Source organism: Pseudomonas sp. P8_241 (assembly GCF_034008315.1).
In the GTDB taxonomy this organism is placed as follows: Bacteria; Pseudomonadota; Gammaproteobacteria; order Pseudomonadales; family Pseudomonadaceae; genus Aquipseudomonas.
This window is the reverse complement of record NZ_CP125377.1, coordinates 461,374-576,716: the sequence shown is the minus strand read 5'-3', so window position 1 is coordinate 576,716 and position 115,343 is coordinate 461,374. Positions and strand designations below refer to the sequence as shown.

Here is a 115,343-nt window from a genome sequence, read left to right as displayed (position 1 = left end):
CTACATCACCCGCTTCGGCTTCAACAAGCAGGATCTGCCGCCCAACCTGTCCCTGGCCCTGGGCACTGCGACCCTGACGCCGATGGAAATCGCCACTGGCTGGAGCACCTTCGCCAACGGCGGTTACAAAATCACTCCATACATCATCGACAAGATCGAAAGCCGCAACGGCGACACCCTGTTCGTCGCCAACCCGGCGAGCGTGCCTCAGGGTGGCGTCGCCAGCGACGGCATTGCCGCACCTTCCGCTGAAGCCTTCACAGTCAATGCGACCCCGGGCGAAGTCCCTGGCGCGACACCCGCACCACAAGCACCGGCGGTGGCCGAACGCATTGTCGATGGGCGCACGACCTACATCCTCAACAGCATGCTCCAGGACGTCATCAAGCTCGGCACCGGGCGTCGCGCCCTGGCACTGGGTCGCTCCGACATCGCTGGTAAAACGGGTACGACCAACGAATCCAAGGACGCCTGGTTCTCCGGCTACAACGCCGACTACGTGACCACGGTCTGGACCGGCTTCGACCAGCCTGAAAGTCTGGGCCGCAAGGAGTTCGGTGGCACAGTCGCGCTGCCGATCTGGATGAACTATATGGGAGCCGCCCTCAAGGACAAGCCGCCACACACGCAAGCGGAGCCGGAAGGCCTTCTCAGTCTGCGGGTCGATCCGATCAGCGGGCGCGCAGCCAGCCCGGGTACGCCAGGCGCCTACTTCGAGCTGTTCAAGGCCGAGGACACGCCGCCATCCGCAAACGAACTGAGCAACGGCACAGCGCCGGGCAGCCCGCTACCGGCAGATGAAGCGGCGCCGATCGATTTGTTCTGATTCCGACCTGCCAAAAAGCCCCGCCTTCGAGAGAAGCGCGGGGCTTTTTTTACCTGAAAGATCGCAGCCTTCGCCAGCTTCTAAGGGGCGTAAGCCGCTCCATGCAGGAGCTGGCGCAGGCTGCGATCTTTTGAATAGGCACAAAAAAGCCCCGAGTCTCACGAGCCGGGGCTTTTGGTTGAAGCGCTACAACGACTTAGCCGTTGAACACGTCATCCACGCTTTTGAGCGGGTAGTTCTTCGGATACGGCAGGGTTGCCACACCGGTCTCGATGGCGGCTTTGGCCACGGCATCGGAGATCAGGGTAATCAAACGAGCATCCATTGGTTTCGGAATGATGTACTCACGACCGAATTCCAGCTTGATGCCGCCATAGGCGTCACACACTTCCTGAGGCACTGGCAGCTTGGCCAGTTCACGCAGGGCATTGGCTGCAGCCACTTTCATTTCTTCGTTGATGCGCTTGGCGCGAACGTCCAGGGCACCACGGAAGATGAACGGGAAGCCCAGTACGTTGTTGACCTGGTTCGGGTAGTCGGAACGACCGGTGGCCATGATCACGTCGTTACGGGTGGCGTGCGCCAGTTCCGGGGAGATTTCCGGATCAGGGTTTGAGCACGCGAACACGATCGGGTTAGGCGCCATCGACAGCAGGCCTTCAGCGCTCAGCAGGTTCGGACCGGACAGGCCCACGAACACGTCAGCGCCTTGCAGGGCGTCAGCCAGGGTGCGCTTGTCGGTCGCGTGAGCGAACACAGCCTTGTACTGGTTCAGGTCGTCACGGCCGGAGTGGATCACGCCAGTACGGTCGACCATGTAGATGTTTTCGATGTTGGCGCCCATGCTCACCAGCAATTTCATGCAGGAGATGGCGGCAGCACCGGCGCCCAGGCAGACGATCTTGGCGTCGGCCAGGGTTTTGCCAGCGATTTCCAGGGCGTTGATCATGCCAGCCGCGGTCACGATAGCGGTGCCGTGCTGGTCATCGTGGAACACTGGAATGTCGCACTGCTCGATCAGAGCGCGTTCGATCTCAAAGCACTCAGGTGCCTTGATGTCTTCCAGGTTGATGCCACCGAAGGTGATGGAGATGCGCTTGACGGTGTCGATGAAGGCTTGCGGGCTTTCGGAGTCAACTTCGATGTCGAAAACGTCGATGCCGGCAAAGCGCTTGAACAGCACGCCCTTACCTTCCATCACTGGCTTGGAAGCCAATGGGCCGAGGTTACCCAGGCCGAGAATCGCGGTGCCATCGGAAATGACTGCAACCAGGTTGCCTTTGCCGGTGTACTTGTAGGCCAGTTCAGGATCGCGAGCGATCTCACGCACTGGTTCGGCTACGCCCGGGCTGTACGCCAGCGACAGGTCGCGGGCGGTAGCAGTGGCCTTGGTGAGCTCGACACTCAGCTTCCCTGGACGAGGATTGGCATGATATTCGAGAGCGGCAGTTTTCAGATCAGACATTTTGGCATTCCGCTTTTTACTGTTGGACAGACTGGTCAGCGAGGATACGCGCCTCGCAAAGTCCCCACAAGACTGGCTGGTCACCCCTGTCAAGCGCCCTGCCCTACGACTTTGGGCCAAGAGCCGCGGAACACAAGGGATAGACTGTTCACAATCAGCAGAAAAAATGTCTACAATTTTTTATCACTGCAACGCTTGCAACATCGCCGGATCAGTCAATGGCAACATCCAGCGCGCCTGGCCAGCCTGAAGTCCGCCGCGACGCAAACGATCGAGTACCCAGCCGCGCGCCTCGACCTGCTTGCCTTTCAAGCGCTCCAGCGAAGCGATATCGAATCGCGCCAATTGATTGGGTGCAACACGCAATACAACCGAATCCTGCAACTCGATCCAAACCCCGCCGCGATTGCGCTGAACCTTGCTTACACGACCACTGAGCACGGCAAACCCGGACGCATTGATCTGTTCTGCTTTCAGCACAGGTGACTGGCGCCACACGCCGAGCCCGGCCTCACGAGCGCGGCGCTCTGCAATTTGCTGACAAGCAACCAAATCGACATTCGGTGCGACGGCCACCTGAAAACCCAGGCCCTCGGCAAGCATTTGCGCTTCAAAATTAGCGCCGTCGGCGCCGTAGACATGGGCCAGAGTGCGGCCGTAGTGATCTTTGCTTTCTTTACCGGACAGCAAACCGACTTGCCCGTCGCTTGCCGCCACCAACGCTTCGAGACGCTTGCGCGCCGTCACTGCGAAGGGTTCGTCGGAACGGCCCTTCTTGCCCAACTCCGGCGTATTCAGGCCGATCATGCGCACACTGCGACCATCCCTCAGGCGAAGGGTGTCGCCGTCCACCACGCGCTCTACCGTGGCGGATGTCAGCCCATGGGGAGCCGGACAGAAGGCTTGAGCAGTTGAAAGCCAAATCGCAGACATAAAAAAGGCGCCCGCAAGGGACGCCTTTTTCAACAGCAAGGAAAAGCCCATCGGGCTCCTTAACCTTACTCTGCAGCAGCTGGAGCTTTCTTGCCGAAAGCACCGAAACGGTCTGCGAAGCGCTGAACGCGGCCGCCAGTGTCCAGAGTCTTCTGCTTACCGGTGTAGAACGGGTGGCATTCGTTGCAAACGTCGATCGCCAGGGCTTTGCCGAAGGTCGAACGGGTTTCGAACTTGTTGCCGCAGCTGCAGGTAACAGCAACTGCTGGGTATTCTGGATGGATATCAGCTTTCATGGTGTCTTCCTCGGGCTAGCGTGCCGCCACCCAACACTATTGTTGAATACCGCACGTAATTAGGCCGCGGATTCTACCAGACAATGCCAATCACGCAAGCTGTCCCTGAGACCGACCGTCTGCTAGGCTCCCGGACCAATACGCGATCCCCTGCAGGAGCAAGCTTGCTCGCGATGAGGGCCTGTCAGTCAGCATATGTGTTGCCTGACACGACGCTATCGCGAGCAAGCTTGCTCCTACAGGGGGACAGGCAACCCCGCTTTTATCTTTCGCTAATCGAGATCCCCCCGCGTGCCCGACGCCATTTTGCGCCTCGCCCTGCCCTCGCCTCTGCGCCGCCTGTTCGACTACCGCGCGCCGGCTGGCGTGCTGCGCACGCAGTTGCACCCCGGTATGCGCTTGCGGGTGCCGTTCGGGCGACGGGAAATGATCGGGATTCTGGTCGAAGTCACCGATACCAGCGAAGTCCCGGCCGAAAAGCTCAAGCCGGCGCTGGCGCTGCTCGACGCCACGCCGCCGCTACCGCCCGCGCTGTTCAAGCTGTGCCTGTGGACCTCCCAGTATTACCAGCACAGCCTTGGGGATACGCTGAGCTGGGCCTTGCCGGTGCTGCTGCGCCAAGGCGAACTGGCCGAAGCGCGCCAGGAACGATTCTGGTCTGCCGCCCCCGGCGCCAGTCTCGACGACCCGCGCATCGCCCGCGCCCCGCGCCAGCGAGAAGCCCTGGCGACGCTTGCCCAGCACCCCCACGGCGTCGCCCATCAATTGCTGAGCAAACTGATGCTGAGCAAAGACAGCCTGGACCTATTGCTGGCCAAGGACCTGGTGCAAGTCGAGATCCGTCGGCACGCTCCCGGCGCACGCCATGAGCACTGGCTGGCGCAACCCGAGTTGCCGCTCAACCCGGAACAGTGCGCCGCTTATGAGGCGATTCGCGCCGGGTTCGACAGTTATCACGCATTTTTGCTGGCCGGCGTCACGGGCAGCGGCAAGACCGAAGTGTATTTACAGCTGATCCGCGAAACCCTGGAGGCCGGCAAACAAGCGCTGGTGCTGATCCCGGAAATCAACCTCGGCCCGCAAACCCTGGCGCGTTTCGAGCAGCGCTTCAATGCGCGCATCGCGTTGATTCATTCGGCGGTCAACGATCGTGAACGCCTCGACGCCTGGCTCGCGGCACGTGACGGTGAGGCCGACATTATTATCGGCACCCGCTCGGCTCTGTTCACCCCGATGAAAAACCCCGGACTGATCATCATCGATGAAGAGCACGACGGCTCTTATAAACAACAGGAAGGTTTGCGCTACCACGCCCGCGATCTGGCCCTGGTACGGGCACGCCAGGAAAACATCCCGATCGTCCTCGGCTCCGCGACGCCGTCGCTGGAAAGCCTGCATAACGCCTACACCGGTCGTTATGGCCTCCTGCGGCTGAACGAGCGTGCCGGTGGCGCCAAGCAGCCACGCTTCTTGCGTCTGGATGTGAAAAGTCGTCCGCTGGACAGCGGAATTTCCGGGCCGATGCAGCAAGCCATCGGCCAGACACTTGCTGCCGGCCAGCAGGTTCTGGTGTTTCTCAATCGTCGCGGCTTCGCCCCGACCTTGCTCTGTCACGACTGCGGCTGGATGTCCGAATGCCAGCGCTGCGATGCGCGCATGACCGTGCACCAGCGCTATGGCGAACTGCGTTGCCATCATTGCGGCTACGTTGAACGCGTGCCACGCCAATGCCCGAAGTGCAACAAGGTCGATTTGCGTCCGGTGGGGGCCGGTACCGAACGAGCCGAGGAACGCCTGCAGATTCTGTTCCCGGACTACCCGGTCCTGCGGGTCGACCGTGACAGCACCTCACGCAAAGATGCGATGAACCAGTTGTTCGCAACCATTCAAAAAGGCCAGCCGTGCATTCTGATCGGCACGCAGATGCTTGCCAAAGGGCACCACTTTCCACGAGTGACGCTGGTATCGATCCTTGATGCTGACGGCGGACTGTTTTCCGGTGATTTCCGCGCCAGCGAGCGCATGGCGCAGTTGATCGTCCAGGTGGCGGGCCGCGCAGGTCGCGCCGAGGAACCCGGCAAGGTGATCATCCAGACACACCTCGCCGACCACCCGCTGCTCATCCAGCTGACCGAGCAGGGTTACTTCGCTTTTGCCGAGCAGGCCTTGAGCGAGCGTCGCGCTGCCGGCCTGCCGCCGTTTGCGCATCTGGCATTGCTGCGGGCCGAAGCGCACAAACCGGGGCAAGCCGAGGGCTTTCTTGATGAAGCCTGTAGCGAAGCCGAGCGGTTGCTGGCGGAACAGAACCTGACCGGCATCGAGCTGCTGGGGCCGGTGCCAGCACCGATGGAGCGCAGAGCCGGGCGTTATCGCGCGCAATTGTTGTTGCAAGCGACAGCCCGAGCCCCCCTGCACCGCTTGCTGACCAGTTGGTTGTTGGTGCTGGAGCAGATGCCGAGCGGACGGGCGGTGCGCTGGTCGCTGGATGTTGACCCGGTGGACTTGTATTAGAAAGATCAAAAGATCGCAGCCTTCGGCAGCTCCTACAGGGGTTTTGTGGTGATACCTGCCTGGGTGAACACCAGCGATAGCGGCCCAATTTTCACCACACATCCACATCCTGCCTGCTAAGGTTGGCAAGCCCGCCCTGGCAACGGATAATGCCCAGTTTTTCCACCAGCGCATGATGCGCCGCCGCACCTGCGGTCGAAAGAGAAGACCATGAAAGACACCATTCGCCAGCTGATCCAACAAGCCATCACCCAACTCGTCAACGAAGGTGTGTTGCCTGAAGGCCTGTCGCCGGCGATCCAGGTGGAAAACTCCCGCGACAAGAAGAACGGCGACTTCGCCAGCAACATCGCCATGATGCTGGCCAAGCCTGCAGGCATGAAGCCCCGCGACCTGGCGGAGAAAATCATCGCCGCACTGCCGGCTGATGAAAACATCACCAAGACCGAAATCGCAGGTCCCGGCTTCCTGAACTTCTTCCAGAACACCGATGCCCTGGCCTCGCGCCTGGACGCCGCCCTGGCCGACGCCCACATCGGCGTGCGCAAGGCCGGCCCGGTACAGCGTACCGTCGTCGACCTGTCGGCACCGAACCTGGCCAAAGAGATGCACGTCGGCCACCTGCGCTCGACCATCATTGGCGACGGCGTGGCCCGCGTGTTGGAATTCCTCGGTGACGAAGTCATCCGTCAGAACCACGTCGGCGACTGGGGCACCCAGTTCGGTATGCTGATGGCTTACCTGCAGGAAAACCCGATCACCAGCGACGAGCTGTCGGACCTGGAAAACTTCTACCGTGCAGCCAAGCAACGCTTCGACGAATCCGAAGAATTCGCCGACCGCGCCCGCGGCCTGGTCGTCAAGCTGCAAGCCGGCGATGCCGACTGCCTGGCGCTGTGGACCAAGTTCAAGGACATCTCGCTGTCCCACTGCCAGAAGATCTACGAACTGCTCAACGTCAAACTGACCATGGCCGACGTGATGGGCGAAAGCGCCTACAACGACGACCTGATCAACGTGGTCAACGATCTGAAAGCGGCGGGCATGCTGGTCGAGAGCAACGGCGCCCAATGCGTATTCCTGGACGAATTCAAGAACGCCGACGGCGACCCGCTGCCGGTGATCATCGTCAAGGCTGACGGCGGCTACCTCTACGCCACCACCGACCTGGCGGCCGTGCGCTACCGCAGCGGCAAACTCAAGGCTGATCGCGCGCTGTACTTCGTCGACCAGCGCCAGGCCCTGCACTTCCAGCAAGTGTTCGCCGTGGCGCGCAAGGCCGGCTTCGTGACCCATCCGATGGAAATGGAACACATGGGCTTCGGCACCATGAACGGCGCCGATGGCCGTCCATTCAAGACCCGTGATGGCGGCACCGTGAAGCTGATCGACCTGCTGACCGAAGCCCAGGAACGCGCCTACACCCTGGTGAAAGACAAGAACCCCGAGCTGGCCGAAGCCGAGCTGCGCAACATCGCCAAGGTCGTGGGCATTGGCGCAGTGAAATACGCCGACCTGTCCAAGCACCGCACCAGCGACTACAGCTTCAACTTCGATCTGATGCTCAATTTCGAAGGCAACACCGCGCCGTATCTGCTGTACGCCTACACCCGCGTGGCCGGAGTATTCCGCAAACTCGGCAAGGACTTCAGCGAAGTCGAAGGCCAGATCGTGCTCGAAGCGGCGCACGAGCATGAGCTGGCGGCGAAACTCGCACAGTTCGGTGAAATCCTGAACAACGTGTCCGAAAAAGGCACGCCGCACATCCTTTGCACTTACCTGTACGACGTCGCCGGCCTGTTCTCCAGCTTCTACGAGAACTGCCCGATCCTCGCCGCCGAAACCCCGGAACAAATGCAAAGCCGTCTGCGCCTCGCCGCACTGACCGGACGCACCCTCAAGCAAGGCCTGGAACTCTTGGGCCTGGAAACTCTGGAGCGTATGTAAGTTGGCCGCCAAGAAAAAACCTGCACCCAAGCGTGGCGCCAGCCGTTACCAAGCTCCTGCAAAGCAACCGATTCCGGGTTGGTTGTGGATGGCGATCGGCCTGACGGTCGGCGCGTTCATCGTGTTCCTGATGAAACTGGAGCCGGGCAAAGGCAGCGACACGGTCAAACGCGAGAAGGTGGAGCAGCAACAGAAAGCCACCAAGATCGCCGAGGCCAACAAGACCCCGCCGAGCCCGACGCAACCGGTGAAGCCGAAGTACGATTTCTACACCTTGCTGCCAGAATCGGAGGTCATCGTGCCGCCAGATGCCGTGCCGGAGAAGACCCTGCCGACGCCGCAAGTGCCGGCCATTCCAACAACGCCGGTCACCCCGGCTGAAGCGGCGAAGATCGACACCGCACGCGCTCAGGCTGCCCTGGCAGGGATCACGCCGCCACCTGCACCGCCGGTCAAGGCTGCGCCGGTGACGAAGTTCTTCCTGCAGGCAGGCTCGTTCCGCAAAGAGGCTGATGCGGACAAGGTGCGCGCGCAGATCATTCTGTTAGGCCAGGCTGTGGCGGTCGAGTCCGGCACTGTGAAGGATGAAACCTGGTATCGGGTTTTGGTCGGGCCGTTCAGCAATCGCGAACAACTGACCACCGCCCAGAAACAACTGGCTGGTGCCGGCTTCAGCAACTTGTTGTTACAACAACGCCAGAACCGCTGAGCCCTTAAGGAACACCGCGTCATCGTTCATCGCCAGCAGGCTGGCTCCCACAGGTTATGTATCGTTCGCGGTATCGCGAACGCCGTGAAGTCCACGGTTCACCGTATCCGTGAAAGTCACACAACCTGTAGGAGCCGGCTTGCTGGCGATGGCGTCAGACCACACAACACAACCTTGTGCACGAAACACCGCTCGTCCCTTCTCCCGCCTCGCAGTTGAAAAACGCCCCACCACCCCCATATGAATGGGCATAAGGCATTTTCGCCCCGCTGCGTGGAGACTCTTCCCTTGACCACCATCGTTTCAGTTCGCCGCCACGGCAAAGTCGTCATGGGCGGCGACGGCCAGGTTTCCCTTGGTAATACCGTGATGAAAGGCAATGCGAAAAAAGTTCGCCGCCTGTACCACGGTCAGGTCATTGCCGGGTTTGCCGGCGCTACCGCCGACGCCTTTACCCTCTTCGAACGTTTCGAAGGCCAGCTTGAAAAGCATCAGGGCCATCTGGTCCGTGCCGCCGTCGAACTCGCCAAAGAATGGCGCACCGACCGCACCCTGAGCCGCCTCGAAGCCATGCTCGCCGTCGCCAACAAAGACGCCTCGCTGATCATCACCGGTAACGGCGATGTGGTGGAGCCTGAAGACGGCTTGATCGCCATGGGTTCCGGCGGCGCTTACGCTCAAGCAGCTGCCAGCGCACTGCTGAAGAAAACTGATCTGTCGGCCCGCGAAATCGTCGAAACCGCCCTCGGCATCGCCGGCGACATCTGTGTATTCACCAATCACACCCAGACCATTGAGGAGCAGGACTGCGCCGAGTAAGTCTGTTTCGGCCCAGCGCCACGGCTCATTCTTGCTTGAGGTCCTTTAAATATTATGTCCATGACTCCCCGTGAAATCGTCCACGAACTCAATCGCCACATCATCGGCCAGGACGATGCCAAGCGCGCCGTCGCCATTGCTCTGCGTAACCGTTGGCGCCGGATGCAGCTGCCTGAAGAGCTGCGTGTTGAAGTAACACCCAAGAACATCCTGATGATCGGCCCGACCGGTGTTGGTAAAACCGAGATCGCCCGTCGCCTGGCGAAACTGGCCAATGCGCCGTTCATCAAAGTCGAAGCCACCAAATTCACCGAGGTCGGCTATGTAGGTCGCGACGTCGAATCGATCATTCGCGACCTCGCCGATGCCGCCATCAAACTGCTGCGCGAACAGGAAATGGTCAAGGTTCGCCACCGCGCCGAAGACGCCGCTGAGGAGCGTATCCTCGACGCCCTGCTGCCTCCGGCGCGTATGGGTTTCAGCAACGACGACGCCCCGACTGCCGACTCCAACACCCGCCAGCTGTTCCGCAAGCGCCTGCGCGAAGGTCAGCTGGATGACAAGGAGATCGAAATCGAAGTCGCCGAGATGGCCGGCGTCGATATCTCCGCGCCACCGGGCATGGAAGAAATGACCAACCAGCTGCAAAGCCTGTTCGCCAACATGGGCAAGGGCAAGAAGAAAGCCCGCAAGCTCAAGGTCAAGGAAGCGCTGAAACTGGTGCGTGACGAAGAAGCCGGTCGCCTGGTCAACGATGAAGAGTTGAAGGCCAAGGCGCTGGAAGCAGTCGAGCAGCACGGCATCGTGTTCATCGACGAAATCGACAAGGTCGCCAAGCGCGGCAACTCCGGTGGAGTCGATGTGTCCCGCGAAGGCGTACAGCGCGACTTGCTGCCGCTTATCGAAGGTTGCACCGTCAACACCAAACTGGGCATGGTCAAGACCGACCACATCCTGTTCATCGCCTCCGGTGCTTTCCACTTGAGCAAGCCGAGCGACCTGGTGCCCGAGCTGCAAGGCCGTCTGCCGATCCGCGTGGAACTCAAGGCCCTGAGCCCGGAAGACTTCGAGCGCATTCTCAGCGAACCGCATGCGTCGCTTACCGAGCAATATTGCGCGCTGTTGAAAACCGAAGGCCTGGGCATCGAGTTCCTGCCGAGCGGGATCAAGCGCATCGCCGAGATCGCCTGGCAGGTCAACGAGAAAACCGAAAACATCGGTGCCCGCCGTTTGCACACATTGCTCGAACGCCTGCTCGAAGAGGTGTCGTTCAGTGCCGGCGACCTGGCCAGCGCACATGATGACAAGGTGATCCAGATCGACGCCGACTACGTCAACAGTCACCTGGGCGAATTGGCACAGAACGAAGACCTGTCCCGTTATATCCTGTAGGTAATGTGATTCCTTGTAGGAGCCCGGCTTGCCGGCGATGACGCACCCAAGATCGCCATCGCCAGCAAGCCGGCTCCTACAAGGGTCAGATCACGCATACCAACGGATATCCGGCCATGACCCAGCTCCCCACCGACATCAAACTGCACAAAGCCTCAAAAACCCTGTCGCTCAAATACGCGACCGGAGAGGAATACACCCTGCCCGCCGAGTTTCTACGCGTGCACTCCCCCTCCGCCGAGGTCCAGGGCCACGGCAAACCTGTCTTGCAATTTGGCAAGATCAACGTAGGACTGACCAAGGTAGAACCGGCCGGTCAGTATGCAATCAAACTGACGTTCGATGATGGCCACGACAGCGGTCTGTTCACCTGGGAATACCTCTACGAACTGGCGCGGCGTTATGACGCACTCTGGGAAGACTACCTTGCCGAGCTCAAAGCGGCCGGAAAAACCCGCGATCCGAACGAGTCTGTCGTCAAACTGATGCTCTAGTCCGAGCCTCTTGTTCATTAGAAGGCATTTTCTAATTTCATCTGCTTGAATGCTCCGCTCCAGGACCACTGATTGGCCTGCTTGCGAAAAAAATTAAACTCGGGTAACCAATGGAACTGGCAAGTTCCCTGCAGTGCTCTCTGCATTAAAAAAGCAGCGATGCAGTATTAACGGTCACCCCGAGCAGCAGTACCTGGCGTTAGTTGTGAGACTGCACAGCACGACCCGGTACTCGTCTCAGGACAATGGAGCGTCGTAGATGAGTAACAAGAATAACGATGACTTGAAGTATCAAGCCTCCGAAAACACCTTGGGGCTCAATCCTGTCGTTGGACTGCGTGGCAAAGATCTACTGGCTTCAGCTCGTATGGTGCTCAGGCAAGCCGTCAGGCAACCGATTCACAGCGCCAAGCATGTCGCTCATTTCGGCCTTGAACTCAAGAACGTTTTGCTCGGCAAATCCGCGCTGCAACCGACCAACGAAGATCGTCGTTTCGCCGATCCGGCCTGGAGCCAAAACCCGCTCTACAAACGTTATTTGCAGACTTACCTGGCGTGGCGCAAGGAGCTCCACACCTGGATCGACGAAAGCAATCTGCCGGCACAGGATGTCGGTCGCGGGCATTTCGTCATCAACCTCATGACCGAAGCGCTCGCACCGTCCAATACGGCGGCCAACCCTGCAGCAGTCAAACGCTTCTTCGAAACCGGCGGTAAAAGCCTGCTTGACGGCCTTTCCCATCTGGCCAAGGACATCGTGCACAACGGCGGTATGCCGAGCCAGGTCAACATGGGTGCATTTGAGGTCGGCAAGACCCTGGGCGTGACCGAAGGCGCGGTGGTGTTCCGCAACGATGTGCTGGAACTGATCCAGTACAAGCCGAGCACCGAGCAAGTCTATGAGCGCCCACTGCTGGTAGTACCGCCACAGATCAACAAGTTCTACGTTTTCGACCTGAGCCCGGAGAAGAGCCTGGCGCGGTTCTGCCTGCGCAGCAACGTTCAGACATTCATCGTCAGTTGGCGCAACCCGACCAAGGCGCAACGCGAGTGGGGTCTGTCGACTTACATCGAAGCGCTCAAGGAAGCCGTCGACGTGATCACCGCGATCACTGGCAGCAAAGATGTGAACATGCTCGGCGCCTGCTCCGGCGGGATCACCTGCACCGCACTGCTGGGCCACTACGCGGCAATCGGCGAGAAAAAGGTGAACTCCCTGACACTGTTGGTCAGCGTGCTCGACACCACACTGGACAGCGACGTTGCCCTGTTCGTCAACGAGCAGACCCTCGAATCCGCCAAGCGCCATTCCTATCAGGCCGGTGTACTGGAAGGCCGCGACATGGCGAAAGTCTTCGCCTGGATGCGCCCCAACGACCTGATCTGGAACTACTGGGTCAACAACTACCTGTTGGGCAACGAGCCGCCGGTGTTCGACATTCTCTTCTGGAACAACGACACCACTCGCCTGCCTGCCGCGTTCCACGGCGACCTGATCGAAATGTTCAAAAACAATCCATTGATCCGCCCGAACGCACTGGAAGTGTGCGGCACGCCGATCGATCTCAAGCAGGTCACCGCCGACATCTTTGCCTTGGCCGGCACCAGCGACCACATCACTCCGTGGCGCTCCTGCTACAAATCGGCGCAGCTGTTTGGCGGCAAGGTTGAATTCGTGCTGTCCAGCAGCGGGCACATCCAGAGCATCCTGAACCCGCCGGGCAATCCGAAATCGCGCTACATGACCAGCACCGAAATGCCCGTCAACGCTGATGACTGGCAGCTGGAGTCGACCAAACACACCGACTCCTGGTGGCTGCACTGGCAGACCTGGCAGGCCGAGCGTTCGGGCAACCTGAAGAAGGCGCCTTTGAAACTGGGCAACAAGGCCTATCCGGCGGCTGAAGCTGCACCCGGCACCTATGTACATGAGCGGTAACTGACACACCTCGCCCCTTGTAGGAGCGAGCTCGCGATGGACGTCAACGATAACGCGCGCTGTCTGGATGAATGCGTTGCCTTTGCGTTTTTCGCGAGCAAGCTCGCTCCTACAGGGGATCGGGGAAGAATTTAAAAACGCGACCCACAGGGCCCCGAAGCATGCCGCAACCCTTTATATTCCGTACCGTCGAGCTGGATGGCCAGACGCTCCGCACGGCGGTACGCCCCGGCAAGCCTCACTTGACGCCCTTGCTGATATTCAACGGCATCGGCGCCAACCTGGAGCTGGTGTTTCCGTTCATCGCGGCGCTCGACCCGGACCTGGAAGTCATCGCTTTCGACGTACCCGGTGTCGGCGGCTCGTCGACACCGCGCCGGCCTTATCGCTTTCCCGGCCTGGCAAAACTCACGGCGCGAATGCTCGACTATCTCGATTACGGGCAAGTCAACGTGATCGGAGTGTCTTGGGGTGGTGCCCTCGCTCAGCAGTTTGCCTTTGACTATCCAGAGCGCTGCAAGAAGCTGGTACTGGCTGCCACGGCGGCCGGTGCGGTGATGGTGCCGGGCAAGCCGAAGGTGCTGTGGCTGATGGCCAGCCCGCGGCGCTACATTCAGCCGTCCCACGTGATCCGGATTGCGCCGTTGATTTACGGTGGTTCGTTCCGTCGCGATCCGACCCTGGCAGCCAGCCACGCCGCCAAAGTGCGCTCGGCAGGCAAACTCGGTTACTACTGGCAACTGTTCGCCGGCGTCGGCTGGACCAGTATCCACTGGCTGCACAAGATCAATCAGCCGACCCTGGTGCTGGCGGGCGATGATGACCCACTGATCCCGCTGATCAACATGCGCGTTTTGGCCTGGCGGATTCCCAATGCCCAGCTGCACATTATCGACGACGGGCATTTGTTCCTGATTACCCGGGCCGAAGCGGTCGCCCCGATCATCATGAAATTCCTGGAAGAGGAGCGACAGCGCGCGGTGATGCATCCGCATCCAGCGCCATTGGGCGGCTAAACCTTGCAGTAAGGGAACGGCAGGACGCCGCGCCGCGCAACAACCCATTACAGCGTCTATGGTGTTCTGGTTCGGTATTTGTATTTGGCCTGAAGACGAAGGAGTGTTGAGTCATGCGCGATAAACCAGCGAGGGAGTCTCTACCCCCTCCCGCCACGTTCATCAACGCACAAAGTGCGATCACCGGTCTGCGCGGCCGGGATCTGCTGTCGACTCTGCGCAGTGTGGCCGCTCATGGTTTGCGCAACCCGGTGCACACCGCGCGACATGCCTTGAAACTGAGCGGACAACTGGGTCGTGTGCTGCTGGGCGATACCCTGCACCCGACCAACCCGCAGGATGCGCGCTTCGCTGACCCGGCATGGAGCCTGAACCCGTTTTACCGTCGCAGCCTGCAGGCGTATCTGAGCTGGCAGAAACAAGTCAAACAGTGGATCGACGAGAGCAATATGAGCCCGGACGACCGCGCCCGCGCTCACTTCGCCTTTGCCTTGCTCAACGATGCCGTGTCGCCCTCCAACACCCTGCTCAATCCGCTGGCGATCAAGGAAATCTTCAACTCCGGCGGCAATAGCCTGGTGCGCGGCATCAGCCACCTGGTAGACGACTTTCTGCACAACGACGGCCTGCCACGACAAGTCACCAAGCACTCGTTCGAGGTCGGCAAAACAGTCGCCACCACCGCCGGCGCGGTGGTGTTTCGCAATGAACTGCTGGAGCTGATCCAATACAAGCCCATGAGCGAAAAGCAGTACTCCAAGCCCCTGTTGGTGGTGCCACCGCAGATCAACAAGTACTACATTTTTGATCTGAGCCCGCACAACAGTTTCGTCCAGTACGCACTCAAGAACAGCCTGCAGACATTCGTGATCAGTTGGCGCAACCCTGATGTGCGCCACCGTGAATGGGGTCTGTCGACTTACGTCGAGGCCGTGGAAGAAGCCATGAACGTCTGCCGGGCCATCACCGGCGCCCGTGAGGTCAACCTGATGGGCGCCTGTGCCGGCGGGCTGACCATTGCCGCGCTGCAGGGGCACTTGCAGGCCAAGCGGCAACTGCGCCGGGTCTCCAGCGCGACGTATCTGGTGAGCTTGCTCGACAGCCAAATGGATTCGCCTGCCACACTGTTCGCCGACGAACAAACCCTGGAAGCCGCCAAGCGCCGCTCCTACCAGAAAGGTGTGCTGGACGGGCGGGACATGGCCAAGGTGTTCGCCTGGATGCGCCCCAACGATTTGATCTGGAGCTACTTCGTCAACAATTACCTGTTGGGAAAAGAGCCGCCAGCATTCGACATCCTCTACTGGAACAACGACAACACACGCCTGCCCGCCGCCCTGCACGGCGATTTGCTGGACTTCTTCAAGCACAACCCGCTGGGCCATCCGGGCGGTCTCGAAGTCTGTGGCACACCGATAGATTTACAGAAGGTGACCGTCGACAGCTTCAGCGTTGCCGGCATCAACGATCACATTACGCCGTGGGATGCGGTGTATCGTTCAACGCTGCTACTCGGTGGCGACCGTCGTTTTGTGCTGTCCAACAGCGGCCACATACAAAGCATTCTAAACCCGCCGAACAATCCGAAAGCCAACTATGTCGAGGGCGCAAAGCTGAGCAGCGACCCACGGGCCTGGTTCTACGACGCCAAGCAAGTCGAGGGCAGCTGGTGGGGCCAATGGCTCGGCTGGATCCAGGAGCGCTCCGGCGCGCAAAAAGAAACGCACACGGCGCTGGGCAACCAGAATTATCCACCGATGGAGGCGGCACCTGGCACTTACGTGCGCGTGCGCTGACGTTAAACGAGCCACGGCGGCTGCCTGCCGTGGCATGACCCGATCAATAAGAAGACTGGATGAAAACCCGCGACCGGATCCTCGAATGTGCCCTGAGTTTGTTCAACGAGAAGGGCGAACCGAATGTCTCCACCATGGAAGTTGCCAACGAAATGGGCATCAGCCCGGGCAACCTCTACTACCACTTCCACGGTAAGGAACCGCTGATTCTCGGGCTTTTCGAGCGCTTTCAAAACGAACTCGCGCCACTGCTCGATCCACCGGCCGATGTCGAATTGGCACCTGAGGACTACTGGCTGTTCTTGCACCTGATCGTCGAACGCCTGTCCCACTACCGGTTTCTGTTCCAGGACCTGTCGAACCTCGCAGGACGTCTGCCGAAACTGGCCAAGGGCATTCGCAACCTGCTCAATTCCCTCAAGCGCACACTGGCGTCGTTGCTGGCGCGCTTACAGGCGCAAGGGTTGCTGGTCAGTGAGACCCAGGCGCTGGGGCAACTGGTGGAGCAAATCACCCTGACGTTGCTGTTTTCACTGGACTATCAGCGAATCCTCGGCCGCGAAGGTGAAGTGCGACTGGTGATTTACCAGATCATGATGCTGGTGGCGCCGCACCTGCTTGCGTCGATGAAAGTGGCGACCGAACAGATGGCGATGGAGTACCTTGAAGACCAATGAGATCTGTAGGAGCTGCCGAAGGCTGCGATCTTTTTCTGCACAAACAAAAACGCCCGACCTTTACAGGCCGGGCGTTTTCTTGAGCCCTGAGAATCAGGACTGACTGGTTGGCGTCGATGGAGCTGGCGCGGCAGTCGGGGTTACAGCAGGGGTCGGCGCGGACGCAGAGTTCGACGAACTGGCTGCAGGTGCCGGGGCTGCCGGTTTGGCGGCAGCCACTGCTGGTTTTGGCGCAGCAGCTTTCGGTGCAGCCGGCTTTTTCACAGCTGGTTTTTTCGCCGCAGCAGGTTTGGCCGCAGCAGGTTTGGCCGCTGCAGTTTTGGCCGCAGGTTTAGCTGCTGGCTTGGCAGCCGGTTTAGCGGCGGCTTTCGCGGCAGCTGGTTTGGCCGCTGGCTTGGCTGCAGCAGGTTTTGCTGCCGCTGTCTTGGCCGCTGGTTTTGCAGCTGCTTTAGCCAGTGGTTTTGCCGCGGTTTTGGCGGCTGGTTTGGCTGCTGCAGTTTTCGCCGCAACAGGCGCAACCTTGGCGCCGGTCAGTTTTTCGATTTGCTTGGTCAGGGTATCGACCTTGCTGTGCAGAGCCTTGACTTCGTTGCGGCTCGGCACGCCCAGGCGCGAAATGGCGCTGTTCAGGCGCTTGTCGAAAGCCCCTTCCAGCTCATCCCACTTGCCCAGTGCGCGATCTTTCACGCCGCTGATGCGCGACTTGGCGGAAGAAGCGGAATCCTTGACGTCGTCGACCTTGTTGCCAACAGCGCTCTTGGCGAGCTTCTCGGCTTTCTCGCCGTCTTTAACGAGTGTATCGAAGAGCTTGCTGCCGTCAGTGTCGATCTTCGAGTACACGCCCAAGCCAGCCAGCCAGATTTTGCGGGAGTAGTCTTCGACTTTCCCGATCCACGAGCTGCCTTCTTTGTCAGTATTCTTTTTGCCAGCCATCCCGTTCTCCTTAAGATTTACGCGCGACACGTTCGAGCAATGCCGTCAGCTCATCGAGCTTAGCAGAGAGTGTCTCAACGTCATGTTTAGACGGAATACCGATACGATTCAAGGCACTTGCGACACGCGTGTCGAACGCCTTCTCGACTTTGTCGAGTTGAACTTCGACGCGACCTTTGAAAGTGCTCACTTCGGTCTTGGCTTCATCGATCTCGGCATTCGCCGCTTCGAGTTTTTCAGCGACTACTTTTTTGCCATTTTTTTCAACAACTTGACCAGCCTTGATCAGCTCTTGAAAGTACTCGCTACCCTCTTGGCCGACCTTGGTGTAGGCACCCAGGCCTGCCAGCCAGATCTTGCGGGCATAGGATTTGACGTCGCCCAGAGCAGTGGTCGATGCGTCGATTTTTTTCTTCAGAATAACTTTGGCCATGGTGCACCTCACGCGCAGAAGGTTTGAGGAACTGCCCGCAAGAAGTGTCGGGCTTGGGCACAAAGGTAGGGAGAAAAATTAGAAACGGCACCCTAACAACTGACATGGACAGAGGGTTGCCTCTGACTGTAGGAGCAAGCTTGCTCGCGATGGCATCACCTCGGTGCAACTGAAATACCGAGTTGCCTGCATCGCGAGCAAGCTTGCTCCTACAAGAGCGCGTTTATGCGAGGGCTTTATCCAGCGCCTTTTCGATTTCCGCTTTGATCATGCCGCTCATGGCCGACATCATCAGGCCCAACTCCACATCGACCTTGATCGAATCTTCGCTGACATGTACCGCACCTTTCACGCCCGAACGCTTGAGGTTCAGGGTGTCGCCGGACCATTGCGGCTCCAGGCCATACTGGTCGGAAAGTTTCTGCGCCAACTGGTCGGCCTTCTCGCGGGCCGCTTCCTTGCCCAGGCCGTGGGCACGCTCAACACTAATACGGGCCATTGAATGACTCCTGCTTTATGAATGCCTGTTCGGTAAATCTTGACCGCCGCTGCGGCAAAACGTCCCGAGGTTGATCCATCTTACCTTCAGCCTTGCCAAGACAAAGCATCCCTTGGGGATTAGAATGTCGCGCATTCTCTTTTGGTGACAGCGATATGACTGATCAGCGCAAAGGCAGCGATGCCGAACCCACCACTCACTTCGGCTTCAAAAACGTTCCGGAAAGCCAGAAAGCGGAAAAAGTCGCTGAGGTTTTTCATTCGGTAGCCGCCAAGTACGACCTGATGAACGACCTTCTGTCGGGCGGCATGCACCGTCTGTGGAAGCGCTTTGCGATCGAATTGTCGGGCGTTCGTGCCGGCAACCGAGTGCTCGACATCGCGGGCGGCACCGGTGACCTGACCAAAAAATTCTCGCACCTGGTAGGCCCGACCGGCCAGGTCGTGTTGGCCGACATCAACGAATCCATGCTCAAGGTCGGTCGCGACCGCCTGCTGGATCTGGGTGTGGCCGGCAATGTCGAGTTCGTTCAGGCCGACGCTGAAAAGCTGCCGTTCCCGGACAACCATTTCGACTGCGTGACCATCGCTTTCGGCCTGCGCAACGTCACGCACAAGGAAGACGCCCTGCGCTCCATGCTGCGTGTACTCAAGCCGGGCGGGCGCTTGCTGGTGCTGGAATTCTCCAAGCCGACCAACGCACTGATGTCCAAGGCATACGACGCTTACTCGTTCGCCTTCATGCCATTGATGGGCAAGCTGATCACCAACGACTCGGAAAGTTATCGCTACCTGGCCGAATCGATCCGCATGCATCCGAATCAGGAAACCCTGAAGTCGATGATGGTGGAAGCCGGTTTCGACCGCGTCACTTATCACAACATGACTGCAGGCATCGTCGCCCTGCACCGCGGCATCAAGCCCTGATGTTGCTCGCCGGCCTGCTCGCCAGCGTTGAACTCGGCCTGAACCGGGTGTTGCGCCTTGACAGCACGGCGTTGCCGCGGCTCGCGCATTTGACCGGCAAAGTGATTGCCGTCGACTGCCGGGGCCCGGCGCTGCAATTGTTCATCCTGCCCAGCGACGAAGGTCTGATGCTCGCCTCCCAGTGGGAAACCGGCGCCGACTGCACATTGCGCGCACCGGCTTCGAGCCTGTTGAAACTGGCGATGAGCAAGGACAAGACTTCCGTTTTGCATGGCCCGCAAGTCGAACTCGACGGCGACAGCGGCGTGCTGCTGGAGCTGGCGGCAATCCTTCAGGACCTGGAGCTGGACTGGGAGTACGAACTCTCGCGCTGGCTCGGCCCGGTGGCCACGCAACTGGTCGGCGGTCATTTGCGCAGTCGCGCCCGCTGGTATCAGCAAGGATTTGCCAGTCTGGGCCAGAACCTGGGCGAATACCTGGCCGAAGAATCGCGCACCCTTGTCGGTCAGCGCGAAGCCGAAGCCCGATTCAGTGAACTGGACCAGATCAAGCTCGATCTGGAACGTCTCGAGGCGCGTTTCGAGCGCCTTTCCCGATCCCTCGACCCAAGCGATAACGCATGAAGCTGCTTGCCGTCCGCCGTTTGTTGCGCATCCAGCGCGTCGTGATCCGCTACCGCCTCGATGACCTGCTGTTCGCCCTGCCATTGCCCTGGTTCCTGCGGGCGCTGCGTTATGCCTTGCCGTGGCGCTGGTTCCCGCGCAAGACCCTGGACCTGAGCCGTGGCGCGCGCTTGCGTCTGGCGTTGCAGGACCTGGGGCCGATCTTCATCAAGTTCGGACAGATCCTGTCCACCCGCCGCGACCTGCTGCCGGAAGACATCGCCGATGAGCTGATGAAACTCCAGGACCGCGTGCCGCCGTTCGATTCGCAGGTGTCGGTCAAGTTGATCGAAGAACAACTCGGCAAGAAGATCAGCGAAGTGTTCAGCCGTTTCGACGTCGAACCACTGGCCTCGGCTTCGGTGGCTCAGGTACACGCCGCGCAACTGAAAACCGGCGAAGAAGTCGTCGTCAAAGTGATTCGTCCGGGCCTCAAACCGATCATCGCCCAGGATCTGGCGTGGCTGTTCATCCTCGCCCGCGCCGCCGAAAAACTCTCGGCCGATGCGCGCCTGCTGCACCCGGTGGACGTGGTCAGCGACTACGAAAAAACCATCTACGACGAACTCGACCTGCTGCGCGAAGCGGCCAACGCCAGCCAGTTGAAGCGTAACTTCGAAGGCTCACCGCTGCTGTACGTGCCACAGGTCTACTGGGACTGGTGCCGGCCGAAAGTGCTGGTGATGGAGCGAATCTACGGCATCCAGGTCACCGATCTGACGACCCTGGCCGACCAGCGCACCGACATGAAGATGCTCGCTGAACGCGGCGTGGAGATCTTCTTCACCCAGGTGTTCCGCGACAGCTTCTTCCATGCCGATATGCACCCCGGCAATATCTTCGTCAGCACCGTGAGCCCGTGGAGCCCGCAATACATTGCGATCGACTGCGGTATCGTCGGCAGCCTGACGCCGGAAGACCAGGACTACCTGGCGCGCAACCTGTTTGCCTTCTTCAAGCGCGATTACCGTCGTGTAGCGCAGCTGCACATCGATTCGGGCTGGGTGCCGGCGGAAACCAAGCTCAACGAATTCGAAGCGGCAATCCGCACCGTGTGCGAGCCGATCTTCGAAAAACCGTTAAAAGATATTTCCTTCGGCCAGGTGCTAATGCGCCTGTTCCAGACGGCGCGCCGCTTCAACATGGAAGTGCAGCCGCAGCTTGTTCTCTTGCAGAAAACCCTGTTGAACATCGAAGGTCTGGGCCGTCAGTTGTATCCGGAGCTTGACCTGTGGAACACCGCGCAACCGTTCCTGGAGCGCTGGATGCGCGAGCGCGTCAGCCCCAAAGCCCTGCTCGGCAACGTGCAGAGCCAGTTTGAACAACTGCCGCATCTGGCCAACATGGCCCGCGACCTGCTCGAACGCATGTCCCAGCCCCACGCCTACGACCCGCCACCACCGTGGCACCGACGCCGCGACGACTGGTTCCTGCGCCTGCTCGGCACCGCGCACCTGGCCGGTGGCGCCATCCTAGCCGCTGGTGGGCCATTGAACCAGTTGGCCTATTGGCCCGCCGGCATCATGATGGCCGTGGGTTTGTATCTGGTCGTTCGCCGATAGCCAGTTGTGTGAACGACTGGCACACTGTTTCAACGCCTGAGCTCGACTATTGAAGTGTGGGGCTCACTGTCGGAGTCAAAGATGAAAAACTGGCTGGACGAGATCAAGTGGGATGCCGACGGCCTGGTGCCGGCGATTGCCCAGGATTACAAGACCGGGCGCGTCCTCATGATGGCCTGGATGAACCGCGAAGCACTGGAACTGACCGCTACCGAGAACCGTGCCATTTACTGGTCGCGTTCCCGTGGCAAGCTGTGGCGCAAGGGCGAAGAGTCCGGTCATGTGCAAACCCTGCACGAGATGCGCCTGGACTGCGACGCCGACGTCATCATCCTGATGGTCGAGCAGATCGGCGACATCGCCTGCCATACCGGCCGTCAGAGCTGCTTCTACCGCGTCTATGAGAACGGCGACTGGACAACAGTCGACCCGGTCCTGAAAGATCCGCACGCCATCTATTCCGCAGGACACAAACATGAGTGACACTCTGACCCGTCTGGCCGAGGTACTGGAGGAGCGCAAAGGCGCCGCCGCCGACAGCTCGTATGTCGCCAGCCTGTACCACAAGGGCTTGAACAAGATTCTGGAAAAAGTCGGCGAAGAGTCGGTCGAAACCATCATTGCCGCCAAGGACGCCGCCGTCAGCGGTGACTGCAGTGATGTGATCTACGAAACCGCCGATTTGTGGTTCCACAGCATGGTCATGCTCGCCCAACTGGGGCAGCATCCTCAGGCTGTACTCGATGAACTGGACCGTCGCTTCGGTCTGTCCGGGCACGCCGAGAAAGCCTCGCGACCGTCCGCCTGAATAACTATTAGAGAGGAGCAGCAACATGGGCATTTTTGACTGGAAACACTGGATCGTCATCCTGGTTGTTGTCGTACTGGTGTTCGGCACCAAGAAACTGAAAAACCTCGGCACTGATGTCGGCGAGTCGATCAAAGGCTTTCGCAAGGCCATGAACGATGACGAAAAGCCGGCCGACCCGAACGCGACCCCGGCGCAACCGGTTCCGCCTGTTCAGCCACAAGCCTCTGTGAACCAGCCGCACACCATTGACGTGCAGGCGCAGAAAGTCGAAGAGCCGATCCGCAAAGACGTGTGAGCACTGACTAATGTTTGGTATCAGCTTCTCTGAACTGCTGCTTGTCGGCCTCGTCGCCCTGCTGGTGCTGGGTCCCGAGCGCCTGCCGGGCGCAGCGCGCACCGCCGGCCTGTGGGTCGGGCGCCTGAAGCGCAGCTTCAACGCGATCAAACAGGAAGTTGAACGGGAAATCGGTGCTGACGAAATTCGTCGGCAACTGCACAACGAACACATCCTGTCGCTTGAGCAGGAAGCGCGGAAGATCTTCACGCCGACCCAGCAAGAACCGACGCCTGTCGAGCACGTGGGCGAGCAGACGATTCAAACGCCTGCCGCAGCAGTCCCACCGACACCTGCTCCGATAGCGGAACCTGCGCCGGCAGTGGCAGCGATGCCGGTTGAACCCGTTGCTCCAGCCGCCGCGCCGACAACGCCAGCGCCTACTGACACCACTTTGCCGCCGCGAGCCCCATGAGCGATCTCCCTGAAAACGACCAGCACATGCCGCTGGTTTCGCATCTCACCGAGTTGCGTACCCGTCTGCTGCGTTGCGTAGCGGCGATCTTTATCATCTTTGCCGGGCTGTTTGCTTTCACCCAGCAGATCTACACCTTTGTCTCGACGCCGCTGCGTGCCTATCTGCCCGCCGGCGCGACGATGATTGCCACCGATGTGTCGTCACCATTCCTGACGCCACTGAAGCTGACCATGATGGTTTCGCTGTTCCTGGCGATCCCGGTGATCCTGCATCAGATCTGGGGCTTCATCGCTCCAGGCCTGTACAAGCATGAAAAACGCATCGCCGTGCCCTTGCTGGTCTCCAGCATCTTTTTGTTCTACGCCGGCATGGCCTTCGCCTATTTCCTGGTGTTCCCGCTGATCTTCAAGTTCTTCGCCGCCGCCACCCCGGCCGGCGTGGAAATGATGACCGACATCACCAGCTACCTCGACTTCGTCATGACGCTGTTCTTCGCCTTCGGCGTGGCGTTCGAAATCCCGGTGGCCGTGGTGCTGCTGGTGTGGATCGGCGTGGTCGACGTTAAGTACCTGAAGAAAATCCGCCCATACGTGATCATCGGCTGCTTCGTGGTCGGCATGATCCTGACTCCGCCGGACATCTTCTCGCAGACCCTGCTGGCCATACCGATGTGGATGCTGTTCGAAGTCGGCATCCTGTTTGGCAGCCTGATCAGTAAGCGTGGCGAGCATCCGGACGATCAAACGGCTGACGATCACAACGACCAGCCACCAGCGACCCAAGCGTGAACCTGCTGCTCCTCGAAGAGGCCGATTTCATTGCGGCCGACCGGGCGATCCTGCGTGATCGCCGGTTGACGCACATGCAGGAAGTTCACCGCTGTGAAGTCGGCGACAGCATGCGCGTCGGGCGAATCGGCGGGCTGATGGGCTCGGCCGAAGTGCTGCGTCTGGACGCCGATGAAGCCGAACTGCGCGTCACCCTCGATCAACCGCCTCCGGCCAAGCTGCCGCTGACACTGGTGCTGGCCCTGCCGCGGCCCAAAATGCTGCGCAGGGTGTTTCAGACCGTGGCGGCCATGGGTGTGCCGCGGATCATGCTGGTCAACAGCTATCGCGTCGAGAAGAGCTTCTGGCAGACACCGTTCCTTGAGCCTGAAGCGATTCGCGAACAGCTGATTCTTGGCCTCGAACAGGCCCGGGACACCGTGCTGCCGGAAGTCATGATCGAGAAACGCTTCAAACCATTCGTTGAAGACCGCCTGCCCGCAATCGCCGAAGGCACGCTCGGTCTGGTTGGCCACCCCGGCAACTACCCACCCTGCCCCCGCGCCCTCAGCGAACCGGTAACCCTCGCCATCGGCCCGGAAGGTGGCTGGATTCCTTACGAGATCGACTTGCTGGGCAAATCCGGCCTGCAAGCGGTGCAACTGGGCGATCGAATCCTGCGCGTCGAAACCGCCGTGACCGCCCTGCTGGCACGGCTGTTCTAACCAACACCACCCCCGTAGGAGCAGCCGCAGGCTGCGATCTCTTGATCTTGAACAATCAAAGTCGAAAGATCGCAGCCTTCGGCAGCTCCTATCTCGCCTTCCCGTCTATCCGACGACCCCTATAGATTGGCCGACAACGGCCGATATACCCCCCGTGATACCAAATTAAGGTCCGGGGGAGTTTCAGCATGTATCAATGGTTAGCCGAGAATCTGGGAAACGTCAGCGTCAAACGCAAACTGGGGATCGGCTTTGGTCTGGTGCTGTTACTGACCCTGTTGATTACCTTCACTGGCTGGACCGGCCTGACCGGCGTGACCAGTCGCGGCGATAAACTGGGTTTCATTTCCGAGATCAACGGGCTGACCAAAGACCTGCGCATCGCGCGCCTGGACTACGAAATGCGCCGCGGCGAACAAGGCCCGGGCGTCGTCAACGACTTGCTCAGCAAGCTCGAAACCAGCCTGCAGACCGCTCGCACCCTGATTGAGCAACCCGCTGACGCCGCCAAGGTCGATCAGCAATTGGCGGCCGTCGCCGAGTACCGTCGCGCGTTCAGCGATATGACCCAGGCCGGCGCCCACCGCGAAGAGGCTCGTGGCAAACTCGGCGTCACCGCCGACAACGCCATAGCCCGCGTGGCCGACGTGGAAAAATCCATGCTGCAAGGCGACAGCGTGAGCGCCTTCAACAGCGTGATCGATCTGACCAAGCTGATCCAGCAGGCTCGTTTCCAGGTTCGCGGCTACACCTACAGCGGCAAGAGCGAAGCCGAACAACCCGCGTTGAACGCTATCGATGATGCCCTGAAAAATCTCGAGAGCCTGCCGGCCAAACTGCCTGAGGAGCATCTCGCCAACCTGCAACAGGCAACCGACTCGCTCAAGGCCTATCGCGCCGCTGTCAGCCAGTTCCGCGATGCCCAATCGGCCAGCGCCAAGGCCTTGGTGACCATGGCTGCCCAGGGCAACATCCTGCTGGATGTGAGCGAAAAACTCACTGCCTCGCAAACCGTAGTGCGCGACACCGATGCTGCACACGCCAAGGACATGCTGGCCCTCGCCACCGTGCTGGCCATCGCTTTCGGCCTGCTGGCCGCCTGGGCGATCACCCGCCAGATCATCATTCCGCTGAACCAGACCCTGGCCGTGGCCCAGCGCGTGGCCAGCGGTGACCTGACCCACAACCTCGTCTCCAAGCGTCGCGATGAACTCGGCCAGCTGCAGCGTGCCATGCAGAGCATGACCCAGGGCTTGCGTGAACTGATTGGCGGCATCAGCGATGGCGTGACTCAAATCGCTAGCGCCGCCGAAGAGCTGTCCGCCGTCACCGAGCAGACCAGTGCCGGGGTCAACAATCAGAAAATAGAAACCGATCAGGTCGCGACCGCCATGAACGAAATGGCCGCCACCGTGCAGGAAGTCGCGCGCAACGCCGAGGAAGCCTCCGAGGCCGCCGTCGCCGCAGACCAGCAAGCGCGTGAGGGCGACAAAGTGGTTGGCGAAGCCATCGCCCAAATCGAGCGCCTGGCCCTGGAAGTCGGCCACTCCACCGAAGCGATGGGCGAGCTCAAACGCGAAAGCGACAAGATCGGCAGTGTCCTGGACGTCATCAAGTCCGTGGCCCAGCAAACCAACCTGCTGGCGCTGAACGCGGCGATTGAAGCCGCACGGGCCGGCGAAGCGGGTCGCGGTTTTGCCGTGGTGGCTGACGAGGTCCGCAGCCTGGCCCAGCGTACCCAGAAATCCACCGAGGAAATCGAAGAGCTGATCGTCGGCCTGCAAAACGGCACGCAGCAAGTTGCGAGCATCATGGACAACAGCCGCAACCTGACCGACAGCAGCGTCGAACTGACCCGTCGTGCGGGGGGTTCGCTCGAGAGCATCACCCGCACTGTCTCCGCAATTCAGGCGATGAACCAGCAGATCGCCGCTGCCGCTGAACAGCAAAGTGCAGTGGCGGAAGAGATCAACCGTAGCGTGCTGAATGTACGGGATGTGTCGGATCAGACCTCGGCGGCCAGTGAAGAGACCGCGGCGTCCAGCGTTGAGCTGGCGCGGCTGGGGACGCATTTGCAGATGCTGGTGGGCAGATTCAAGGTTTGAGGTGATTCATCTGCCTCGGTTCGCTATGGACCGAAGTGATGCAATCGCCAGCAGGCAGGCTCCCACAGGGTTTGGCATCAACACTACAAACTCTCTGTGGGAGCCAGCCTGCTGGCGATTAGCGACCCCAAGGCCGCGGCCTTTAGAGAACCTGCCGCAAAAACGCCTGCGCCCGCGGATCCTTCGGCGAATCGAAGAACTGCGCTGGCGACGCATCTTCCAGCAACTTCCCGTGATCGAAGAACAACACCCGGTCCGCCACTTCCCGGGCGAAGCCCATTTCGTGTGTGACACACACCATGGTCATGCCTTCCACAGCCAGGTTCTTCATGACGTCCAGCACTTCGCCGACCATTTCCGGATCGAGCGCCGAGGTCGGCTCATCGAACAGCATGACCTTGGGCTCCATCGCCAGCGCCCGGGCAATCGCCACGCGCTGCTGCTGTCCGCCGGACAGGCGTGATGGGAATTCGTTGGCCTTCTGTGCAATCCCGACCTTTTCCAGCAATGCCATGGCTTTGGCCTCGCGCTCTTTCTTGCCGCGCTTGCGCACGACTTTCTGGGCCAGGCAGAGGTTTTCCAGCACGGTCATATGCGGGAACAGGTTGAAATGCTGGAACACCATGCCGACTTCGCGGCGATAGGCGTTGACGTCGGTTTTCGGGTCGGCCAGTTGCAGGCCGTCGATGCTTACCGAACCCGAGTCGAACTCCTCCAGTCCATTGAGGCAACGCAGGAAGGTCGATTTGCCGGAGCCGGAGGGGCCGATCACCACCAGCACTTCGCCTTTGGCGACGTTGGTGCTGACGTTATCCACCGCACGCACCACCAGCCCGCGGGTGTCATACACTTTTACCAGATCACGGACTTCAATCACTTTGCGCGAGCCTCCGCTCAAGACGGCTGGCGATTTTCGACAGCGGCAGGTTGATCAACAGGTACAGGCCGGCGACGCAGAACAGGATTTCGAACGGTGAAAACGAAGTGGTGATGACTTCACGGCCGCTTTTCAGCAGTTCGGTAATCGCGATCACCGACACCAGAGACGTGTCCTTGACCAGGCTGATGAACTGCCCGGCCAGCGGTGGCAATACGCGCTTGAAGGCTTGCGGCAACACCACGTGGCGCATCGACTGCCCGGCGCTCAAGCCCAGCGAACGCGCGGCTTCATTTTGGCCACGAGCAATCGACTGCACGCCGGAACGGATGATTTCCGCCACGTAGGCACCGGTAAACAGCGACAACGCGGCGATCCCGGCGAATTCCCGGGACAGGTTCATCACCGTGCCGATGAAGAAGTAGAAAATGAAAATCTGCACCAGCAGCGGCGTACCGCGCACCAGTTCGACGTAAATCGTCGAGAGGTCGCGCAGGGTCGGGTTGTTCGACAGACGGCAAAGGCCGGTCGCCAAGCCAATCAGCAGACCCAGAACGCCCGACACGACAGACAACCAAAGCGTCGTCCACAGCCCCCACAACAGCGGTCCGGCGGCCCAGTGCCGGGTCACGCCAATCACGTCACCTTCAGCCACGTCATCGCCCTGAGCGACTTGCAGGCTGTTGTCGTCAACAATCAGGTGTTGTTCTTCACCCGCGTCATTGCGCAGGGTGACCTCAGCCTTGTCGCCCTTGCGCACCAGTTCGCTGACAGTGGAAATGTCGGCAGCGCGCTGGGACTCTTCGGCGTGATAGGCGAAATATTGCGGCACGCGGTTCCAGCGCCATTCGTAGGACATCAGCGAGGTGGCGTAATACAACGCGCCGGCCAGGCCGATCAGCACCAGCACGGTCAGCACGTGCCAGGGCCATTGGGCTTTTTTCAGTGTCATTGCAAGTTCCGGGTTTGTGTTGCCTTGAAGGCCATCATCGCCAGCAGGCTGGCTCCCACAGGGGAATGCATTTCATTGTGGGAGCCCGCCTGCTGGCGATGGGAGCGACTCGGTCTTTCTGACCGGCCTTATTCCATGTCCTTGAGCCACTCGGTGCTCTTGAACCACTTGTCATGGATGCGATCGTAGGTGCCGTCTTCGTGGATCTGGTGCAGGAAGTTGTTGATGAAGTTGATGCTGTCGTAGTCACCCTTCTTCAGGCCGAAAGCCAGTGGTTCGTAGGTGAACGGCTTGTCGAGGAACACCAGCTTGCCGGCGCCGACCTTGTTCACCGCAACGACGTTGTACGGTGCGTCGTAGATGAAGGCATCGGCCTTGCCGTTGACCACGTCGAGCACGGCTTCCTGCTCGTTGTCATAGCCGTGGTACTTGGCTTTTGAGATCAGCTTCCTGGCGACCATCTCGCCGGTGGTACCCAGCTTGGAAGTGATGCGGTAGTCGGCAGTGTTCAGATCTTTGTAGGACTTGATGGTGCCCTCCAGCTCTTTGCGGATCAGCAGGGTCTGGCCGACCACGATGAACGGTTCGCTGAAGTTCAGGCGCAGGTTGCGTTCCTGAGTCAGGGTCATGCCGCTACCGATCATGTCGAATTTGTCGGTCAGCAAGGCCGGGATGATGCCGTCGTAGCCGGTAGACACCAGCTCCAGCTTGACGCCCATGGCCTTGGCCATGGCTTTGAGAAGGTCGACTTCGAAACCGATGATCTCGCCGCGCTTGTTGGTCATTTCGAAGGGCATGTAGGTCGGATCCATGCCGACTTTCAATGTGCCGCGCTTGACCGCGTCATCGATGGCACCCGCTTGCGCCGTGCTGACTGCGACCAATGCCGTGACGCCGACCAGCAGCATCGACAGATACTTCTTCATCTTAAAGTCCCCAAAAACATTGCGTTGTGAGGCGCGCAAAAAGGCAGCTCCCCTGAAGGAAACGCACCCCTACGGACAAAAATTATCCGGGCACACCAATTCGGGGACGGATCCTAACGCACTCGTCTGTTTGCACAAGGGTTTGGGGACGATCAGGCAAAAAAAACCCCGCTGGATAGCGGGGTTTTTTCATCAGGCCGGTTGTGCCTGCACGCTCAAGGGCTTGAGCGGCAGCAGCGGCGCATGGGGATCGGCCTTGACCGATTTGCGCCACGCACCGAGCCACTCAGGGTGACCTTCGCTCCAGACCTGCTCATGCAGGCGCGCCAGAGCCACCGGGTCGCTGAGCAGTTGCACACGCTCATTGTTGGTCAACCCTTCAGGGCCGACTTTCATGGCGTGACGAACCCGCTCGATCCGCAGCCACTCGATCGGCTCGGCCTGACCGTGACGAGAAGTCGCCAGCGAGCACGCCAGGGCGTTCTGCTGTGGATCGACCACTGCCCGGACGAAGCCGTCGTTCAGCGCATGCCAACGGTTTTCGTGGGTGTACTGGTCAGTCGCCAGCAACGCCTGTGGCGGATTGTATTCCTCAGGGATCAGGAACAGGCTTTCGTCACGGGACTTGAGGCCCAGGCCAACTCGACTGGAGATCACCGACACCGGGATCGACAGCATCAACGAACCGACGATCGGTACCAGCCACCAGAGAAAGCTCGGGTTCAGCCAGATCACCAGCAAGGCCCAGAAGAAGCCCAGCAAGGTTTGCGGACCGTGGCGTTTGACCGCTTCGCTCCACGGCGTGGAGTCGTCGTCACGTTGCGGCGAGTTCCAGGTCGCGGCCCAGCCCAGGAACGCGGCGAGGACGAAACGGGTGTGGAAAATCATCCGCACCGGCGCCAGCAGCATGGAGAACAGCATCTCCAGCAGCATCGACAGGGTCACCTTGAACTTGCCGCCGAACTCTTTCGCACCCTTGGCCCAAATCAGGATGATGCTCAACAGCTTCGGCAGGAACAGCAGCACGACAGTGGTCGAGAACAGCGCGATCGCTTTGTCCGGATGCCATTGTGGCCACAGCGGATAGAGCTGACGCGGCTCAAGGAAGTATTGCGGCTCCATCAACGTATTGACCGCCAGCAGCGCCGTCGACAATACCAGGAAGAAGAACCACAACGGCGCCGACAGATAAGACATCACGCCGGTCAGGAACACTGCACGGTGCACCGGGTGCATGCCCTTGACCAGGAACAGGCGGAAGTTCATCAGGTTGCCGTGGCACCAGCGACGGTCACGCTTGAGTTCGTCCAGCAGGTTCGGCGGCAGCTCTTCGTAGCTGCCCGGCAAATCGTAGGCAATCCATACGCCCCAACCGGCACGACGCATCAGCGCGGCTTCAACGAAGTCGTGGGACAAGATCGCACCGGCAAACGCACCCTTGCCCGGCAACGGCGCCAGGGCGCAGTGCTCGATAAACGGCTTCATGCGGATGATCGCGTTATGGCCCCAGTAATGCGACTCGCCCAGCTGCCAGAAGTGCAGACCGGCGGTGAACAGCGGACCGTACACACGGGTCGCAAACTGCTGCATGCGCGCATACAGGGTGTCCATGCCCGACGCACGCGGCGCGGTCTGGATGATCCCGGCGTCCGGCGTGGCTTCCATCAAACGCACCAGACTGGTCAGGCACTCACCGCTCATCACCGAGTCGGCGTCGAGTACGACCATGTACTTGTAGTCACCGCCCCAGCGACGGCAGAAGTCGTCGAGGTTGCCGCTTTTACGTTTTACGCGACGACGACGGCGGCGATAGAAGATCTTGCCGAAGCCCCCGGCTTCGCGGCAAACATCCAGCCAGGCCTGTTGCTCGGCGACACAGATATCGGCGTCGTTACTGTCGCTGAGGACGAAGAAATCGAAACGGTCCAGGTCACCCGTGGCCGCAACCGACTCGAAGGTCGCCCGCAGGCCGGCGAATACCCGCGGCACGTCTTCGTTACAGATCGGCATTACGAGTGCGGTGCGCGCATCTTTCGCAATCGGCTCGTTACCGGCACTTTTACCGGAGATACGGTACTTATCGTGACCGGTGAGCAACTCAAGGAACCCCATCAGCGCGGTCCAGAAACCGGCCGAGACCCAGCAGAACAAAATCCCGAACAGAATCAGGATGCTGGTCTGCAAGGCATACGGCAGCACTTGCGTGGCGGTTTGCAGCAGCGGTTGATGCAGCACTTCGTTGAGGTCGACGAACGACCAGCCCTGGTAAGGCATGATGCCTTTCATGTACCAACCGGCGACGATGGTCTGGCCGAGCATCAGCACCAACAGAATGTAGCGACGGATCGAACCTACGGTGCGCCAGCGTGCGGCCGGCAGGACACGTTCGTCCTTGGGCGGCTTCGGCGGGTTGGTACGACCGGTCATCCGGCGCCAGCCTCGCACCAGGATGTTGGTGCGCCACGGCTCCGGCACGACCTTGGTGCGGCGAATCGGCGGGGTCGCCTTGAGGCAGATCCGACCGCTGGCGTCGAGCGCCAGCATTTCCGCGTCCTGCAATTCTTCGGCAGTGCTCAGCGTCAGGCGCTTGCCCACCGAAGCCTGAGCGGCCTCGGTCGGGGCGTCGAACGTCGATGACGACAGGCGTTCATGCAGTTCGCTGAAGGACTGGCAACCGGCGAGTTCCGCACGTTGCTGGTCGCTCATCGGCAGATGCGCCAGATACTCGGCAAGAGTTTCTGGCTGTACTTGGGAATTACTCATCGGCAGGCAACTGATAGCTCCAGGTTTCGGTCAGGACTTCTTCAGTCGGTGCCGATTCCGGTGTGACTGGGGCCGCGCCGGCAGCGGCAGGCTGCTGGGCGTCTTTGTTGTTGGCCTTGTCCTTGGCATCTGCAACCGGCTTGACGTCGGCCTGCTTGGCCTCGGCGGCCTTGGCTTCCTTGTCGGCTTTTTCCTGCTGCTTGGCGGCGACTTTGTCAGCCTTGGCAACGGAGGAGTTGGACGCTGGAATCGAAGTCTTGGCCAGGTCCGCAGGCACGATGTTCTGCACCAGCGCGGCACGCATTTCAGTAGCCTTGCCCGGATCCTTGATCTTCATACGCAGCGTCAAGCGCCAGCCCTTGGTTTCAGGGTTGTAACGCACACTGTTCTCGACCAGTTCGGCGTTATCACCAACGCTGACCTGACTGCGAACCTCCGCATCGGCTGGCAAAGCAGCCAGGGACGGACCTTCGAAATCCACCAGGTAAGCAACGCTGCCGTCCGGCTGACGAATCAGGTTGGACTGTTTGACGTCACCGGTAGAACGCAGGGTCTGCTTGACCCAGGCGCTGTCCGGGGCGTGGATCGAAGCCTCGTCCATGGTCCAGTGCATACGATAAGCGACATCGAGCGGCTGACCAGGTTCCGGCAATTTTTCCGGGTTCCAGAAGGCTACGATATTGTCGTTGGTTTCGTCGGCGGTCGGAATTTCGACCAGATCGACGGTGCCCTTGCCCCAATCACCCTTGGGCTCGATCCAGGCGCTCGGGCGCTTGTCGTAACGGTCGTCGAGGTCTTCATAGTGGCTGAAGTCGCGGCCGCGTTGCAGCAGACCGAAACCACGCGGGTTCTCGACCGAGAAGTTGCTGACAGCCAGGTGTTTGGGATTGTTCAGCGGACGCCAGATCCACTCGCCGTTACCGGCATGGATTGCCAGACCGCTGGAGTCGTGCAGTTCACGACGGTAGTTCAGCACTTTCGACGGCTGATTGGCGCCGAACAGGTACATGCTGGTCAGCGGTGCGATACCCAGTTTGCCGACCTTGTCACGCAGATACATCTGCGCCTTGACGTCGACAATGGTGTCACTGCCCGGACGCAAGGTCAGGCGATAGGCGCCGGTGGCACGCGGCGAATCCAGCAGTGCAAAGATCACCAGGTGCTTGTCGCCCGGTTTTGGCTGTTGAATCCAGAATTCGCGAAAACGCGGAAACTCTTCTCCGGACGGCAAGGCGGTATCGAGTGCCATGCCGCGGGCGGACAAGCCGTAGACGTGACCCTTGCCCACGACGCGGAAGTAGCTCGCGCCGAGCATGGTCATGATTTCGTCTTGCTTGTCGGCCTTGTTGATCGGGTACAGCACACGGAAACCGGCATAGCCCAGTTGTTCGGTGGCCTTAGGATCAAAGTTCAGGTCGCCAAAGTCGAAACGACTTGGGTCGTATTTGATTTCTTCGACGGTGTTCGCGGTGATTTCATTGATTTTCACCGGCGTATCGAAATGCATGCCCTGGTGATAAAAGGACAGCTTGAACGGCGTCTTTTGATCAGCCCATTCGGCTTTTTCGGTCAGAAAACGGATTTTCTGATAGTCCGCGAATTTCATTTCACGAAATTCGTTCGGCAGGTTACTGCGCGGCGCTTCGTACTTCTGCCCGGCCAGCTCTTTTGCCTTGACCGACACATCATCCAGATTGAATGCCCAAAGTTGGCCGGCGCTGAGCAGGCAGAGCAGTGCAGAGCCCGCTACCAGTGCGCTACGTAACCGTTTGGCAGACAATTTTGGTGCATTACAGGGACTAACAATCACGAGCAACCCTCGCCGAAAACAGATCAAAAAACCAACGGCCAGTTGAAGGGTTTGTGCGGATCCCGGCGTAAAAAAACCGGCCTTACAAACCACTCTTGCCAAGTTGGCGAGCATTGTTCCGACTCCGCTGGGGCAAAATGATTCCCCAATCGGATCAGGACAAGTCTCTACCTAAGTCAAAATGGACCAACGAACGCCGATCCCCGTAGCGCGCGATTATCTAGTAGGCCGCGTTACAACGCATCAGGCGTAACAAAGTATTTATCGGGGAAAACGCCTGTTTTCAGCCGAAAAGCGCTTAAAAAGATGTTTCAAGGGCTTTCAGGTCTGTAACAGGAAGGTAACCGGGCCATCGTTGACCAGGTGCACCTGCATATCCGCGCCGAATCTACCTGATGCCACAGTGCCATGCACCTGTTTCGCTTTGTCTAATAGGTAGTTGAAAAGTTCCTCTCCCTGGGCCGGAGGGGCCGCGGTCGAGAAACTCGGACGCAGCCCGCTCCTGGTGTCGGCGGCGAGGGTGAACTGAGAGACCAGCAGCAACCCGCCGCCGACATCCGCCAGGGACAGGTTCATCTTGCCCACGGCATCGCTGAATACCCGATAGTTAAGCAGCTTATTTAGAAGTTTGTCGGCACTGGCCCGAGTGTCTTCGGGCTCGACGGCCACCAGCACCAACAAACCCTGATCGACGGCACCCACCACCTCGCCCGCTACCTCGACCCGTGCTCCACGCACCCGTTGCAACAAGCCTTTCATGCTTCTTCGGGCGCCAGGTCGAGCAGGCGGCGCGCCATCTGATTGGCGGCCCGAACCAGCGCGTCAGTGATGCCTGGCTCGGAAGCGGCGTGACCGGCATCACGAATCACCTGCAGTTCACTGTTCGGCCAGGCCTGGTGCAACTCCCAGGCGTTGTCCAACGGGCAGATCACGTCGTAGCGACCGTGCACGATCACCCCCGGCAAATGGGCGATCTTGCCCATGTCGCGAATCAACTGGTTCGGTTCAAGGAAAGCGTTGTTACTGAAGTAATGACACTCGATGCGTGCGATGGACAACGCACGCTGCGGCTCGGAGAAACGATCGACCACCAGCGGGTTCGGACGCAGGGTTGCGGTGCGCCCCTCCCACGTGGACCAGGCCTTGGCCGCATGCATCTGGGCAATCTGATCGTTGCCGACCAGGCGCTTGTGGAAAGCCTTGAGCAAGTCGTCACGCTCGTCCAGCGGGATCGGCGCGATGTAGTCCTGCCAGTAGTCGGGGAACAGACGACTGGCGCCCGCCTGGTAGAACCATTCGATTTCCTGCGTACGGCAAAGAAAGATCCCGCGCAGGATCAGACCGTGCACCCGTTCCGGGTGAGTTTGCGCGTAGGCCAGCGCCAGGGTCGAACCCCAGGACCCGCCAAACAGCACCCATTTTTCGATGCCCAGATGCTGGCGAATCCGCTCAAGGTCGGCAACCAGATCCCAGGTGGTGTTGTTTTCCAGACTGGCGTGGGGAGTGGAACGACCGCAACCGCGCTGGTCGAAGGTGACAATGCGGTACAGGTTCGGATCAAAGAAGCACCGACTCTGGGCATCACATCCGGCACCGGGGCCACCGTGGATGAACACCACCGGCAAACCTTGCGGAGAACCGCTTTCATCGACATACAGGGTGTGGGTCGCATCGACAGCCAGATCGTGCCGGGCGTAGGGTTTGATCTGCGGGTACAAAGTCTGCATTGCGCGCTCCGTAAGGGGTCGAGGTCATCCCTGGGGGGACTTCTATTATTCTGCCGTGGGGCATCATAAACCCGATTTACGTCAATGAGCATGCCCAGCCTGGCAAGAGTTCGCAATCAAACCTGTGGCGAGGGAGCTTGCTCCCGCTGGGCTGCGTAGCAGCCCCAAAACCCTTCAACCGAGTTTTGTCAGATACACCTGACTGTCCGGGTTTACGACGGCTTCGCCGCCGGACGGGAGCAAGCTCCCTCGCCACAAAAGCCCACTTGCCAGCGTTTCGTGTTTAAGCGCTGTAGTGCTTTTCGCCCCACGCCAACAACCCTTGCAGCAATTCCTTCAACACAACCTGCGTCGGCTCCGCCAGGTCCGGCCGGTAGCGGAACGGCTCGAACTCTTCCATATACGTGCACTGCCCCAGCTCCAGCTGCACGGCGTGGATGTTTTCGGCCGGGTTGCCGTAATGCCGGGTGATGTGGCCGCCCTTGAAGCGACCGTTCAGCACGTGGGTGTATTGGTCATGACGCGCACAAATGGCTTCCAGTTGCGTCGCCAACTGCTGATCGCAACTGGCGCCATTGAAGGTGCCGAGGTTGAAGTCCGGCAGCTTGCCGTCGAACAGGTGCGGGATGATCGAGCGGATCGAGTGCGCATCGAACAGCAGCGCGTAGCCAAATTCGGCCTTCAGACGCGCCAGCTCGTTTTGCAGTGTGCTGTGGTACGGCGTCCAGATCTGCTCCAGATAAATCGCGCGTTGTTCTTTGGAAGGCTCCTGCCCTTCGCGGAACAACGGCACGCCATCGAACAACGTGGCCGGGTACAGGCCGGTGGTCGCGCCGACATATAACGGTTTGTCGTCGGACGGGCGGTTCAGGTCGATAACGAACCGCGAATACTCGGCGGCCAGGGTACTGGCGCCCAGTTCGGCGGCGAAGTCGTAGAGCTGCGGAATGTGCCAGTCGGTGTCCGGCAGGCTTTTCGCGTCAGGGATCAACCCGGCTTCGACCGCAGGCGTCAGGCGCACGCCAGCGTGGGGCATGCTGATCAGCAGCGGCACGCGGCCTTGTTTGAAGTTCAGAACCTTATCCACAGCAGATCTCCTGCAAACTTGATTCGACGCCGTGGCGCACGACGCGTTTTTCCAGGTCGCCGCCGAGCCAGTAACACAGGTCGGCCGGACGATCGATTTGCCAGGCGACGAAGTCCGCGACCTTGCCGACTTCCAGCGAACCGTGGGTGTCGGCCATGCCCAATGCAGTGGCGGCATGGATCGTCGCACCGGCCAGGGCTTCTTCCGGGGTCATGCGCAAACAGGTGCAGGCCATGTTCAGCATCAGGCGCAATGACAGCGCCGGCGAGGTGCCGGGGTTGAGGTCGCTGGCGATGGCGATTTTCACGCCGTGCTTGCGCAGGGCTTCCATCGGCGGCAATTGGGTTTCGCGCAGGAAGTAAAAGGCCCCGGGCAACAGCACCGCGACGGTGCCGGACTTGGCCATGGCGATGGCGTCGTCTTCGGTCATGAATTCCAGATGATCGGCGGACAACGCCTGGTAACGCGCCGCCAGACTCGAGCCGTGCAGCGACGACAGCTGCTCGGCGTGCAGCTTCACCGGCAAACCCAGCTTCTGAGCGGTGATGAATACGCGCTCGACCTGCGCCGGGGAGAACGCCAGGTACTCGCAGAACGCATCCACGGCGTCCACCAAGCCTTCGGCGGCCAGGGCCGGGAGCATTTCAGCGCAGATGTGATCGATGTAATCGTCGGCACGATCGGCATATTCCGGCGGCAAGGCATGAGCCGCCAGACAGGTGCTGCGAACGCTGACCGGCAATTCTGCACCGAGGCGACGGGCCACACGCAGCATCTTGCGTTCGTTGGCCAGGTCCAGGCCGTAGCCGGATTTGATTTCGATGCTGGTAACGCCATCGCGCATCAGGCTTTTCAGGCGCTTGGCTGCGCTGGCGAACAGCTCGTCTTCACTCGCAGCGCGGGTGGCACGCACTGTGCTGGCGATGCCGCCACCGCTGGCTGCGATGTCCGCATAGCTGACGCCTTGCAGACGCTGCTCGAATTCGCCGCTGCGGTTACCGCCGAACACCGTGTGGGTGTGGCAGTCGATCAGGCCCGGCGTGACCCAGGCCCCGTTCAAATCGTTGACCGCCGGGTACTCGCCCGCCGGCAGTTCAGCGCGAGGGCCGATCCACTCGATGAGCGCACCGGACGTCACGATGGCCGCGTCCTCGATAATCGAGTAGACGCCTTGGGCCATGGTTGCGACGTGGCAGTGTTGCCAGAGGGTTTTCATCCCTTAGTCTCCACAGTATTCAAAATCGAATCGCCAGCAAGCCGGCTCCTACAGGGTGAATACGAACCCCTGTAGGAGCCGGCTTGCCAGCGATGGGGGCATCACAGGCTAGGCAAAAGCTTGGTTGGAACCAGCTCAGTCAGGCACCGCGAAGCCAACAGTTCAGTCGCCGCATTGATGTCCGGTGCAAAGAACCGGTCCTTCTCATAAAACGGCACTTCTTTACGCAGAATGGCGCGAGCCTGTTCCAGTTTGGTCGAAGTCTTCAGGCCATTGCGCAAGTCCAGCCCCTGCACCGCCGCCAGCCATTCCACCGCGAGAATCCCGCGAGTGTTCTCGGCCATTTCCCACAGACGCTTGCCCGCCGCCGGAGCCATGGAAACATGATCTTCCTGGTTGGCGGAGGTCGGCAGACTGTCCACCGAATGCGGATGGGACAGTGCCTTGTTCTCGCTGGCCAGAGCAGCAGCCGTCACCTGGGCGATCATGAAACCGGAGTTGACGCCGCCATTGGCCACCAGGAACGGCGGCAGTTGCGACATGTGTTTGTCCATCATCAGCGAGATGCGACGCTCGCTCAGAGAACCGATTTCAGCGATGGCCAGCGCCATGTTGTCGGCCGCCATGGCCACCGGTTCAGCGTGGAAGTTGCCGCCGGAAATCACATCACCTTCAGCAGCGAACACCAGCGGGTTGTCGGAGACCGCGTTGGCTTCGACGGCCAACACTTCGGCGGCCTGACGGAACTGAGTCAGGCAGGCGCCCATGACTTGCGGCTGGCAACGCAGGGAATAAGGGTCTTGCACCTTCTCGCAGTTCTCGTGGGAATCGGACACTTCACTGCGCTCTCCCAGCAGATCGCGGTAAGCAGCGGCGGCGTCGATCTGGCCTTTCTGACCACGGGCCGCGTGGATGCGTGCGTCGAACGGCGAGCGCGAGCCCAGGACCGCTTCAACGGTGAGGCCGCCGAGAGCCAAGGCACCCGCAAAGAGATCTTCGCCTTCGAACAGGCCACGCAGGGCAAACGCGGTCGACACCTGCGTGCCGTTGAGCAGCGCCAGGCCTTCTTTGGCGGCGAGGGTCAGCGGAGTCAGGCCGGCGACTTTCAGCGCTTCGGTGGCTTCCATCCACTCGCCCTTGTAGCGCGCCTTGCCTTCGCCCAGCAGCACCAGCGACATGTGCGCCAGAGGCGCCAAATCACCGGACGCACCGACCGAGCCTTTCAAAGGAATGTGCGGATAAACCTCGGCGTTGATCAGCGCGATCAGCGCATCGATCACCACGCGACGAATGCCGGAGAAACCTCGGCTCAGACTGTTGACCTTGAGCACCATGATCAGGCGGACCAGCTCATCGCTGATCGGCTGGCCGACACCGGCGGCATGGGACAGCACCAGCGAACGCTGCAGATTCTCCAGGTCTTCGCTGGCGATGCGGGTCGAGGCCAGCAGGCCGAAACCGGTGTTGATCCCGTAGGCGGTACGGTTCTCGGCGAGAATTTGTTCCACGCAGGCAACGCTGGCTTCGATCTGCGCCGAGGCGCTGTTGTCGAGGGTCAGTTGTACCGGCTGTTGAAAGACATCACGCAGCTGAGCGAGGGTCAGTTGGCCGGGAATCAGGTTTAGGGCAGTCATTTATGTGCTCCTTTTGAGAGTTTGTTATCAACTACCAGACGCTCCGGAGATGTCCGTTGTCCGTCGCGTCTACCTTATGGGGAGCCGCGCCTTGGCACGCTGGTTTTTGTATGGAAATCAGTTCAGGTTCGGCAAAACCTTGTGCAGCAAATTCGCTTCTTTCAAAACGCCAGCAGCAGCGGCAATATCCGGCGCCAGCCAACGATCCTGATCGTAAGCCGGAACGCGCTCACGCAGCAGACGCCACGCGGCATCGGTGCCCGCGCCGAAGCGCTGCTCTTTCAGGAATTCAAACGCCTGGGCCGCCAGCAGATACTCGATGGCGAGGATCTGCGTGCAGTTTTCCAAGGCGCGGTGCAGTTTCAGCGCCGCGTTGGTGCCCAGGCTCAGGTGGTCTTCTTGCAGACCCGACGTCACGTAGTTATCCAACACTGCCGGTTGCGCCAACTGGCGGTTTTCCGCGCACAGCGAGGCGGCGACGTATTGCACGATCATCATCCCGGAATTCACTCCCGGGTTGGCCACCAGAAACGCCGGCAGACCGCTGACATGCGGGTTGATCAAGCGGTCCAGGCGACGTTCGGCGATGGAGCCGATTTCTGCCATCGCGATGGCCAGCAAATCCGCTGCCATTGCCACGGACTGACCGTGCGGGTTGGCCTGGGAAACGACGCGGTAGTTGTCCGCGGTGCCCAGCACCAATGGGTTATCGGTGGCGCTGTTGAGCTCGGTTTCGATCTGCTTGGTCGCGTGCGCCAGTTGATCGCGCGCGGCGCCGTGCACCTGCGGGATCGAGCGAATGCTCAGGGCGTCTTGCGTGCGAATGCCCTTGCTCTGGGCGATCACTTCACTGCCGTCGAGCAAGGCTCGCAGGTTGATCCCGACCTGCTGCATGCCAGGGTGCGGTTTGAGCGCGATGATCTCGGCATCGAACGCGTCGATTTGTCCGCGTTGGGCTTCGAAGCTCATGGCACCGACCACGTCGGCCCATTCCAGCAGGCGCGTGGCGTCGGCAATCGCCAGGCAGCTCAGGCCGGTCATGCACGGTGTGCCGTTGACCAGGCACAAACCGTCTTTGGCACCGAGTTTGACTGGTTGCAAGCCTTCTTCCGCCAATGCCTGCTGAGCGGAAACGATCTGCCCGCGATAGCTGACATTGCCGACGCCCAACAACGCAATGCCGATGTGAGCCATGTGGGTCAGGTAGCCCACAGAACCCTGGGACGGTACTTGCGGAGTGATGCCACGGTTGAGCAGCGCCAACAGCGCTTCGACGACCTGGCGGTGCAGGCCGGATTTGCCATGGCTGTAGTTAATGACGGCGGCGCACATGATCGAACGGGTCTGTTCGTTGGTCAGCGGTGTGCCAACGCCGCAGGCGTGGCTGAGCAGCGTGTTGCGCGACAACTGGCTGAGTTGCTCGTCCTGCAGCGAGACGTTGCACAGCGCGCCCAGACCGGTGTTGATGCCATAGGCGCGTTCGCCGCTGGTAACGATGCGCTGGACGATGGCCTGAGCGTTTTCGATGCGTGTCCAGATCGGCGCCGACAGCTCAAGCGGTGCGCCATCGCGGGCCACGGCCACCACATCCTGCCAAGTGACTTGCGCTTGGGTGATAACGATTTTTTCAGCCTGGGACATCTTTAACCTCGTACCTGAATATTGATGCAGCTTCACTGACCCCATCGCTGGCAAGCCAGCTCCTACAGGGATTGTGTACACCTTGTAGGAGCCGGCTTGCCAGCGATGGGGGCCAGCACAACCACCACAAATTTCTTAAACCACCGCCGCCCGACGCTGCACAAAGCGGTCGACATACTCATCCGCCGGCGAATGCAGGATCTCTCGCGGCGTGCCGACCTGGATCAGGCGGCCGTCCTTGAGGATCGCGATGCGGTTGCCGATGCGCACGGCCTCGTCGAGGTCGTGGGTGATGAAGACGATGGTCTTGTGCAAGGTCTTTTGCAGCTCCAGCAACTGGTCTTGCATCTCGGCGCGGATCAGCGGATCGAGGGCGCTGAACGCTTCGTCCATCAGAATGATGTCGGTGTCCGCCGCCAGGGCGCGAGCCAGGCCTACACGCTGACGCATGCCACCGGACAGCTGATGCGGGTATTTGTTTTCGTAGCCCTTGAGGCCCACGGTGTTGATCCAGTGCAGCGCCCGTTCGTTGCACAGGGCTTTGCTTTCGCCACGGATTTTCAAGCCATAGGCGACGTTATCCAGCACGCTCTTGTGCGGCAACAGGCCGAAGCTCTGGAACACCATGCTGATCTTGCGCCGACGAAATTCGCGCAGGGCTTCCATGTCGTATTGCAGGATGTCCACGCCGTCCACCAGGATCGCGCCGCTGGTCGGATCGATCAGGCGGTTGAAGTGGCGCACCAGAGTGGATTTTCCTGAACCCGATAACCCCATGATCACGAAGATCTCGCCGCTGCCGATGCTCAGGGACAGATCGTTCACGCCGACCACGCAACCCGTCTCGGACAGCACTTGCTCCTTGGTCTTGCCCTGGCCGACCATGGCCAGCGCGTCCTTGGAACGGTTACCGAAAATCTTGAAGACGTTTTTGACTTCGATCTTGCTTACGGATGCGTTGTTCATTTGCTCACCTCATGCCGTGGCCGACCGTACGCCTGTGTAATGCGGTCGATGACCACTGCCAGAATCACAATCGCCAAACCCGCCTCCAGGCCGCGTCCGACGTTGAGGGTCTGAATCCCCACCAGCACGTCTTCACCCAAACCACGGGCACCGATCATCGAGGCAATCACCACCATCGACAGGGCCATCATGGTGGTCTGGTTGATACCCGCCATGATGCTTGGCAAGGCCAGCGGCAGTTGCACGCCGAACAATTGCTGCCAGCGGTTGGCACCGAAAGCGTTGATCGCTTCCATCACTTCGCCGTCAACCTGGCGAATGCCCAGGTCTGTCAGGCGGATCAGCGGCGGTGCGGCATAGATCACCGTGGCGAAAATCGCCGGGACCTTGCCCAGACCGAACAGCATCAGCACCGGGATCAGGTACACGAAGCTCGGCATGGTCTGCATGATGTCCAACAGCGGCATCAACACCGAACGCAGGCGATTGCTGCGCGCCGAGAGGATGCCCAGCGGGATGCCGATCAGCACCGAAATGACCGTCGCCACCATCATCAGCGCCAGGGTCTGCATCAGTTTGTCCCAGAGGCCGACCGCGCCGACCAGGAACAGCAAACCGACGATCACCGCGGTGGTCACCACCTTGCGGGTTGCGTGCCAGGCCACGCCGGCCACGATCGCCAGCATCAGCCACCACGGTGCCGCACGCAGCAGGCCTTCGAGATTGACGATGGCCCACAACAGGGTGTCGGAGATGCTGCGGAACACGTCGCCGTAATTGGTTACCAGCGAATCGACCCAACCGTTGACCCAGTCGGCGATGGAAAAGGTAAAGCTTTCGGGAAACATAAGAGACTCTCAATCAAGGGGTTGCGATCAAGCATCAGACTGCCGTTGCCGGCAGTCGGAGAAGCCCGACCTACAAGGCCGCGTCGATTTTCCTGGCAGCGTCTTCGCTCACCCACTGGTGCCAGACTTCAGGATGTTCCTTGAGGAAGATTTTCGCCAGTTTCGGCGAAGCAATCCGCTCCTTGGCCATGCGCCCCAGGTTCTGGTTCAGCAGGTCGATCGGCAGGTTGACCTTTTCCAGTACGGCCACCAGTTCCGGGGCTTCGTCATGGAAGGTCTTGGACAGGCCGACCTTGATGGTCACGGTCTTGTCCACGCCCGGTTTTTCTTCAAGCTTGACCAGGTCGACCTGGCCCATCAGCGGCGTCGGCGACCAGTAATAGAACAGGATCGGCTCTCCGCGCTTGTAGCTCGACAGCACGGCGGCATCCAGCGCCGGGCCGGTGCCTGGGCGGAAGTTGGTGTAGGTGCTTTCCAGGCCGTAGCTTTTGAGCATTTCGCTGTTGTCGAGCTCACAGGTCCAACCGGCCGGGCAGTTGTAGAAGCGGCCTTTGGTCGGCTCTTCCTGATCCTTGAACACCGTGGCGTACTTGCCCAGGTCGGCGATGTTTTTCAGGTCTGGCGCCTTGGCTTCGAGCTTGCGGCTGGCATCGCCTTCGATCACGTAGCGCGGCACGTACCAGCCTTCGACAGCACCGACTACAGGAGCGCCGACACCGACGACCTTGCCGGCCTTCTCGGCCTTGTTCCAGACCTCGCTGCGGCCGACCCATTCTTCGGCGAATACTTGAATATCGTTGCTGCTCAGGGCGTTTTCCATGGTGATGGAGTTACCCGGCAGGCTGTCGGTCTTGCAGTCGTAGCCTTTCTCAAGCACGACCTGCAACACGTCGGTCAGCAGCATGCCGCTTTCCCAGTTCAGACCGGCGAATTTCACAGGTTTCCCCGACTCGCACCAACCCGCCGCCTGCGTGGCGCCGGCGCTGGCCAGCAGGCCCATGGAAAGCAATGTGGTCAGCAGGGTCTTGTTCGATTTCATTGTCTTGACGCTCCTAATCATGAATGGGCTTACGGCAGTCAAAAGGCATCCAGCCCTGTCCACGTCCAGTCAGGCCTGCGCCGCAGCGCGGCCGGTGCTCAGCTTTTGTTCGATGACGGCGTCCTGCTCGACCGGCAGGATCAGTTGATCGGGCACTGTGCCGTGCCATTTTTTTGCGCACAGGTAATACAGGGCGGCGGGCAGCACCAGGCCGATGATCCAGGAAATATCCACTCCCCCCAGGGCATCCACCAGCGGACCGGTATAGAACTTGGAGGAGATGAACGGCAGCTGCACCAACACACCGAAAACATAGACGCTGATCCCGAGAGTGTTCCAGCGGCCGTAACGACCGTTCGGATCGGCCAGCGCCGGCACGTCATAGCGTTCGCGGGTGATGCAGTAGTAATCCACCAGGTTGATCGCGCTCCAGGGCGTGAAGAACGCCAGCAAGAACAGGATGAAGGACTTGAATGCACCGAGGAACGAGTGCTGGCCGAGCAACGCCATCAGGGTCGCAGCACCGACGATGACCAGCACGAACACCAGACGCTGCAAGCGCGTTACTTTCAGCTCACCGCGAAAGCCGCTGATGATGGTCGCAATGCACATGAAGCTGCCGTAGGAGTTCAGCGTGGAGATGGTGACCTTGCCGAACGCGATGCTGAAGTACAGCAGCGCAGCGGTAGCACCGGTACCACCCAGACCAACGATGTAGGCCACTTCGTGGCCGGCGAATTGCCCGTTGGCCGACGCGGCAGCGAACACGCCGAGAACCATCGCTACCTGTGCACCAATGACCGAACCTGCGCCTGCGGCAAAAAAGGTCTTTACCGAGGAAACTTTGCTCGGCAAGTAGCGGGAATAGTCAGCCACATAGGGGCCGAAGGCGATCTGCCAGGACGCCGCGAGCGACACCGCCAGCAGGAAACTGCTCCAGCTGAAGTGGCGGATTTGCAACAGCGCGCCAACGTCAACCTGGCTCATCAGACGGCTGAACAGATAAACAAAGGCAATCACGCCAATGACACTGGCAACACGGCCGATCCAATGGATCACCCGATAACCGAGCACCGTGACCAGCACGATGACACTGGCAAAAAGCAGGATGCCGACGGTGTCGCTGACCCCAAACAACTGGCCCAGCGCCTGGCCGGAAAGCACGGTTCCCGTTGCGGTAAAGCCCAGGTACATCAAGCAGACCAGCACAATCGGGATGGCCGCGCCATAAACGCCGAACTGCACCCGGCTGGAGATCATCTGCGGCAAGCCAAGCTTGGGCCCTTGCGCCGCATGCAACGCCATCACGCCACCGCCGAGCAATTGCCCGATCAGCAAACCGATGAGCGACCAGAACACATCACCGCCGAGCACCACCGCCAATGCGCCGGTGACAATCGCGGTGATTTGCAGGTTGGCCCCCATCCACAGGGTGAACTGGCTGAACAGACGACCGTGTCTTTCCGCTTCCGGGATGTAGTCGATCGAGCGTTTCTCGATCAACGGTTTGTTGCCTGCACGTTCGCTGGTGACAGCCATGGTTCAACCTCTGTGGATTGTTATTGTGGGTTGGACAATCCCCTGTAGGAGCCGTCTTGCTGGCGATCCATGCGGCGCGGTGTGTCTGGTGCAACGCACTGATGCTATCGCCAGCAAGCCGGCCCCTACAGGGCAAGCATTACTTGCCGGTAATCATCGGCAGGTTCAGCCCTTGTTCCTTGGCGCAGTCGATGGCGATCTGGTAACCGGCATCGGCATGACGCATAACGCCAGTCGCCGGGTCGTTGTGCAGAACGCGAGCAATGCGCTCTGCCGCTTCGTCCGTACCGTCGCAGACAATCACCATGCCCGAATGCTGGGAGAAGCCCATGCCGACGCCGCCGCCGTGGTGCAGGGAAACCCAGGTCGCCCCGCTCGCGGTGTTCAGCAGAGCGTTGAGCAGTGGCCAGTCGGACACGGCGTCGGAACCGTCCTGCATCGATTCGGTTTCGCGGTTCGGGCTGGCTACCGAACCGGAGTCCAGGTGGTCACGGCCGATGACGATGGGTGCGGACAATTCACCGCTGCGCACCATTTCGTTGAACGCCAGACCCAGCTTGGCGCGCAGACCCAGGCCAACCCAGCAGATACGTGCCGGCAGACCCTGGAAGCTGATGCGCTCGCGGGCCATGTCCAGCCAGTTGTGCAGGTGAGCGTCGTCCGGGATCAGCTCTTTGACCTTGGCGTCGGTCTTGTAGATGTCTTCAGCGTTGCCCGACAGTGCAGCCCAACGGAACGGGCCGATGCCACGGCAGAACAGTGGACGGATGTAGGCCGGTACGAAGCCCGGGAAGTCGAATGCGTTTTCCACGCCTTCTTCCTGAGCCATCTGACGGATGTTGTTGCCGTAGTCGAAAGTCGGTACGCCCATTTTCTGGAAGTCCAACATGGCTTTGACGTGCACGGCCATCGATTGCTTGGCGGCTTTGATCACAGCAGCAGGCTCGGTCTTGGCGCGAGCGCGGTACTGGTCCCAGGTCCAGCCGGCCGGCAGGTAGCCGTTGAGCGGATCGTGGGCGCTGGTCTGGTCGGTGACCATGTCCGGGCGCACGCCGCGCTTGACCAGCTCCGGCAGGATTTCAGCCGCGTTACCCAGCAGCGCGATGGAGATCGCCTTGCCTTCTTTGGTGTATTTGGCGATGCGGGCCAGTGCGTCGTCGAGGTCGGTGGCTTGCTCGTCGACGTAGCGGCTTTTCAAACGGAAATCGATGCTGACCTGCTGGCATTCGATGTTCAGCGAGCAAGCGCCGGCCAGGGTTGCAGCCAGCGGCTGTGCGCCACCCATGCCGCCCAGGCCAGCGGTCAGGACCCACTTGCCTTTCAGGTCATCGTTGTAGTGTTGGCGACCGGCTTCGACGAAGGTTTCGTAGGTGCCCTGGACGATGCCCTGGCTGCCGATGTAGATCCAGCTGCCGGCGGTCATCTGGCCGTACATGGCCAGGCCTTTGGCGTCCAGTTCGTTGAAGTGTTCCCAGCTCGCCCAGTGTGGCACCAGGTTGGAGTTGGCGATCAGTACGCGAGGAGCGTTGCTGTGGGTCTTGAACACGCCGACCGGCTTGCCGGATTGCACCAGCAGGGTCTCGTCGTCGTTCAGGTTGGTCAGGCTTTCGACGATCTTGTCGTAGCATTCCCAGTTACGCGCTGCACGCCCGATACCACCGTAAACCACCAGTTCTTTAGGGTTCTCGGCGACTTCCGGGTCGAGGTTGTTCATCAGCATGCGCAGCGGCGCTTCGGTCAGCCAGCTCTTGGCGGTCAGCGTGTTACCGCGGGCAGCGCGGATTTCAACGTCACGAAATTTAGTCACGAAAAGAACTCCTCAGCAATCAATCCAAAACCAACCCAGGCAGTGGGCGAGCAAGCCGATGGACATCAGTGCACACCGGCGAATCAGTGGACGACGGTTGAGTCTTCGTGACTCATACGCATACGTCTTTACTTGTACATACAAGCATATGCAATCAAGCGGCCAACTTGCTGGATGGGTGTTCAAGAAAAACTCTGAAATGGCTGGAGAGCCCCTGAAACAAGGGTTCTGGCGAAGATGAAATTTTCTGCGGGGATTTTTTGGAGGTCGCGACGATTGTTACTGAAGCGTGGTTTTGAGCCACTCTGGGGCGTTCGGTAACAAAGTGGTGCGCGATGGGGAACAGCTTTTCGTAGGAGCCGGCTTGCTGGCGATAGCGTCCTTAAGATCGCTATCGCCAGCAAGCCGGCTCCTACAGGGTGGGGTTCAGCGCTCTGTCAATTCGATCACGCAACAGGCGCCGCGAATGGAAACCTCGAGAAGACCTATGTTACCAACATGCTGAAGGCAATCATGGCGACCCAGTTGCGAAGCACTGTTACCGACTTTCACTTCCAGCGTTTCGCTGATGCTGAACACCAACACGGTGCCCGCCGAACTGAAGAACCGTTGCTCCCCACTCAACCACTGCAACCGCGCGGCATAACGCTGCGGTGCATAGATGAGGTTGAAATCGCGGATCGGACCGCCGAGCAATGTGCAGGAAACCTTGCTCTCGCCGCTGAACGCAAACGGGTCCAGCGGTAACAGTGACCGAGTGTCCTGGCCATCCACCGTCAGGCTCATGCCGTCACCCTGTAAAACCGTGATCACTCGCTCGTAACCGGCGAAGGTGGAAAACCCGCCCGACTCTCCGATGTCGGCAATCGAGAGGCGCCAGCCAAAGCCATCCAGGCCAGTACCAGCGTCACGGGCAATTTCCTCAGTGCTGCCGCCGCCGTTTTTCCACGGCATACGCGGGTAGTCTTTGGCGCGTAGAACCTTCAACTCATTCATTTGTGGAACCGACCTTCAAGACGATGACGGGAACCAGGGTGGATCAAGCGAGCGGCGGTCACCGGCTGACGACCGGACCAGGTGCGGCGACGAATCAGCAGGCACGGCTCGCCTTTTTCAATCTGCAGCAATTTGCATTCGGACGGCTCGGCCAGAATCGCCTCGACCACGTGCTCGCCCTCGGTCAGCGGCGCGACCTGGTTGAGGTAGGCGTAAGGCGTTTGCAGGGTGAAGTCCTGCTTGAGGTAGTCCGGCGCCACCAGCGCATTGACGAAACGGTCTTCGATTTGCACCGGGATGTCGTTTTCGAAATGCACGATCAGCGAATGGAACACCTTCTGGCCTTCGCGCATGTCCAGCGCCAAAGCGCGCTCGGAGCCGGCGGCCTCTTCTTCGAGGGTGATGACCTTGCACGTGTGGCGATGGCCACGGGAGGCGATTTCGTCGGCGATGTTGTGCACTTCGAACAGGGCGGACTGGCTTTTCGGCTCGGCGACGAACGTGCCGACACCTTGCATGCGCACCAACAGGCCGTCGGCGGTCATCTCGCGCAAGGCGCGGTTGATGGTCATGCGGCTGAAGCCCAACTGGCTGACCAGTTCGCTTTCCGACGGAACGCGATAGTGCGGCGGCCAGTTACCACTGTCGATTTGCTGGGTGATCATCTGTTTGACGCGGGCGTACAAGGGCGCCGGACTGTCGCCCATGTTCGCGGCCAACGGAGAGACTGGAGGCGGAGTCGGCACGGTTAATCCTTGGTCGTTTAGTGAATGTCGCTAGCTTGCCGGAGTTTACCGAGCAGGCAAACGTCTGTATATGTATATACAAATAACACACGATGGGGTGCTGAACCATGTCCGCCTTCTTTGCCGAACGCGCGCTGCTGCCTAGTGGATGGGCCAACAATGTACGTCTTGAGGTCAACGCCGACGGCGTATTGACCCATATTCAGGCCGATTCCAACGCAGATGGCGCCGAACGGCTGAGCGGTCCGCTGCTGCCGGGCATGCCGAACCTGCACTCCCACGCCTTCCAGCGGGCCATGGCAGGACTAGCGGAAGTGGCGGGCAACCCGAACGACAGCTTCTGGACCTGGCGCGATTTGATGTATCGCCTCGTCGGAAAAATCAGCCCGGAGCAACTCGGCGTCATCGCCCGTCAGCTGTACATCGAAATGCTCAAGGCCGGTTACACCTCGGTGGCGGAGTTTCATTACGTCCATCACGACCGCAACGGTCAGCCTTACGCCGATCCGGCTGAACTGGCGCTGCGTATCAGCCAGGCTGCCAGCGCTGCCGGGATCGGCTTGACCCTGCTGCCGGTGCTTTACAGCCATTCCGGTTTCGGTGGCCAGACGCCGAACGAGGGTCAGCGTCGCTTTATCAACAGCACCGAGAACTACCTCACGCTGCAATCACGCTTGCAACCGATGCTGGCGCAGCAACCCGCGCAGTCCCTGGGATTGTGTTTCCACTCATTGCGCGCAGTTACGCCGCAACAAATCAGCGAAGTGCTGGCGGCCAGCGACCAGCAATGCCCGGTGCACATCCATATCGCCGAGCAGCAGAAAGAAGTCGAAGACTGCCTGACCTGGAGTGGCCGACGTCCGTTGCAATGGCTTTACGAAAATGTCGACGTTGATCAGCGCTGGTGTCTGGTCCACGCGACCCATGCCAACCCGGAAGAAATCACGCTGATGGCCAAGAGTCGCGCCATCGCCGGCCTGTGCCTGACCACCGAGGCCAACCTCGGCGACGGGATTTTCCCGGCAGTGGATTTCCTCGCTCAGGGCGGACGCATGGGCATCGGTTCCGACAGTCATGTGTCGCTGAGTGTGGTGGAAGAATTGCGCTGGCTGGAATACGGCCAGCGTCTGCGCGATCAGCGACGCAACCGTTTGTATGGCGCGGATCAGCCGATGGTCGGGCGCACGTTGTTTGATGCGGCGCTGGACGGTGGTGCCCAGGCGCTGGGGCAACCGATTGGTGCGCTGGAAGTCGGCAAGCGCGCCGACTGGCTGGTGCTGGACGGCAACGATCCGTACCTGGCGACAGCCAATGGCGACGGGATTTTGAATCGCTGGCTGTTTGCCGGTGGGGATCGCCAAGTGCGCGATGTGTTGGTGAATGGGCAGTGGGTGGTGCGTGACGGTCGGCATGCGGACGAAGAAGAAAGCAACCGCGCCTTCACTCAGGTCCTGCGCGATCTCCTGGGCTGAAACAAATCCCTGTAGGAGCTGGCTTGCCAGCGAAGGCGATCTGTCAGGCAACACATCGGTTGCGGTCTGATGGCCTCTTCGCTGGCAAGCCAGCTCCTACAGGGGTATGTGTGGTCAGTTCGACGTTTTCGCCATCTGCGTATCCGATGCTCGCCAGATCAGCCGCGTAGTGTCGTAACCCTGCTGACGCGCCTTGCTCAGCAGCTCTTCACGCACCACACCGTTTACGGTTGGTGTGCGTGACAACAGCCACAAGTATTTGCGGCTCGGATCACCAACGATGGCGGTCTTGTAGTCATCGCTGACGTACAACACCCAGTATTCGCCCTTTGCCGTGCCCGGAATCAACCGGGAAAACCAGGTATCGAACTCGACCCACAATTTGTCGGTCTTGCCCGGTACCTGCGGATAAGCCGTGCCCTTGACCTCCTCCCATTGCCACTGCGGCGTCAGGCAGCGATTCAACACCGCGACGTTACCGTCAGGCTTGAGCGTGTAATGGGCTTCGGATTGCGCGCAATCGCGCTGGAAATACATCGGCAACCGAGCCAATTCGTACCAGGTGCCCTGGTAACGCTTGAGGTTGACGCTGTTGACGGTTTTGGGCGCCAACGGATCGTGGCCAGACGTGGCGCAGCCGGCCAACACCAGGCCGGCAAAAAGGATGATCAACAACCGCTTCATTATTTTTCTCCCGTGGGCAACTCGCCCCGGTTTACTTCAGGCCTTGGCCGGAAAACATCAGCACTTTGTCACCGGCATACTGCACGCTGATAAAGCTGTTCTTGTCACCCCAGGTGCAACTGGACATGCCGAGCGCGCCGGAACAATCGGCGGGTTTGCCCAACAGGGTTTCGACCTCGGCCTTGGTCATTCCTGACGAGAGCTTCGAATAGTTTTCCTGATTGACCTTGCTGCACGCAGCCAACAATACGCAAAAGGAAAGCAGGGCGATGGAACGCAGCGACATGGTGTAACTCCGGGGTGTAGGGGAATGGCATGACTGCCAAGCTGAACCTTAGAAGAGAAAACCCCTGTCTGGTTCCCTGACGACAGGGCTATTTATTGACCCGCTCGTCTGCCACTCGGCGAAAAAACAGGCCACCTTTTTTGTCTATCCGGTTTTTCGTCGATTTTCATCAAATCCGCCTAATCTTTGGCGCCGCACAGTCGACATAGGTGCAACGCAAACGCCACGCACGTGACGTTTGCCTCTCCTTTGTTGACCAGCCCCTCTGCGGTAGCTCATCCAATGACCCGAAACATGAAATTCAGCCACAAGATCTTGCTGGCTGCCGCCCTCGTGGTGGCCGTCGCATTCGCTTGTTTCATCCTGTTCAACGACTATCGCCAGCGCCAGACCCTGCGCAGCAACACCGAAGCCTCGATGCAGGAGCTCGGCAGCCTGACCACCAGCAACATCCAGACCTGGCTGGAAAGCCGCATGCAGTTGCTGCAATCGATGGCGCAACAGGTCAGTGCCGACGGCAATGCGACCGCCAGCCTGAAGCGCATCATCGACCTGCCCGCCTACACCGGTAATTTCCAGCTGAGTTACTTCGGCGGTGCCGAGGGCGTGATGTTCTCCGTCCCGGCCGGTAACCGCGCAGCGGACTATGACCCACGCGCCCGTGGCTGGTACAAGGCAGCGGACAGCGCGCAACAGACTATCGTCACCGAACCGTACATCGCAGCCTCGTCCGGCAAACTGGTGATCACCGTGGCAACCCCGGTGCAGCGTCAAGGCCAGATGATTGGCGTGGCCGGGGCCGACATCGACCTGTCCAGCGTCAGCGCGATCATCAATTCGCTGAATTTTGGCGGTCACGGTCATGCCTTCATCGTCGGCGCCGACGGCAAAATCCTGATTCACCCGGACAACAAACTGGTACTCAAGAACCTGAGCGAGGCCTATCCCAACGGCGCGCCGAGAGTCAGCCCGGGCATGAAAGAAGTCGAGATCGACGGCAAGCGCCAGTTCATCTCGTTCACCCACGTCAACGGCGTACCGTCGGCAGACTGGTACGTGGCGCTGGTGCTAGACCAGGACACCGCGTTCGCAATGCTCAGCGAGTTTCGCACCTCGGCGATCATTGCCATGGTGATCGCGGTGGTGATCATCATCGCGTTGCTGGGCATGCTGATCAGCCTGTTGATGCAACCGCTGCTGACCATGGGTCGCGCCATGCATGACATTGCTGAAGGCGAAGGTGACTTGACCAAACGTTTGATCATCCACGGCCATGACGAATTCGGCGCGCTGGGGCTGTCGTTCAATCGTTTCGTCGAACGTATTCACACCTCGATCAGCGAAGTGTCCTCGGCCACCGGCCAGGTCAACGAAGTCGCTCTGCGTGTTGTAGCAGCGTCCAACTCGTCGATGTTCAACTCCGACCAGCAAGCCACGCGCACCAGCAGCGTGGCCGCGGCAATCAACCAGCTCGGTGCCGCCGCCCAGGAAATCGCACAGAACGCCGCCCTTGCCTCGCAACATTCGAGCGACGCCCGCGCTCTGGCTGAAGACGGTCAACAGGTTGTGGATAAAACCATCGCCGCCATGCAACAGCTCTCGGCGAAGATCAGCGATTCGTGCGGCAATATCGAGACGCTCAACAGCAACACGGTCAACATCGGGCAGATCCTGGAAGTGATTACCAGTATCTCCCAGCAGACCAACCTGCTGGCACTCAACGCCGCCATCGAAGCCGCACGAGCCGGTGAAGCAGGTCGCGGTTTCGCAGTGGTTGCCGATGAAGTGCGCAACCTCGCCCACCGCACCCAGGACTCGGCGCAGCAAGTGCAGACGATGATCGAAGAGTTGCAAGTCGGCGCCCGGGCAGCGGTGAGCATCATGACCGACAGCCAGCGCCAGAGCGAAAGCAGCGTCGGCATCGCCAACCAGGCGGGTGAGCGACTGGGGAGCGTGACCCAGCGCATCGGTGAAATCGACGGTATGAACCAATCGGTTGCGACCGCGACAGAAGAGCAAACGGCGGTGGTGGAGTCGATCAACGTCGACATCACCGAGATCAACACGCTGAACCAGGAAGGTGTGGAAAACCTGCAGTCGACCTTGCGTGCGTGTGCCGATCTTGAACGGCAGGCGGCGCGGTTGAAGCAGTTGGTGGGTAGTTTCAGGATCTGAGGCGCTCTCGCGGGCCTCATCGCTGGCAAGCCAGCTCCTACAGGGATCTTTGTCGTACTGGAGATCTACTGTAGGAGCTGGCTTGCCAGCGATGGCGGCATCAACAACAGCGAAAAATCAGAACCGAGAGCCCGGCTTCGACAGAAACACGAGTTCCTGTGCAGTACTCTCCCTTCCCAACACCGCATTGCGATGGGGAAACCGTCCGAACTGCGCAATGATTTTCTGGTGCTTCTCGGCGTAATCCAGGTAGTCGGCAAACAGCGCCCGATCACCGTCAGGCTGCTGCGCCACCAACTCGATGTAACGCCAGACGCCTTCGTTCTGCACCGCGAGGTTTTCGCTGTGCTCGAACACCAGATAGATAAACACCCGTTGAATCGGCCGCAACTGCCGATCGAAATCCGCCGCAATGCCTTGGACTACAAGAGTCTGTGCCTGGGGATCGCCGGAAAATGCTTTGGGCGTGTCGCGAAAGATCATTCGTGGGAGTTGATCGAGTAACAGCACCAGCGCCAGCCAACCTTCGGGACATTGCATCCACTCGGTCAATCCGCCGGCCAGTGCCTGCTCGACCTGGTCCCCGAAACGCGTGCGCGCTTCGAGGTCCTGGCTGTCGCGCTTGCCGAACCACAACTTGCCCTGCTGCGCCGCCACTTCACCCGGTGTTTCGAAGTTTCCGAACCACCAGTCAAGCAACGGCTGCCAGGGCGCGTTCATGGTTTATTCCTTGTGGTAAGCCGTGACGCGGGCAACTTCTTCTTTCGAACCGAGGAACACCGCTACACGCTGGTGCAGGCCTTCGGGCTGGATGTCGAGGATGCGCTGGTGACCGTCGGTGGATGCGCCGCCCGCTTGTTCCACCAGGAACGACATCGGGTTGGCTTCGTACATCAGGCGCAGTTTGCCCGGCTTGGACGGCTCGCGGCTGTCACGTGGGTACATGAACAGACCGCCACGGGTCAGGATGCGGTGCACGTCGGCAACCATCGCCGCGACCCAGCGCATGTTGTAGTTCTTTTTCAACGGGCCTTCATCGCCTGCCAGCAACTCGCTGACGTAGCGCTGTACCGGCGCTTCCCAGTGACGCTGGTTGGACGCGTTGATGGCAAATTCCTGGGTCGCTTCAGGAATGGTGATGTTTTCATGGGTCAGTACGAAGCTGCCCATTTCACGGTCCAGGGTGAAGCCTTTCACGCCGTCGCCCAAGGTCAGGATCAACATGGTCTGTGGACCGTAGATCGCGTAACCGGCGGCCACTTGCTGGGTGCCTGGCTGCAGGAAGGCCTTTTCATTCAAAGGCTCGTTCTGGCTCAGGTATTCGTTCGGGCAACGCAGTACCGAGAAGATCGTGCCGACCGGGGCGTTGATGTCGATGTTCGACGAACCGTCCAGTGGGTCGAATACCAGCAGGTAGGCGCCTTTCGGGTATTTGCCCGGGATCTGGTAGGCATTGTCCATTTCTTCGGACGCCATGCCGGCCAGGTGACCGCCCCATTCGTTGGCTTCGAGCAGGATCTCGTTGGAGATCACGTCGAGCTTCTTCTGCACTTCGCCCTGGACGTTTTCAGTGCCCATGCTGCCCAGAACGCCACCGAGGGCGCCTTTGGACACGGCGTGGTTGATCTCCTTGCAGGCACGCGCCACCACTTCGATCAGGAAGCGCAGATCGGCAGGAGTGTTGTTGCTACGGGTCTGCTCAATCAAATAGCGACTCAAGGTAACGCGGGACATGGAAGGCTCCGGTGGAATGGGGGGGCTAAAAACCCGCGCAGTTTAACGCGAGTCGGGGCGCATTTCCTCCTATCAGACGTGATCGGCCAAAGAGAGTTCATGCGCGGGGTTGAGCGTAGATGGAAATGGGCTGGATGTGAGCTTGCGAACAGAGGTCATTTCGGCATTTTTATTGACTGGACGACCGCTATCGCGAGCAGGCTCGCACAGGGGTACGCATTCCAACTGTAGGAGCGAGCCTGCTCGCGATTGGGTGCGCAGCACCCACCATCAGGATTTTTCTGATGGTCTGCGCAGCAGGCTGAACGCCATCGCCGCCAAAAACAACACACTGAGCAACAACACCGCCCACAAGCCGAACTTCTTCCAGTTGGTCTCGATCGGCGCAGACGCGGCGCTTGTAGACGGCTGCGTCACCACCGCCCCGACATCCACCCTGGCCCGGCCCAAAGTCGCGAGCTTCGCCGGACTGTAATCCGGGATCAGCGTCGACAGCGGCAAGTTCGCCGCCTTCGCCGTCGTATTGCCCACGGCCAGCGTGTAAGGCCCCGGCCCACGCGCCAGAAACACCAGTCGCGTAGCACGCACGGCAAACTTCAGCGCCGGCACCTGATCACCCAGGCCACCACCGCGTTCGTCCACGTTCAGTTTCAATTGCTGGACGATTTGCCCCGACAACTGCAGTTCGTTTTGCACTACGTCCTGACCATTCTGGGTCAGGCGATAGAGCAATCCGTTGCTCAACGACTGCCATGGCAGGCTGCTGTCGCGCCGCCCGGCCAGACTCACTGGCGCAAGGCTGTTGGGCTGGCTCAACTCGACCTGCACCCGCTCGACACTCAGCCCCATCGGCAACTGCCAGGTGTACTCACCTGTCTTCACGCTGCTGCCGGCCAATGCCTGGGACCAGACCAACGGCAGCGGCAGGTTTCGAGTACTGGCGCTCTGCAGTTGTGCCGAAGTCAGTGTCGGTGCCGAATGCGGCGTGATCCACAGCAACCGCAGGTAACGCGCCGACTGGCCCGGCAGGTTGACTTCATGCTGCTCGACCCGCTCGTCGGAAAAGGTCAGACGCGCCACCTGCCCTTCACCCCAGGACTGCCAATGCTGCAAATCATCGCTGGCTTCGACGGTGAAACGCTGGAAGCCGTCGCGCTCGCTGGTCCAGTCGAGAACCAGCTGCTGCAACGGCGCCTTGATAGCGGAAGCGTCGAGCAACCAGCCGCGCAACTCCTCCTCACCCGCCTCCAGCTGACTGGAGGGCTGCACCTGGACCAATGTGCCGTTGCTGCTCGATTGCACCCGCACGCTCGGCGCGGTTTCAGTGGCGTCCATGGAGTTGTACAACGGAAACCATTTCACCTCGGTCAAGGTGCGCGTTTCATTGCTCCGCGCCGACTCCCTGGCCAAGGCATAAGCCTGAACATCGCCCACGGCATTGAACACACGCACGTCGCTCAGGTCGGCCTGCCGTGCACTCAGTTGTACGTTCAGGGGCAGTTCAAGGCGATACCAAGGACCGTCGCCCGTCACCGACAAAGGCACTTGGGTGGTGAAGTCCGCCGGTTTTTCCTGGGCAACCGCCGACAACATCACACCCATGGCAACAACACCCAGCCAACCCAGGTTCAGCTTCTGCCTCAAGACGACACTCCTTCGCCATCCGTGACCGGTTTCTCGATATCCGGCACAGGTTCGGCACGCTTGGGCGGCAGCGGGGCGAAATAGCCCACCACCAGCAGCAACACGCCGACACCGATAAACGACACGATCCGCGCCAGCCCGCCGCGATTACTCAATTCGACAAAGAACAGCTTGGTCACGACCACGCCGATCAAGGCCGCACCGATCAACCAGACTTCGCGGCGACGGCGCAAATGGCCGCCGATCATCAGGCTCAGGGCCATCAAGGTCCAGACGATGGACAGACCGGCTTGTACACGCATCGACGCCAACAACAGATCCAGCTCGAACGGCACCCCACTCCAATGGTGCGCCGTACGCATTACCAAAGCGGTAAAGAACACGAACAGCGAGGCGCCTACGGCCCCTTGAGTGGCGATGACGGCGTAATCCTCGCGAACCGCCAATTGTGTCATGGCGCTGCGGGACCAGACATAGATGCCAAACAACGCGAACAACAGGCCCAGCTCCAGCGGGTTGATCAATGGCAAGTAGGGCAGTGGGTCGGCGTTGCCGTCACTGGCGACATTCGCCAACCAGAACCAGCCGAGCATCATCAACGCCAGCGGTGCGGCGGCGTATATACGGTATTCACGCGGATACGCCGACACCGGCCAAGGCCAAGCGCGAGGTGCCGCCATCAGTACCAGATACAGACTTGGCAGAATTGCCCAACCCAACCAGCGCCAGGCGTTGTATTGCTCGGACAACACCAGCAAGCCGTAACGCAGCTCCAGAGCCAGTACACCCATCAAGAGCCAACAACCGAGCACATGGGCGACGCTCGCCACGCGTGCTGGCAGCATTGGCGCCAGGCGGTGCAGGGACATGAAATGCACGACGAACACGGCGGCCCAAGCCAGCCAGCCAAAGTTGGCCGCCGGGTGATAACGCGAGTGCCAGGCCGCGAGCAGTACCAGCGCCGCCGCGGGAATCAACACCGTGCCGAGTCCCCCCAGTGACGGCCATTTCAGACGCAGCGCCAATACTGTCCACAACGCCACACTCACGGCAGCGATGCCCAATAACAAAGTCGCCCACATCGTCAACGGCGCAAAATGCACCACTTCGATGATCCAGGCCAACGCCCACCAGCCTGCGCCCCACACCAACAGCGCCTGGGACAGGCGCAACAGGTTTAGCCCCTCCAACGCTGCGAGCGAATGACCAATCTGCAAACGCCAGGCTCCGGCCATCGCCGCCAGCCCCAGCACCAGTGGCGCCCAGAATCCAGCGTGAGCCAAGGGATTCAGCCCTTCACTGAACAGCGGCCGCGTCGCCAGGAAAAACGCGCCACCCAACAGCTGAACAGCGAGCGCGGTGAACACGAACGAGCGCGATGACAGGCGCAGGCCAACCAACAAGGTCAGCGCCCCGGACAGGGCCCAACTGATCACCGTGCCATGACTGAAGAAAAACAACGGCGCCAGCAAATAGAGAAACGCCAGCCCGAGGCACGCCAGGACTGGCAGGCCTTTCAGTTCCCAAGGCCTGATCTGTTCCGGCAGGGCCTTACGCAACTGGTAGAAGCTGAACAGCAACGCGACGCCCAGTAACAGCGCGCCTAGCGGAACGCCGCCGAGCAGGCTGCTCTCGCTGTCGTGCAGTTCGCTGAGAAACACCAGCGCCGAACCCAGTTGCAGGAGCAAGGCAAAGGCTCGGGCCACGGGCCTTTGCTGGCGCAGGCCGAGCCAGAAGATCCCCGCGCCCTCTACCGCCCACGCCGCTGTCGTCCAGCGTGCATCGAGCCCCAGCGGAATCGCCAGGCTGGCAAAGATCACGCCCAAGGCCAGGCAGGTTTCCCCCAGCAACAGCGTGCGCCCGGCCATCAGCCAACGGGCCAGCCCCATGTAAATCATGCCCAGCGCCAAGGCACTGAATGCCGCCGCGAACTCCAGATGCTGCACCAGTGCGAACTGCAAGCCGAAACCCACCAGCGGCGGACCGAACAGCAGCGTGCCGTCGACGTAGTTGCCCTTGCGCGCTGACCATTGCAGCAGCGACTGGCGACTGCCCTCTGCCGGTGCATCGCTCATTTCCAGCAGCCTGCGGCGGGCGAACAGCAGACCAATGGCCAGGTACATCAGGAAAAACAAAATCAGAAACGGCTCGGTGCTCCACAACTGCTCCGGCGAGTAAGTGCGCAGGCCCCAGGCGAAACCGATGCCGAAGGTGCCGCTGAACCCGATGGCATTCAACGGCCGCCAGGCCTTGAACCAGGCGATGGCGAAGATGCCTGCATTGAGCAGGGCAAAGTAGCTGAACAGCGCGACGTGGCTGCCGGCGCCAGTGGAGGCCAGGAGTGGTGCGGCGAAACCACCCAGTGCGGCAGCGGCGGCCAGCCCCAGGGAGTCCTGGGTAATGGCGAGAATCGCCGAACAGACCGTCACCGCCACCAGCAAGCCAAACCCCGCCGAGGGGTCGAGCAGTGGATGCAGACGCATCCCGGCAAACACCGTCAGGTACAGTACGGCGATCCCGGCGCCTTGCAGGATCAACGCATAACTGTTGTTGCGCGCTCGCAACCACCAACCCAACCCGAGCAACCCCAAGGCTGCCGCCGCAACGCCTGCGTACCGCAACTCAACCGGGACCACCACGCCTTCGGTCGCATAGCGCAGCAGAAAGGCCAGACCGAGGAACAGCAGCACCACGCCGACCCGCAACACGGTATTGCCGCCGAACAACCAGGCCCGGGCGCCGCTGATGGCTCGGTCGATGAAGTTCGGGCCGCGCGGGGGGACAGGTGGTTGTGTCTGACGGGCGAGCGTCTCGGCCTTCCAGGCATCGGCGGGCTGCGCACGATTGGTTTCGGTGGCCGCTGCGGCGATCGGCTCGAGTTCGGGTGGCAGCTCCCAGAGCAACTCCGTGGCTGCGGCAGATGCTTCATCGAGGATGGCTTCAGGTGAGACAAGGGGTTCGCGGATTTCCGGCACCTTGACGCCCGATGCTTCGAGCAGCGCCAGCCTTTGCTCGACCGCCTGCAGCGCTACCTGCGCCTGCTCCAGCAAACGTTGCTGCTCGACGGCCTGCGAGTCCATTCGAGCCATGCGCAGGGCCTGGCCGATACCCAATCCGAGTAACGCGCCCAGCAGTGCATCGCTGAATGACTCGTCAAGTATCCAGCCGAGCACCAGCCCTGTCAGCATGAACATCCATTGCATGGTCGATATCCCTAAGCGCATTGGCCAATCCGGAAAGATTAGCTCAGCCGTATCCATAAAGATCGCAGCCTTCGGCAGCTCCTGCATAGTCGCGGTATGACGCGATCCTGTAGGAGCTGCCGAAGGCTGTGATCTTTTTCGGCGCGCCAGTATATCCGCCTGTCTGAAGACTTACTCCAGCGCCTTCCAGATTTCCGTGGCGTACTCGCGAATGGTCCGGTCCGATGAGAACCAGCCCATCCGCGATGTATTTAGCACCGCAGAGCGCCACCACTCCTTCGAATCGTGCCAATGAGCCTCGACGCGCATCTGGGCGTTCCAGTACGAGTCGAAATCGGCGCAGACCAGGAAGCGGTCGTGATCCACCAGCGAATCGATCAACCCGGTGTAACGGGACGGATCATCGGGTGAAAACACCCCACTGCGAATCGCTTGCAGTACATCGCCCAAACGGTGGGACGCGGCAATGTCCGACGCGGCGTTGAACTCATGGTTCTGCTTGCGCGCCTCCACCTGCTGCGCACTGAGGCCAAAGATGAACATGTGCTCGGCGCCGATGCGGTCGCACATTTCCACGTTGGCGCCGTCCAGGGTGCCGATGGTCAGCGCACCGTTGAGTCCGAATTTCATGTTACTGGTGCCTGAGGCTTCAAAGCCTGCGGTGGAAATCTGCTCGGACAAATCCGCCGCCGGGATGATGCTCTCCGCCAGACTGACGTTGTAGTTGGGCAGAAACACCACTTTGAGCAAGCCGCGAACCGTTGGGTCGTTATTGACCACCCGGGCGATGTCGTTGGTCAGTTTGATGATCAACTTGGCCTGGTGATAACTGGCTGCAGCCTTACCCGCAAAGATCTTCACCCGAGGCACCCAGTCGATTTCCGGCTCGGCACGGATCGCCTGGTACAAGGCCACGGTGTGCAACAGGTTGAGCAGCTGCCGCTTGTACTCGTGGATCCGCTTGACCTGCACGTCGAACATCGCCGCTGGATTGATCGCCACACCCAGCCGCTCATGGATCAGATACGCCAGGGCTTTCTTGCTATGCAGCCGTTGCTCGGCGAAGGCCTTGCGGAACGCGGATTTCTCGGCAAACGGTTCAAGGGCGAGCAAACGGTCTTCCGGGTTATCCAGTACTTCAGGCCCGAGGGCATCAACCAGCATCGACGTCAGTTCGGCGTTGGCCTGATACAGCCAGCGGCGGAAGGTGATGCCGTTGGTCTTGTTGTTGATCCGATCCGGATAGAGCTTGTGCAGTTCGGAGAACACCGTCTGGCGCATCAGTTGCGTGTGCAGCCCGGACACGCCGTTGATGCTGTGGGATCCGAGAAACGCCAGGTTGCCCATACGGACCCGGCGACCGTTGTCCTCCTCGATCAGCGATACCGCGCGCAACACGTCGAAGTCGTGGATGCCTTTGGCGCGCAGGGAGTCGATGTGCTGGGCGTTGATCAGGTAGATGATCTGCATGTGCCGCGGCAGCATGCGTTCCATCAGGCCGACCGGCCAGGTTTCCAGCGCTTCAGGCAGCAACGTGTGGTTGGTGTAGGACAGCGTATCGACAGTGACCTGCCACGCCGCGTCCCACGCGACGTCGTACACGTCGACCAGTTGCCGCATCAGTTCGGCCACGGCAATCGAGGGGTGTGTGTCGTTGAGCTGGATCGCCGCGTGGTCGCCCAGGGTCAGTACCGAGGTGTGCATGTTGCGATGACGGCGCAGCAGATCCTGCAAGGAGGCGGCGACAAAGAAGTATTCCTGACGCAGACGCAGTTCCTGACCGGCCTCGGTGCTGTCCGCCGGGTAGAGCACGCGGGAGATACTTTCGGCCCGGGCCACTTCGGCCACGGCGCCCAGGTGGTCGCCGGCGTTGAAGCGTTCCAGATGCAGATCTTCCATGGCCCGGGCGCGCCACAGCCGCAAGGTGTTGACGCTCGCCCCGCGCCAGCCCACCACCGGCGTGTCGTAAGCGATGGCTCGCACGGTCTCTGCCGGATGCCAGACTTGCCTGGACTTGCCGGCGTCGTCGGTCACGGTCTGCACACTGCCGCCGAAACCGATGGTGTAGACAACTTCCGGCCGCTCGAACTCCCACGGGTTGCCGAAATCCAGCCAGTGCTCGGTTTGTTCCTGCTGCCAGCCGTCGACGATGGCCTGACGGAACAAGCCGTGCTCGTAACGAATGCCGTAACCGTGACCAGCGATGCCGAGCGTCGACATGCTTTCCATGAAACACGCCGCCAATCGCCCGAGACCACCGTTGCCCAGGGCCGCGTCGGGTTCCAGCAAGCGGATGCGTTCAAGATCGACACCGAGCTCGGTCAGCGCCTCGCGGGCGACGTCAAGCAGGCCGAGGTTGCTCAAGCTGTCGTAGAGCAGCCGGCCGATGAGGAACTCAAGGGAGAGGTAATAAACGCGCTTCTGACCTTTGCGGTAGATCTGTCGCGTATGGTCCATCCAGTGCTCGACCATGTGATCACGTGCGGCAAGGGCAATGGCTTCGAACCAGTCATGGTCAAAGGCGTGATCCGGGTCTTTGCCCACCGCGTAGGTGAGTTTCGTCAAGACGGCGTCGCGGAATGCGGCCACCTCTGCTTCGCGAACAAGTGGTTCTTGAGTCATCGATAAGACCTCGAGCGAGCTTGGGTTGTCTGAGCCTAGACGGTCTGACAGGCGGTAGAGGCTCTGGTTCGGCAGTTTTTCGAGTGAGTGTGAGCCAGGTCGACATTAGGTTGTCGTGTGCCTGAATGAATGCAGGGGCCGTGCCGAATTTTGATCCTCTTGAACCGAGCGTGAAAAAAACTGGCGAAAGGTTGTTCAAAAATCCACCAGTCCCGGTATGATCGCGCGCCCTGATGCACACGCTGGTAACAACCGATGATGAAGCCCAACCTGATCGCCGCCGCGGAGATCGACCGACTCGATACCTGGGCCAAGTACTCTGCCCCGATGTGCGGCTCGTGCATGTCCAGCTGCTGCACCCTGCCGGTCGAGGTCAAGATCAAGGATCTGATCCGTATCGGCATCGTCGATGAATTCGAGCTGGGCGATCCGCCGAAGAACATCGCCAAGCGTCTGCAGAAGGAAGGCCTGGTCGAGCGCTTTAACCAGAAGTCGGGCATCTTCACCCTTCAGCGCATGAGCAACAACGATTGCTACTACCTGGATCGTAAGAGCCGTCTGTGCACTATTTATGAAAAGCGCCCGGATACTTGCCGCAATCACCCGAAAATCGGCCCGCGGCCGGGGTATTGCGCGTACAAGCCCAAAGAAGTGGAGCGCGAGCGCAATTCTCGGTCGATTGAGCGGTTCTGATCTGCCCTGAAAATCCTGGCAGCTGATCGGCCGCCATCGCTAGCACAAACACCGCACAAACCCCAGACAAACAAAAACGCCCCCGGCCTTTCGACCGGGGGCGTTTTCATTCAGCCGGAACTAAAACTCAGTTCTTGGCTTTCTTGGCAGCGCGGGTACGCTCGCTTTCGTCCAGGATCTTCTTGCGAAGACGGATGGACTTAGGCGTTACTTCGCACAGCTCGTCGTCCTGGATGAATTCCAGAGCCTGTTCCAGGGTGAAGCGAACAGGTGGAACCAGAGCGATGGTTTCGTCTTTACCCGAAGCACGCATGTTGTCGAGCTTCTTGCCCTTGGTAGGGTTAACGCCCAGGTCGTTGTCACGGCTGTTCAGACCAACGATCTGACCGTTGTAGATTTCCTGACCGTGTTCTACGAACAACTTGCCACGCGCCTGCAGGGTTTCCAGGGAGTAGGTCAGTGCCTTGCCGGTTTCAACCGAAACCAGAACGCCGTTCTGACGGCCGGACATGTCGCCGGACTTCATCACGTCGTAACGGTCGAAGATCGAAGTCAGGATGCCAGCACCGTTGGTCAGGGTCAGGAACTGGTTACGGAAACCGATCAGACCACGAGCAGGGATGTTGTATTCCAGACGAACACGGCCTTTGCCATCCGGCACCATGTTGGTCAGGTCGCCTTTACGCAGACCCATCTCTTCCATCACCTTGCCCTGGGATTCTTCCGGCAGGTCGATGGTGACGTTTTCGTACGGTTCGTGCTTCACGCCGTCAACCAGACGGATGATCACTTCCGGACGGCCTACAGCCATTTCGAAGCCTTCGCGACGCATGGTTTCGATCAGTACCGAGAGGTGCAGTTCGCCACGGCCGGAAACCTTGAACTTGTCAGCCGAGTCGCCTTCTTCAACGCGCAGAGCAACGTTGTACAGCAGCTCTTTGTCCAGACGTTCCTTGATGTTACGGGAAGTCACGAACTTGCCTTCTTTACCGCAGAATGGCGAGTCGTTTACCTGGAAGGTCATGGAAACGGTTGGCTCGTCGACGGTCAACGGCTTCATCGGTTCAACGGTGTCCGGGTGGCACAGGGTGTCGGAGATGAACAGCGAGTCCATACCGCTGATGCACACGATGTCGCCTGCAGCAGCTTCTTCAACGTCTACACGGTGCAGACCGTGGTGACCCATCAGCTTCAGGATACGACCGTTACGCTTCTTGCCGTCGGCGCCGATAGCGACAACCGGGGAGTTCGGCTTGACGCGACCACGAGCGATACGGCCAACACCGATAACACCCAGGAAGCTGTTGTAGTCCAGTGCGGAGATCTGCATCTGGAACGGACCATCACGGTCAACAGCCGGCGCCGGTACGTTGTCGACGATCGACTGGTACAGCGGGGTCATGTCTTCAGCCATTTCGTTGTGGTCCAGACCGGCAATACCGTTCAGGGCCGAGGCGTAGACGACTTTGAAGTCCAGCTGTTCTTCGGTGGCACCGAGGTTGTCGAACAGATCGAAGATCTGGTCCAGAACCCAGTCCGGACGCGCGCCTGGACGGTCAACCTTGTTGATGCACACGATCGGACGCAGGCCGGCTTCGAAAGCCTTCTTGGTCACGAAACGGGTTTGCGGCATAGGGCCGTCTTGAGCGTCAACCAGCAGCAGAACGGAGTCGACCATCGACATTACGCGTTCAACTTCGCCGCCGAAGTCGGCGTGGCCCGGGGTGTCCACGATGTTGATGTGGTAGCCGTTCCAGTTGATGGCGGTGTTTTTCGCCAGAATGGTAATACCGCGCTCTTTTTCCTGGTCGTTGGAGTCCATCACGCGCTCGTCGTTGAGCTCGTTGCGCTCCAGGGTGCCGGATTGACGCAAGAGTTTGTCTACCAGGGTGGTCTTACCATGGTCAACGTGAGCAATGATGGCGATGTTGCGTAGATTTTCGATCACTTGTGTATCTCGATCAGAGGATTCGGTGTGCTGACAAGTCTTGGCAGCGATTTACAGTAGAGTCAGGCCTTGCCGTTACAGCTTGACGGCAGAGTCGGGGGGCCGGTGACGCAGGCCACAGGCATACAGCCCCGGGCTCTTAGCTCGGTCGATAAACGCGCACATTGGCATGCCCCTCACTGAGCAAATGGTGGGCATGCAGGCGACTCATCACGCCTTTGTCGCAATAAAGCAGGTACTGGCGAGTAGGGTCCAGTTCCTTGAAACGAGCGTTCAGTGCATAAAACGGCATCGTTTGTACCTCGATGCCAGCCAGGTCCAGCGGGTCGTCTTCAGCGGCATCCGGGTGACGGATATCGATGACGATTTGACCGGCCAGCGCCTCGCTGACTTCTTCAATTTGCAGGTCCTGGCCCAATTCATCGATCACGCGATCGATCGGCACCAGTTTGGCGTTTTCGAGCGCACGCTCGAGCACCGCCATGTCGAACTCTTTCTCTTCATGCTCGACGCGATGGCGTTTGGCTGCGGTCTTCGGATTGACCGAGATGACGCCGCAGTATTCCGGCATGTGCCGGGCGAAATCGGCGGTGCCGATTTCGTTGGCCAGGTCGATGATGTCCTGCTTGTGGCTGGCGATCAGCGGGCGCAAGACCAGCTTCTCGGTCACGCAGTCGATCACGTTCAGGTTCGGCAACGTCTGGCTCGACACCTGGGAGATCGCCTCTCCAGTCACCAATGCCTCGATGTGCAGTCGATCGGCAATTTGGGAGGAAGCGCGCAACATCATACGCTTCAATACTACGCCCATATGACTGTTATCGACTTTGCCGAGAATTTCGCCCAGCACTTCCTCGAACGGCACACTGACAAATAGCACGCGTTGGGAGCTGCCGTACTTCTTCCAGATGAAATGCGCGACTTCCATCACGCCCAGTTCGTGGGCTCGTCCGCCCAGATTGAAGAAGCAGAAGTGCGCCATCAGGCCGCGGCGCATGATCTGGTAGGCCGCCACGGTGGAGTCGAAGCCACCGGACATCAGCACGAGCGTCTGCTCCAGTGCTCCCAGCGGATAACCGCCGATGCCGTTGTGCTGGCTGTGGATCACAAACAACCGTTGGTCGCGAACTTCGATCCGGACTTCGATTTCCGGCTTTTTCAGGTCAATTCCGGCGGCGCCGCACTGACGGCGCAACTGGCTGCCGACATACTTTTCGATATCGATGGAGCTGAATGGGTGCTTGCCGGCCCGTTTGCAACGCACCGAAAAGATCTTGCCGGTCAACGCATCACCGTAGTGCTGCTTGCACTTTTCGACGATGTCATCGAAATCGCCCAGCGGGTACTCATCAATTTGCAGGAAATGCGCGATGCCGGGCATACAGCTCAGGCGCTCGGTCATCTCCTTGAGGGCCTTGGGCTCGGCGACACGGGTTTCCAGCTCGAGGTTGTCCCACACGCCGTTCACCACCACGGCCGGGTCCAGATCGCGGAGCACGGCACGGATGTTTTTGGCCAATTGACGGATGAAACGCATCCGTACCGGGCGGCTCTTGATGGTGATCTCGGGGAAGACTTTTACGATTAATTTCATGGAAACAGCGCGCGCATGGCCTGCCGAAAAAGGGGGGCGCGGATTATAGCGGAAATTGCTCAAGGTTTAACCAGTTAATGTGCAGAAGGTTTATCGTGCACCAAAACAGGTCATTTTGTGATTTAAGCGCTACATTACAGGGCGGTATTTTCTGCTTTAACGCGTATAGAAGGCTTATAAGCGTGTTTTTGGGGCAAAAAACCCATGGTGGGGCACTGGCATGCAATTTGCTCCCTTGTGAGGCAGGTTGCCTTGGCAGAGTATTCGCGCCGGCATCACCCACATTCCAAGGGCTATCCATTACTAAGCCCGAAGCCACCCGGAGGACACTATGTCGAAGTCGGTTCAACTCATCAAAGATCATGACGTCAAATGGATTGATCTGCGCTTCACGGACACCAAAGGCACTCAGCACCACGTGACCATGCCGGCTCGCGACGCGCTGGATGACGACTTCTTCGAAGTCGGCAAAATGTTCGATGGTTCCTCCATCGCCGGCTGGAAAGGCATCGAAGCTTCCGACATGATCCTGCTGCCGGACGATTCCACTGCTGTTCTGGATCCGTTCACCGAAGAGCCGACCCTGATCCTGGTCTGCGACATCATCGAACCTTCGAGCATGCAAGGCTACGACCGCGACCCACGTGCGATCGCCAAGCGCGCCGAAGAGCACCTGAAAGCCACCGGTATCGGTGACACCGTGTTCGCCGGTCCAGAACCAGAATTCTTCATCTTTGACTCGGTGAAATTCAAGTCGGACATCTCCGGCTCGATGTTCAAAATCTACTCCGAGCAAGGTTCGTGGATGTCCGACCAGGACATCGAAGGTGGCAACAAAGGTCACCGCCCAGGCGTCAAAGGCGGCTACTTCCCGGTTCCACCGTTCGACCACGACCACGAAATCCGTACCTCCATGTGCAACGCACTGGAAGAAATGGGCCTGACCGTCGAAGTTCACCACCACGAAGTGGCAACTGCCGGTCAGAACGAAATCGGCGTCAAGTTCAACACCCTGGTGAAGAAAGCCGACGAAACTCAAACCCTGAAATACGTTGTACACAACGTAGCCGATGCCTACGGCCGCACCGCGACCTTCATGCCTAAGCCACTGTACGGCGACAACGGCTCGGGTATGCACGTGCACATGTCCATCTGGAAAGATGGCAAGAACACCTTCGCTGGCGAAGGCTATGCCGGCCTGTCCGACACCGCCCTGTACTTCATCGGCGGCATCATCAAGCACGGTAAGGCCTTGAACGGCTTCACCAACCCGGCGACCAACTCCTACAAGCGTCTGGTTCCAGGCTTCGAAGCTCCGGTAATGCTGGCCTACTCGGCTCGCAACCGTTCCGCTTCGATCCGTATTCCTTACGTGTCGAGCCCGAAAGCCCGCCGTATCGAAGCACGCTTCCCGGACCCGGCTGCCAACCCTTACCTGTGCTTCGCCGCACTGTTGATGGCTGGCCTGGACGGCATCCAGAACAAGATCCACCCAGGCGACGCAGCTGACAAAAACCTGTACGACCTGCCGCCTGAAGAGGCGAAAGAGATCCCACAAGTTTGCGGCAGCCTGAAAGAAGCCCTGGAAGAGCTGGACAAAGGTCGTGCGTTCCTGACCAAAGGCGGCGTGTTCTCCGACGATTTCATCGACACTTACATCGCTCTGAAAAGCGAAGAAGAAATCAAGGTACGTACCTTCGTACACCCACTGGAATACGAGCTGTACTACAGCTGCTGATCCGGTAGCGCTGCGGCACGCGGCGTGACAAAAAGAGGCCTCCTTCGGGAGGCCTTTTTTGTGGGCAACGTCTGACAAATTATTTCGCCATATCCTCCAGCAAACGCGGCGACGTCTGGCATCAAACACCTTGAATCACTCGTAGCCTGATCACTACCTGTATTCAAAGGATGGAATGATGAAAAACACCCTGTTCCGGTCACCGCTGATCGCACTGGCCGCCCTCTCTCTCCAGGGCTGCTCCGTACAATCTCCACCGTCCGCAATCGAAAAGGAAATTCTGCTGCAAAGCAGCAAATCCTGGGATGGCACACCTTACGCTCGTTATCCGCGTGCCGCGCCTGAGCTAACGCTGCTCAAGCTGAGGATACCGCCCAACACCCAGCTGCCCTGGCACACCCACCCCACTCCGAACGCCGGTTACATCCTCTCAGGTGAGCTGATCATCGAAGGCAGGGACAACGGCCAGACCCGGCGCATCAAACAAGGAGAAGCACTGGCCGAAATGGTCGATATCGCCCATCGCGGCGTCACCGGCGATGAACCGGTAGAACTTATTGTGTTCTATGCTGGGAGCGAGGGCATTCCATTGGCGGAGTAATCTTGCTTCGCACAGGGAGTCCGAAATGCGGCCACTTTTATTACTTCTGTTGCTGTCCCTCGCTTATCCCGTGATGGCGCAAATCTTCAAATACACCGATGCCGCCGGCAACACGGCCTACAGCAATCAACCGCCCAATGGCGTTGACGCCCAGACGGTTGATTTGCCCCCCGTCAACAGCATCCAGCGCCAACTACCCAGCGATACTGAACAGCCAGCGGCAGGCACCCGCTCCAGGCCGACCCACAACGACTACAACGTCCTGGAGCTTAGCGGGCTGCCAACCGCCGGAGTCGTGCGCGCCAACAACGGTACTTTCACGGTCGATGTGCTGATTGAACCGCGATTGCAAGGCACGCATTTATTACGCCTGTTGCTCGATGGCCAACCTTATGGCCAGCCGAGCAACGTACCGAGCCTGCAACTGATAAACATTGATCGCGGTGAACACGGTCTGGCGGTGCAAGTGATCGACGGCGAAAGAGTTGTACAGCAGAGCCCTACCGCAACCGTCACTGTTCAAAGAGCACACAAACGCTGAGGGCTATGGCTAACCGCTTGTCTGCCACCGCGCTAAGCATCCATAGCCTTGAGCGACGACAGAATCGGTCTTGAGACTCCAATAACACCGCGCAGCTTTAAGCACTATATTGGTGCAATCGATCACACTACTGCACAACTCCAACCCATTTTGGTTCGAAAGTACCCGCCAAAGCTGGCAGAACGCCACGCAATCGAGCGTCAAACGCCTGTTTCAGGCCTTTAGCGCTTCTTTTCGGAGCCTTGGTTTGGTTTTTGCATTTTGTCTGCATCAGCGCTTTATTCATGCGCGCGCCCTGCTCCAAAAGAGGTCCTGAATGACCATCAGCGACGCACTGCATCGTCTGTTACTCGACAATTTGACGACCGCAACCATTCTGCTCGACGCGCAACTGCGCCTTGAGTACATGAACCCGGCAGCGGAAATGTTACTGGCCATCAGCGGTCAGCGCAGTCATGGGCAGTTCATCAGCGAGCTGTTTACCGAATCCACCGAGGCGCTCAATTCATTGCGTCAGGCGGTTGAACAGGCCCACCCGTTCACCAAGCGTGAAGCCATGCTCACCGCCCTCACCGGTCAGACCCTGACCGTCGATTACGCGGTTACGCCAATCCTGAGCAATGGCGACACCCTGCTGCTGCTTGAAGTCCATCCGCGGGACCGCTTGCTGCGTATCACCAAGGAAGAAGCGCAGCTGTCGAAGCAGGAAACCAGCAAGATGCTGGTGCGCGGCCTCGCCCACGAAATCAAGAATCCGCTGGGCGGAATTCGCGGAGCAGCGCAATTGCTGGCCCGAGAGCTACCGGAAGAAAGTCTGAAGGATTACACCAACGTCATCATTGAAGAAGCAGACCGCCTGCGTAACCTGGTCGACCGCATGCTCGGCTCCAACAAATTGCCGTCATTGGCGATGTGCAACATTCACGAAGTGCTGGAGCGCGTTTGTCATCTGGTCGAGGCCGAAAGCCAGGGTTGCATCACTTTGGTGCGTGACTACGACCCGAGCATTCCCGACGTCTTGATCGACCGCGAACAAATGATCCAGGCCGTGCTGAACATCGTGCGCAACGCGATGCAGGCCATCAGCAGTCAGAACGAGCTGCGCCTTGGCCGCATCAGTCTGCGCACCCGCGCCATGCGCCAGTTCACGATCGGCCATGTGCGCCATCGCCTTGTGACCAAGATCGAGATCATCGACAACGGCCCGGGCATTCCTGCTGAACTGCAGGAAACCATTTTCTTCCCCATGGTCAGCGGACGCCCGGACGGTACCGGACTCGGCCTGGCCATCACCCAGAACATCATCAGTCAGCACCAGGGCCTGATCGAATGTGACAGCCACCCGGGCCACACCACCTTCTCGATCTTTCTGCCACTGGAACAAGGAGCCACATCGACATGAGCCGTAGTGAAACCGTGTGGATCGTCGATGACGACCGTTCTATCCGTTGGGTCCTGGAAAAAGCCTTGCAACAGGAAGGCATGACCACGCAAAGCTTCGACAGTGCCGATGGCGTGATGAGCCGCCTGGCGCGCCAGCAGCCGGATGTGATCATCTCCGACATCCGCATGCCCGGCGCCAGCGGCCTGGACCTTCTGGCGCGGATTCGCGAATCGCACCCACGGCTGCCGGTGATCATCATGACGGCACACTCGGATCTGGACAGCGCCGTAGCGTCCTACCAGGGCGGCGCATTCGAGTACCTGCCCAAGCCGTTCGATGTCGACGAAGCGGTTTCCCTGGTCAAGCGCGCCAACCAGCACGCCCAGGAACAACAAGGCCTGGAAGTCGCCCCGATCCTGACCCGTACCCCGGAAATCATCGGCGAAGCGCCGGCGATGCAGGAAGTGTTTCGCGCCATTGGGCGCCTGAGCCATTCCAACATCACCGTGCTGATCAACGGTGAATCGGGTACCGGTAAAGAACTGGTAGCCCATGCCCTTCATCGTCACAGCCCTCGCGCCGCGTCGCCATTCATTGCGCTGAACATGGCGGCGATCCCGAAAGACCTGATGGAGTCCGAGCTGTTCGGCCACGAGAAAGGCGCATTCACCGGCGCGGCCAACCTGCGTCGCGGGCGTTTCGAGCAAGCCGATGGCGGCACACTGTTCCTCGATGAAATCGGCGATATGCCGGCCGATACCCAGACCCGCTTGCTGCGGGTATTGGCCGATGGCGAGTTCTACCGCGTCGGCGGTCATGTGCCAGTAAAGGTCGATGTGCGAATCATCGCCGCGACCCACCAGAATCTGGAAACGCTGGTGCACGCCGGGAAATTCCGTGAAGACTTGTTCCACCGCCTCAACGTAATTCGCATCCACATCCCGCGCCTGTCGGATCGTCGCGAAGACATTCCGACCCTGGCCAAACACTTCCTCAGCCGTGCCGCCCAGGAACTGGCCGTCGAGCCGAAGCTGCTGAAAAGCGAAACCGAGGAATACCTGAAGAACCTGCCTTGGCCGGGCAACGTGCGGCAACTGGAAAACACCTGTCGCTGGATCACGGTGATGGCTTCGGGTCGCGAAGTGCACATCGGCGACCTGCCGCCTGAACTGCTGAGCCTGCCGCAGGACTCGGCGCCCGTGACCAACTGGGAACAGGCACTGCGTCAGTGGGCCGATCAGGCGCTGTCTCGCGGTCAGTCGAGCTTGCTGGACAGTGCCGTGCCGGCTTTCGAGCGGATCATGATCGAGACTGCGCTCAAACACACCGCCGGTCGCCGTCGCGATGCCGCCGTCTTGCTGGGTTGGGGGCGCAACACCCTGACGCGCAAGATCAAGGAATTGGGGATGAAGGTGGATGGCGGGGATGAAGATGAGGGGGATGAGGGCTAGGTCGTCTTCAGAAATTAGCCATTAGCGAAAAGATCGCAGCCTTCGGCAGCGCCTACAGGCCTGCGCAAGACCCTGTAGGAGCTGCCGAAGGCTGCGATCTTTTTTGTTTGTGCACCGCCGCAATGCACCGTGAACCGCAATCGCGCACAAAAACAGCTTCGAAACCCAACCTGCTTTCGCAATCGAACCCCTTCCGAAAAAACACGAAAGCCCCGAATTCAGGGGCTTTCAGCGTTTCAAAAACGGTTTCTGGTTTCACTTTGTGAAAACTGGCACGCCGCCTGCAATAGTCCATTCAGTGATTCAGTTCACTACCCGGTTTCGGGGACCTTGGTACAGGCAGGCCGGGGATTCCCCTCTTTACACGGGCTCATACCGCACTTGCGACGAGCCCAAACAGTTTTGGGGCTCCTGATACAGGCAGGTCAGGGGTTCCTTCTTTACACCAGGCTCACCCCGCATTCGCGACGAGCCGCACGTTTTGGGGACCTTGGTACAGGCAGGCCGGGGATTCCCTCTTTTATTGCTCTCGGAGATGGATCTCCAGCCGCCAGCGGTCATCGACCTCACTACCAGCCCACTCGCCTTGCAGGGGTCGGGCCGCAACCAGTGTCAGCAACACCCCCTCATCACTTAAACGAACCCGCCAGTTCACGTCCTTGTCGCCCAGCTTGAGCTGGCCTTTGTGCGTCTTGCCTTGGGCGCCGAACAACAGCGCCACACTGCCATCGACGATCTCGCCGTGGGTCTTGGGTTCATTGTTGAACCACACCACCAGACCGTCGCTCGTCACTTCAATTTGCTGCAGTTCGCTGGGGTCTGGCGTGGTCAGGCGGCCAATCATCAGCCCCACCATCACACCGACAATCGCCAGTGATGCCATCACCCGCAGGAATAGTTTCGAACGCAAGTCGGCTTGCGGCGTAGAATGCCGCTCATCTTTACCTTCGGAGCCGTGCATGTTTCACGTCATCCTTTTCCAACCAGAAATTCCGCCGAATACCGGCAACGTTATCAGGCTGTGCGCCAACAGTGGCTGCCACCTGCATTTGATCGAACCGCTAGGCTTCGAGATGGACGACAAGCGTCTGCGCCGGGCCGGCCTCGATTACCACGAGTATGCCACCCTGCAACGCCACGCAGATCTCGCCAGCTGCCTGGAAAGCCTCGGTCATCCTCGGTTGTTCGCCTTCACCACCAAGGGCTCGCGACCGTTCCACGACGCCAGTTTCCTTCCGGGCGATGCGTTCCTGTTCGGCCCGGAAAGCCGTGGTTTGCCCGCCGAAGTGCTGGACGCCCTGCCCAGCGATCAACGTCTGCGCCTGCCGATGCGTGAAGGCTGCCGCAGCCTGAACCTGTCGAACACCGTGGCCGTTGCCGTGTACGAAGCCTGGCGTCAAAACGACTTCAAATAACACCACCGTCCTTGTAGGAGCTGGCTTGCCAGCGAAAGCGATGTAACTGCCAACAGAGATGTCGAATGTTACGGCCCCTTCGCTGGCAAGCCAGCTCCTACAAAGGTCTCCATGGATCACACGGCTTCGTTTTCCCAATAAAAAAGCGCCTGTTACGGCGCTTTTTTTTCCATCCGCCGTTTATTGAACGGTCGGCGTCTCGCCGGCTGCCTGCATGCGTTGCAGCTCTTGCGCGTACAGAGCGTCGAAGTTCACCGGCGCCAGCATCAATGCCGGGAACGAACCGCGGATCACCAGGCTGTCCAGGGTTTCGCGAGCGTACGGGAACAGGATGTTCGGGCAGAACGCGCCCAGGGTGTGGCTCATCGAAGCGTCGTCCAGATTCTTGATCAGGAAGATACCGGCCTGTTGCACTTCAGCAATGAATGCCACTTCGTCACCGTTTTTCACGGTAACCGACAGGGTCAGCACGACTTCGTGGAAGTCACCTTCCAGCGCCTTTTGACGGGTATTCAGATCCAGACCGACGCTCGGCTCCCACTGCTGGCGGAAGATCGCCGGGCTTTTCGGCGCTTCGAAGGACAAGTCACGTACGTAGATGCGCTGCAAGGAGAATTGCGGTGCGGTTTCTTCTTCGCTAGCTGCAGTGTTCTGTTGGTCAGTCATCTCAGATCCTTTGTGATCTAGGGCTTTTATAGGGTATGGAATTCAGGCCTTGAGCAGCGCGTCGAGCTTGCCGGCGCGCTCCAGGGCGAACAAATCATCGCAACCACCGACGTGGGTGCTGCCGATCCAGATCTGCGGCACGGACGTGCGTCCGGCTTTCTGAGCCATGGCGGCGCGCACCTGCGGCTTGCCATCGACCTTGATCTCTTCGAAGGCCACGCCTTTGTTCTCGAGCAGGTACTTGGCTCGCGAACAGTAAGGGCAGTAATCGCTGGAGTAGACGACGACGTTGTTCATCTCACTTCACCAACGGCAGATTATCGGCTTTCCAGCTGGAGATACCACCGGACAGCTTGGCGGCCGTGAAGCCGGATTTCATCAGTTCGCGGGCGTGAGTGCCAGCAGTCTGGCCCATGGCGTCGACCAGAATGATGGTCTTGGCCTTGTGTTTTTCCAGTTCACCGACGCGAGCGGTCAGTTTGTCCTGAGGAATGTTCAGCGCGCCGACAATGTGACCGGCGGCGAAATCCTTGGTCGGACGAATGTCGATCACCACGCCTGCGTCCTTGTTGACCAGCCCGGTCAGTTCGCCGGTGCTCAGGCTACGGCCGCCGCCCTGCATTTGATAGGCAATGAGCAACGCCAGCAGTACGACGAAGATACCGACGAGAATGTAGTGGTTAGTGGCAAATTCAATCAGGTGAGCAACCATCGAAGGAGGTTCCAGGGCGTTAAAATGTCGGCCAGTATACACAGCCACTATGGTGGGCCAAACCCCGTCCGGCGGTGACGTGGCCGGAACTTCGCATTAAACTGCGACTCCCTTTTTTCATTACCCCTTTTACCTCAGCCACGAGTGGATTCCATGACTACCACGCCTAAACCTTTGGTCCTGATGATTCTCGACGGCTTCGGTCACAGTGATAACCCCGAATCCAACGCTATCTTTGCTGCGAAGAAGCCTGTGCTGGATCGCCTGTGGGCCACCGTGCCAAACGGCCTGATCTCGGGCAGCGGCATGGACGTCGGTCTGCCGGATGGCCAGATGGGCAACTCCGAAGTCGGCCACATGAACCTCGGCGCTGGCCGCGTGGTGTATCAGGACTTCACACGCGTGACCAAATCGATCCGCGACGGCGAATTCTTCGAGAACCCGACCATCTGCGCCGCGGTGGACAAGGCTGTCGCTGCCGGTAAAGCCGTGCACTTCATGGGCCTGCTGTCCGATGGCGGCGTGCACAGCCACCAGGACCACCTGGTTGCCATGGCCGAACTGGCCTACAAGCGCGGCGCCGAAAAGATCTATCTGCACGCCTTTCTCGACGGCCGCGACACCCCGCCGAAAAGCGCACAATCGTCCATCGAGTTGCTCGACGCCACGTTCCAGGCGCTCGGCAAAGGACGGATCGCCAGCATCATCGGCCGCTACTACGCCATGGACCGCGACAACCGCTGGGACCGCGTGTCCCAGGCCTATAACCTGATCGTTGACGGCCACGGCGAGTTCAACGCCGCCACCGCCCAGGAAGGCTTGCAAGCGGCTTACGCGCGTGGCGAGAGTGACGAATTCGTCAAAGCCACTTCCATCGGCGAGCCGGTGAAAGTCGAAAACGGCGATGCCGTGGTGTTCATGAATTTCCGCGCTGACCGCGCCCGCGAGCTGACCCGCGTGTTCGTCGAAGACGATTTCAGCGACTTCGAACGTGCGCGCCAGCCAAAGCTGTCCGGCTACGTCATGCTGACCCAGTACGCCGCCAGCATCCCTGCGCCGTCGGCCTTCGCTGCCGGCAGCCTGGAAAACGTGCTGGGCGATTACCTGGCGAAAAACGGCAAGACCCAACTGCGCATCGCCGAAACCGAAAAATATGCCCACGTGACCTTCTTCTTCTCCGGCGGTCGCGAAGAACCGTTCCCCGGCGAAGAACGCATCCTGATCCCGTCGCCGAAAGTCGCCACCTACGACTTGCAGCCGGAAATGAGCGCACCGGAAGTCACCGACCGCATCGTCGATGCCATCGAAAACCAGCGTTACGACGTGATCGTGGTCAACTACGCCAACGGTGACATGGTTGGCCACAGCGGTGTGTTCGACGCCGCCGTCAAAGCCGTTGAATGCCTGGACCAGTGCGTTGGACGCATCGTCGAAGCACTGGAAAAAGTCGGCGGCGAAGCGCTGATCACGGCTGACCACGGCAACGTCGAGCAAATGTCCGATGAAACCACCGGCCAGGCGCACACTGCGCACACCACTGAGCCGGTGCCTTTCATCTATGTCGGCAAACGCGACCTGAAAGTCCGTGAAGGCGGTGTGTTGGCGGACGTGGCGCCGACCATGCTGAAGCTGCTGGGTCTGGAGCAGCCGAAGGAAATGACCGGGACTTCGATTCTGGTGTAACGGGGATATCCCAACCGCCATTAAATCCTGTAGGAGCTGGCTTGCCAGCGATAGCAATCTGGCACCAACGGTATGTTGAATGTGCCGACGCAATCGCTGGCAAGCCAGCTCCCACAGTGGTTTGTGGTGTTTTCGAAATGAAATTCAACCTGACGTTGGGGCCAGTTATCACACAGTCAGAAATGGGCATTTTTTTTGCCGCCCATGGCGGGCATACTAGGCCGTCCCTTTCCCTGGTGCCGCCCGCCCCTATGCTTCGCGTCCTGATTGCCCTCGCCCTGACCTGCCTGCTCCAACCGGCTTTCGCTGACGAGCGTGCGGACACCCAACAACAGTTGGACGCCACGCGTCAGGACATCGCCGAGCTGAAAAAACTGCTGGGCAAGATCCAGGAAGAAAAAGCCGGCGTGCAAAAAGAGCTCAAGGGCACTGAAACCGAGATGGGCAAGCTCGAAAAGCAGGTCGAAACCCTGCAAAAAGAGCTGAAGAAAAGCGAATCCGAGTTGCAGCGACTCGATGCCGAGAAAAAAAAACTCCAGAGCGCGCGCACTGAACAACAACACCTGATCGCCATTCAGGCCCGTGCGGCCTACCAGAACGGTCGCCAGGAGTACCTGAAGCTGCTGCTCAACCAGCAGAATCCGGAAAAATTCGCCCGCACCCTCACCTATTACGATTACCTGAGCCAAGCCCGCCTGGAGCAGTTGAAGAACTTCAACGAAACCCTGCGCCAGCTGGCCAATGTCGAAAAAGACATCGCCTTGCAGCAAGCGCAACTGCTGGTGCAGAAAAGCAGTCTCGACACCCAGCGCGACGAACTCGACAAAGTCCGCCAGGAGCGCCAGCGAGTGCTGGCCAAGCTCAATGATGATGTGAAGGCTCGCGACCAGAAGCTGGCAGCCCGCGAGCAGGATCAGGCAGACCTGTCTAAAGTCCTTAAAACCATCGAAGAAACCCTGGCTCGCCAGGCTCGTGAGGCAGAAGAAGCGCGGCAAAAAGCGCTGATTGCCCAGCAGGAAGCCGAAAAAAAGCGTTTACGTGAGGCCCAGGCGCAGGCAGATGCCAGCGATGACGCCCCACGCAAACCGGCCAGATCGTCACCCGGAGCGCTGGTTTCCAGTTCCGGCGAAACCTTTGGTGGCCCTTTTGCGTCAACCCGCGGCAAACTTCCATGGCCTGTCGATGGTCGACTGTTGGCACGTTTTGGTGAAAGCCGTGGCGACGATACCCGGACCAAGTGGGACGGCGTGATGATCAGTGCGTCTGCCGGCAGTACCGTGCATGCGGTGCATGGCGGTCGCGTAGTGTTTGCCGACTGGCTGCGAGGTGCCGGGTTGCTGGTGATCCTCGACCACGGCAACGGTTTTTTGAGTCTGTATGGTCACAACCAGACGCTGCTCAAGTCTGCGGGTGATGTGGTTAAAGCCGGTGAGTCCATCTCCACTGTCGGTAACAGTGGCGGACAGGACACCCCAGCGCTGTATTTTGCGATTCGCCAGCAGGGTCACCCGAGTGATCCGGCACAATGGTGCCGCGCGCAAGGATAAGCGCGCCATCTAATTCAGGAGTTCGTTCGACATGCTGCATCTGTCCCGCCTTACCTCGCTGGCCCTGACGATCGCCCTGGTGATCGGCGCGCCTTTGGCGTTTGCCGCTCAACCAGCCCCGGCGGTCGCGCCTGCGGGCACTGCTGCGACCACCAAGGCGCCCTTGCCATTGGATGAGTTGCGCACGTTTGCCGAGGTGATGGACCGGATCAAGGCCGCGTATGTCGAGCCAGTGGATGACAAGACCCTCCTGGAAAACGCCATCAAGGGCATGCTCAGCAACCTCGACCCGCACTCCGCTTACCTTGGCCCGGAAGATTTCGCCGAGCTGCAGGAAAGCACCAGCGGCGAGTTCGGCGGGCTGGGTATCGAAGTCGGCGCTGAAGATGGCTTCATCAAAGTCGTATCGCCAATCGATGACACCCCGGCTTCCAAGGCAGGCATTCAGGCCGGCGACTTCATCGTCAAGATCAACGGCCAGCCAACCCGGGGCCAGAGCATGACCGAGGCCGTGGACAAGATGCGCGGCAAGATCGGCGAAAAAATCACGCTGACCCTTGTACGCGATGGTGGCACGCCGTTCGACGTCACGCTGGCCCGCGCCGTCATTCAAGTGAAAAGCGTGAAGAGCCAGTTGCTGGAATCCGGTTACGGCTACATCCGCATCACCCAGTTCCAGGTCAAGACCGGCGAAGAGGTTTCCAAGGCCCTCGCCAAGTTACGCAAAGACAATGGCAAGAAGCTCAAAGGCATCATCCTCGACCTGCGCAACAACCCTGGCGGTGTGCTGCAAGCAGCGGTGGAAGTGGTCGACCACTTCATCACCAAGGGCCTGATCGTCTATACCAAGGGCCGCATCGCCAACTCGGAACTGCGCTTCTCCGCAACGGGTAAAGATGAAAGCGAAGCCGTGCCGATGGTCGTGCTGATCAACGGCGGCAGTGCCTCGGCATCGGAAATCGTCGCCGGTGCGCTGCAGGACCAGAAACGCGCCGTCGTCATGGGCACCACCAGCTTCGGCAAAGGCTCGGTACAAACCGTGCTGCCGTTGAACAACGACCGCGCACTGAAGATCACCACGGCGTTGTACTACACGCCGAATGGCCGCTCGATCCAGGCTCAAGGCATCGTGCCGGACATCGAAGTGCGCAAGGCCAAGATCACCAGCGAGCAGGACAACGATTACTTCAAGGAAGCTGACTTGCAGGGCCACCTGGGCAACGGCAACGGCGGCGCCGACAAACCGACCGGTTCCGGCGGCAAGGCCAAGCCGATGCCACAGGACGACGATTACCAATTGGCCCAGGCCCTGAGCCTGCTCAAAGGGCTGAGCATCACGTCCGGCCGCTGAGATGTTTCTGCGGTTACTGATCGGTCTGATGTGTTTCCTGGCGGGTAGTGCATTTGCACAGCCCGCGAATCAAACGCCTCATAAGGCCTACCTGAGCCTGATCATCGACGACCTGGGGCAGAACCTGCCCCGGGATCGCCGCGTGCTGGCCCTGCCCGGCCCGGTGACCACGGCGATCATGCCCGACACACCCCACGCCACCGAATTCGCCCGCGAGGCCCATCGCGCCGGCAAGATCGTGATCCTGCACATGCCGATGGACCCGGCCACCGGGCCGTTCGCCTGGCACCCTGACTTGCCCATCGACGAACTGGAAACACGCCTGAACGCCGCACTCAAAATGGTCCCGTACACCAGCGGCATCAACAACCACATGGGCAGCCGCATGACCGCTCAGCGACCGGCCATGGCCTGGCTGATGGCGGACTTGCAGCGCCGCCACAAGTTCTTCGTCGATAGCCGCACCAGCGCGCAAACCGTCGCGGCAGCCGAAGCGCAGAAGATCGGGTTGGCGAGCGTTTCGCGAGATGTCTTTCTGGATGATGAGGCAACGGAAGCGGCGATCTTCACACAACTTCAGACGGCAATCAGTCTTGCGCGCAAGCAAGGCTCAGCGGTGATGATCGGGCATCCGTATCCGCAGACGCTGGCAGTGCTGGAGCGGGAACTGCCCAAACTCAAGACTCAGGGAATCGAGTGGATTGATATCAGGCAAATGATCAGTGTGCGCGGCAATCGGGCAACGGCGGCGCATGGTAAGGATGGGGTTTATCGCTGAAAGATCGCAGCCTTCGGCATCTCCTACGGGAAATTGCCCAACGCAGGAGCTGCCGATGGCTGCGATCTTTTAACAGGCGCTAAAGATACTTCGCCATGATCTCGTCCACCACGCCATCCTTGCGCAACTGATCCAGCGCGGCCTGCAGCCTGGCGACTGTTTCGTCTGACACGTCCTTGTTCAACGCCAGATAGAGTTCGGCGCTGTTGAAGCGCAGCACCGTCTTGAGCCCGCTCACGCCTTCCTGACGTGCCAGATAGCGTCCAGCCGGATCGCCAGTGGCCCACAGATCGATCTGGCCGCTAACCAGCTTCTTCGCGTTGTCCTGATCGCGCAAAACCACCACAGGGTTCAAACCTTGCTTGGCCAACGTCATGGCAATGGCGTCGCCCTTGTACGCGCCGATCTTGTACTTGCGCGCATCATCCAGGGTTTCGAGGGTGATTTTGCTGTCCGCCTTGGCCAGCATGATCCAGTCATCCGGACCGATCGGCCCGACCCACTTGAAGAGCCTCTCGCGATCGGGCAATCGCGCCATCACGAACGCACCATATCCGGGGTTTTCCAGGGCGAGTTTGTAGACACGCTCCCAAGGGAAACGCAGCGTCAGGCTGTAGGTAATGTCGGCGCGCTTGAACATCTCGCGGACGATGTCCACGGCGATGCCATTGATATTTTCGTCCTGAGCGAAGTTCTTGCCGTTCTTCGCCATGTTGTACGGAGGGAAATTTTCCGTGAGCAACACCAGGTCGCTATCGGGGCTGTCTTTGGCATGTGCCCCGTTGATCAACAACAGGCCAGCGCTGGCGAGAACGAGTAGAAAGCGTTTAAGCATGTCTGGCTACCGAAATCCTTGGCGTACTCAAGAGTGCCTTGAGCCCGCCATGATGTCCACTGGCCTGCATCGGTTTGTTTAACGCATCACAATTGCGCGATGAGCCATGTAGGCCTTGGCTTCCTGCACGGTGTATTCGCCGAAGTGGAAAATACTCGCCGCCAGTACCGCGCTCGCGTGACCTTCGAGAATGCCGTCCGCCAGATGCTGCAGGTTGCCGACGCCGCCGGAAGCAATCACCGGAATACCCAGCGCATCGCTGATGGCACGGGTAACGCCCAGGTCAAAGCCGTTCTTCATGCCGTCCTGATCCATGCTGGTCAGCAGGATTTCACCGGCACCCAGGCCTTCCATCTTCTTCGCCCATTCGACAGCGTCCAAGCCGGTTGGCTTGCGACCACCGTGGGTGAAAATTTCCCAGCGCGGGGTTTCGCCCGGTCCGGAAACCTTCTTCGCGTCGATGGCAACGACGATGCACTGCGAGCCGAAATGCTGAGCGGCTTCGCCGACAAACTCCGGATTGAACACCGCCGCGGTATTGATTGACACCTTGTCCGCACCGGCATTGAGCAGGTTGCGGATGTCTTGCACGGTGCGAACGCCACCGCCCACAGTCAGCGGGATGAACACCTGGCTGGCCATGCGTTCAACGGTGTGCAACGTGGTGTCGCGGCCGTCGACGCTGGCAGTGATGTCGAGAAAGGTAATTTCGTCGGCACCCTGCTCGTCGTAACGACGGGCGATTTCCACCGGGTCACCGGCGTCGCGGATGTTTTCGAATTTCACACCCTTGACCACCCGGCCGTTGTCCACGTCCAGGCAAGGGATGATGCGTTTGGCCAGCGCCATGGTCAGTCCTCAGCCTTTGTACGAATCGCAGAAAGCTTGCGCTTCAGCGACGTCGAGGGTGCCTTCGTAGATCGCACGGCCGGTGATCGCGCCGATGATGCCCGGCGCCTTGGCGTCGAGCAGCGACTTGATGTCACCGAGGTTATGGATACCGCCGGACGCGATCACCGGGATCTTCGTGGCTGCCGCCAGCGCGGCGGTGAACGGTACGTTGCAGCCCTGCATCATGCCGTCTTTGGCGATGTCGGTGTAAACGATCGAAGACACGCCGTCAGCTTCAAACTGCCTGGCCAGATCGATCACCTGAACGGTGCTGATTTCAGCCCAGCCGTCAGTGGCCACGAAACCGTCCTTGGCATCCAGACCCACAATGATTTTGCCCGGGAAAGCGCGGCAGGCTTCGGCGACGAAAGCCGGGTCTTTCACGGCTTTGGTGCCGATGATCACGTAGCTCACGCCCGCTTTCACGTAGTGTTCGATGGTTTCCAGGGAGCGGATACCGCCACCGATCTGGATCGGCAGGTTCGGGTAACGCTTGGCGATGGCGGTGACCACTTCGCCGTTGACCGGCTGACCTTCGAAGGCGCCGTTCAAGTCGACCAGATGCAGACGGCGGCAACCGCCCTCCACCCACTTGGCAGCCATGCTCACCGGGTCATCGGAGAACACTGTGGAATCTTCCATGCGGCCCTGGCGCAGACGAACACAGGCACCGTCTTTAAGATCGATAGCGGGAATAATCAGCATCTGGCAAACCTTCAAAATTGAATGTTCAGCTTGGCTCGGAAATCAGTTTTTCTCGAGCGCCCACAGGTCGCTTTCGATGCTTTCGAACCTCTCTTTGAGGTGCGTCTGCACATCGAAAATCGCCCTGTTGTAATAGTGCGGAGCAATTTCGCGGGTAAACAGCTCAAGAATCTCGGCCGCCTCGAATGTACCCAGGTCGAGTTCGAAGCGGTCTTCCATGAAACGCTTGATCTTGTGATTGGCCTCGCTCTCCTGCTCGGGAGTGAGGGTCAGAATCGGCGGCTTTTTCTTGACGGCCATTTACCAGCGACCGTCCCACGCAGCGAAGTTCTGCAGCAACTGCAGGCCATGGGTATGGCTTTTCTCCGGGTGGAACTGCACGGCGAAACGCGAGCCTTCGGCCAGCGCCGCGGCGAAATCGACACCGTAGTGACCGCCACCGACCACTTGGCGCGCATTGGCGGCAGCGATGTAGTAGCTGTGCACGAAGTAGAAACGCGCCATGTCCGGAATGTCGTGCCACAGCGGGTGACTGACCTTCTGCTTCACCTGGTTCCAGCCCATGTGCGGCACTTTCAGGTGTTCGCCGTCTTCATGCAGGTCCTTGCCGAAGAACTTCACCTGGCCCGGGAACAGACCGATGCAGTCGACGCCGTCGTTCTCTTCGCTGGTGTCGAGCAAGGCTTGCATGCCCACGCAGATGCCGAGAAACGGACGATCCTGGCTGACTTCACGCACCAGCGAATCAAAACCGAGGCGACGGATCTCCGCCATGCAATCGCGAATCGCACCAACGCCTGGGAAAACCACCCGGTCGGCTTCGCGAATCACGTTGGCATCGCTGGTGATCAGCACCTTGCCGGCACCCACGTGCTCGAGGGCCTTGGCCACCGAGTGCAGGTTGCCCATGCCGTAATCGATAACCGCGACTGTCTGCATTACAGAACGCCCTTGGTCGAAGGCATTTGCCCGGCCATGCGGTCATCGAGCTCAACGGCCATGCGCAGGGCGCGGCCGAAAGCCTTGAACACGGTTTCGATCTGGTGGTGGGTGTTGGTGCCACGCAGGTTGTCGATGTGCAGGCTGACCAGCGCATGGTTGACGAAGCCCTGGAAGAACTCCTGGAACAGGTCAACGTCGAAGCCGCCAACGGTGGCGCGGGTATACGGCACGTGCATCTGCAGGCCTGGACGGCCGGAGAAGTCGATCACCACACGCGACAGCGCTTCATCGAGCGGCACGTAGGCGTGGCCGTAGCGACGGATGCCTTTCTTGTCGCCGATGGCTTTGGCAAACGCCTGGCCGAGGGTGATACCGACGTCTTCCACGGTGTGGTGATCATCGATATGCAGGTCGCCCTTGCTGACAATATCCAGGTCGATCAACCCGTGACGGGCGATCTGGTCCAGCATGTGCTCAAGAAAAGGAACACCGATATCGAATCGGGCCTTTCCGGTGCCATCGAGGTTGATCGAGGCTTTGATCTGGGTTTCCAGAGTGTCGCGCTCGACAGACGCCTTACGTTCGGCCATCACCAGCTCCGCAAAATCATTGGGCGAAAAAGGCAGCCATTATAGGCGTGCGGGCGCGAAACAGAAACATTGGAGGTGATATGGCTGACGGAGTGAACTCATCAACCCTGGAGCTATACCTGTCATGACATGTAGGAGCTGGCTTGCCAGCGATGGCGGTGTGCCTGACACACCGCGTCGCATTGATCGCCAGCAAGCCGGCTCCTACAGAAGTTTGGCGTTAGTGGAACAGCACCGCCGTCTTCTGCAGGGTCACCCAAACACCCCACGCCAGCGGAATTCCCACCACCAGCCAAGCCGCAATCGCCAGCGGCTTGGTACCCGGCGCCGCTTTCCACTCCAGCGAAGTGCTGCTATCAGCGCCTTTGTCGTGGCCCAGCGCCTGCTCGGCGGCCAGTTCAGCATCGGTCATGAAGTACTTGTCCGCCACCGGACGCACCAGCAGGTTGCACAGGAAACCCAGCACCAGCAGGCCGGCGAGGATATACAGCGTGATGTCGTACGCTGCCGCGCGCTCGACGCCGATGCTCAACTGATATTCACGCAGGTAGTTCACCAGCACCGGTCCCAGTACGCCGGCAGCCGCCCATGCCGTCAGCAGACGACCGTGGATCGCGCCAACCATTTGCGTACCGAACAGGTCGGCCAGATACGCTGGAACCGTCGCGAAACCACCGCCATACATCGACAAAATTATGCAGAACGCCGTCACGAACAGCGCCACGCTGCCCAGGTGACCGAGGTTTGGAATCAGTCCATACAGCGCAAAGCCCAGGGCAAAGAACACGAAGTAGGTGTTTTTACGACCCAGGTAATCCGAGAACGAAGCCCAGAAGAAGCGTCCGCCGATGTTGAACAGGCTGAGCAAACCGGTGAAACCGGCAGCAATGGCAGCGATGGAAGCCAGTTGCGAAGCATCGAGCTGACCGAACGCCAGGTCATTGCCCAGCAACTTGCCACCGAACACTTCCTGCAACAGCGGCGACGCCATGCCCAGGATGCCGATACCGGCCGAAACGTTCAGGCACAGCACCAGCCAGACCAGACGGAATTGCGGGGTTTTCCACGCTACATTCACGTGTACATGGCGGTGGGTGATCATCGCATTCGAGGCTTTTTTCGCCGGGGCCGTCCAGCCTTCAGGCTTCCAGCCGGTGGGCGGAACGCGGTAGGACAACGCGCCACCGATCATGAACACGAAGTAAATCGCGGCCATTACCAGGAAGCTCTGCCACACACCGACGCTGGTTGGCGAAGCAAAATGCCCCATCAGCGCTGCGGCCAACGGCGCACCCACCATCGCGCCACCACCGAAGCCCATGATCGCCATGCCGGTCGCCATGCCCCGCTTGTCCGGGAACCACTTGATCAAAGTCGACACCGGCGAGATGTAACCCAGACCCAGGCCGATACCGCCAATGACCCCGGAGCCAATCCACATCAACCAGATCTGATGGGTATAAACCCCCAGTGCCGAAATCAGCAGGCCACCACACCAGCACAGGGCCGATACAACGCCAGCCTTGCGTGGCCCGGCATGTTCCAGCCAGCCGCCCCAGATCGCGGCCGAGCAGCCGAGGAAGATGAAAAACAGGGTGTAGATCCAGCCAAGCATCGAGATCGGCCAGTCGCACTGGGACGAAAAGACTTGTGCGATAAAGCTCATGTCCGGCGCGCAGGCGACCGGAGCGGTGACGCCCAGCGCTTTGGACAGCGGCAGCCAGAACACCGAAAATCCGTAGGCCATGCCGATGCAAAGGTGAATGGCCAGCGCGGCCGGTGGCACCAGCCAACGGTTGAAGCCGGGCTTGGCGATAATGCGCTCCTTGGACAGGAACGCAGGCTGGTCGGCATTCAAGCCGTCCGCCGTGATGCTCGAAGTCATTGTGAATCCCCCAATTATTAGTATGGTTCGCCAGCCACTGCTCACCCCGGGCCTTTATGCACGCGGGCATGACCGTTTTTTGAGTGAACACCTTGTCGCGCGACAACAGGTCGCAGAAAGACGGACGAACGGGCGAAGGTTACCATTTGCAGCTGACAGAAAAATCAAACTGACATCACGACAAGTACGTCGACTGATCTCATCATTATGTGAACGCCTCCCCTGTAGGAGCTGCCGAAGGCTGCGATCTTTTGATCATTAAAGATCGCAGCCTTCGGCAGCTCCTACAGAAAATGGCACCCTCTAACTGCACAGGATTCCCCATGCCGATCATTGTTGAGCCGCTAAACCAGGCCACTAACCAGGACCAGCAGGATCTGCAGAAAATTTACCGCGACGCTCCCGAATGGCTGTTCGCCCCGTTTTCCGGGGATGCGCAACTGATCGAAGACTGTTTGCGAGACGGCTCGCTGATCGCTGGTCGCTTCAATGATCGTCTGCTCGGCGCGGCACGCTTGCAGCGGCACCAAGACGTTTGGTACTTGTCCCAAATATGCGTACGAAAAATTACCCGTCGCCGTGGGGTCGCTGAACGGCTAGTGACTGAAGCCCGAAAAATGGCCGAGCAATCGGGCGCGACACTCAGTCTGTTGGCACCTGCCGGGCATCTGGAGGCTCAGGCGCTGGCGGCCAAACTGAAATTACCCCTGCACGAATCGACCCTGTGATCGCTGACCGGTCGTCCATTCCAGGGCGCTATACTCCTCGGCTAAATTTCGAAATCGACTAATTACAAGGACTCGCCCATGAAAGCGTTCGGCAAAATCCTGGGTCTGGTACTTCTCGGGCTGTTGCTGATCATTGTGGCACTGGGCTTTGCCCTGACCCACCTCTTCGATCCCAACGACTACAAAGACGAGATTCGCCAGATTGCCCGCGACAAGGCCCACATCGAGCTGACGCTCAATGGCGATATCGGCTGGAGCCTGTTCCCGTGGCTGGGCCTGGAATTGCACGACGCCAGTGTCGCGACCCTGATCAAACCGGCCGAGCCCTTCGCCGACCTGCAAATGCTCGGCCTGTCGGTGCGCGTATTGCCGCTGCTGCGCCGTGAAGTACAGATGAGCGACGTGCGCGTCGAAGGCCTGAACCTGCGCCTGAATCGCGACAAGGATGGCCACGGCAATTGGGAAGACGTTGGCAAGAAGCCCGTCCCGGCCACTGCCGATTCTTCCACCGCGCCTGCGGCGAACCCCGGTGAGCCGGCCCCGGAAACGACCGCGCAAGCAGAAAAAACAGCGCAACCGATGCGCCTGGATATCGACAGCCTCACCGTCAACAACGCCCGCGTCGAGTACAACGACGAAAAAACCGGCAAGCAGTTCAGCGCCGAAAGCATCCAGCTGAGCACCGGCGCAGTACACGATTCCACCAACATCCCGGTCAAACTCACCGCATTCCTGGGCACCAATCAACCGGTTCTGCGGGTGCGTACGGAACTGAATGGCGAGCTGCGTTTCGAGCGCGCCTTGCAGCGCTACAAATTCGAAGACATGAAACTGTCCGGCGAAGTCGCTGGCGACCCCTTGCAAGGCAAGACCATGACCTTCGCTGCCCAGGGCCAACTGTTGCTGGACAGGGCGGCCAATGTCGCCGAGTGGACCGGTATCAAAATCTCCGCGAACCAGCTGCGGGCACTGGGCGAACTGAAGGTCAACGACCTCGACAAGACTCCGCAGGTCAACGGCGGCATTTCGATCGCCCAGTTTGACCTGGCAAAATTCGTCGACAGCATCGGCCAGAAACTCCCGGCCATGGCCGAAGGCAGTCTGACCAAGGTCGAGCTGGCCAGTCGGCTGACGGGCACGCCGACCAGCGTGGCATTCGACAACATCAACCTGAAACTCGACGACAGCACCTTCAGCGGTCGCATCGCCGTCGAAGATTTCGCCAAGCAATCGCTGCGCGCAACCCTCAAGGCAGACACCTTCAACGTCGACCGCTACCTGCCGCCCAAATCTGCGGAGGCCAACAGCGCCAAGCAAGTGCGCCAAGCCGAAGTGGCAAGTACCGAAGCCGATGCCATGGCGGGCGCCGGCAGCACCCCGCTGCCGCCATCGCCGACCAAAGAGGCCTGGAGCAACGAACGCCTTTTGCCGGTGGAGCGCCTGAGCAAACTCGATGTGGACGCCGACCTGAGCTTCGGCCTGTTGACCCTGGACAACCTGCCGATTCAAAACGCTGCGCTCAAGGCTACCGGCCAGGGCGGCTTGCTGACCCTGGTGAACCTGAGCGGCAACCTGTACGAAGGCAACTTCAACGCCGCCGGCACCCTCGACCTCCGCCAACAGGTACCGGCGCTGAACCTGCTGACGAAGATCAGCCGCGTCCCGGCAGAGAAGATCCTCGAGAGCCAGGGCAAGAATCCGCCGGTCAAAGGCCTGGTCACGCTCAACAGCAACCTGACCGGCAACGGCAACAGCCAGAAAGCGCTGATCGAAACCCTCAATGGCACCACCAGTTTCGTCATCAACAACGGCGTGCTGCTCAATGCCAACCTCGAGCAACAGCTGTGCAAAGGCATCGCCACGCTCAACCGCAAAACCCTCAGCGGCGAACCACGGGGCAAGGACACGCCCTTCCAGGAGTTCAAAGGCAACCTGACGTTCCGTAACGGCGTGGCCAGCAACCCGGACCTGAAAGTGCGTATTCCGGGCATGACCGTCAACGGCAACGGCGACGTCGATCTGCGAGTCCTGGGTATGGATTACCGCGTCGGCATCGTCGTCGAAGGCGACAAGAGCGACATGCCAGACCCGGCCTGCCAGGTCGGCGAGAAGTTTGTCGGCATCGAATGGCCCCTGCGTTGCCGTGGCCCGCTGGAACTGGGGGCCAAAGCCTGCCGACTGGACAACGAACGCATGGGACAGGTCGCCGCCAAGCTGGCGGGAGAGCGGATCAGCGACAAAATCGATGAGAAGCTGGGCGACAAGGTCAGTCCGGAACTCAAAGACGCACTCAAGGGGCTGTTCAAGCGATGAGAGCCGAGCAGTTTTCAACGGCGGTACTCGACTGGTTCGACCGCCACGGCCGACACGATTTGCCTTGGCAGCAGGACATCAACCCATACCGGGTATGGGTCTCGGAAATCATGCTGCAGCAGACCCAGGTCAGCACTGTGCTGAATTACTTCGACCGCTTCATGGCCTCGTTGCCGACGGTCGAAGCCCTGGCCGCCGCCCCGGAAGACGAAGTACTGCACCTGTGGACGGGCCTGGGTTACTACACCCGTGCACGCAATCTGCAGAAGACCGCGAAGATCGTCGTCGAGCAGTACAGCGGTGAATTTCCCCGAGACGTGGAAAAGCTCACTGATTTGCCGGGCATTGGCCTGTCCACCGCCGGCGCTATCGCCAGCATCAGCATGGGCCTGCGCGCGCCGATCCTCGACGGCAACGTCAAACGCGTGCTGGCGCGCTTTACCGCGCAAGAGGGCTACCCTGGGGAGCCGAAGGTCGCCAAACAGCTCTGGGCCAACGCTGAGCGCTTTACGCCGCATGATCGGGTCAACGCCTACACCCAGGCGATGATGGATCTCGGCGCCACGCTCTGCACCCGCAGCAAGCCGAGCTGCCTGCTCTGTCCGCTGGAGAAAGGCTGTGAAGCGCACATGCTCGGCCTGGAAACCCGCTACCCGATCCCCAAGCCGCGCAAGGCCATCCCACAGAAGCGCACGTTGATGCCGATGCTCGCCAACGGTGACGGCGCGATCCTGCTTTACCGCCGCCCGTCCACGGGCCTGTGGGGCGGCCTCTGGAGCTTGCCGGAACTCGACGACCTCGACGACCTGCAACATCTGGCGTCGCAGCACTCGCTGGAACTGGGCACACAACAAGCACTGCCAAGCCTGGTGCACACCTTCAGCCATTTTCAGTTATCCATCGAACCCTGTCTGGTTCAGGTCCAGGAGTCCGGCCATCACGTGGCCGAGGCCGACTGGCTCTGGTATAACCTCGCCACCCCGCCGCGCCTGGGCCTTGCCGCCCCGGTCAAAACCTTGCTCGAACGCGCGGCCGCCGTATTGAACGCAGGAGAGTCGTCATGACCCGCACCATCATGTGCCGCAAGTACAAAGAAGAATTACCCGCCTTGGAGCGCCCTCCATTTCCGGGCGCCAAGGGCCAGGACATTTTTGACCACGTCTCGGCCAAGGCCTGGGCCGACTGGCAAAAACACCAGACGCTGCTGATCAACGAAAAACGCCTGAACATGATGAACGCCGAAGATCGCAAATATCTTCAGGGCGAGATGGACAAGTACTTCTCCGGCGAGGATTACGCCAAGGCCGAAGGCTACGTGCCGCCGTCGGAATAACCCCGCAAAATCGGGGGTCGGAACGTAAGCGACGGTAATAATTAAATTTTTTTTGAAAACTTGCTTGACGACCCCCTGAAAAACCAGTTTAATGCGCCCCGTTGCCCAGATAGCTCAGTCGGTAGAGCAGGGGATTGAAAATCCCCGTGTCGGCGGTTCGATTCCGTCTCTGGGCACCACTAATTAATTTCAGGTGGTGTCTAAACTACCCGAAAGCCCCAAAGAACCCGCCTTGTGCGGGTTTTTTGTTGTCTATGCTTTCCTATACCTCCCTAGCATGCCCCAATCTTTGGGGGCATATCGGGGGGCACATCCGGTTCGGTCTATTTCATGCCCCTACGGAGATGCCCCAATGCCACGCAAAACCATTCCGCTGACCGACTCCACAATCAAAGCGGCTAAATCCAAGGAAAAGTCCTACAAGCTAAGCGACGGTCATGGTCTGTACTTGGAGATCATGCCGAACGGCTCGAAGCTCTGGCGCCTGAAATACCGCCACTCCGAAAAAGAAAAACGCTTGGCCTTGGGGGCATACCCAACTATTCCTCTTCAGAAAGCTCGCCAGCGGCGCGAGGAGGCACGCCAATTGCTCGCAGACGGCATCGATCCAAGTTCTGAACGCCAAGCCGCCAAACAGGCACAGAAGGCCGACAAGCTGACCTTTGAAGTGCTGGCGCGGGAGTGGTACTCCTACAATGCACCACGCTGGGCCGAGAGCACCGCCTACAAAGCCAAGCTGTATCTGGAAAACGACCTTCTCCCAAGCATTGGTGCCCGCCCCATCACCAGCATTACCCGCCCCGACCTGGTGGAACTAGTGCGCAAGGTGGAGGCACGAGGCACCCTCAATGCCGCTGGTAAAATTCGCCAGTGGTTACACCAGATATTCCGATACGGTTTGGTCCGGGGCGTGGTGGAGAGCAACCCAGCCACCGACCTGAACGTGGTAGCCGCACCAGCAAAGGCGGTCCGACACCATCCGCATGTCACCTTCGCCGAGCTGCCTGTGTTATTGAGCAAGCTCGAAATCGCCAAGATTCACACCTTCACCCGTTGCGCTATCCGACTGCTGCTCCTGACCGCTGTTCGACCTGGCGAATTACGAGCTGCGCGCTGGGATGAATTTGATCTTGACTGTGATACCTGGACGATCCCCAAAGAGCGTATGAAGGCCCGCCGCTCCCATGCTGTGCCCCTCCCCAGCCAAGCTGTTGCCATCCTGCGCCACCTTCACGAAATCTCCGGTAGCTTCTCCCTCCTATTCCCAGGTCAGCAAAACCCGGACCGCCCGATGAGCGAGAACACCATCAACAAGGCACTGCGCTTGATGGGATATGAAGGCCGCCAAACCGGCCACGGCTTCCGCCACCTGCTGAGTACCGAACTGAACGGGCGAGGTTATAACTCCGACTGGATCGAGCGCCAGCTTGCCCATGGTGACGCTGACGAAATCCGCGACACCTATAACCACGCCACCTATCTGCCCCAACGTGAAGACATGATGCAGGCCTGGGCCGACTCAATTGACGCCCTATGCACGAGTGCCAATGTGGTGAGCATCAAACGCAAGGCGTGATCGCCTCATTTTAACTTCCCAAGCATTTCCAACTAGTCTCAATCCATCGCTGTGGATAAATCCACTTAAACCGCTGCCAGCCTTGTCAACGCTAGAGAGGCTGGCCTTTGGGAGACCGGAACAATGGATAAGCCAGACAAGCCCGCCCCGTTTATCAAGCAAGTTGAGCAAGCGCTTGAACCGAATTGGCAAATGCTAAAAGTAGGTGAACCATTGAGGGGGGCGAATGACCCTGCGGCAGTTCTTCTGCGTACCATCAAAGCGGGCCTTGCCCGCTACGAGGGAGATCCATCGGCGGAAGAAACGTCCCTTTCACCTGAGGCGCGTAGCGGCGATACACGATTTTACGGGCTTGCGAAGCTCAACAAAGAAAGAGGTGCTCTGCGAAAAATAGCCCAGCAGACAGCCAAACAGTTATGGCAGAACGATACAGCTCAAAAAATCCGCATTGGCGAAATGGCACAATCTGTTTTCGCCGAGCTGTACAAAGAGCACCGTAAATTACTACCAGATAAGCCCGATCAGATTAAGGATTGGATACGATCTGCGGCACCAGCTTACGCATTACAACCGGGGCGCCCTAAAAAAACCCCCTGATCGTACGTAAAACCCCATTTCCCTACGGTCGGGGAGTTTTCCTATGAAATCTTCTTAGACAACATCTACCCCATGTTTCCCACGCAACCCATGAGGTCGCTAAACATGGCACACATAACCACCACTCCCGAACAATCCGACGCCTCGCACCGTTTTATCAAACTTCCTGAGGTGCGAGCACTGACCACTCTTTCCACATCTGAGATTTATCGGCGCATCGCTTCCGGAACGTTCCCCAAGCAAGTCATGCTCGGACCGAAGTCTGCTGTCTGGATCGAATCTGAGGTGCTGACTTGGAGGGATGCTCGTATCCGGGAAAGCCGAGAAGAAGTTGCCTAACAGCCTCCTTACCATCCTGCACACCTCCTGAGCAGTTGATTTAGACGAGAAAAAAAGCCAACCCGCAATCAGCGGGGCGAACTCGGCTTGCCCGAAGATCGCCCCCGGAGGCTCCAAAAATGGACCCTACGAACGCTTTCCTTGACGCTATCCAAGCCGCCTATGGCGCTCTGAATCTTAGCCACATAGTTGATGGTGAATTTCACCGATTCCACATTCCGGGTGACCGGCCCGGAAGCCGCAATGGCTGGTATGTGTTGCACCTCGACGGCATCGCCTCGGGCTGCTTCGGCAGCTGGAAACTAGGTACCACGCATAAGTGGAGAAGCCGCATGCCGGCCAACCTAATCGAGGCGCAGCTGATCGCCCAACGCATCGAGCATGCTCGACGCCGGCGGGAGGCCGAATTGCACCAACGTCAACAGACTGCCATCGAGCATGCACGTGACCTGCTGAGCGATTCGAGCCCCGCTGATCCCTACCATCCTTACTTATTTGCCAAGGGCTGCCACCCGCATGGGCTGCGCCAACGTGGCGACCTGCTGCTGGTGCCGATGTACCACAACGGGCAGTTAGTCAACTTACAACGCATCGCTTCGAACGGCTCAAAGTGGTTCCTGTTTGGTGGTCGGGTGAAAGGTTGCTATGCGCTTATCGGTCACCCAAAACCGGGCCAACCGCTGTACATCTGCGAAGGCTGGGCAACCGGTGCCACGCTCTATGAGCAAACCGGCCATGCCGTGGCCTGCGCGATGTCTGCGAACAACCTGTTAGCAGTGGGTGAGCACTGGCGCCAGCGCTATCCCAACATTGAGCTGATTCTTGGAGGCGACGACGACCGCCAGACCGAAGGCAACCCTGGCAGGACAGCAGCAACCAAGGCCGCCGCCGCGCTCGGCTGCAAATTGGTGTTTCCTGACTGGCCGGACGACGCCCCGCTGGAGTTCTCCGACTTCAACGATTTACGCCAATGGAGGACTCGGCAATGAATATTTCTGAGCCCCCGCCCTATGAGCCACCGTCGATTCAAGACTGTGAGGAAATCTTCAACAGGCTGCAAAATACCGATGCGTCCATCATGAGGAGTATCAATGACACTACAGTCGGTGCCCCGCCCCTTACTATTGGATCAATTTCGGGTCAGCAGAAACAAAGAGCGAATACAAATTGTCATGCCGAACTTACCCTGGCCTCCAGCGTCACCCCGCAGCCGATCCAGTGGGTATGGCCTGGCTGGATAGCACGAGGCAAGTTAACTGTCCTAGCGGGAGCAGGCGGCTGCGGTAAAACCACCGTGGCCATCGGACTAGCCGCAACCCTAACTAACGGAGGCCGTTGGCCTGATGGTGCGCAGTGCAAGAAACCCGGAAATGTACTCATATGGAGCAGCGAGGATGATATAGCGGATACATTGCTCCCTCGACTGATCGCAGCTGGCGCCGACCTGAACCGTGTGCGCTTCGTCACGGCAAGTATCAATGCCTCAGGCGTGCGCTCGCCCTTCGACCCGGCCAACGATATCAACCTGCTGAATGAAACCATCGCAACTTTCGAAGGCGGGGCTGCCTTGTTGTTGATCGACCCCATCGTCAGCGCAATCAAGGGCGATATGCACCGTGCCAATGATGTTCGGCGGGGATTGCAGGGGGTCGTGGACTTCGCCGAGAAGCACAGCTGTGCCGTGCTCGGCATCAGCCACTTCAGCAAGGGAAGCAGCAGCGGCATTCCTGCTGAACGGGTGATCGGCAGTCAAGCTTTCGCTGCATTAGCCCGCACGGTCCTAGTGGCCGCCAAACAGGAAAACTCGAACACCCGTGTGCTCGCTCACGCCAAGTCAAATATCAGCAACGATCAGGGCGGAGTGGAATATTTCATAGAGAGTTGCACTATTGGCAATGGCATCGAAACTACCTGCGTCCAATGGGGTGACAAGATCGATGGCAGTGCCCGCGACATCCTGGCCAATGCAGAGCGAACAGAGAACTCCGAATCCGAAGCCCATGAAAAGCACAACGCGCTGGAGAGTGCCTGCCAGTTTCTTCAGGAAGAACTCAAGGACGGTCCCATCGCTACTGAAAAGATTGTTGAAGATGCAAAAAGTGCGGGCTGCTCTTGGGCGACAGTCAAGCGCGCAAAAAATCATCTCGGTGTCATTGCAGTTAAACGTGGAATGAAAAGTGGCTGGTGCTGGGTGCTGCCCAAAGATGCTCAAGACATCTCAAAGGTGCTCACAAAAAACAGTGAGCATCTTCAAGAAGAAATGAGCACCTTCGGCGCCCCGCCGATCTTCGACGACTTCGACACGGAAGAACTCTGATGGGCGCCGCGATTGATTTTCTCCATCGACATGGAATTTTCGCCAAGGCTAAGGGGGAGCGCATAGTCGTCTCCCCCAAAAGTCAGCTTACCGACGATGTTCGACAATTTGTACGCACCCACCGCCTGGAGTTGCTGGCCGAGTTGGCCGAGAACGACCAGGCGCCACGCCTTGTCGCTTGGCGCATTACCCGTAACGGCAAAACAATTTGCATGATGATCGGAGAGCCCATAACGAACGTCGAAGCGCTAGAAATTGCTCACTGGCACTGGCCGGATGCAGGTGTCACCCCTATCGCGGCTGCGCAGAGAACTGATCCCTTGCCTAACTTGTGGAACGTCACTCCCCCGGCATAGGTTCTTCCACGCTGCTTGATTACGCGGGTAATTCGAAGCCCGACTTTCGCCAAGTTCATCGCGTAAAACGAGTGACCACCAGGCCTGACCTCCCATCAATGAATCGGTTAGCCGTTCGCTTACCTTGACTCGGCTTCGCAGCTGGACAGCACCCGCTGCGAGATCAAATCAACGGGACATGCTCCCTTAGCTGTTCGCTATATCAATATCTGCCGGCTATGACGGGCCGGTATAGGTTGTAGATTCACCCGGTTACGACAGGCAGAAAACGGTCGGGACTCGCTCATGAAGGAGGGGCTACGGGAGTTAGGTGATGCCTATAACTGCCTCAGTCGCATTATGGCATCTGTGATGCCTTGAGCATTCGTCTCCAGCGTTTCCATGGCCGCAATTGCGTTAGTGGCGACACTCCCCACTCCATTCTCAGGGAGCCACTTTGTCATCTCTTCAATGGCCGCACTAATGGCGTGCTGGTTGTGCAGGAGCAGATTGTGAGCGTCTGCTGTGGCAATGTTGGCTTCAGAGTTATCTGGCATGGGTACAGTCCTTGAGTAACGGGGGCGCAAAGACAGCTGAACTCGCCGCTGGTTGGGGCCAACTCTCCAGATCCGTTGACACCTGGGTAATTGCACGGACTTGCCCCCCCCAATTGCAATCCACCTAACCAGCAGTTTGCACCGGATTTGACCTGTCCCCTCAGCAAACATGACCGGCAGAGAGCGGCCATCGGGAGTCGTCCGGGTCAAAATTTGGTTCCTAGGCGTTGAGATTTGCTCTATCTTCCAACCCTGCTGGTAATGTCAAATTGCCGCATAACGCATAAAATAGTTTTTAGAGAATCAAAAGGAAATTGAGCAAAAAATGTACATCCTTAAAAATTATGGTTTTTCCTTCTCAACAAAAAAAAGCGATATCGAACTCTCAAGCTTTTTCGATTCCTTAGTAGGGACTGATATTGATTTTCCGATTCGCACGGATAGCTCGAGAAAAATCATAATCGACCAAGACGAAAACTACATATATGGAACGGTCATAACAATAAAAAATCAAAAAAAATTTACATCGTTAGTAAATAACGGGAGCAGTCTAGAAATCAAAATTTCGGATTTGTCTAATCTGGAGAAAATAGCTGAATTCAACTTCTTGTTGATCAACAAAGCCAATGGCTTGGGGATTTATCAATATCATCACGGGTCATGCACCACTCCTAATTTCGGCTCAATGATCACTAGTCTTTATAGGCGCAAATTAGAAGCCAAAAGAGCCGCAGAGATCTCAACTCTCGGGGGCAGAGATGCTGTACCAGCAAAACAGCTGAAAGCTATCAATAGTCGTTTTTTCCCTGGAATGGCATTTGACATAATTATTCAATCGAAAGATATCGAGAAAGTTTTAGAGAAATATAAAACTATACGATCCTTCAAGTACGAAATATCTTCCATCGAAGCCTCTTTGCGTGACGAATCACCCCTGCAAGGTCTTATAGAAAAGGTCCAGCATCATGTGCGCTTCGATAGCTCAGTAGATTCGAATTTAATCATAAAAGGTATACAGAACATGATACCTGGCATTAAAAACAAAACTGCCAGAGTCGAAGTGCTCGATGACCAAGATGAGCCGATTTCTGTAAAAATTATGGATATTCCTGCGAATTTTGGGGAGTTGAGCTATGATGAATTCATCAAAAAATTGCTCACCTTCAAAATGAACGACATCAAAGGCTGCAACTTGTTTCAAGATCTCAAAGAGAAATGCGAAAAGGACTACAAACATGTCTTCTCAAAGAAACTATCAAATTAACAGCAAGGAATGCTGGGCGTTTGTTGTGGCAGTGATCATTACTGCATTGCTTTATGTTGTTTTGATTATGGCGACCTCCAAAGAGATTCACCTGAGAGGGTTTTTATATTTAGAGCCAGGGACAACTAATAAGATTTTTGATTTCTATGCAAAAAATTTGAGAGGAAGCCTTTTTACAGGATTTTTAGCGCTTGGTGGGTTTTTGATGTCCGCTAAAACTTTCATCATTGTAAATATGAAGAAAGAGGTTTATGACTCCGCAAAATACAAGCAGGACTGGCTTGACGGAAGGGAGCTAAATGGTCATGAAAACTATCCCCCTCTGTTTCGACCGCTACGAAGATTGAGCAACATACTCTTTTACACAATCTCATTTAGCTTTTTAGCATCAGTGGCCCAACTAACCATTGGTTTGTTTGAAAGTGTTACATCCGTAGTAATTTGCGCGTTTCTCGTGATTTTGGCGATATGCTTTTTAATGCTCTCCCTCTATCTAATAAAGAAAAATTTGGCGACAATGTTTGATTATTTAGATAAGGCCCATGACTCATAAGGCCAGCTACAACACTTAAAATGCTTGTACTGATCACATCTTTGAATAATTTATATTCAACCAAAGATTGTTATCTGCTAAATCGGTTTAGAGTGATGGAGCAAAAAATGATACGCGCAGCTTAGCAAACATCCGTAGGGTAGCGGCCCCCTGAGGGAGATCAAGTTCACCTCAGTCTTGCTCGATCCAACTCACTGCGGCGTATCTATTTATGCAACTTTGCTAAATTTCAAATTAAATCATCTAGCATCTGGGATATTCTACGAGCACAGTATCGCTGCTTCATGCGTAATGATTTCCGCCTTCTCAATGAATAGCCCAGCCGCCCCTTATAAATCGTCACTACTGAAGGAGAGGATACTAATTCGGCTTCAGATAGTTTGTCGCGCAAGTTTTGTATCACAAGATCCATTTGAGTGATCGATGCCGCAATCAATAACTCTTCTCGCTGATAGTAACTTACGTCGTATTTCCGCGACGCAGAGTTGTCCACCGCAACTTCGTCAACCTCGTCTTCAGGAGAGGACAGATCTCGCTCTAGAAGTGAAAGTTGTTTCTCGTTAATGAATGAGTCTCTTACCTCTTCAACAGCCGCAGGAGATGTATGCTGGTGGAGGTATTCATTCGCAAGCTTCAAGAAGCTGTGAGTTGAGTATATGTAAAAATCTTTACCAGTAGATTCAAAGAATTCGTCCATCAACTCCGGAAGAGGGCCAATTGTTTTGCCTCCGCAGATCGACCACCAATCTTCTTTTCTTTCACCAGTAACAAGAATTACTGAAATTGAAGATTCTTTTGACTTGTCTAAAATCTGATTCCAAAAAACCAAATCCCCATATCGTTTGTTGATTTCTTTTGTAAGCACTGAGCCTTTATGCTTATCTCTATCTTCGAATCCTGGTGGTATTTTTTGCGAATATCGAATATCGCCTTCTATCACTAGGGCATTTAATTTTTCAGCGGAATATTTTGGTCCGACTTTTCCCTCTAGCAGCTCAGCTAGTCGTGCTTTGACATCATCATCTGTAATTCTACCTTCATGCAGATCTCTTCGATCTTTTAGATCGTCCAAAACCTTTTCAGTAGACCTGCAAAAGTCTTCGTAAATATCTTTAGATACAAATGGATGGCGAGTTGGCATCTCCAATTCGGCCTTGAATTCTTCGAGCTTACTAATTGCTGAAGTGTATAGTTTCGATTGGTCGTGCACAATTTTTGCACGATTGTCTAAATACTCAAGCATAACTTGATAAGGAATCCACAATCTTTCGCCAAGTGATTCTATAACTTGATAAAGAGCATCGCGTGTTTCATCGGAGTATTTGTACATCCCGGTCAGGACATTTGTATCAAAGACGAATATGCACTCCGCCCATAAATTACTAATTCTGTTTTGGTCACTAGCAAAATGACTAGGAAATAACGACTTCATGCCCCCCCCTTCAACTCCATTGCTTAGTAGGATTTTTTAATGAAATGGCTCGCATCCTACCTTATCCTCACACTTAACTACCAGTGAAACCCAAGTACCCACGAACACCGAAAATCAATCCCTTCTGCACCCTCCTTTTTTGTCCAGCTTTGCGCTTCTATCCCTAGTTGTTGAAAAAACCGGGAATTATTTTAATGGCACTGTTGATCAAAAGCCTTGGAGATCCGATTGGAAGCGGGCCTGATCAACCGTCTGTATCTGGCCGATTTCTGCCCCCTCGCGACAGACAGAAATCAGCCAGAAGCGGTCACTGGCGCTTAGGTTCCACAGCGGTCATTGACTCAAATGCGGTATCAAGAACATGTATTCAGGCTCAAGTTGTCGGCGAATCGTCAGTAAGCCCCTAATCCGGTTCGCGCGCGATTAGAAGCGGCCAACTAACACCAGAGGCGAAATCTGGGTGACGCGGTTCGCCTTCAGGCAGCCCGTGTATGTCTCTGATTTCATCAATTTCTCGCAGGTATCGTGCAGGCACGTCGGACGGACCACCGTCCGTGCACATCGCCAAGAGATCTCGCCTCAGCTCAGCGACGGGTGCGGGCAAGATTTCGAAAGCGCCCGACCAATCGCGTGAGGGGACACGCTCAGTTGCAACATGCTCGACGGAGCGATAGCCCGCGAAATTGCGGCCCGTCAAGATTTCTGCCCGCACAAGCAGCAAAAGTCCTGGCATATCGGGCGCTTCGGATATCGCTCTCGCAAGGAGTACCAAACCCGGCGTTGCGGGACCATCTGCGAGCAGCGCATAGGTACGGCCTCGGACGTCGGCATGTGCTTCTAGCAACCCAGCGATTTCGCGTGCGACGAACCAGTGATCGAGCCCCTTCTGCTCGAAAGCACCTTGCACAGCAAGATCTACCAGTTGATGCGCGATATCCAGAGCACCCGTAGCCAGTCGGAAAATTGTGCGGAGCCAACTGTGATCACCGTAAAAGGCAGGAACCAACACTGCTAGCCTGAACAGGCAACAGCCGCCCTCTTCGTCGGCCAGGCTCCCGCATGCAAACACTACATCCTCGAGCATGTGAGGGTGTTGGAACGATTCAGGTAAAGTTGTCAGCAAATCAAGACCAACGCGTGCTCTGTCCGTAAACGGTAAGAGCTGCAACCATTGCCTGAGTTCGTACCCATCGCTTTGAGAGAGGATCCATGTGTGCGACTTGGCTTCTTCCAATGTGTCGGAGATGCCGCGTGTCACTTCATCAAGCGAGAGAATCTCGCCTGAAAGACAGAGATTCACTAACAACGAGCAACGAGCGCGCGGTAGGGCCAACCCAAGCAGTTGTTTAACCACGCTGCTCCACTTACCGTGAGGAAGGCGCACAGCCCGTGTGCCAAGCGCAACGGCAAGTCGATGCTGATCGTCGCGGTCTCCTTCGAGCAAGCTTTGGATCACCGCGAATATGGTGTCGGCCTCCTCGCAAGTTTCTACGGGATCGGCGATGCGAGCTGCCCGTCGTGCTGGAACACCTGAAAAATCGAGCCTGCCAAACAGGCGAGTTTCAACCGACGGAGGTTCGTTGGTGAGCAGCCAATGCTCGACAAGTACACCTGTGGCCTCTTCGCCAAAATTCGAATCGTCAAGATAGCTGTACAGGATGTGCCTAGTATCCGGATGCTTGAGTGCTCGAAAGGCCCGCGCATATTCATGGGTATGAGGTGTACGCGCTTCATCCACTGCATTCCCAGGTCGCCAGCTCTCCGCTTCCGCCTGCTCGCGGAAGGCTCGAAGGCGCCGAAGATTGTCATCGAGCAGCGCCTGAAGGACTGGCAAGAGTTGGCCAGATGGCGCACAGGTGGCAAGTTTCACGAGACTCGCCGTCTGCATCCTCGTCGCCTCGCCGGACGCCAGCATTCGGTATGCCCACTCTTCCATAAGACCGGAGATACTGCCTTTTACTGTGTCACTGAAAGGTCGATCGTGACTCGATTGCTCTCCGCGACATCGGAACAACACCTCAGCCATCAGCGCCATCTGCGAAACTGACGCTGACGCAGACCGCGCCTGTACAGCCTCAAGAATACTTTCGGCAGGTGCGAGCGCCAGTCTTCCTTCAAGGCCACGAAATAGCCTGTTCACCTCTGGGTCCCACGCGCCGTTCACCTTACGTCTTGGTTCAAGTTCGAACAGCATGTCAAGCAACACGGCCGACGAGCGAGGGCCAAGCACCACAGCGGCGATGGAAGCACGCTGGCTGTACTGGTCTAAGTCCTCCTGTGCGATCTTCAGTAGCGAGTCATCATCCTCGACGACCCTTCCAGCAGAGACAATTTCTGCAGCGTGGTGAAATAGCGACCGTCCTTCAAGCACCCGGGCTATGAGGGCTTTGGCTACAACGAAGGGATAATGTGTCCGCAACGTCTCAGCAAGCGAGCTGACGTCTCGGTCCCCGAGCCTGATATCCATCGTTGACAGCACCCTGTACAACGTGGATTCCTGCGTCTCATCGTATGGTGCACGAGCGATCCGTTGGAGCTTATCGTAATCCGTATCCGCCTCAACTGAGCGCTGCTGCGCCTGTGCAAGACGTTCGCGACACTGAGAATCTGCAACTTCGTCAACATCCAGAATTCGTTGCCTCACGATCTGATCTAGTGTGGCGTCCGAGGCCGTCCGAAGGATCTCAGCAATATGGTAATCAGCGCGCCGAAACGACAGAGCACTAACAACGGACAACTGCACATCAGCATGAGGATCCATCTTTGCGAGGGCCGTCGCGAGGTCGAGTCCATCCACATCACCGTGCGAAGCCATTTCATGCAGCAGAACCTCCCTCGGGCCTTCCGGCAGCTCGGCGATGGCACTCGCAGCGTCATTTCCAAATATTGACCGCCGAAGCTGTCGGCAGTTACGCAGCGCACGCAGGCTATTTTGCTCACCTTCGTGAGTCACAAGCGGCCAGATTACAGCGAGGAACTCCGGTCTGCCGGAAGTGAGCATGAACCTGAGTGCGCGATCAACCGTGCCAGGTACATGCCATGCCCTCACGAAGCGCTGCACGTCATCCGCGACCAATGCCCAAATTTCATCTGACGACCGATAAATCATTTCGGCTGCGAGCAATGGATCAACCTCCAGAGCCGCCAGTACCGATCGTGCACAAACCGCCTTATGCAATTCGTCGGTACTACGCGCGAGCCGCTCGACCGCGAACAGGATTGCCTCTTCCCAGGCAGACGTGTCAAATATTTGCGTCTGCAGAGCCTTCAATTCGGCCGGATCCTCAGAGGCCAACCGCATGCGATCTTGGACCATGTGCGACGCGTACCACTCTTGAAACTGCTGATGTTGGAACGAGTAGCCGGGGGTGTCCCCTAGCCGCAACAGAACATGATTGCTAATCAGAGCTTCAAGAGCATCGTGCGGTTGAGGCAACGTCGCCACCTGTCCTTCCGCCATCAACAGCCTTCCGGTCTCGCTGATTGACCGGCGGGCGTCCACCTCCGAGAGTGCAACCGCAAACGCACTAGTTGATCGCACAGCCAGATCACACAGGTAGCGGTCGTGCAGGCCTGCCAAAGCTGCGCTCAATGCTTCTGCGTGCTCCGGCACAGCCTCATGAGCCTCCACGAAGCGGCGCAGGAGTTCTTCCTTCGTTGTCGGGAAGGCTGAGCCGCGCGGAAGTGACAAGAGCACTGTTAAGTAAAGGGGGATGGAAACTAACTCGCGAATTCCTGGCGTGCGCCAGGCCTCATCCACAATGCGAACTCCCGGCTCGCCATACATCTCTCGTGCTATTTCTTCCTGCTGGCTGTAGTTGAGAGGCAGGAGATCGACACGCAGCGCTTCTATAGGAACATCAAGTGACTGTCGGCGCGTAGAGATAATGATGCCGAGGCTGGGCAGCTCGGCCTTCAAGGAGAGCAACTGGACACGGGCGCGTCGACGCGCTGAAGTGTCAAGCTCATTCCAGCCATCCAGCAACAGCACTACGCCGGGCTGTGCTGCTGCCGCACGAAAAATTTCTTCTGATATCCCTCGGAAGGATGGCCGACGCAGGATGGATGCCAGCAAATCCATGTCCTCCGTTGCCCAGTCCGCAAGCGAGACAAACATCGGAATCCCTGTTGGTTCTGCAAGCAGCCCCTCGGCTACTTGAAGCAGCACTGTCGTCTTTCCCATACCGGGAGGTGCCACAAGCACGAGATCATCGAGTGAGACAACGGCTCTTGCAAGTGACTTTGTCGTAATGGACTCGTTGACACCCTCAATGGTCAAAGCGAGCTCAATCGACGAGGCTGGCCATCGCGCCGTTCGGCGAAATACTTCAATATCGGCAGCTGCAGCGACACGAAGATCCCCTGCATCTTGGAATTTTTCAGATACAGGCCGTGCAGTGCCCTCTAAAACACGCTTTCTTGATTCTGTCTCGGCATCTTTCTTCCATGCGTGCAACAGCTCCGTAGTGAACTTCGAATCTGGCGAGTCAATAGCTGTGCCGTGGTTTCGGCACATCCAAATCCCGTTGGTCACCGAACGACGTTCGTCCAACGTCATCTTTTCGTCGTAGCGCGGTCCACCGGGCGCAGCGGCGCAGATGTGAGAAGCAGTGCCCACGCTCATGCGCCCATTCTCGTCCGAGGTCGCACCCTCGGTGAAGACGCGACAGCCTGGAAAACTGCATAGCCATCCAGCGCGCTGTCCGATCTTACGCCTGGTGCACGCTGTGAAATCGTCTCGGTTCTTAGCCATTTGCCCTTCGCCTGCTGTTCGCTTCCACATACAGTGTTGAGCGCTCGCCCAAGTGTCTATTAGATCGCGTGCTGTCGGTTCAAGACCTCCATCTCCAAGAATCCTATCTCTTAGAGCCTAGAGCAGTGACTGCCACGGGCCGGCAGTTGCCGTTCTTGATGAACAAATATGTTAGGAGTCGCAGCAGCGCACAGTTAGGGCTTCAGCCCCGTGCCGAGTTTTAAGATACGTAAAGAGGGATCATCTGTCCTACGCTTCCAGAAAGCTAGCAGCGAGGTGAAAGGCCATGCGATGCAGCATCAGTGAGATTGCCCGCCGTGTGGGCATATCGAAAGCCGCCGTCATTCAAGCCAGAAATCAGGGTCGCCTCCCCGAATCATTGTTCACCCTGAATGAAAATGGTATCACCTGCATTGCAGATTCTGCATTGGCAGAGAGAATGCTGCGTGGGGTTATTGGGTTCAGGATAAAAAACACCTTGCGCATGCCACGAATGTAATTAAGTACCTATGATTGGCTTTCGCTGGGGCTGGTAGGGCAGAATAGGGAACCAACACCGGGACTACTTTTTGTTTTGGGGGCATATTTGGGGGCATGTCGACATACCACCCAAACAAAACCCTAACAAAGATAAGTAGTTAGGCAAGCAATTCGGTTCCGTCTCTGGCACCAAATACCGAAAACCCTGAATCGCAAGATTCAGGGTTTTTTTATGCCTGCGGTTTGATGTCCACCGAAATCGGCCATCACCACAGGCCACAAAAAACCCGCGGCCTCTGAACAGGCATCGCGGGTTTTGTCGTTTCAGAGGTTGAGACTTTCAGTACGCCATCGACCAACCCAACGTGTATGTCCGCCCACGCCCCTGATAGTCATACAGGTATGCCGGTCCATACGTCGGCGCGTAGAACAGCGTCGCCCGCTGCCCCCACACCGTGCTGTATTCCTTGTCCAGCAGGTTCTGGATGCCGGCACTGAAAGTACCGAACCCGGTGTCGCGGCTGCCCAGCAGGTCGAACGTGGTGTAGCCGCTGATCTTGTGGTCGGCGTCGTCTTCCAGGGTGAATGCATGGTTGCCCTGCAGGCGGACGCTGGTGCGGTCGCCTTTCCAGCCAACGAAGGCCGTGGACTTCGATAGCGACGCGTAGCGCGCATCGCGCTTGATCCAGTCACCGTCGGTGCCCTCCTCTTCCGAGCGCACCAGGTGCAAGGTGCTGCCGGCTTCCCAACCGCTGAGGAAATGCCGGGTCAGCGCGCCTTCAAAGCCATAGTCGCGACTCTTCTGGTCGATCACATCGATGGTCAGGGTGGCGCTGTCAGTGGTGATGACTTTGTCGGACCAGATGTAATACAGCGCCGCCTGGGCGTCCCAGTCGCTGTCAGAGTAGCGCCAGCCGGTTTCCACCTGACGACTCTTGATCCCCGCCAAAGGGTTGTCTGCGACGCTCAGGCCCGGCTTGCCGTAAAACTTGGCAGGGTCTGGCAGATCAAAACCCTCGCCGTAGTTGATCCACAGTTGATGCCCGTTCTTGAAGTCGTAGATGGTGCCCAGGTTGTATAGGCTGACCGAGTAATCGTTGCTGCCGCCCTCGACCCCTTTGAATTTGCCGACATCGACGTCCATCTGCTGACGCCTCGCGCCACCGGAAACGGTCAGGTTGTCGGTGGCGTACCAGTCTAGCTGGGCATATCCGGACAGGCCGTCGACGCGATAGCCGGGATAGCGCGGCGCCTTGCTGGCGGTATCCAGGTCCAGTCCGCCACTTTCCGAGGAGAGACGCTGGTCGAAGGTGCTCTGTTGAGCATTGAAGCGCTCGCGATCGAGGTCTACACCGTAGGTGAACTTGAAGGCCTGCCACTCCTTGGCGAACAGCGCCTTGAAGCTGCTGACTTCAAAGTTCTGTTGCGAGGCAGCAAAGTACACCCCTTGGGAGCCGACGGGTCTGCCGGTGTTGTAGTAAGGAAACGGGTAGAAATTGTCATCCTCCTTGCGATAAGACGCCTGGAGGTAGAAGTCCTGCCCCAACACATCGCTGTGGTGGTAGTTGGCGTTGAGCAGCACGCGCTTGGTCCGCGGGTCGAGATCGGTCGAGTAACCGTCGCGTAGTTCGGCGTCTTCCAGGTTCGACGGCTTCTGGTAGTTCAGGTTGGGAAAATAAATGCCGGTGTCGCCGTTGTTGCCGGAGTCGTAGTACTGCGCCAACAGGTCCAGGCTTTGTTCGTCATTGAATTGCAGGGCCAGGCTGCCCATCACGTCGATGGTGCGGTTGTATTGCAGGTCGGTCTGGGTGTTGTCGATGAAGATCTGGTCGCCGGCACCGTCGTAGAACGCCTGGTTCTGCTCACCCGAGATACCAAGCCGACCGCTGATGCGCTCGTTGCCGCCACTGACCGATTGCGCGATACGCGTCGCCAGGTCATCGCTGTTGTTGAAACCGCTGCTGGCGCCGAGCTGCGTTTCAAACTGTGCAGGCCCCGGCGCCCCCTTTTTGGTGACGATGTTGATGATCCCGCCCGTCGCGCCGCCGCCGTAGATGGCGCTGGCCCCGGACAACACTTCGACCCGTTCGACGTTGAACGGCGAGATGCTGTCGAACTGGCGCGACAAGCCGCGGGAGCTGTTCTGGCTGACGCCGTCGATCATCACCAGCACGTTGCGTCCGCGCATGTTCTGGCCGTAATTGGTACGCCCTTCCGGTGCGAGGTCGAGGCCCGGCACCAGTTTGCCGATCGCCTCCTTGAGGCTGACGCCGGTTTGCAATTGCTCGCGCAACCGGGTTTGGTCAACCACCCAGACCGTGCCGGGGATTTCACTGATGGACGTGCTGGTACGCGATGCGACGCTGACTTCGATCGGCTTGAGGGTCATGGTCGTCGGCGCCTCCGCACGCCGCAGGATGACCGTACGCGCGTCACTGAACGCCCAACTCATGCCACTGCCCGCCAGCAGCGTCTGCAAGGCCTCAGCGACGGTATGCTGGCCACTCAGTGCGTCGGCCTGCAAGCCCTCGACATCGGCGGTGGTGTAAAGCAGCCGCAGGCCCGCCTGGTCGGCGAAAGCGGTCAGCGATTGATCCAGCGACTGGGTCGGTAGCGACAACGACACTCGACGCTCCTGAGCCTCGACCGCTTGCGCCGTGCTTAACGTCTGCGCCTGCACCAGTGCCGGGCCGAGCAAACCCGTCATGATGGCCTGGGCCAACAGCGTCTGACGCACGATGTGTTTGCCGTGGTTGCTACGCGCCTGTGCCGACTGCTTGAACATACCTTTCACGTCTACCTTCCCGCCCCGATGAATACGTCAATGAGAATGATTTTGTTCTCAGTCTCACTACGACGATTCGCCAGGGAGGAACTTGCAGTCGGTTGGTGAAAATATTTTCAGGTCAGTGCAAAACCGCCAGCCACGGCAAGTAAGTGACCTTCAGTGGGTAGCGCTGCTCAAGCGTTCGCAGCGAGCCCTGGGGGTCGTTGAGCTCAAATACGCCGCTGACCGGCAGCGCTGCCAATTCGCGGTCGGAGATCACAATCTTCCCGTGCTGATAACGCTCCAGCTCACCCATCACCTCAGCCAGCGGACGGCCGTTGAAGATCAGCTTGCCGCGCTGCCAGGCCGTCAAACTTGCCGCATCGACCTTCTGCTGGGCCAGCAACGGTTGCCCCGATTGATAGGCCAGACGCTGATCAGCCTGCACCACCACCGGTTGATGGGAACCCTTGAGCTGCACCTGACCGGCGCTGACGACCAGTGTCAGCGCATCGCCGTCTCGACGAACGCTGAACACAGCGTTGCCAGCCTGCATTTGCTCGTCACCGCTGCGCACCACAAACGGCCGCGCATCGGTAGCCGGCTCGAACAACGCCTCACCCGCGCGCAGGATGACCGTGCGCTCATCGGCGGAAAATACCACCGACACCGCGCTGGCACTGTTGAGGATGATCTTGCTGCCATCGGCCAGCGTCACGATCTGCTGCTGGCCGACGCTGGTGTGATAATCGGAGTTGAGCATCGGCCATTGCTGCCATCCCGCCAAACCAGCGACCGCGAGCACCACTGACGCCGCCAGGGCGGGCCACCAGGTCTTGAGGCGGCGGCCAGCAGGCGGCGCTGCCTTGAACTGTTTGGCCGTCGGCGTATGCCCGAGCATCGCCCACAGCGCTTGAGCCTCATCGGCCACCACCTGGTGCTCGGCGCTCAAGGATCGCCAATGCTGGTAAGCACGCTGATCGTCAGCGGTAGCCTTCCCCGAATTGAGCAGCACCACCCAATCGAGTGCGGTGTCTTCAAGGCTTTGCGAAGGTTCGGTCATGGCGGCATCGTGGCTGGAAAGGGAAGGATTACGCATGGTTGTTTTTCAACCAGTCGCGGCAATGACGCAGGGCCTGGCCGATGTATTTTGCCACCATGCTTTCGGAGACGCCCAGTTCGATGGCGATCTGCGCCTGGGTCAAGCCTTCCAGGCGATTGAGCAACAAGGCCTGGCGCGCGTTCGGCGACAGTTGCTGCAAGGCATCGTCGAGAATCCCCAAGCGCTCCTTGGCCAGGAACACCGCTTCTGGCGGCGGTGCCGGATCGACCGCCTCGACATACTCCTGACTGTCCGCAACATTGCCGCTCAAGCGTTGTTCCCGACGCAACGTATCGATCGCCAGATTCCCCGCCACGCGGAAGATGAAGCTGCGATCATTGAGCACCGCCACCGACTCATCGACATTCAACAACTTCAGATAAGTTTCCTGCGCAACATCGGCCGCACGCTGACGGTCACTCATGCGCCGGGTGAGGAAGCTGAGCAAATCGTCGTAATGTTCCTGGAAACTCAGCAGCAGGCTGGGCGTTGGCGGCATCGAGGGACAAATCCGGGGGTGAATTGAGCGAGACGATGGAATCTGTTCGCAGGCGTTAATGAGAAACAGTATCTTTCATTGGCCTGGGAACTTTCAACGCCACGATCTGTAGGACACAAACGAAAAACCCTGAATCGCAAGATCCAGGGCTGATTTCCGCTCCATGGTTTAGAGCCTCTGGTCAACTTGCATCATTCCAGTGGAAAACCAGATTGCGAGGCGCACCGCTGCCGACATCGGCAGTGTCTTGCCGTGACTGCCCGTTGCGCGTGGCAATGACGATGTACTTGCCGGCAGGCAATTGCACGTAAACCAGCGGACCGGCTTCATTGAGCGTCAGCACAGTTTCCCCGGGCTTTTTCTGGATAACGACATTTACGTCTGGCGTGTATTCATCTCCCGTACCGACAGAGAACGTCATGTGCAGGTTATAACCCGTCGTCTGCTGGATGGCCTTTGCTTCATCCTCGCCGATCCCTCCGGAAAGGTAGGTGATGCCGTTTTGTTCCTGCCGCTGAACCTGCACGCCTGAGCTATCGATAGGCTCAAGGCTCGCGGCGGGCGATAGGGCAGGAAGCAGCAAAATGCTGACGGCGGCGAGGGACAACATGAATGAATGGGTGGTTTTCATGATGGCGACTCCCGGGTTCTGTTGAACCCAATCGTTACCTACTTTGGATTTCCTCCCGGCGGGAGGGGTTTTAGATTCATTTGGCCTTTGGATGAGTACGAAACGTACTACGTCATTTGTCCCTTAAACTCCTCCGCCATCAGATACGTCCTGCCAGCGCAGTCCGTATTTCGTGCCTGTTTCGCAGTAATGCCCGGCATCTTCCCGTGGCATTCACTTGTCATTCTCTTGCGCCTGTTCAACCTGCTGCGGAAGACCTGATGACGGACCTCGCACCCAATGACACTCAAGACCCAAAACTTGCATTGCTGCCAGGTAACCTGGGGGAATTGAGGGCTTTGACGAGACAAACCTGCGAAAAATGCGCCAGTTTTATCAAGTGTTTCCAATTCGCGACGCACTGCGTCTCGAATTGAGCTGGACTCACTACCGTCGCCTGCTTCGAGTCGACAACGACAGCGCTCGTCTCTGGTACATGAACGAATCCGCCAGCCAAAACTGGTCAAGCCGTGCCCTGGAACGCCAGATCAATACGCTGTACGACGAGCGCCTCCTGGCCAGTCGAGATCGCGGCGCGCTCAAACAGGAAGCGGCCACCAACATCCAGCAAATAAAGGCCAGTCCTCGAGATTTCGTTCGGAACCCCGTGGTACTGGAGTTTCTTGGTTTGCCTAACGCAGGCAACCTTCAGGAAAGCGAAATCGAACAAGCGCTGATCGAACAACTGCAAGGCTTCTTGCTGGAGCTGGGAAAGGCTTCGCATTTATTGCCCGTCAGCAACGCATCAGTACCGACAGCAAAGACTTCTACATTGATCTGGTGTTCTACAACTACCTGCTCAAGTGCTTCATCATCTTCGATATCAAGCGCGGCGAACTGACCCATCAGGATGTGGGGCAGATGGACATGTACGTGCGCATGTATGACGACCTCAAGCGCGGCGAGGAAGACGGGCCCACCGTCGGCATCATCCTCTGTGCGCAAAACGATGAATCCGTGGTGCGCTACTCAGTGCTTGAAGGCAACGAGCAGCTGTTCGCCAGTAAATACAAGCTTGTCCTGCCGAGTGAGGAGGAACTGGGCAATGGGCTGGATCGGGAGCGAGCGGCACTTGAAGAGCGATTGACTCATCGACAACTGCGTTGAGGCGAATGGATTGTCCATCAACGGCATCAAGACTATCGTTGGCAACTTACCCGCAAAGGTCTGAAGCCGATGAGTTTGCAGGAAACGCCGCCACTGGCCCCCACCCACATCGAGTTGACGCTACCGATTCCCGAACCCGGCAAGTCGTTCAAGGAAGCGGCACCGGATGGCTTCATCCTTGGTGGCTTCACCTGGCGCCACGCCGCTCAAGACATTGCCCGCCCGGTCGTGATCATCAACGCCGCCACCTCAGTCCGTTGCCGCCATTACTCGCGCTTCGCCGACTACCTGTTCGCCAACGGTTTCGACGTCATCACCTATGACTACCGCGGTATCGGCGAATCGCGTGCGGGATCTCTAAAAGGGCTTGAGGCTTCATGGAGCGATTGGGGAGCGCTGGACTTCGAGGCGATGCTCAAGCGCGCACAGCGGGAGTTTGCGGGGCAGCCTGTGGATGTCGTCGGTCACAGCTTTGGCGGCTGTGCGGCGGGCCTGGGAGCATCCGGGCATCTGATCCGTCGCCTGGTGACCGTCGGCGCGCAATTCGCCTACTGGCGCGACTACGCGCCCGCCCATCGTTGGCGGATGTTCGGCAAATGGCATGTGCTGATGCCGCTGGTGACAAGGGTTTGCGGCTACTTCCCCGGCAAGCGTCTCGGCTGGCTGGAAGACACACCGGCTGGTGTCGTTCGAGACTGGAGTACGCCGACCGATCGATACGAGAAGCGCCCCAGCAGCCGCGTGCTCCACGCAACCGTCGGTCGCCTGCCCTTCGCTGCCGTGACCGCGCAAATCCTCGCCATCAGCATCAGCGACGATCCCTACGGCACGATTCCGGCCATTGAACGCTTGCTGAGCTACTTCACCGGCAGCTCAAACACCCACTTGCGCATCGCTCCTGAAGACATCGGCGAACAAGAAGTCGGACATTTCGCCTTTTTTCGCAGCGCATACCAAGCCACACTATGGCCCATTGCACTGTCCTGGCTGCAAAACGGCGAACTGGCCCCCGACACACCCGGGCGGACAGTACCGCGCAGCTGAGCCACCTGCCCTTTTTCACGAATTACGGAACGACGCCCATGGCCTCCGCCAGCAAACAGCAAAAACGCGCCTCACGCGCCAAGGCCAAGGCCAAGCAGAACCGCACCCAGCGGGCCGCTGCGCCGGTCGAACTGGACCCGAACGACGACCGCATCGATTTCGAATCGGTGGACCTGACCGAGCTGTTCAAGAAAATGATCGACGCCGAAAAGACCAGCCAGCAAGCCCTGTGCACGGCCTTCCTCGAAGACCCGTTGCTGGAACTGGTGTACGAACAGGAAGGCGAAGAAGGCGCGATGGACTTCATCCTTGCCGCACTGATCGAGTATCGCCAATGGTCCACCGAAACCGACGAGGCCGGCGCCCTGGCGTGGATCGAATCACCGGCCTTCCAGGCCGACTACGTGGCGGCGTCCGACGCCATTGCCGCGCAAACCCAACAGAAACCGAACTGAGTTCCCATGGCCTCCCTGAACAAGCAACAGAAACGTGCCAAGCGCGCAAAAGCCAAAGCCAAGCAGATCAACATCCACGGCAGAAAACCTGTCGAGCTGGACGATGACCTTGGCCACCTTGCCGAGCCGATCCCGGAATACACCTTGGCAATGTTCAGCAAAATGCACGACGCCGAAGCCGTCAGCCGCAGCGAAATGCTCTCGGTGTTGCTGACAAATCTCGCCTTTATCATCATCGACCATCCAGAACTGCTGGACATGGAAAACGCCGACGACGAAGGCATGGCCGCCACCCACCTGGCCGCCGACATGCTGATCGACTACCGCATGTGGGCCGATGGCATGGATCGCGAGAGCGCCCAGGCATGGCTGAGTGAGCCGCAGTTCATCGCCGATTTCAGCGCTGCACTGGATGTCTACCGCGAGTCGCTGGAAGCGCCGCAAGAAAAAGCCGAGTAAAGGTCACGCCCCAAACAAAAACGGCCGCTCGTCATCACTGACAGCGGCCGTTTTCATTACGCGGTGCGAATCAGTTCAGCACGACCGCGCCACGTTTCTCCAGTTTTCGACGGCGTGATACCAGCAAGCCGGCAGCGACAACCATCAGGCTCAGCAGACCGGTCGCGAGGATTTCCACACGATGGGCATCCTGGAACAACATGATGGTCAGGGCCGCAACGATGAATACGATCACCGCGTAGGTCAGCCCCGGGAACAACCACATGCTGAAGACGATTTTCTCACCGCGAGCCATACGCTGCTTGCGCATACGCAGCTGCGAGATCGCAATCACCAGGTACACCAGCAGCGCAATGGCGCCAGAACTGGCCAGCAGGAATTCGAACACTGCCGCCGGGGCCACGTAGTTGGCGAAGGTCGCCAGGAACGCTGCGCCAGTGGACATCATCACCGCCCAGTAAGGCGTGCCGCTTTTGTTGGTGCGCGTGGACACCGCCGGCGCATCGCCACGCTTGCCCAGGGAAAACAGCATGCGCGACGAGGTGTAGAGCGCCGAGTTCAAGCAGCTGGTCACAGCAACCAGTACCACAATGTCGACGATCATCTTGGCGTTTGGAATGCCCATGCGGTCAAGCACAGTCTGGTAGGAGCCGACGCTGGCCAGAATCGGGTCGTTCCATGGCACCAGAGCCACAACGATGAAGATCGATACGAGGTAGAACAAGCCGATCCGCCAGATCACCGAATTGGTGGCCTTGGAGATTTGCTTGCCCGGATCTTTCGATTCCGCGGCCGCGATGGTCACGATCTCGGTGCCCATGAAGGAGAACATGGTGGTCAGGATCGCGCCCAACACTGCGCCCATGCCGTTTGGCAGGAAGCCTTGGGTGTCAAACAGGTGCGAAACACCGCTGACCTGACTGTTCGGCATGAAGCCGAAGATCGCCATGATGCCCAGAACAATGAAACCGATGATGGCCAACACTTTGATCAAGGCGAACCAGAACTCAAACTCACCGTAGTTCTTCACACTGAAAAGGTTGGTCACCGTCAGCAGCATCGTGATGACCAGGGCGAAGGCCCAGATGTCTACACCCGGGAACCAGGCATGCAGGATGGTCGCAGCGGCGTTGGCTTCCAGCGGGATCACCAGAACCCAGAACCACCAGTACAACCAGCCGATGGTGAAACCGGCCCAGTGACCGATCGAGCGGTCGGCGTAAGTCGAAAACGAACCAGTGTCCGGCGAGGCAACGGCCATTTCGCCGAGCATGCGCATCACCAATACCACCAGCATACCGGCGGCGGCGTACGCCAACAGAAC

100 protein-coding genes, 1 tRNA gene and 4 pseudogenes (2 of these 105 only partly in view) are annotated in these 115,343 nt (G+C 58.9%); 53 read left to right on the top strand and 52 right to left on the bottom strand.

The window, feature by feature from the left end:
• A protein-coding gene (locus QMK58_RS02595; protein WP_413817420.1) for a penicillin-binding protein 1A crosses the window boundary here: on the top strand, nt 1–826 show its final stretch. It extends 1,613 nt beyond the left edge of the window; 826 of the gene's 2,439 nt are visible here — the last part of the coding sequence; its start codon lies beyond the left edge, outside the window; the stop codon is at nt 824–826.
• A gap of 196 nt (nt 827–1,022) precedes the next feature.
• Here QMK58_RS02595 and QMK58_RS02590 read toward each other — a convergent pair whose 3' ends face one another.
• The 3 genes from QMK58_RS02590 to rpmE form a co-directional block, all read right to left on the bottom strand.
• The gene (locus QMK58_RS02590) at nt 1,023–2,291 is read right to left on the bottom strand and encodes a malic enzyme-like NAD(P)-binding protein (RefSeq protein WP_053153375.1); all 1,269 of its coding nucleotides are present in this window, start codon (nt 2,289–2,291) and stop codon (nt 1,023–1,025) included.
• 183 nt (nt 2,292–2,474) lie between these two features.
• Nucleotides 2,475–3,275, bottom strand: coding sequence for a thermonuclease family protein (locus QMK58_RS02585; RefSeq protein ID WP_053153369.1), 801 nt, complete (start codon nt 3,273–3,275; stop codon nt 2,475–2,477).
• Nucleotides 3,276–3,289: 14 nt separating this feature from the next.
• Nucleotides 3,290–3,520 (bottom strand): 50S ribosomal protein L31, encoded by a 231-nt coding sequence (rpmE, locus tag QMK58_RS02580; RefSeq protein ID WP_053153366.1) that lies wholly within the window; start codon nt 3,518–3,520, stop codon nt 3,290–3,292.
• A 291-nt stretch (nt 3,521–3,811) separates the two neighbouring features.
• Between rpmE and QMK58_RS02575 the strand changes: the two genes are divergently transcribed.
• From QMK58_RS02575 to QMK58_RS02530, 10 genes are all read left to right on the top strand, one after another.
• Nucleotides 3,812–6,031, top strand: coding sequence for a primosomal protein N' (locus QMK58_RS02575; protein ID WP_320395830.1), 2,220 nt, complete (start codon nt 3,812–3,814; stop codon nt 6,029–6,031).
• 210 nt (nt 6,032–6,241) lie between these two features.
• Nucleotides 6,242–7,978, top strand: coding sequence for an arginine--tRNA ligase (argS, locus tag QMK58_RS02570; protein ID WP_053153360.1), 1,737 nt, complete (start codon nt 6,242–6,244; stop codon nt 7,976–7,978).
• 1 nt (nt 7,979) lies between these two features.
• A complete protein-coding gene (locus QMK58_RS02565) occupies nt 7,980–8,687 on the top strand; it encodes an SPOR domain-containing protein (protein ID WP_053153357.1) in 708 nt (235 codons plus the stop codon).
• 288 nt (nt 8,688–8,975) lie between these two features.
• The gene (gene hslV / locus QMK58_RS02560) at nt 8,976–9,506 is read left to right on the top strand and encodes an ATP-dependent protease subunit HslV (RefSeq protein ID WP_053153354.1); all 531 of its coding nucleotides are present in this window, start codon (nt 8,976–8,978) and stop codon (nt 9,504–9,506) included.
• Between the two features lie 54 nt (nt 9,507–9,560).
• Nucleotides 9,561–10,898, top strand: a complete 1,338-nt coding sequence (gene hslU / locus QMK58_RS02555; RefSeq protein WP_053153350.1) for an HslU--HslV peptidase ATPase subunit — start codon at nt 9,561–9,563, stop codon at nt 10,896–10,898.
• Between the two features lie 116 nt (nt 10,899–11,014).
• A complete protein-coding gene (locus QMK58_RS02550; protein ID WP_053153347.1) occupies nt 11,015–11,392 on the top strand; it encodes a gamma-butyrobetaine hydroxylase-like domain-containing protein in 378 nt (125 codons plus the stop codon).
• Nucleotides 11,393–11,651: 259 nt separating this feature from the next.
• The gene (gene phaC, locus QMK58_RS02545; protein ID WP_320395829.1) at nt 11,652–13,331 is read left to right on the top strand and encodes a class II poly(R)-hydroxyalkanoic acid synthase; all 1,680 of its coding nucleotides are present in this window, start codon (nt 11,652–11,654) and stop codon (nt 13,329–13,331) included.
• A gap of 161 nt (nt 13,332–13,492) precedes the next feature.
• A complete protein-coding gene (gene phaZ / locus QMK58_RS02540; RefSeq protein WP_053153339.1) occupies nt 13,493–14,347 on the top strand; it encodes a poly(3-hydroxyalkanoate) depolymerase in 855 nt (284 codons plus the stop codon).
• A 113-nt stretch (nt 14,348–14,460) separates the two neighbouring features.
• The gene (gene phaC, locus QMK58_RS02535) at nt 14,461–16,143 is read left to right on the top strand and encodes a class II poly(R)-hydroxyalkanoic acid synthase (protein ID WP_053153336.1); all 1,683 of its coding nucleotides are present in this window, start codon (nt 14,461–14,463) and stop codon (nt 16,141–16,143) included.
• 59 nt (nt 16,144–16,202) lie between these two features.
• Entirely contained in the window at nt 16,203–16,820 is a 618-nt protein-coding gene (locus tag QMK58_RS02530; RefSeq protein WP_053153333.1) for a TetR/AcrR family transcriptional regulator, read from the top strand.
• Between the two features lie 93 nt (nt 16,821–16,913).
• Here the strand turns inward: QMK58_RS02530 and QMK58_RS02525 are convergent, their stop codons facing one another.
• The 3 genes from QMK58_RS02525 to QMK58_RS02515 all read right to left on the bottom strand — a co-directional run bounded on the left by QMK58_RS02525 (nt 16,914) and on the right by QMK58_RS02515 (nt 18,685).
• Nucleotides 16,914–17,753, bottom strand: coding sequence for a phasin family protein (locus QMK58_RS02525; RefSeq protein ID WP_320395828.1), 840 nt, complete (start codon nt 17,751–17,753; stop codon nt 16,914–16,916).
• Between the two features lie 10 nt (nt 17,754–17,763).
• On the bottom strand, nt 17,764–18,186 hold the full coding sequence (locus QMK58_RS02520; RefSeq protein ID WP_053153327.1) for a phasin family protein: 423 nt from the start codon (nt 18,184–18,186) through the stop codon (nt 17,764–17,766).
• A gap of 223 nt (nt 18,187–18,409) precedes the next feature.
• Nucleotides 18,410–18,685: a polyhydroxyalkanoic acid system family protein gene (locus QMK58_RS02515; RefSeq protein ID WP_053153322.1), complete on the bottom strand. Its 276-nt coding sequence runs from the start codon at nt 18,683–18,685 to the stop codon at nt 18,410–18,412.
• A gap of 155 nt (nt 18,686–18,840) precedes the next feature.
• Between QMK58_RS02515 and ubiE the strand changes: the two genes are divergently transcribed.
• The 11 genes and pseudogenes from ubiE (at nt 18,841) to QMK58_RS28845 (ending at nt 26,995) form a co-directional block, all read left to right on the top strand.
• Nucleotides 18,841–19,611: a bifunctional demethylmenaquinone methyltransferase/2-methoxy-6-polyprenyl-1,4-benzoquinol methylase UbiE gene (ubiE, locus tag QMK58_RS02510; protein ID WP_053153319.1), complete on the top strand. Its 771-nt coding sequence runs from the start codon at nt 18,841–18,843 to the stop codon at nt 19,609–19,611.
• Nucleotides 19,611–20,234, top strand: a complete 624-nt coding sequence (locus QMK58_RS02505; protein WP_320395827.1) for an SCP2 domain-containing protein — start codon at nt 19,611–19,613, stop codon at nt 20,232–20,234. The genes ubiE and QMK58_RS02505 overlap by 1 nt, the downstream gene beginning before the upstream one ends.
• Complete coding sequence (ubiB, locus tag QMK58_RS02500; RefSeq protein ID WP_320395826.1) at nt 20,231–21,835, top strand: ubiquinone biosynthesis regulatory protein kinase UbiB; 1,605 nt, start codon at nt 20,231–20,233, stop codon at nt 21,833–21,835. Before QMK58_RS02505 ends, ubiB begins: the two co-directional genes overlap by 4 nt.
• 81 nt (nt 21,836–21,916) lie before the next feature.
• A complete protein-coding gene (gene hisI / locus QMK58_RS02495; protein ID WP_053153310.1) occupies nt 21,917–22,318 on the top strand; it encodes a phosphoribosyl-AMP cyclohydrolase in 402 nt (133 codons plus the stop codon).
• Complete coding sequence (locus QMK58_RS02490; RefSeq protein ID WP_007975564.1) at nt 22,311–22,643, top strand: phosphoribosyl-ATP diphosphatase; 333 nt, start codon at nt 22,311–22,313, stop codon at nt 22,641–22,643. Before hisI ends, QMK58_RS02490 begins: the two co-directional genes overlap by 8 nt.
• 25 nt (nt 22,644–22,668) lie before the next feature.
• Nucleotides 22,669–22,941: a twin-arginine translocase TatA/TatE family subunit gene (locus QMK58_RS02485; RefSeq protein WP_053153307.1), complete on the top strand. Its 273-nt coding sequence runs from the start codon at nt 22,669–22,671 to the stop codon at nt 22,939–22,941.
• Nucleotides 22,942–22,951: 10 nt separating this feature from the next.
• Nucleotides 22,952–23,395 (top strand): Sec-independent protein translocase protein TatB, encoded by a 444-nt coding sequence (gene tatB, locus QMK58_RS02480; protein ID WP_053153304.1) that lies wholly within the window; start codon nt 22,952–22,954, stop codon nt 23,393–23,395.
• Nucleotides 23,392–24,186, top strand: coding sequence for a twin-arginine translocase subunit TatC (gene tatC / locus QMK58_RS02475; RefSeq protein WP_053153300.1), 795 nt, complete (start codon nt 23,392–23,394; stop codon nt 24,184–24,186). Before tatB ends, tatC begins: the two co-directional genes overlap by 4 nt.
• Nucleotides 24,183–24,890 carry a 16S rRNA (uracil(1498)-N(3))-methyltransferase gene (locus QMK58_RS02470; protein ID WP_053153297.1) on the top strand — a complete coding sequence of 236 codons (708 nt, stop codon included), beginning with the start codon at nt 24,183–24,185 and terminating at the stop codon, nt 24,888–24,890. The genes tatC and QMK58_RS02470 overlap by 4 nt, the downstream gene beginning before the upstream one ends.
• 188 nt (nt 24,891–25,078) lie before the next feature.
• Nucleotides 25,079–26,140 (top strand): annotated as a pseudogene (locus tag QMK58_RS28850) (methyl-accepting chemotaxis protein); the annotation flags it as partial.
• Complete coding sequence (locus tag QMK58_RS28845; RefSeq protein ID WP_413817419.1) at nt 26,123–26,995, top strand: methyl-accepting chemotaxis protein; 873 nt, start codon at nt 26,123–26,125, stop codon at nt 26,993–26,995. The pseudogene QMK58_RS28850 and the gene QMK58_RS28845, both read left to right, overlap by 18 nt.
• Nucleotides 26,996–27,137: 142 nt before the next feature.
• Here the strand turns inward: QMK58_RS28845 and QMK58_RS02460 are convergent, their stop codons facing one another.
• From QMK58_RS02460 to hutC, 18 genes are all read right to left on the bottom strand, one after another.
• Nucleotides 27,138–27,872: an amino acid ABC transporter ATP-binding protein gene (locus QMK58_RS02460; RefSeq protein ID WP_053153291.1), complete on the bottom strand. Its 735-nt coding sequence runs from the start codon at nt 27,870–27,872 to the stop codon at nt 27,138–27,140.
• Nucleotides 27,865–28,824: an amino acid ABC transporter permease gene (locus QMK58_RS02455; RefSeq protein WP_053153287.1), complete on the bottom strand. Its 960-nt coding sequence runs from the start codon at nt 28,822–28,824 to the stop codon at nt 27,865–27,867. The genes QMK58_RS02460 and QMK58_RS02455 overlap by 8 nt, the downstream gene beginning before the upstream one ends.
• A gap of 128 nt (nt 28,825–28,952) precedes the next feature.
• On the bottom strand, nt 28,953–29,750 hold the full coding sequence (locus QMK58_RS02450; protein ID WP_053153284.1) for a transporter substrate-binding domain-containing protein: 798 nt from the start codon (nt 29,748–29,750) through the stop codon (nt 28,953–28,955).
• Between the two features lie 192 nt (nt 29,751–29,942).
• Entirely contained in the window at nt 29,943–32,513 is a 2,571-nt protein-coding gene (gene mdoH, locus QMK58_RS02445; RefSeq protein WP_053153281.1) for a glucans biosynthesis glucosyltransferase MdoH, read from the bottom strand.
• Entirely contained in the window at nt 32,506–34,323 is a 1,818-nt protein-coding gene (locus QMK58_RS02440; protein WP_053153378.1) for a glucan biosynthesis protein G, read from the bottom strand. Before QMK58_RS02440 ends, mdoH begins: the two co-directional genes overlap by 8 nt.
• Nucleotides 34,324–34,644: 321 nt before the next feature.
• The gene (dtd, locus tag QMK58_RS02435; RefSeq protein ID WP_053153280.1) at nt 34,645–35,082 is read right to left on the bottom strand and encodes a D-aminoacyl-tRNA deacylase; all 438 of its coding nucleotides are present in this window, start codon (nt 35,080–35,082) and stop codon (nt 34,645–34,647) included.
• Nucleotides 35,079–36,050: a prolyl aminopeptidase gene (gene pip / locus QMK58_RS02430; RefSeq protein WP_053153277.1), complete on the bottom strand. Its 972-nt coding sequence runs from the start codon at nt 36,048–36,050 to the stop codon at nt 35,079–35,081. The genes dtd and pip overlap by 4 nt, the downstream gene beginning before the upstream one ends.
• 283 nt (nt 36,051–36,333) lie before the next feature.
• Nucleotides 36,334–37,137, bottom strand: a complete 804-nt coding sequence (gene hutG / locus QMK58_RS02425; protein WP_320395824.1) for an N-formylglutamate deformylase — start codon at nt 37,135–37,137, stop codon at nt 36,334–36,336.
• Nucleotides 37,130–38,353, bottom strand: coding sequence for an imidazolonepropionase (gene hutI, locus QMK58_RS02420; RefSeq protein ID WP_320395823.1), 1,224 nt, complete (start codon nt 38,351–38,353; stop codon nt 37,130–37,132). The genes hutG and hutI overlap by 8 nt, the downstream gene beginning before the upstream one ends.
• Before the next feature lie 101 nt (nt 38,354–38,454).
• Entirely contained in the window at nt 38,455–39,987 is a 1,533-nt protein-coding gene (hutH, locus tag QMK58_RS02415; RefSeq protein ID WP_053153269.1) for a histidine ammonia-lyase, read from the bottom strand.
• Nucleotides 39,988–40,104: 117 nt separating this feature from the next.
• Nucleotides 40,105–41,628, bottom strand: a complete 1,524-nt coding sequence (gene hutH / locus QMK58_RS02410; protein ID WP_320395822.1) for a histidine ammonia-lyase — start codon at nt 41,626–41,628, stop codon at nt 40,105–40,107.
• A 135-nt stretch (nt 41,629–41,763) separates the two neighbouring features.
• Nucleotides 41,764–42,594 (bottom strand): quaternary amine ABC transporter ATP-binding protein, encoded by an 831-nt coding sequence (locus QMK58_RS02405; RefSeq protein ID WP_053153262.1) that lies wholly within the window; start codon nt 42,592–42,594, stop codon nt 41,764–41,766.
• The gene (locus QMK58_RS02400; RefSeq protein WP_053153259.1) at nt 42,591–43,442 is read right to left on the bottom strand and encodes an ABC transporter permease; all 852 of its coding nucleotides are present in this window, start codon (nt 43,440–43,442) and stop codon (nt 42,591–42,593) included. The genes QMK58_RS02405 and QMK58_RS02400 overlap by 4 nt, the downstream gene beginning before the upstream one ends.
• A 70-nt stretch (nt 43,443–43,512) precedes the next feature.
• Nucleotides 43,513–44,481: an ABC transporter substrate-binding protein gene (locus QMK58_RS02395; protein ID WP_320395821.1), complete on the bottom strand. Its 969-nt coding sequence runs from the start codon at nt 44,479–44,481 to the stop codon at nt 43,513–43,515.
• Between the two features lie 69 nt (nt 44,482–44,550).
• Nucleotides 44,551–46,020: a purine-cytosine permease family protein gene (locus QMK58_RS02390; RefSeq protein ID WP_053153252.1), complete on the bottom strand. Its 1,470-nt coding sequence runs from the start codon at nt 46,018–46,020 to the stop codon at nt 44,551–44,553.
• 139 nt (nt 46,021–46,159) lie between these two features.
• Nucleotides 46,160–47,827 (bottom strand): urocanate hydratase, encoded by a 1,668-nt coding sequence (gene hutU / locus QMK58_RS02385; protein ID WP_320395820.1) that lies wholly within the window; start codon nt 47,825–47,827, stop codon nt 46,160–46,162.
• Between the two features lie 426 nt (nt 47,828–48,253).
• Nucleotides 48,254–48,823, bottom strand: coding sequence for a HutD family protein (locus QMK58_RS02380; protein WP_053153240.1), 570 nt, complete (start codon nt 48,821–48,823; stop codon nt 48,254–48,256).
• Entirely contained in the window at nt 48,820–49,530 is a 711-nt protein-coding gene (hutC, locus tag QMK58_RS02375) for a histidine utilization repressor (protein ID WP_162135916.1), read from the bottom strand. Before hutC ends, QMK58_RS02380 begins: the two co-directional genes overlap by 4 nt.
• A gap of 146 nt (nt 49,531–49,676) precedes the next feature.
• Here hutC and QMK58_RS02370 point away from each other — a divergent pair, with 146 nt between their 5' ends.
• Nucleotides 49,677–51,041 carry a formimidoylglutamate deiminase gene (locus QMK58_RS02370; protein ID WP_053153237.1) on the top strand — a complete coding sequence of 455 codons (1,365 nt, stop codon included), beginning with the start codon at nt 49,677–49,679 and terminating at the stop codon, nt 51,039–51,041.
• 114 nt (nt 51,042–51,155) lie between these two features.
• Here QMK58_RS02370 and QMK58_RS02365 read toward each other — a convergent pair whose 3' ends face one another.
• Both QMK58_RS02365 and QMK58_RS02360 read right to left on the bottom strand, forming a co-directional pair.
• Nucleotides 51,156–51,725: a lipocalin family protein gene (locus QMK58_RS02365; RefSeq protein WP_053153234.1), complete on the bottom strand. Its 570-nt coding sequence runs from the start codon at nt 51,723–51,725 to the stop codon at nt 51,156–51,158.
• Between the two features lie 31 nt (nt 51,726–51,756).
• On the bottom strand, nt 51,757–52,011 hold the full coding sequence (locus QMK58_RS02360; protein WP_053153231.1) for an outer membrane protein assembly factor BamE: 255 nt from the start codon (nt 52,009–52,011) through the stop codon (nt 51,757–51,759).
• A gap of 282 nt (nt 52,012–52,293) precedes the next feature.
• Here QMK58_RS02360 and QMK58_RS28840 point away from each other — a divergent pair.
• Both QMK58_RS28840 and QMK58_RS28835 read left to right on the top strand, forming a co-directional pair.
• Nucleotides 52,294–53,328 (top strand): annotated as a pseudogene (locus tag QMK58_RS28840) (cache domain-containing protein); the annotation flags it as partial.
• 93 nt (nt 53,329–53,421) lie between these two features.
• Nucleotides 53,422–54,186, top strand: a complete 765-nt coding sequence (locus QMK58_RS28835) for a methyl-accepting chemotaxis protein (protein WP_371259744.1) — start codon at nt 53,422–53,424, stop codon at nt 54,184–54,186.
• A gap of 117 nt (nt 54,187–54,303) precedes the next feature.
• Here QMK58_RS28835 and QMK58_RS02350 read toward each other — a convergent pair whose 3' ends face one another.
• The 5 genes from QMK58_RS02350 to QMK58_RS02330 all read right to left on the bottom strand — a co-directional run bounded on the left by QMK58_RS02350 (nt 54,304) and on the right by QMK58_RS02330 (nt 63,389).
• Entirely contained in the window at nt 54,304–54,906 is a 603-nt protein-coding gene (locus tag QMK58_RS02350) for a DUF924 family protein (protein WP_053153224.1), read from the bottom strand.
• Nucleotides 54,907–54,909: 3 nt separating this feature from the next.
• The gene (locus QMK58_RS02345) at nt 54,910–55,920 is read right to left on the bottom strand and encodes a class 1 fructose-bisphosphatase (protein WP_007975526.1); all 1,011 of its coding nucleotides are present in this window, start codon (nt 55,918–55,920) and stop codon (nt 54,910–54,912) included.
• 270 nt (nt 55,921–56,190) lie between these two features.
• The gene (locus QMK58_RS02340) at nt 56,191–57,564 is read right to left on the bottom strand and encodes a DUF3999 domain-containing protein (RefSeq protein ID WP_053153220.1); all 1,374 of its coding nucleotides are present in this window, start codon (nt 57,562–57,564) and stop codon (nt 56,191–56,193) included.
• Nucleotides 57,561–60,767, bottom strand: coding sequence for a DUF2339 domain-containing protein (locus QMK58_RS02335; RefSeq protein ID WP_320395819.1), 3,207 nt, complete (start codon nt 60,765–60,767; stop codon nt 57,561–57,563). Before QMK58_RS02335 ends, QMK58_RS02340 begins: the two co-directional genes overlap by 4 nt.
• 171 nt (nt 60,768–60,938) lie before the next feature.
• Entirely contained in the window at nt 60,939–63,389 is a 2,451-nt protein-coding gene (locus QMK58_RS02330) for a glycogen/starch/alpha-glucan phosphorylase (RefSeq protein ID WP_053153215.1), read from the bottom strand.
• Nucleotides 63,390–63,644: 255 nt separating this feature from the next.
• Between QMK58_RS02330 and QMK58_RS02325 the strand changes: the two genes are divergently transcribed.
• Nucleotides 63,645–64,082 (top strand): YkgJ family cysteine cluster protein, encoded by a 438-nt coding sequence (locus QMK58_RS02325; RefSeq protein WP_053153212.1) that lies wholly within the window; start codon nt 63,645–63,647, stop codon nt 64,080–64,082.
• A gap of 127 nt (nt 64,083–64,209) precedes the next feature.
• Here QMK58_RS02325 and typA read toward each other — a convergent pair whose 3' ends face one another.
• Both typA and thiI read right to left on the bottom strand, forming a co-directional pair.
• On the bottom strand, nt 64,210–66,030 hold the full coding sequence (gene typA / locus QMK58_RS02320; protein WP_053153209.1) for a translational GTPase TypA: 1,821 nt from the start codon (nt 66,028–66,030) through the stop codon (nt 64,210–64,212).
• 139 nt (nt 66,031–66,169) lie between these two features.
• Nucleotides 66,170–67,624, bottom strand: a complete 1,455-nt coding sequence (thiI, locus tag QMK58_RS02315) for a tRNA uracil 4-sulfurtransferase ThiI (protein ID WP_053153206.1) — start codon at nt 67,622–67,624, stop codon at nt 66,170–66,172.
• 331 nt (nt 67,625–67,955) lie between these two features.
• Here thiI and glnA point away from each other — a divergent pair, with 331 nt between their 5' ends.
• The 5 genes from glnA (at nt 67,956) to ntrC (ending at nt 73,339) form a co-directional block, all read left to right on the top strand.
• Nucleotides 67,956–69,362 carry a type I glutamate--ammonia ligase gene (gene glnA, locus QMK58_RS02310; protein WP_053153203.1) on the top strand — a complete coding sequence of 469 codons (1,407 nt, stop codon included), beginning with the start codon at nt 67,956–67,958 and terminating at the stop codon, nt 69,360–69,362.
• Between the two features lie 178 nt (nt 69,363–69,540).
• The gene (locus QMK58_RS02305; protein WP_053153199.1) at nt 69,541–69,963 is read left to right on the top strand and encodes a cupin domain-containing protein; all 423 of its coding nucleotides are present in this window, start codon (nt 69,541–69,543) and stop codon (nt 69,961–69,963) included.
• A gap of 25 nt (nt 69,964–69,988) precedes the next feature.
• Nucleotides 69,989–70,504 carry a DUF4124 domain-containing protein gene (locus QMK58_RS02300; protein ID WP_320395818.1) on the top strand — a complete coding sequence of 172 codons (516 nt, stop codon included), beginning with the start codon at nt 69,989–69,991 and terminating at the stop codon, nt 70,502–70,504.
• 316 nt (nt 70,505–70,820) lie between these two features.
• A complete protein-coding gene (gene glnL, locus QMK58_RS02295) occupies nt 70,821–71,906 on the top strand; it encodes a nitrogen regulation protein NR(II) (RefSeq protein ID WP_053153193.1) in 1,086 nt (361 codons plus the stop codon).
• Nucleotides 71,903–73,339, top strand: a complete 1,437-nt coding sequence (gene ntrC / locus QMK58_RS02290) for a nitrogen regulation protein NR(I) (protein ID WP_053153190.1) — start codon at nt 71,903–71,905, stop codon at nt 73,337–73,339. The genes glnL and ntrC overlap by 4 nt, the downstream gene beginning before the upstream one ends.
• A 520-nt stretch (nt 73,340–73,859) precedes the next feature.
• Here ntrC and QMK58_RS02285 read toward each other — a convergent pair.
• Nucleotides 73,860–74,300, bottom strand: coding sequence for a hypothetical protein (locus QMK58_RS02285; RefSeq protein ID WP_053153187.1), 441 nt, complete (start codon nt 74,298–74,300; stop codon nt 73,860–73,862).
• Between QMK58_RS02285 and QMK58_RS02280 the strand changes: the two genes are divergently transcribed.
• The gene (locus QMK58_RS02280) at nt 74,299–74,754 is read left to right on the top strand and encodes a tRNA (cytidine(34)-2'-O)-methyltransferase (protein WP_320395817.1); all 456 of its coding nucleotides are present in this window, start codon (nt 74,299–74,301) and stop codon (nt 74,752–74,754) included. The genes QMK58_RS02285 and QMK58_RS02280 overlap by 2 nt on opposite strands.
• Nucleotides 74,755–74,934: 180 nt before the next feature.
• Here the strand turns inward: QMK58_RS02280 and secB are convergent, their stop codons facing one another.
• The 3 genes from secB to QMK58_RS02265 are packed head-to-tail and all read right to left on the bottom strand — an operon-like array spanning nt 74,935 to nt 76,132.
• Nucleotides 74,935–75,420 carry a protein-export chaperone SecB gene (gene secB / locus QMK58_RS02275; RefSeq protein WP_053153181.1) on the bottom strand — a complete coding sequence of 162 codons (486 nt, stop codon included), beginning with the start codon at nt 75,418–75,420 and terminating at the stop codon, nt 74,935–74,937.
• Between the two features lie 42 nt (nt 75,421–75,462).
• The gene (gene grxC / locus QMK58_RS02270) at nt 75,463–75,717 is read right to left on the bottom strand and encodes a glutaredoxin 3 (protein ID WP_053153180.1); all 255 of its coding nucleotides are present in this window, start codon (nt 75,715–75,717) and stop codon (nt 75,463–75,465) included.
• A gap of 1 nt (nt 75,718) precedes the next feature.
• On the bottom strand, nt 75,719–76,132 hold the full coding sequence (locus QMK58_RS02265) for a rhodanese-like domain-containing protein (RefSeq protein ID WP_053153177.1): 414 nt from the start codon (nt 76,130–76,132) through the stop codon (nt 75,719–75,721).
• Between the two features lie 153 nt (nt 76,133–76,285).
• Between QMK58_RS02265 and gpmI the strand changes: the two genes are divergently transcribed.
• The 4 genes from gpmI (at nt 76,286) to QMK58_RS02245 (ending at nt 81,491) form a co-directional block, all read left to right on the top strand.
• Nucleotides 76,286–77,815: a 2,3-bisphosphoglycerate-independent phosphoglycerate mutase gene (gene gpmI, locus QMK58_RS02260; RefSeq protein WP_320395816.1), complete on the top strand. Its 1,530-nt coding sequence runs from the start codon at nt 76,286–76,288 to the stop codon at nt 77,813–77,815.
• A gap of 251 nt (nt 77,816–78,066) precedes the next feature.
• The gene (locus tag QMK58_RS02255; RefSeq protein ID WP_053153171.1) at nt 78,067–79,362 is read left to right on the top strand and encodes a murein hydrolase activator EnvC family protein; all 1,296 of its coding nucleotides are present in this window, start codon (nt 78,067–78,069) and stop codon (nt 79,360–79,362) included.
• Nucleotides 79,363–79,393: 31 nt separating this feature from the next.
• Nucleotides 79,394–80,713, top strand: coding sequence for a S41 family peptidase (locus QMK58_RS02250; RefSeq protein ID WP_053153168.1), 1,320 nt, complete (start codon nt 79,394–79,396; stop codon nt 80,711–80,713).
• 1 nt (nt 80,714) lies between these two features.
• A complete protein-coding gene (locus QMK58_RS02245; RefSeq protein ID WP_320395815.1) occupies nt 80,715–81,491 on the top strand; it encodes a divergent polysaccharide deacetylase family protein in 777 nt (258 codons plus the stop codon).
• A 79-nt stretch (nt 81,492–81,570) separates the two neighbouring features.
• Here QMK58_RS02245 and QMK58_RS02240 read toward each other — a convergent pair whose 3' ends face one another.
• The 7 genes from QMK58_RS02240 to QMK58_RS02210 form a co-directional block, all read right to left on the bottom strand.
• Entirely contained in the window at nt 81,571–82,326 is a 756-nt protein-coding gene (locus QMK58_RS02240) for an ABC transporter substrate-binding protein (protein ID WP_320395814.1), read from the bottom strand.
• Between the two features lie 78 nt (nt 82,327–82,404).
• Nucleotides 82,405–83,175, bottom strand: coding sequence for an imidazole glycerol phosphate synthase subunit HisF (gene hisF / locus QMK58_RS02235; protein ID WP_053153159.1), 771 nt, complete (start codon nt 83,173–83,175; stop codon nt 82,405–82,407).
• Between the two features lie 9 nt (nt 83,176–83,184).
• Nucleotides 83,185–83,922, bottom strand: coding sequence for a 1-(5-phosphoribosyl)-5-[(5-phosphoribosylamino)methylideneamino]imidazole-4-carboxamide isomerase (gene hisA / locus QMK58_RS02230; protein ID WP_053153157.1), 738 nt, complete (start codon nt 83,920–83,922; stop codon nt 83,185–83,187).
• A 42-nt stretch (nt 83,923–83,964) separates the two neighbouring features.
• Nucleotides 83,965–84,222, bottom strand: a complete 258-nt coding sequence (locus QMK58_RS02225; RefSeq protein WP_053153155.1) for a DUF2164 domain-containing protein — start codon at nt 84,220–84,222, stop codon at nt 83,965–83,967.
• The gene (hisH, locus tag QMK58_RS02220) at nt 84,223–84,861 is read right to left on the bottom strand and encodes an imidazole glycerol phosphate synthase subunit HisH (protein WP_053153152.1); all 639 of its coding nucleotides are present in this window, start codon (nt 84,859–84,861) and stop codon (nt 84,223–84,225) included.
• A complete protein-coding gene (hisB, locus tag QMK58_RS02215; RefSeq protein ID WP_003218037.1) occupies nt 84,861–85,454 on the bottom strand; it encodes an imidazoleglycerol-phosphate dehydratase HisB in 594 nt (197 codons plus the stop codon). Before hisB ends, hisH begins: the two co-directional genes overlap by 1 nt.
• Before the next feature lie 220 nt (nt 85,455–85,674).
• Nucleotides 85,675–87,339: an OFA family MFS transporter gene (locus tag QMK58_RS02210; RefSeq protein ID WP_320395813.1), complete on the bottom strand. Its 1,665-nt coding sequence runs from the start codon at nt 87,337–87,339 to the stop codon at nt 85,675–85,677.
• Nucleotides 87,340–87,662: 323 nt separating this feature from the next.
• Here QMK58_RS02210 and QMK58_RS02205 point away from each other — a divergent pair, with 323 nt between their 5' ends.
• The 11 genes from QMK58_RS02205 to QMK58_RS02155 all read left to right on the top strand — a co-directional run bounded on the left by QMK58_RS02205 (nt 87,663) and on the right by QMK58_RS02155 (nt 96,898).
• Nucleotides 87,663–88,067: an acetyl-CoA sensor PanZ family protein gene (locus tag QMK58_RS02205; protein WP_053153147.1), complete on the top strand. Its 405-nt coding sequence runs from the start codon at nt 87,663–87,665 to the stop codon at nt 88,065–88,067.
• Nucleotides 88,068–88,145: 78 nt separating this feature from the next.
• Nucleotides 88,146–90,380, top strand: coding sequence for an AsmA family protein (locus tag QMK58_RS02200; protein ID WP_320395812.1), 2,235 nt, complete (start codon nt 88,146–88,148; stop codon nt 90,378–90,380).
• On the top strand, nt 90,377–91,444 hold the full coding sequence (gene mutY, locus QMK58_RS02195) for an A/G-specific adenine glycosylase (RefSeq protein ID WP_320395811.1): 1,068 nt from the start codon (nt 90,377–90,379) through the stop codon (nt 91,442–91,444). Before QMK58_RS02200 ends, mutY begins: the two co-directional genes overlap by 4 nt.
• On the top strand, nt 91,441–91,713 hold the full coding sequence (locus QMK58_RS02190; RefSeq protein ID WP_053153138.1) for an oxidative damage protection protein: 273 nt from the start codon (nt 91,441–91,443) through the stop codon (nt 91,711–91,713). Before mutY ends, QMK58_RS02190 begins: the two co-directional genes overlap by 4 nt.
• A 103-nt stretch (nt 91,714–91,816) precedes the next feature.
• Nucleotides 91,817–91,892, top strand: a tRNA-Phe gene (locus QMK58_RS02185).
• Between the two features lie 188 nt (nt 91,893–92,080).
• Nucleotides 92,081–93,289: a tyrosine-type recombinase/integrase gene (locus QMK58_RS02180; RefSeq protein ID WP_320396513.1), complete on the top strand. Its 1,209-nt coding sequence runs from the start codon at nt 92,081–92,083 to the stop codon at nt 93,287–93,289.
• Between the two features lie 123 nt (nt 93,290–93,412).
• Nucleotides 93,413–93,886, top strand: coding sequence for a hypothetical protein (locus QMK58_RS02175; protein ID WP_320395810.1), 474 nt, complete (start codon nt 93,413–93,415; stop codon nt 93,884–93,886).
• A gap of 105 nt (nt 93,887–93,991) precedes the next feature.
• Complete coding sequence (locus QMK58_RS02170; RefSeq protein ID WP_320395809.1) at nt 93,992–94,225, top strand: helix-turn-helix transcriptional regulator; 234 nt, start codon at nt 93,992–93,994, stop codon at nt 94,223–94,225.
• Nucleotides 94,226–94,344: 119 nt separating this feature from the next.
• Entirely contained in the window at nt 94,345–95,214 is an 870-nt protein-coding gene (locus QMK58_RS02165) for a toprim domain-containing protein (protein ID WP_320395808.1), read from the top strand.
• The gene (locus tag QMK58_RS02160) at nt 95,211–96,542 is read left to right on the top strand and encodes an AAA family ATPase (RefSeq protein WP_320395807.1); all 1,332 of its coding nucleotides are present in this window, start codon (nt 95,211–95,213) and stop codon (nt 96,540–96,542) included. Before QMK58_RS02165 ends, QMK58_RS02160 begins: the two co-directional genes overlap by 4 nt.
• The gene (locus QMK58_RS02155) at nt 96,542–96,898 is read left to right on the top strand and encodes a hypothetical protein (RefSeq protein ID WP_320395806.1); all 357 of its coding nucleotides are present in this window, start codon (nt 96,542–96,544) and stop codon (nt 96,896–96,898) included. The genes QMK58_RS02160 and QMK58_RS02155 overlap by 1 nt, the downstream gene beginning before the upstream one ends.
• A 317-nt stretch (nt 96,899–97,215) precedes the next feature.
• Here QMK58_RS02155 and QMK58_RS02150 read toward each other — a convergent pair whose 3' ends face one another.
• Nucleotides 97,216–97,434: a hypothetical protein gene (locus QMK58_RS02150; protein WP_320395805.1), complete on the bottom strand. Its 219-nt coding sequence runs from the start codon at nt 97,432–97,434 to the stop codon at nt 97,216–97,218.
• A 325-nt stretch (nt 97,435–97,759) separates the two neighbouring features.
• Here QMK58_RS02150 and QMK58_RS02145 point away from each other — a divergent pair, with 325 nt between their 5' ends.
• Both QMK58_RS02145 and QMK58_RS02140 read left to right on the top strand, forming a co-directional pair.
• Nucleotides 97,760–98,698, top strand: a complete 939-nt coding sequence (locus QMK58_RS02145) for a hypothetical protein (RefSeq protein WP_320395804.1) — start codon at nt 97,760–97,762, stop codon at nt 98,696–98,698.
• Entirely contained in the window at nt 98,670–99,251 is a 582-nt protein-coding gene (locus tag QMK58_RS02140) for a hypothetical protein (RefSeq protein ID WP_320395803.1), read from the top strand. The genes QMK58_RS02145 and QMK58_RS02140 overlap by 29 nt, the downstream gene beginning before the upstream one ends.
• Before the next feature lie 229 nt (nt 99,252–99,480).
• Here the strand turns inward: QMK58_RS02140 and QMK58_RS02135 are convergent, their stop codons facing one another.
• From QMK58_RS02135 to QMK58_RS02110, 6 genes and pseudogenes are all read right to left on the bottom strand, one after another.
• Nucleotides 99,481–100,683 carry a PIN-like domain-containing protein gene (locus tag QMK58_RS02135; RefSeq protein WP_320395802.1) on the bottom strand — a complete coding sequence of 401 codons (1,203 nt, stop codon included), beginning with the start codon at nt 100,681–100,683 and terminating at the stop codon, nt 99,481–99,483.
• 403 nt (nt 100,684–101,086) lie between these two features.
• Nucleotides 101,087–105,307: a hypothetical protein gene (locus QMK58_RS02130; RefSeq protein ID WP_320395801.1), complete on the bottom strand. Its 4,221-nt coding sequence runs from the start codon at nt 105,305–105,307 to the stop codon at nt 101,087–101,089.
• A 949-nt stretch (nt 105,308–106,256) separates the two neighbouring features.
• Nucleotides 106,257–108,623, bottom strand: a complete 2,367-nt coding sequence (locus QMK58_RS02125; protein ID WP_413817418.1) for a TonB-dependent siderophore receptor — start codon at nt 108,621–108,623, stop codon at nt 106,257–106,259.
• A gap of 199 nt (nt 108,624–108,822) precedes the next feature.
• A complete protein-coding gene (locus QMK58_RS02120; protein WP_053153132.1) occupies nt 108,823–109,782 on the bottom strand; it encodes a FecR family protein in 960 nt (319 codons plus the stop codon).
• Nucleotides 109,783–109,789: 7 nt separating this feature from the next.
• Nucleotides 109,790–110,284 (bottom strand): annotated as a pseudogene (locus tag QMK58_RS02115) (sigma-70 family RNA polymerase sigma factor); the annotation flags it as partial.
• A gap of 181 nt (nt 110,285–110,465) precedes the next feature.
• A complete protein-coding gene (locus QMK58_RS02110; RefSeq protein WP_053153127.1) occupies nt 110,466–110,915 on the bottom strand; it encodes a hypothetical protein in 450 nt (149 codons plus the stop codon).
• A 331-nt stretch (nt 110,916–111,246) separates the two neighbouring features.
• Between QMK58_RS02110 and QMK58_RS02105 the strand changes: the two are divergent.
• The 4 genes and pseudogenes from QMK58_RS02105 to QMK58_RS02090 form a co-directional block, all read left to right on the top strand.
• Nucleotides 111,247–112,061, top strand: a pseudogene (locus QMK58_RS02105) (PDDEXK nuclease domain-containing protein); the annotation flags it as partial.
• A 69-nt stretch (nt 112,062–112,130) separates the two neighbouring features.
• Entirely contained in the window at nt 112,131–113,105 is a 975-nt protein-coding gene (locus tag QMK58_RS02100; RefSeq protein WP_320395800.1) for an alpha/beta fold hydrolase, read from the top strand.
• Between the two features lie 38 nt (nt 113,106–113,143).
• Nucleotides 113,144–113,560: a hypothetical protein gene (locus QMK58_RS02095; RefSeq protein ID WP_053153121.1), complete on the top strand. Its 417-nt coding sequence runs from the start codon at nt 113,144–113,146 to the stop codon at nt 113,558–113,560.
• Nucleotides 113,561–113,566: 6 nt separating this feature from the next.
• On the top strand, nt 113,567–114,019 hold the full coding sequence (locus QMK58_RS02090) for a hypothetical protein (RefSeq protein ID WP_053153118.1): 453 nt from the start codon (nt 113,567–113,569) through the stop codon (nt 114,017–114,019).
• Nucleotides 114,020–114,089: 70 nt separating this feature from the next.
• Here QMK58_RS02090 and gabP read toward each other — a convergent pair whose 3' ends face one another.
• Nucleotides 114,090–115,343, bottom strand: partial view of a GABA permease gene (gabP, locus tag QMK58_RS02085; RefSeq protein ID WP_053153109.1) — the 3' portion only. Its footprint extends 138 nt past the window's final position; the window shows 1,254 of its 1,392 coding nt (coding positions 139–1,392); its start codon lies beyond the right edge, outside the window; the stop codon is at nt 114,090–114,092.

What these genes read in the sequence shown, in the direction of transcription:
- QMK58_RS02590 (WP_053153375.1), bottom strand. Translation starts at nt 2,291, where the DNA reads ATGTCTGATCTGAAAACTGCCGCTCTCGAATATCATGCCAATCCTCGT.
- QMK58_RS02585 (WP_053153369.1), bottom strand. Translation starts at nt 3,275, where the DNA reads ATGGGCTTTTCCTTGCTGTTGAAAAAGGCGTCCCTTGCGGGCGCCTTT.
- rpmE (WP_053153366.1), bottom strand. Translation starts at nt 3,520, where the DNA reads ATGAAAGCTGATATCCATCCAGAATACCCAGCAGTTGCTGTTACCTGC.
- argS (WP_053153360.1), top strand. Translation starts at nt 6,242, where the DNA reads ATGAAAGACACCATTCGCCAGCTGATCCAACAAGCCATCACCCAACTC.
- hslU (WP_053153350.1), top strand. Translation starts at nt 9,561, where the DNA reads ATGTCCATGACTCCCCGTGAAATCGTCCACGAACTCAATCGCCACATC.
- QMK58_RS02550 (WP_053153347.1), top strand. Translation starts at nt 11,015, where the DNA reads ATGACCCAGCTCCCCACCGACATCAAACTGCACAAAGCCTCAAAAACC.
- phaC (WP_320395829.1), top strand. Translation starts at nt 11,652, where the DNA reads ATGAGTAACAAGAATAACGATGACTTGAAGTATCAAGCCTCCGAAAAC.
- phaZ (WP_053153339.1), top strand. Translation starts at nt 13,493, where the DNA reads ATGCCGCAACCCTTTATATTCCGTACCGTCGAGCTGGATGGCCAGACG.
- phaC (WP_053153336.1), top strand. Translation starts at nt 14,461, where the DNA reads ATGCGCGATAAACCAGCGAGGGAGTCTCTACCCCCTCCCGCCACGTTC.
- QMK58_RS02530 (WP_053153333.1), top strand. Translation starts at nt 16,203, where the DNA reads ATGAAAACCCGCGACCGGATCCTCGAATGTGCCCTGAGTTTGTTCAAC.
- QMK58_RS02525 (WP_320395828.1), bottom strand. Translation starts at nt 17,753, where the DNA reads ATGGCTGGCAAAAAGAATACTGACAAAGAAGGCAGCTCGTGGATCGGG.
- QMK58_RS02520 (WP_053153327.1), bottom strand. Translation starts at nt 18,186, where the DNA reads ATGGCCAAAGTTATTCTGAAGAAAAAAATCGACGCATCGACCACTGCT.
- QMK58_RS02515 (WP_053153322.1), bottom strand. Translation starts at nt 18,685, where the DNA reads ATGGCCCGTATTAGTGTTGAGCGTGCCCACGGCCTGGGCAAGGAAGCG.
- ubiE (WP_053153319.1), top strand. Translation starts at nt 18,841, where the DNA reads ATGACTGATCAGCGCAAAGGCAGCGATGCCGAACCCACCACTCACTTC.
- QMK58_RS02505 (WP_320395827.1), top strand. Translation starts at nt 19,611, where the DNA reads ATGTTGCTCGCCGGCCTGCTCGCCAGCGTTGAACTCGGCCTGAACCGG.
- ubiB (WP_320395826.1), top strand. Translation starts at nt 20,231, where the DNA reads ATGAAGCTGCTTGCCGTCCGCCGTTTGTTGCGCATCCAGCGCGTCGTG.
- hisI (WP_053153310.1), top strand. Translation starts at nt 21,917, where the DNA reads ATGAAAAACTGGCTGGACGAGATCAAGTGGGATGCCGACGGCCTGGTG.
- QMK58_RS02490 (WP_007975564.1), top strand. Translation starts at nt 22,311, where the DNA reads ATGAGTGACACTCTGACCCGTCTGGCCGAGGTACTGGAGGAGCGCAAA.
- QMK58_RS02485 (WP_053153307.1), top strand. Translation starts at nt 22,669, where the DNA reads ATGGGCATTTTTGACTGGAAACACTGGATCGTCATCCTGGTTGTTGTC.
- tatB (WP_053153304.1), top strand. Translation starts at nt 22,952, where the DNA reads ATGTTTGGTATCAGCTTCTCTGAACTGCTGCTTGTCGGCCTCGTCGCC.
- tatC (WP_053153300.1), top strand. Translation starts at nt 23,392, where the DNA reads ATGAGCGATCTCCCTGAAAACGACCAGCACATGCCGCTGGTTTCGCAT.
- QMK58_RS28845 (WP_413817419.1), top strand. Translation starts at nt 26,123, where the DNA reads ATGCAGAGCATGACCCAGGGCTTGCGTGAACTGATTGGCGGCATCAGC.
- QMK58_RS02455 (WP_053153287.1), bottom strand. Translation starts at nt 28,824, where the DNA reads ATGACACTGAAAAAAGCCCAATGGCCCTGGCACGTGCTGACCGTGCTG.
- QMK58_RS02450 (WP_053153284.1), bottom strand. Translation starts at nt 29,750, where the DNA reads ATGAAGAAGTATCTGTCGATGCTGCTGGTCGGCGTCACGGCATTGGTC.
- mdoH (WP_053153281.1), bottom strand. Translation starts at nt 32,513, where the DNA reads ATGAGTAATTCCCAAGTACAGCCAGAAACTCTTGCCGAGTATCTGGCG.
- dtd (WP_053153280.1), bottom strand. Translation starts at nt 35,082, where the DNA reads ATGAAAGGCTTGTTGCAACGGGTGCGTGGAGCACGGGTCGAGGTAGCG.
- pip (WP_053153277.1), bottom strand. Translation starts at nt 36,050, where the DNA reads ATGCAGACTTTGTACCCGCAGATCAAACCCTACGCCCGGCACGATCTG.
- hutI (WP_320395823.1), bottom strand. Translation starts at nt 38,353, where the DNA reads ATGAAAACCCTCTGGCAACACTGCCACGTCGCAACCATGGCCCAAGGC.
- hutH (WP_053153269.1), bottom strand. Translation starts at nt 39,987, where the DNA reads ATGACTGCCCTAAACCTGATTCCCGGCCAACTGACCCTCGCTCAGCTG.
- hutH (WP_320395822.1), bottom strand. Translation starts at nt 41,628, where the DNA reads ATGTCCCAGGCTGAAAAAATCGTTATCACCCAAGCGCAAGTCACTTGG.
- QMK58_RS02405 (WP_053153262.1), bottom strand. Translation starts at nt 42,594, where the DNA reads ATGAACAACGCATCCGTAAGCAAGATCGAAGTCAAAAACGTCTTCAAG.
- QMK58_RS02400 (WP_053153259.1), bottom strand. Translation starts at nt 43,442, where the DNA reads ATGTTTCCCGAAAGCTTTACCTTTTCCATCGCCGACTGGGTCAACGGT.
- QMK58_RS02395 (WP_320395821.1), bottom strand. Translation starts at nt 44,481, where the DNA reads ATGAAATCGAACAAGACCCTGCTGACCACATTGCTTTCCATGGGCCTG.
- QMK58_RS02390 (WP_053153252.1), bottom strand. Translation starts at nt 46,020, where the DNA reads ATGGCTGTCACCAGCGAACGTGCAGGCAACAAACCGTTGATCGAGAAA.
- QMK58_RS02380 (WP_053153240.1), bottom strand. Translation starts at nt 48,823, where the DNA reads ATGAATGAGTTGAAGGTTCTACGCGCCAAAGACTACCCGCGTATGCCG.
- hutC (WP_162135916.1), bottom strand. Translation starts at nt 49,530, where the DNA reads ATGGGCGACAGTCCGGCGCCCTTGTACGCCCGCGTCAAACAGATGATC.
- QMK58_RS02370 (WP_053153237.1), top strand. Translation starts at nt 49,677, where the DNA reads ATGTCCGCCTTCTTTGCCGAACGCGCGCTGCTGCCTAGTGGATGGGCC.
- QMK58_RS02365 (WP_053153234.1), bottom strand. Translation starts at nt 51,725, where the DNA reads ATGAAGCGGTTGTTGATCATCCTTTTTGCCGGCCTGGTGTTGGCCGGC.
- QMK58_RS02360 (WP_053153231.1), bottom strand. Translation starts at nt 52,011, where the DNA reads ATGTCGCTGCGTTCCATCGCCCTGCTTTCCTTTTGCGTATTGTTGGCT.
- QMK58_RS28835 (WP_371259744.1), top strand. Translation starts at nt 53,422, where the DNA reads ATGTTCAACTCCGACCAGCAAGCCACGCGCACCAGCAGCGTGGCCGCG.
- QMK58_RS02350 (WP_053153224.1), bottom strand. Translation starts at nt 54,906, where the DNA reads ATGAACGCGCCCTGGCAGCCGTTGCTTGACTGGTGGTTCGGAAACTTC.
- QMK58_RS02345 (WP_007975526.1), bottom strand. Translation starts at nt 55,920, where the DNA reads ATGTCCCGCGTTACCTTGAGTCGCTATTTGATTGAGCAGACCCGTAGC.
- QMK58_RS02335 (WP_320395819.1), bottom strand. Translation starts at nt 60,767, where the DNA reads ATGCAATGGATGTTCATGCTGACAGGGCTGGTGCTCGGCTGGATACTT.
- QMK58_RS02330 (WP_053153215.1), bottom strand. Translation starts at nt 63,389, where the DNA reads ATGACTCAAGAACCACTTGTTCGCGAAGCAGAGGTGGCCGCATTCCGC.
- QMK58_RS02325 (WP_053153212.1), top strand. Translation starts at nt 63,645, where the DNA reads ATGATGAAGCCCAACCTGATCGCCGCCGCGGAGATCGACCGACTCGAT.
- thiI (WP_053153206.1), bottom strand. Translation starts at nt 67,624, where the DNA reads ATGAAATTAATCGTAAAAGTCTTCCCCGAGATCACCATCAAGAGCCGC.
- glnA (WP_053153203.1), top strand. Translation starts at nt 67,956, where the DNA reads ATGTCGAAGTCGGTTCAACTCATCAAAGATCATGACGTCAAATGGATT.
- QMK58_RS02305 (WP_053153199.1), top strand. Translation starts at nt 69,541, where the DNA reads ATGAAAAACACCCTGTTCCGGTCACCGCTGATCGCACTGGCCGCCCTC.
- QMK58_RS02300 (WP_320395818.1), top strand. Translation starts at nt 69,989, where the DNA reads ATGCGGCCACTTTTATTACTTCTGTTGCTGTCCCTCGCTTATCCCGTG.
- glnL (WP_053153193.1), top strand. Translation starts at nt 70,821, where the DNA reads ATGACCATCAGCGACGCACTGCATCGTCTGTTACTCGACAATTTGACG.
- ntrC (WP_053153190.1), top strand. Translation starts at nt 71,903, where the DNA reads ATGAGCCGTAGTGAAACCGTGTGGATCGTCGATGACGACCGTTCTATC.
- QMK58_RS02280 (WP_320395817.1), top strand. Translation starts at nt 74,299, where the DNA reads ATGTTTCACGTCATCCTTTTCCAACCAGAAATTCCGCCGAATACCGGC.
- QMK58_RS02285 (WP_053153187.1), bottom strand. Translation starts at nt 74,300, where the DNA reads ATGCACGGCTCCGAAGGTAAAGATGAGCGGCATTCTACGCCGCAAGCC.
- secB (WP_053153181.1), bottom strand. Translation starts at nt 75,420, where the DNA reads ATGACTGACCAACAGAACACTGCAGCTAGCGAAGAAGAAACCGCACCG.
- grxC (WP_053153180.1), bottom strand. Translation starts at nt 75,717, where the DNA reads ATGAACAACGTCGTCGTCTACTCCAGCGATTACTGCCCTTACTGTTCG.
- QMK58_RS02265 (WP_053153177.1), bottom strand. Translation starts at nt 76,132, where the DNA reads ATGGTTGCTCACCTGATTGAATTTGCCACTAACCACTACATTCTCGTC.
- gpmI (WP_320395816.1), top strand. Translation starts at nt 76,286, where the DNA reads ATGACTACCACGCCTAAACCTTTGGTCCTGATGATTCTCGACGGCTTC.
- QMK58_RS02255 (WP_053153171.1), top strand. Translation starts at nt 78,067, where the DNA reads ATGCTTCGCGTCCTGATTGCCCTCGCCCTGACCTGCCTGCTCCAACCG.
- QMK58_RS02250 (WP_053153168.1), top strand. Translation starts at nt 79,394, where the DNA reads ATGCTGCATCTGTCCCGCCTTACCTCGCTGGCCCTGACGATCGCCCTG.
- QMK58_RS02245 (WP_320395815.1), top strand. Translation starts at nt 80,715, where the DNA reads ATGTTTCTGCGGTTACTGATCGGTCTGATGTGTTTCCTGGCGGGTAGT.
- QMK58_RS02240 (WP_320395814.1), bottom strand. Translation starts at nt 82,326, where the DNA reads ATGCTTAAACGCTTTCTACTCGTTCTCGCCAGCGCTGGCCTGTTGTTG.
- hisF (WP_053153159.1), bottom strand. Translation starts at nt 83,175, where the DNA reads ATGGCGCTGGCCAAACGCATCATCCCTTGCCTGGACGTGGACAACGGC.
- hisA (WP_053153157.1), bottom strand. Translation starts at nt 83,922, where the DNA reads ATGCTGATTATTCCCGCTATCGATCTTAAAGACGGTGCCTGTGTTCGT.
- QMK58_RS02225 (WP_053153155.1), bottom strand. Translation starts at nt 84,222, where the DNA reads ATGGCCGTCAAGAAAAAGCCGCCGATTCTGACCCTCACTCCCGAGCAG.
- hisH (WP_053153152.1), bottom strand. Translation starts at nt 84,861, where the DNA reads ATGCAGACAGTCGCGGTTATCGATTACGGCATGGGCAACCTGCACTCG.
- hisB (WP_003218037.1), bottom strand. Translation starts at nt 85,454, where the DNA reads ATGGCCGAACGTAAGGCGTCTGTCGAGCGCGACACTCTGGAAACCCAG.
- QMK58_RS02210 (WP_320395813.1), bottom strand. Translation starts at nt 87,339, where the DNA reads ATGACTTCGAGCATCACGGCGGACGGCTTGAATGCCGACCAGCCTGCG.
- QMK58_RS02205 (WP_053153147.1), top strand. Translation starts at nt 87,663, where the DNA reads ATGCCGATCATTGTTGAGCCGCTAAACCAGGCCACTAACCAGGACCAG.
- QMK58_RS02200 (WP_320395812.1), top strand. Translation starts at nt 88,146, where the DNA reads ATGAAAGCGTTCGGCAAAATCCTGGGTCTGGTACTTCTCGGGCTGTTG.
- mutY (WP_320395811.1), top strand. Translation starts at nt 90,377, where the DNA reads ATGAGAGCCGAGCAGTTTTCAACGGCGGTACTCGACTGGTTCGACCGC.
- QMK58_RS02190 (WP_053153138.1), top strand. Translation starts at nt 91,441, where the DNA reads ATGACCCGCACCATCATGTGCCGCAAGTACAAAGAAGAATTACCCGCC.
- QMK58_RS02175 (WP_320395810.1), top strand. Translation starts at nt 93,413, where the DNA reads ATGGATAAGCCAGACAAGCCCGCCCCGTTTATCAAGCAAGTTGAGCAA.
- QMK58_RS02170 (WP_320395809.1), top strand. Translation starts at nt 93,992, where the DNA reads ATGGCACACATAACCACCACTCCCGAACAATCCGACGCCTCGCACCGT.
- QMK58_RS02165 (WP_320395808.1), top strand. Translation starts at nt 94,345, where the DNA reads ATGGACCCTACGAACGCTTTCCTTGACGCTATCCAAGCCGCCTATGGC.
- QMK58_RS02160 (WP_320395807.1), top strand. Translation starts at nt 95,211, where the DNA reads ATGAATATTTCTGAGCCCCCGCCCTATGAGCCACCGTCGATTCAAGAC.
- QMK58_RS02155 (WP_320395806.1), top strand. Translation starts at nt 96,542, where the DNA reads ATGGGCGCCGCGATTGATTTTCTCCATCGACATGGAATTTTCGCCAAG.
- QMK58_RS02150 (WP_320395805.1), bottom strand. Translation starts at nt 97,434, where the DNA reads ATGCCAGATAACTCTGAAGCCAACATTGCCACAGCAGACGCTCACAAT.
- QMK58_RS02145 (WP_320395804.1), top strand. Translation starts at nt 97,760, where the DNA reads ATGTACATCCTTAAAAATTATGGTTTTTCCTTCTCAACAAAAAAAAGC.
- QMK58_RS02140 (WP_320395803.1), top strand. Translation starts at nt 98,670, where the DNA reads ATGTCTTCTCAAAGAAACTATCAAATTAACAGCAAGGAATGCTGGGCG.
- QMK58_RS02135 (WP_320395802.1), bottom strand. Translation starts at nt 100,683, where the DNA reads ATGAAGTCGTTATTTCCTAGTCATTTTGCTAGTGACCAAAACAGAATT.
- QMK58_RS02130 (WP_320395801.1), bottom strand. Translation starts at nt 105,307, where the DNA reads ATGAGCGTGGGCACTGCTTCTCACATCTGCGCCGCTGCGCCCGGTGGA.
- QMK58_RS02125 (WP_413817418.1), bottom strand. Translation starts at nt 108,623, where the DNA reads ATGACGGGTTTGCTCGGCCCGGCACTGGTGCAGGCGCAGACGTTAAGC.
- QMK58_RS02120 (WP_053153132.1), bottom strand. Translation starts at nt 109,782, where the DNA reads ATGCGTAATCCTTCCCTTTCCAGCCACGATGCCGCCATGACCGAACCT.
- QMK58_RS02110 (WP_053153127.1), bottom strand. Translation starts at nt 110,915, where the DNA reads ATGAAAACCACCCATTCATTCATGTTGTCCCTCGCCGCCGTCAGCATT.
- QMK58_RS02100 (WP_320395800.1), top strand. Translation starts at nt 112,131, where the DNA reads ATGAGTTTGCAGGAAACGCCGCCACTGGCCCCCACCCACATCGAGTTG.
- QMK58_RS02095 (WP_053153121.1), top strand. Translation starts at nt 113,144, where the DNA reads ATGGCCTCCGCCAGCAAACAGCAAAAACGCGCCTCACGCGCCAAGGCC.
- QMK58_RS02090 (WP_053153118.1), top strand. Translation starts at nt 113,567, where the DNA reads ATGGCCTCCCTGAACAAGCAACAGAAACGTGCCAAGCGCGCAAAAGCC.